Annotated in this window: 99 protein-coding genes, 5 tRNA genes and 3 pseudogenes (1 of these 107 only partly in view); 67 read left to right on the top strand and 40 right to left on the bottom strand. The window is 31.9% G+C overall.

Going from position 1 to position 96,358, the window contains the following annotated elements:
• The 11 genes and pseudogenes from C6H31_RS07080 to C6H31_RS05320 all read left to right on the top strand — a co-directional run.
• A pseudogene (locus C6H31_RS07080) lies at window positions 1-203 on the top strand (hypothetical protein); the annotation flags it as partial.
• Between the two features lie 126 nt (window positions 204-329).
• Window positions 330-953 carry an MmcB family DNA repair protein gene (locus tag C6H31_RS05365; RefSeq protein WP_104697784.1) on the top strand — a complete coding sequence of 208 codons (624 nt, stop codon included), beginning with the start codon at window positions 330-332 and terminating at the stop codon, window positions 951-953.
• Window positions 950-1,492 carry a hypothetical protein gene (locus tag C6H31_RS05360; RefSeq protein WP_104697783.1) on the top strand — a complete coding sequence of 181 codons (543 nt, stop codon included), beginning with the start codon at window positions 950-952 and terminating at the stop codon, window positions 1,490-1,492. The genes C6H31_RS05365 and C6H31_RS05360 overlap by 4 nt, the downstream gene beginning before the upstream one ends.
• A gap of 10 nt (window positions 1,493-1,502) precedes the next feature.
• Window positions 1,503-2,048, top strand: a complete 546-nt coding sequence (locus tag C6H31_RS05355; protein WP_104697782.1) for an ImmA/IrrE family metallo-endopeptidase — start codon at window positions 1,503-1,505, stop codon at window positions 2,046-2,048.
• A 1-nt stretch (window position 2,049) separates the two neighbouring features.
• The gene (locus C6H31_RS05350) at window positions 2,050-3,099 is read left to right on the top strand and encodes a beta family protein (RefSeq protein ID WP_104697781.1); all 1,050 of its coding nucleotides are present in this window, start codon (window positions 2,050-2,052) and stop codon (window positions 3,097-3,099) included.
• A gap of 187 nt (window positions 3,100-3,286) precedes the next feature.
• Window positions 3,287-5,410, top strand: coding sequence for a hypothetical protein (locus C6H31_RS05345; RefSeq protein WP_104697780.1), 2,124 nt, complete (start codon window positions 3,287-3,289; stop codon window positions 5,408-5,410).
• Complete coding sequence (locus tag C6H31_RS05340) at window positions 5,394-6,047, top strand: hypothetical protein (RefSeq protein ID WP_104697779.1); 654 nt, start codon at window positions 5,394-5,396, stop codon at window positions 6,045-6,047. The genes C6H31_RS05345 and C6H31_RS05340 overlap by 17 nt, the downstream gene beginning before the upstream one ends.
• A 1,006-nt stretch (window positions 6,048-7,053) precedes the next feature.
• Complete coding sequence (locus tag C6H31_RS05335) at window positions 7,054-11,064, top strand: S6 family peptidase (protein ID WP_158654720.1); 4,011 nt, start codon at window positions 7,054-7,056, stop codon at window positions 11,062-11,064.
• Window positions 11,065-11,399: 335 nt separating this feature from the next.
• A complete protein-coding gene (locus tag C6H31_RS05330) occupies window positions 11,400-11,789 on the top strand; it encodes a tyrosine-type recombinase/integrase (protein WP_104697777.1) in 390 nt (129 codons plus the stop codon).
• Between the two features lie 68 nt (window positions 11,790-11,857).
• On the top strand, window positions 11,858-12,160 hold the full coding sequence (locus C6H31_RS05325) for a hypothetical protein (protein ID WP_104697776.1): 303 nt from the start codon (window positions 11,858-11,860) through the stop codon (window positions 12,158-12,160).
• A gap of 56 nt (window positions 12,161-12,216) precedes the next feature.
• Window positions 12,217-12,981 (top strand): Fic family protein, encoded by a 765-nt coding sequence (locus C6H31_RS05320; protein ID WP_233709907.1) that lies wholly within the window; start codon window positions 12,217-12,219, stop codon window positions 12,979-12,981.
• A gap of 31 nt (window positions 12,982-13,012) precedes the next feature.
• Here C6H31_RS05320 and C6H31_RS05315 read toward each other — a convergent pair whose 3' ends face one another.
• The gene (locus C6H31_RS05315) at window positions 13,013-13,672 is read right to left on the bottom strand and encodes a DUF4145 domain-containing protein (protein WP_104697775.1); all 660 of its coding nucleotides are present in this window, start codon (window positions 13,670-13,672) and stop codon (window positions 13,013-13,015) included.
• Window positions 13,673-13,919: 247 nt separating this feature from the next.
• Between C6H31_RS05315 and C6H31_RS05310 the strand changes: the two genes are divergently transcribed.
• Together C6H31_RS05310 and C6H31_RS07010 are read left to right on the top strand one after the other, a co-directional pair.
• On the top strand, window positions 13,920-14,117 hold the full coding sequence (locus C6H31_RS05310) for a hypothetical protein (protein ID WP_104697774.1): 198 nt from the start codon (window positions 13,920-13,922) through the stop codon (window positions 14,115-14,117).
• A gap of 260 nt (window positions 14,118-14,377) precedes the next feature.
• A complete protein-coding gene (locus C6H31_RS07010) occupies window positions 14,378-14,542 on the top strand; it encodes a hypothetical protein (RefSeq protein WP_158654718.1) in 165 nt (54 codons plus the stop codon).
• A 421-nt stretch (window positions 14,543-14,963) separates the two neighbouring features.
• Here C6H31_RS07010 and C6H31_RS05305 read toward each other — a convergent pair.
• The 6 genes from C6H31_RS05305 to accB form a co-directional block, all read right to left on the bottom strand.
• Window positions 14,964-15,041, bottom strand: a tRNA-Met gene (locus C6H31_RS05305).
• A 54-nt stretch (window positions 15,042-15,095) separates the two neighbouring features.
• On the bottom strand, window positions 15,096-15,500 hold the full coding sequence (locus C6H31_RS07175) for a hypothetical protein (RefSeq protein ID WP_104697773.1): 405 nt from the start codon (window positions 15,498-15,500) through the stop codon (window positions 15,096-15,098).
• A 44-nt stretch (window positions 15,501-15,544) separates the two neighbouring features.
• Entirely contained in the window at window positions 15,545-16,648 is a 1,104-nt protein-coding gene (gene pseC, locus C6H31_RS05295) for a UDP-4-amino-4,6-dideoxy-N-acetyl-beta-L-altrosamine transaminase (protein ID WP_104697772.1), read from the bottom strand.
• Window positions 16,648-17,256: a hypothetical protein gene (locus C6H31_RS05290; protein ID WP_104697771.1), complete on the bottom strand. Its 609-nt coding sequence runs from the start codon at window positions 17,254-17,256 to the stop codon at window positions 16,648-16,650. The genes pseC and C6H31_RS05290 overlap by 1 nt, the downstream gene beginning before the upstream one ends.
• A 58-nt stretch (window positions 17,257-17,314) precedes the next feature.
• Complete coding sequence (locus C6H31_RS05285) at window positions 17,315-18,673, bottom strand: acetyl-CoA carboxylase biotin carboxylase subunit (protein WP_104697770.1); 1,359 nt, start codon at window positions 18,671-18,673, stop codon at window positions 17,315-17,317.
• Complete coding sequence (gene accB / locus C6H31_RS05280) at window positions 18,673-19,140, bottom strand: acetyl-CoA carboxylase biotin carboxyl carrier protein (RefSeq protein ID WP_104697769.1); 468 nt, start codon at window positions 19,138-19,140, stop codon at window positions 18,673-18,675. Before accB ends, C6H31_RS05285 begins: the two co-directional genes overlap by 1 nt.
• A gap of 101 nt (window positions 19,141-19,241) precedes the next feature.
• Here accB and dcd point away from each other — a divergent pair, with 101 nt between their 5' ends.
• Window positions 19,242-19,814 (top strand): dCTP deaminase, encoded by a 573-nt coding sequence (dcd, locus tag C6H31_RS05275; RefSeq protein WP_104697768.1) that lies wholly within the window; start codon window positions 19,242-19,244, stop codon window positions 19,812-19,814.
• A gap of 10 nt (window positions 19,815-19,824) precedes the next feature.
• Here the strand turns inward: dcd and C6H31_RS05270 are convergent, their stop codons facing one another.
• Both C6H31_RS05270 and C6H31_RS05265 read right to left on the bottom strand, forming a co-directional pair.
• The gene (locus C6H31_RS05270) at window positions 19,825-20,487 is read right to left on the bottom strand and encodes a phosphatase PAP2 family protein (RefSeq protein ID WP_158654717.1); all 663 of its coding nucleotides are present in this window, start codon (window positions 20,485-20,487) and stop codon (window positions 19,825-19,827) included.
• Window positions 20,488-20,587: 100 nt separating this feature from the next.
• Window positions 20,588-20,664 (bottom strand) — tRNA-Arg (locus C6H31_RS05265).
• Between the two features lie 125 nt (window positions 20,665-20,789).
• Between C6H31_RS05265 and rpsU the strand changes: the two genes are divergently transcribed.
• From rpsU to C6H31_RS05250, 3 genes are all read left to right on the top strand, one after another.
• Window positions 20,790-21,002, top strand: a complete 213-nt coding sequence (gene rpsU, locus C6H31_RS05260; protein WP_104697766.1) for a 30S ribosomal protein S21 — start codon at window positions 20,790-20,792, stop codon at window positions 21,000-21,002.
• A gap of 114 nt (window positions 21,003-21,116) precedes the next feature.
• Entirely contained in the window at window positions 21,117-21,860 is a 744-nt protein-coding gene (gene fabG / locus C6H31_RS05255; protein ID WP_104697765.1) for a 3-oxoacyl-ACP reductase FabG, read from the top strand.
• Between the two features lie 168 nt (window positions 21,861-22,028).
• Window positions 22,029-23,081, top strand: coding sequence for a hypothetical protein (locus C6H31_RS05250; protein WP_104697764.1), 1,053 nt, complete (start codon window positions 22,029-22,031; stop codon window positions 23,079-23,081).
• A 40-nt stretch (window positions 23,082-23,121) separates the two neighbouring features.
• Here C6H31_RS05250 and C6H31_RS05245 read toward each other — a convergent pair whose 3' ends face one another.
• The 12 genes from C6H31_RS05245 to C6H31_RS05190 form a co-directional block, all read right to left on the bottom strand.
• Window positions 23,122-23,841: a YebC/PmpR family DNA-binding transcriptional regulator gene (locus tag C6H31_RS05245; RefSeq protein WP_104697763.1), complete on the bottom strand. Its 720-nt coding sequence runs from the start codon at window positions 23,839-23,841 to the stop codon at window positions 23,122-23,124.
• Between the two features lie 9 nt (window positions 23,842-23,850).
• Window positions 23,851-24,828 carry a porphobilinogen synthase gene (hemB, locus tag C6H31_RS05240; protein ID WP_104697762.1) on the bottom strand — a complete coding sequence of 326 codons (978 nt, stop codon included), beginning with the start codon at window positions 24,826-24,828 and terminating at the stop codon, window positions 23,851-23,853.
• Between the two features lie 8 nt (window positions 24,829-24,836).
• Window positions 24,837-25,799 carry a TIGR01212 family radical SAM protein gene (locus tag C6H31_RS05235; RefSeq protein WP_104697761.1) on the bottom strand — a complete coding sequence of 321 codons (963 nt, stop codon included), beginning with the start codon at window positions 25,797-25,799 and terminating at the stop codon, window positions 24,837-24,839.
• Window positions 25,796-27,196, bottom strand: coding sequence for an amidophosphoribosyltransferase (purF, locus tag C6H31_RS05230; protein WP_104697760.1), 1,401 nt, complete (start codon window positions 27,194-27,196; stop codon window positions 25,796-25,798). The genes C6H31_RS05235 and purF overlap by 4 nt, the downstream gene beginning before the upstream one ends.
• Window positions 27,180-28,475 (bottom strand): ArsS family sensor histidine kinase, encoded by a 1,296-nt coding sequence (locus C6H31_RS05225; protein WP_104697759.1) that lies wholly within the window; start codon window positions 28,473-28,475, stop codon window positions 27,180-27,182. The genes purF and C6H31_RS05225 overlap by 17 nt, the downstream gene beginning before the upstream one ends.
• A gap of 7 nt (window positions 28,476-28,482) precedes the next feature.
• Complete coding sequence (gene arsR, locus C6H31_RS05220) at window positions 28,483-29,163, bottom strand: acid response regulator transcription factor ArsR (protein WP_104697758.1); 681 nt, start codon at window positions 29,161-29,163, stop codon at window positions 28,483-28,485.
• Window positions 29,164-29,253: 90 nt separating this feature from the next.
• Entirely contained in the window at window positions 29,254-29,550 is a 297-nt protein-coding gene (locus C6H31_RS05215) for a CiaD-like domain-containing protein (RefSeq protein ID WP_104697757.1), read from the bottom strand.
• Entirely contained in the window at window positions 29,541-29,789 is a 249-nt protein-coding gene (locus C6H31_RS05210) for a tetratricopeptide repeat protein (RefSeq protein ID WP_104697756.1), read from the bottom strand. The genes C6H31_RS05215 and C6H31_RS05210 overlap by 10 nt, the downstream gene beginning before the upstream one ends.
• Before the next feature lie 91 nt (window positions 29,790-29,880).
• On the bottom strand, window positions 29,881-30,807 hold the full coding sequence (locus tag C6H31_RS05205) for a hypothetical protein (protein ID WP_104697755.1): 927 nt from the start codon (window positions 30,805-30,807) through the stop codon (window positions 29,881-29,883).
• Window positions 30,807-31,985, bottom strand: coding sequence for a replication-associated recombination protein A (locus tag C6H31_RS05200; protein WP_104697754.1), 1,179 nt, complete (start codon window positions 31,983-31,985; stop codon window positions 30,807-30,809). Before C6H31_RS05200 ends, C6H31_RS05205 begins: the two co-directional genes overlap by 1 nt.
• Complete coding sequence (locus tag C6H31_RS05195; RefSeq protein ID WP_104697753.1) at window positions 31,982-32,347, bottom strand: heat shock protein transcriptional repressor HspR; 366 nt, start codon at window positions 32,345-32,347, stop codon at window positions 31,982-31,984. The genes C6H31_RS05200 and C6H31_RS05195 overlap by 4 nt, the downstream gene beginning before the upstream one ends.
• A 16-nt stretch (window positions 32,348-32,363) precedes the next feature.
• Window positions 32,364-33,245, bottom strand: a complete 882-nt coding sequence (locus C6H31_RS05190; RefSeq protein WP_104697752.1) for a DnaJ C-terminal domain-containing protein — start codon at window positions 33,243-33,245, stop codon at window positions 32,364-32,366.
• A gap of 227 nt (window positions 33,246-33,472) precedes the next feature.
• Here C6H31_RS05190 and C6H31_RS05185 point away from each other — a divergent pair, with 227 nt between their 5' ends.
• From C6H31_RS05185 to C6H31_RS05175, 3 genes are all read left to right on the top strand, one after another.
• Window positions 33,473-34,618: an outer membrane family protein gene (locus C6H31_RS05185; protein WP_104697751.1), complete on the top strand. Its 1,146-nt coding sequence runs from the start codon at window positions 33,473-33,475 to the stop codon at window positions 34,616-34,618.
• Window positions 34,619-34,697: 79 nt separating this feature from the next.
• Window positions 34,698-35,918, top strand: coding sequence for a hypothetical protein (locus C6H31_RS05180; protein WP_104697750.1), 1,221 nt, complete (start codon window positions 34,698-34,700; stop codon window positions 35,916-35,918).
• A 126-nt stretch (window positions 35,919-36,044) separates the two neighbouring features.
• Complete coding sequence (locus C6H31_RS05175; RefSeq protein ID WP_104697749.1) at window positions 36,045-37,241, top strand: hypothetical protein; 1,197 nt, start codon at window positions 36,045-36,047, stop codon at window positions 37,239-37,241.
• 25 nt (window positions 37,242-37,266) lie between these two features.
• Here C6H31_RS05175 and ispG read toward each other — a convergent pair whose 3' ends face one another.
• Window positions 37,267-38,337 carry a flavodoxin-dependent (E)-4-hydroxy-3-methylbut-2-enyl-diphosphate synthase gene (gene ispG, locus C6H31_RS05170; protein ID WP_104697748.1) on the bottom strand — a complete coding sequence of 357 codons (1,071 nt, stop codon included), beginning with the start codon at window positions 38,335-38,337 and terminating at the stop codon, window positions 37,267-37,269.
• A 101-nt stretch (window positions 38,338-38,438) separates the two neighbouring features.
• Between ispG and C6H31_RS05165 the strand changes: the two genes are divergently transcribed.
• The 15 genes from C6H31_RS05165 to gmhA all read left to right on the top strand — a co-directional run bounded on the left by C6H31_RS05165 (window position 38,439) and on the right by gmhA (window position 50,835).
• Window positions 38,439-40,547, top strand: a complete 2,109-nt coding sequence (locus C6H31_RS05165) for a WD40 repeat domain-containing protein (protein WP_104697747.1) — start codon at window positions 38,439-38,441, stop codon at window positions 40,545-40,547.
• A gap of 6 nt (window positions 40,548-40,553) precedes the next feature.
• The gene (gene hypA / locus C6H31_RS05160) at window positions 40,554-40,919 is read left to right on the top strand and encodes a hydrogenase/urease nickel incorporation protein HypA (protein ID WP_104697746.1); all 366 of its coding nucleotides are present in this window, start codon (window positions 40,554-40,556) and stop codon (window positions 40,917-40,919) included.
• Complete coding sequence (gene mua / locus C6H31_RS05155) at window positions 40,919-41,500, top strand: nickel-binding protein Mua (RefSeq protein ID WP_104697745.1); 582 nt, start codon at window positions 40,919-40,921, stop codon at window positions 41,498-41,500. Before hypA ends, mua begins: the two co-directional genes overlap by 1 nt.
• A complete protein-coding gene (gene lpxB, locus C6H31_RS05150) occupies window positions 41,484-42,557 on the top strand; it encodes a lipid-A-disaccharide synthase (protein ID WP_104697744.1) in 1,074 nt (357 codons plus the stop codon). Before mua ends, lpxB begins: the two co-directional genes overlap by 17 nt.
• A 40-nt stretch (window positions 42,558-42,597) precedes the next feature.
• Window positions 42,598-43,083, top strand: coding sequence for a transcription elongation factor GreA (gene greA / locus C6H31_RS05145; protein ID WP_104697743.1), 486 nt, complete (start codon window positions 42,598-42,600; stop codon window positions 43,081-43,083).
• Between the two features lie 2 nt (window positions 43,084-43,085).
• Window positions 43,086-43,514, top strand: coding sequence for a dUTP diphosphatase (gene dut / locus C6H31_RS05140; protein WP_104697742.1), 429 nt, complete (start codon window positions 43,086-43,088; stop codon window positions 43,512-43,514).
• A gap of 21 nt (window positions 43,515-43,535) precedes the next feature.
• Window positions 43,536-44,126, top strand: a complete 591-nt coding sequence (locus C6H31_RS05135) for a tetratricopeptide repeat protein (protein ID WP_104697741.1) — start codon at window positions 43,536-43,538, stop codon at window positions 44,124-44,126.
• A gap of 4 nt (window positions 44,127-44,130) precedes the next feature.
• Window positions 44,131-45,162, top strand: a complete 1,032-nt coding sequence (locus C6H31_RS05130) for a hypothetical protein (RefSeq protein ID WP_104697740.1) — start codon at window positions 44,131-44,133, stop codon at window positions 45,160-45,162.
• A complete protein-coding gene (locus C6H31_RS05125; RefSeq protein ID WP_104697739.1) occupies window positions 45,159-45,794 on the top strand; it encodes a type III pantothenate kinase in 636 nt (211 codons plus the stop codon). The genes C6H31_RS05130 and C6H31_RS05125 overlap by 4 nt, the downstream gene beginning before the upstream one ends.
• A gap of 416 nt (window positions 45,795-46,210) precedes the next feature.
• Window positions 46,211-46,534, top strand: a complete 324-nt coding sequence (locus C6H31_RS05120; RefSeq protein WP_104697738.1) for a hypothetical protein — start codon at window positions 46,211-46,213, stop codon at window positions 46,532-46,534.
• Window positions 46,534-47,301, top strand: a complete 768-nt coding sequence (locus C6H31_RS05115) for a sulfite exporter TauE/SafE family protein (protein WP_104697737.1) — start codon at window positions 46,534-46,536, stop codon at window positions 47,299-47,301. The genes C6H31_RS05120 and C6H31_RS05115 overlap by 1 nt, the downstream gene beginning before the upstream one ends.
• A gap of 30 nt (window positions 47,302-47,331) precedes the next feature.
• Window positions 47,332-47,871: a D-glycero-alpha-D-manno-heptose-1,7-bisphosphate 7-phosphatase gene (locus tag C6H31_RS05110; protein WP_104697736.1), complete on the top strand. Its 540-nt coding sequence runs from the start codon at window positions 47,332-47,334 to the stop codon at window positions 47,869-47,871.
• The gene (rfaD, locus tag C6H31_RS05105; protein WP_104697735.1) at window positions 47,871-48,854 is read left to right on the top strand and encodes an ADP-glyceromanno-heptose 6-epimerase; all 984 of its coding nucleotides are present in this window, start codon (window positions 47,871-47,873) and stop codon (window positions 48,852-48,854) included. The genes C6H31_RS05110 and rfaD overlap by 1 nt, the downstream gene beginning before the upstream one ends.
• A complete protein-coding gene (gene rfaE1 / locus C6H31_RS05100) occupies window positions 48,854-50,269 on the top strand; it encodes a D-glycero-beta-D-manno-heptose-7-phosphate kinase (RefSeq protein ID WP_104697734.1) in 1,416 nt (471 codons plus the stop codon). The genes rfaD and rfaE1 overlap by 1 nt, the downstream gene beginning before the upstream one ends.
• 2 nt (window positions 50,270-50,271) lie before the next feature.
• Complete coding sequence (gene gmhA, locus C6H31_RS05095) at window positions 50,272-50,835, top strand: D-sedoheptulose 7-phosphate isomerase (protein WP_104697733.1); 564 nt, start codon at window positions 50,272-50,274, stop codon at window positions 50,833-50,835.
• Window positions 50,836-50,903: 68 nt separating this feature from the next.
• Here the strand turns inward: gmhA and C6H31_RS05090 are convergent, their stop codons facing one another.
• Both C6H31_RS05090 and dnaG read right to left on the bottom strand, forming a co-directional pair.
• Window positions 50,904-51,953: an argininosuccinate synthase domain-containing protein gene (locus C6H31_RS05090; protein WP_104697732.1), complete on the bottom strand. Its 1,050-nt coding sequence runs from the start codon at window positions 51,951-51,953 to the stop codon at window positions 50,904-50,906.
• Window positions 51,931-53,607 (bottom strand): DNA primase, encoded by a 1,677-nt coding sequence (gene dnaG / locus C6H31_RS05085; protein ID WP_104697731.1) that lies wholly within the window; start codon window positions 53,605-53,607, stop codon window positions 51,931-51,933. The genes C6H31_RS05090 and dnaG overlap by 23 nt, the downstream gene beginning before the upstream one ends.
• 67 nt (window positions 53,608-53,674) lie before the next feature.
• Between dnaG and C6H31_RS05080 the strand changes: the two genes are divergently transcribed.
• Window positions 53,675-53,968 carry a thiamine-binding protein gene (locus tag C6H31_RS05080; protein ID WP_104697730.1) on the top strand — a complete coding sequence of 98 codons (294 nt, stop codon included), beginning with the start codon at window positions 53,675-53,677 and terminating at the stop codon, window positions 53,966-53,968.
• On the opposite strand, the gene C6H31_RS05075 is transcribed toward C6H31_RS05080, so the two are convergent.
• The 5 genes and pseudogenes from C6H31_RS05075 to C6H31_RS05055 all read right to left on the bottom strand — a co-directional run bounded on the left by C6H31_RS05075 (window position 53,965) and on the right by C6H31_RS05055 (window position 57,598).
• The gene (locus C6H31_RS05075) at window positions 53,965-54,582 is read right to left on the bottom strand and encodes a thiamine diphosphokinase (RefSeq protein ID WP_104697729.1); all 618 of its coding nucleotides are present in this window, start codon (window positions 54,580-54,582) and stop codon (window positions 53,965-53,967) included. The two genes, C6H31_RS05080 and C6H31_RS05075, sit on opposite strands and share 4 nt — an antisense overlap.
• 3 nt (window positions 54,583-54,585) lie before the next feature.
• Entirely contained in the window at window positions 54,586-55,272 is a 687-nt protein-coding gene (gene pnuC, locus C6H31_RS05070) for a nicotinamide riboside transporter PnuC (RefSeq protein WP_104697728.1), read from the bottom strand.
• Window positions 55,273-55,388: 116 nt separating this feature from the next.
• Complete coding sequence (locus tag C6H31_RS05065) at window positions 55,389-56,630, bottom strand: type I restriction enzyme subunit R domain-containing protein (RefSeq protein ID WP_442778073.1); 1,242 nt, start codon at window positions 56,628-56,630, stop codon at window positions 55,389-55,391.
• 187 nt (window positions 56,631-56,817) lie between these two features.
• Window positions 56,818-57,162: pseudogene (locus tag C6H31_RS05060) on the bottom strand (type I restriction-modification system subunit M N-terminal domain-containing protein); the annotation flags it as partial.
• A 360-nt stretch (window positions 57,163-57,522) separates the two neighbouring features.
• Window positions 57,523-57,598, bottom strand: a tRNA-Phe gene (locus C6H31_RS05055).
• Between the two features lie 142 nt (window positions 57,599-57,740).
• On the opposite strand from C6H31_RS05055, the gene C6H31_RS05050 reads away from it, so the two are divergent.
• The 9 genes from C6H31_RS05050 (at window position 57,741) to C6H31_RS05010 (ending at window position 67,153) form a co-directional block, all read left to right on the top strand.
• Window positions 57,741-58,493, top strand: coding sequence for an exodeoxyribonuclease III (locus tag C6H31_RS05050; RefSeq protein WP_104697725.1), 753 nt, complete (start codon window positions 57,741-57,743; stop codon window positions 58,491-58,493).
• Window positions 58,494-58,600: 107 nt separating this feature from the next.
• The gene (locus tag C6H31_RS05045) at window positions 58,601-58,975 is read left to right on the top strand and encodes a chemotaxis response regulator CheY (RefSeq protein WP_104697724.1); all 375 of its coding nucleotides are present in this window, start codon (window positions 58,601-58,603) and stop codon (window positions 58,973-58,975) included.
• Window positions 58,968-59,858 (top strand): 50S ribosomal protein L11 methyltransferase, encoded by an 891-nt coding sequence (locus C6H31_RS05040; protein WP_104697723.1) that lies wholly within the window; start codon window positions 58,968-58,970, stop codon window positions 59,856-59,858. Before C6H31_RS05045 ends, C6H31_RS05040 begins: the two co-directional genes overlap by 8 nt.
• Before the next feature lie 4 nt (window positions 59,859-59,862).
• Window positions 59,863-61,764, top strand: coding sequence for an ATP-dependent zinc metalloprotease FtsH (gene ftsH / locus C6H31_RS05035; RefSeq protein ID WP_104697722.1), 1,902 nt, complete (start codon window positions 59,863-59,865; stop codon window positions 61,762-61,764).
• A 2-nt stretch (window positions 61,765-61,766) separates the two neighbouring features.
• Window positions 61,767-62,375: a hypothetical protein gene (locus C6H31_RS05030; protein ID WP_104697721.1), complete on the top strand. Its 609-nt coding sequence runs from the start codon at window positions 61,767-61,769 to the stop codon at window positions 62,373-62,375.
• Window positions 62,372-63,082, top strand: coding sequence for a CDP-diacylglycerol--serine O-phosphatidyltransferase (pssA, locus tag C6H31_RS05025; protein ID WP_104697720.1), 711 nt, complete (start codon window positions 62,372-62,374; stop codon window positions 63,080-63,082). Before C6H31_RS05030 ends, pssA begins: the two co-directional genes overlap by 4 nt.
• A gap of 9 nt (window positions 63,083-63,091) precedes the next feature.
• A complete protein-coding gene (locus tag C6H31_RS05020; RefSeq protein WP_104697719.1) occupies window positions 63,092-65,323 on the top strand; it encodes a heavy metal translocating P-type ATPase in 2,232 nt (743 codons plus the stop codon).
• Window positions 65,307-65,510: a heavy-metal-associated domain-containing protein gene (locus C6H31_RS05015; RefSeq protein WP_104697718.1), complete on the top strand. Its 204-nt coding sequence runs from the start codon at window positions 65,307-65,309 to the stop codon at window positions 65,508-65,510. Before C6H31_RS05020 ends, C6H31_RS05015 begins: the two co-directional genes overlap by 17 nt.
• Window positions 65,507-67,153 carry an ABC transporter ATP-binding protein gene (locus C6H31_RS05010; protein ID WP_104697717.1) on the top strand — a complete coding sequence of 549 codons (1,647 nt, stop codon included), beginning with the start codon at window positions 65,507-65,509 and terminating at the stop codon, window positions 67,151-67,153. The genes C6H31_RS05015 and C6H31_RS05010 overlap by 4 nt, the downstream gene beginning before the upstream one ends.
• Here the strand turns inward: C6H31_RS05010 and C6H31_RS05005 are convergent.
• Together C6H31_RS05005 and C6H31_RS05000 are read right to left on the bottom strand one after the other, a co-directional pair.
• Window positions 67,154-67,230 (bottom strand) — tRNA-Met (locus tag C6H31_RS05005). It lies immediately after the preceding gene.
• A gap of 17 nt (window positions 67,231-67,247) precedes the next feature.
• Window positions 67,248-67,322: transfer RNA gene (locus tag C6H31_RS05000), tRNA-Gln, on the bottom strand.
• Between the two features lie 138 nt (window positions 67,323-67,460).
• On the opposite strand from C6H31_RS05000, the gene C6H31_RS04995 reads away from it, so the two are divergent.
• Window positions 67,461-68,492, top strand: coding sequence for a bifunctional 3,4-dihydroxy-2-butanone 4-phosphate synthase/GTP cyclohydrolase II (locus C6H31_RS04995; RefSeq protein WP_104697716.1), 1,032 nt, complete (start codon window positions 67,461-67,463; stop codon window positions 68,490-68,492).
• Here C6H31_RS04995 and cmoA read toward each other — a convergent pair.
• The 3 genes from cmoA to sodB form a co-directional block, all read right to left on the bottom strand.
• Window positions 68,489-69,205: a carboxy-S-adenosyl-L-methionine synthase CmoA gene (cmoA, locus tag C6H31_RS04990; RefSeq protein ID WP_104697715.1), complete on the bottom strand. Its 717-nt coding sequence runs from the start codon at window positions 69,203-69,205 to the stop codon at window positions 68,489-68,491. The genes C6H31_RS04995 and cmoA overlap by 4 nt on opposite strands.
• A complete protein-coding gene (locus tag C6H31_RS04985; protein ID WP_104697714.1) occupies window positions 69,195-70,388 on the bottom strand; it encodes an MFS transporter in 1,194 nt (397 codons plus the stop codon). Before C6H31_RS04985 ends, cmoA begins: the two co-directional genes overlap by 11 nt.
• Before the next feature lie 75 nt (window positions 70,389-70,463).
• On the bottom strand, window positions 70,464-71,108 hold the full coding sequence (sodB, locus tag C6H31_RS04980) for a superoxide dismutase [Fe] (protein WP_104697713.1): 645 nt from the start codon (window positions 71,106-71,108) through the stop codon (window positions 70,464-70,466).
• Between the two features lie 219 nt (window positions 71,109-71,327).
• Between sodB and C6H31_RS04975 the strand changes: the two genes are divergently transcribed.
• The 8 genes and pseudogenes from C6H31_RS04975 (at window position 71,328) to C6H31_RS04940 (ending at window position 80,650) form a co-directional block, all read left to right on the top strand.
• On the top strand, window positions 71,328-72,173 hold the full coding sequence (locus C6H31_RS04975) for a glycosyltransferase (RefSeq protein ID WP_104697712.1): 846 nt from the start codon (window positions 71,328-71,330) through the stop codon (window positions 72,171-72,173).
• A 67-nt stretch (window positions 72,174-72,240) separates the two neighbouring features.
• A complete protein-coding gene (gene thrS / locus C6H31_RS04970; protein ID WP_104697711.1) occupies window positions 72,241-74,052 on the top strand; it encodes a threonine--tRNA ligase in 1,812 nt (603 codons plus the stop codon).
• Window positions 74,049-74,579, top strand: a pseudogene (infC, locus tag C6H31_RS04965) (translation initiation factor IF-3); the annotation flags it as partial. The gene thrS and the pseudogene infC, both read left to right, overlap by 4 nt.
• A 28-nt stretch (window positions 74,580-74,607) precedes the next feature.
• Window positions 74,608-74,802: a 50S ribosomal protein L35 gene (gene rpmI, locus C6H31_RS04960; protein ID WP_104697709.1), complete on the top strand. Its 195-nt coding sequence runs from the start codon at window positions 74,608-74,610 to the stop codon at window positions 74,800-74,802.
• Between the two features lie 81 nt (window positions 74,803-74,883).
• Window positions 74,884-75,237, top strand: a complete 354-nt coding sequence (gene rplT, locus C6H31_RS04955) for a 50S ribosomal protein L20 (RefSeq protein WP_104697708.1) — start codon at window positions 74,884-74,886, stop codon at window positions 75,235-75,237.
• A gap of 37 nt (window positions 75,238-75,274) precedes the next feature.
• A complete protein-coding gene (locus tag C6H31_RS04950) occupies window positions 75,275-77,200 on the top strand; it encodes a motility associated factor glycosyltransferase family protein (RefSeq protein ID WP_104697707.1) in 1,926 nt (641 codons plus the stop codon).
• 561 nt (window positions 77,201-77,761) lie between these two features.
• Complete coding sequence (locus tag C6H31_RS04945) at window positions 77,762-79,981, top strand: ribonucleoside triphosphate reductase (RefSeq protein WP_199768122.1); 2,220 nt, start codon at window positions 77,762-77,764, stop codon at window positions 79,979-79,981.
• A 9-nt stretch (window positions 79,982-79,990) separates the two neighbouring features.
• Window positions 79,991-80,650, top strand: coding sequence for an anaerobic ribonucleoside-triphosphate reductase activating protein (locus tag C6H31_RS04940; RefSeq protein ID WP_158654715.1), 660 nt, complete (start codon window positions 79,991-79,993; stop codon window positions 80,648-80,650).
• A 113-nt stretch (window positions 80,651-80,763) separates the two neighbouring features.
• On the opposite strand, the gene C6H31_RS04935 is transcribed toward C6H31_RS04940, so the two are convergent.
• The 5 genes from C6H31_RS04935 to C6H31_RS04915 form a co-directional block, all read right to left on the bottom strand.
• Entirely contained in the window at window positions 80,764-81,375 is a 612-nt protein-coding gene (locus tag C6H31_RS04935) for a hypothetical protein (protein ID WP_104697704.1), read from the bottom strand.
• Between the two features lie 15 nt (window positions 81,376-81,390).
• Window positions 81,391-83,433, bottom strand: a complete 2,043-nt coding sequence (locus C6H31_RS04930; protein WP_104697703.1) for a TonB-dependent receptor — start codon at window positions 83,431-83,433, stop codon at window positions 81,391-81,393.
• A 253-nt stretch (window positions 83,434-83,686) separates the two neighbouring features.
• Window positions 83,687-85,000, bottom strand: coding sequence for an MATE family efflux transporter (locus C6H31_RS04925; RefSeq protein WP_104697702.1), 1,314 nt, complete (start codon window positions 84,998-85,000; stop codon window positions 83,687-83,689).
• Window positions 85,001-85,018: 18 nt separating this feature from the next.
• On the bottom strand, window positions 85,019-85,783 hold the full coding sequence (locus C6H31_RS04920; protein WP_104697701.1) for a tRNA 2-thiocytidine biosynthesis TtcA family protein: 765 nt from the start codon (window positions 85,781-85,783) through the stop codon (window positions 85,019-85,021).
• Window positions 85,784-85,801: 18 nt separating this feature from the next.
• Complete coding sequence (locus C6H31_RS04915) at window positions 85,802-87,124, bottom strand: MFS transporter (protein ID WP_104697700.1); 1,323 nt, start codon at window positions 87,122-87,124, stop codon at window positions 85,802-85,804.
• Window positions 87,125-87,239: 115 nt separating this feature from the next.
• Here C6H31_RS04915 and rdgB point away from each other — a divergent pair, with 115 nt between their 5' ends.
• From rdgB to mnmE, 13 genes are all read left to right on the top strand, one after another.
• Window positions 87,240-87,881: an RdgB/HAM1 family non-canonical purine NTP pyrophosphatase gene (gene rdgB / locus C6H31_RS04910; protein ID WP_158654714.1), complete on the top strand. Its 642-nt coding sequence runs from the start codon at window positions 87,240-87,242 to the stop codon at window positions 87,879-87,881.
• The gene (truB, locus tag C6H31_RS04905; RefSeq protein WP_104697698.1) at window positions 87,874-88,704 is read left to right on the top strand and encodes a tRNA pseudouridine(55) synthase TruB; all 831 of its coding nucleotides are present in this window, start codon (window positions 87,874-87,876) and stop codon (window positions 88,702-88,704) included. Before rdgB ends, truB begins: the two co-directional genes overlap by 8 nt.
• Window positions 88,698-88,928, top strand: a complete 231-nt coding sequence (locus C6H31_RS04900; RefSeq protein ID WP_104697697.1) for a carbon storage regulator — start codon at window positions 88,698-88,700, stop codon at window positions 88,926-88,928. Before truB ends, C6H31_RS04900 begins: the two co-directional genes overlap by 7 nt.
• A gap of 3 nt (window positions 88,929-88,931) precedes the next feature.
• Complete coding sequence (locus C6H31_RS04895; RefSeq protein WP_104697696.1) at window positions 88,932-89,711, top strand: 4-(cytidine 5'-diphospho)-2-C-methyl-D-erythritol kinase; 780 nt, start codon at window positions 88,932-88,934, stop codon at window positions 89,709-89,711.
• Between the two features lie 2 nt (window positions 89,712-89,713).
• Window positions 89,714-90,175, top strand: a complete 462-nt coding sequence (smpB, locus tag C6H31_RS04890; protein WP_199768121.1) for an SsrA-binding protein SmpB — start codon at window positions 89,714-89,716, stop codon at window positions 90,173-90,175.
• 2 nt (window positions 90,176-90,177) lie between these two features.
• The gene (gene exbB / locus C6H31_RS04885) at window positions 90,178-90,636 is read left to right on the top strand and encodes a TonB-system energizer ExbB (protein ID WP_199768125.1); all 459 of its coding nucleotides are present in this window, start codon (window positions 90,178-90,180) and stop codon (window positions 90,634-90,636) included.
• Entirely contained in the window at window positions 90,633-91,028 is a 396-nt protein-coding gene (locus C6H31_RS04880) for an ExbD/TolR family protein (protein ID WP_104697693.1), read from the top strand. The genes exbB and C6H31_RS04880 overlap by 4 nt, the downstream gene beginning before the upstream one ends.
• A 63-nt stretch (window positions 91,029-91,091) precedes the next feature.
• The gene (gene rpmH, locus C6H31_RS04875; protein ID WP_104697692.1) at window positions 91,092-91,226 is read left to right on the top strand and encodes a 50S ribosomal protein L34; all 135 of its coding nucleotides are present in this window, start codon (window positions 91,092-91,094) and stop codon (window positions 91,224-91,226) included.
• A gap of 3 nt (window positions 91,227-91,229) precedes the next feature.
• Window positions 91,230-91,565, top strand: coding sequence for a ribonuclease P protein component (gene rnpA / locus C6H31_RS04870; RefSeq protein WP_104697691.1), 336 nt, complete (start codon window positions 91,230-91,232; stop codon window positions 91,563-91,565).
• A gap of 3 nt (window positions 91,566-91,568) precedes the next feature.
• On the top strand, window positions 91,569-91,883 hold the full coding sequence (gene yidD / locus C6H31_RS04865) for a membrane protein insertion efficiency factor YidD (protein WP_104697690.1): 315 nt from the start codon (window positions 91,569-91,571) through the stop codon (window positions 91,881-91,883).
• 16 nt (window positions 91,884-91,899) lie between these two features.
• Window positions 91,900-93,534, top strand: a complete 1,635-nt coding sequence (yidC, locus tag C6H31_RS04860; protein ID WP_104697689.1) for a membrane protein insertase YidC — start codon at window positions 91,900-91,902, stop codon at window positions 93,532-93,534.
• Window positions 93,531-94,190 carry a Jag N-terminal domain-containing protein gene (locus C6H31_RS04855; RefSeq protein ID WP_104697688.1) on the top strand — a complete coding sequence of 220 codons (660 nt, stop codon included), beginning with the start codon at window positions 93,531-93,533 and terminating at the stop codon, window positions 94,188-94,190. Before yidC ends, C6H31_RS04855 begins: the two co-directional genes overlap by 4 nt.
• Before the next feature lie 2 nt (window positions 94,191-94,192).
• Window positions 94,193-95,560 carry a tRNA uridine-5-carboxymethylaminomethyl(34) synthesis GTPase MnmE gene (gene mnmE, locus C6H31_RS04850; RefSeq protein ID WP_104697687.1) on the top strand — a complete coding sequence of 456 codons (1,368 nt, stop codon included), beginning with the start codon at window positions 94,193-94,195 and terminating at the stop codon, window positions 95,558-95,560.
• 34 nt (window positions 95,561-95,594) lie between these two features.
• Here mnmE and C6H31_RS04845 read toward each other — a convergent pair whose 3' ends face one another.
• Window positions 95,595-96,358, bottom strand: the 3' portion of a protein-coding gene (locus C6H31_RS04845; RefSeq protein ID WP_104697686.1) for a hypothetical protein. 742 nt of this gene lie beyond the right edge of the window; 764 of the gene's 1,506 nt are visible here — the last part of the coding sequence; its start codon lies off the right edge, out of view — the gene reads right to left on this strand; its stop codon occupies window positions 95,595-95,597.

Here is a 96,358-nt window from a genome sequence, read left to right as displayed (position 1 = left end):
GGATATCTTATTTGGTTTGCGTGGGCGTTTTGATTTTCAAGCCCACTCTTTTACTTCCCTTTGTAGGCAAATTTTTAAAATCTTCACCCTCTGTTTCATTTCCTGCTGTGGAAAGTCTTAGTGTGGTGTATTGTATCTTGATGGTTTTGATGCTTTTTTCTCTCCAAAAAACTGCTCGTAAGAATTCTATAATTCCAAACTAAAGAACAAGTAATGATGAGAGGAAAAGTAATGATTTTTATCCAAGAGCTAGAACTTAAAATCAGTTCTTTAACCTATATCCTCTACAATCTCACAGAGAAAAAAATTAAAGTCATTTAGGAGAAACAATGACTGAAAAACAAATCAAATGCTTATTTTTACAAGAAATGATTAAAGAAAATCGAGATTTGTTATTTGCTTCCATAGAGGTTCCAATCATTGGAGGCAAACGGAAGATGGATATTTTATCTGTTGAAAAAAACAATATTGTTGGTTATGAAATTAAGTCAGCAAAAGATAATCTTACTAAGCTTGAAGGGCAACTAGAAGACTATCTTAAAATATGTGATAAGGTTTATGTAATCCTTGACAAAAAATTTTCAAACTCGATAGTAAAATTACCTCAAGATGTTGGTATATATTTTTTTGATATTGAGAATAAAAAATTTATTCTCAATAGAAAAGCAAAAAAAAATACACCACTTGCATATTATCAATCGCTTTTTATTGCACAGAACACGCTCAAAGAATATCGAGAGAGAAGCAATCAAACCGCATTTGAGATTAGACATCACATCGTTCAGAAGTTCAAAAAAACGGATTTAAAAAAAATGATTATAAGTGAGTTAAGTGATCGTTATATGGAAAACTTTTTACTTTTAAGGAGTGAATTTGAAAGAAACTTAAATACAATACATCCAGATGATTTATTTTTATTGTTTGGTAAAATTTCCATTGAGGAGAGTGTTTGAGTTTTTTGAAATTTTTGTCACCGGGTTTTTTCATTCTGGCTTTTTGGACTTTGATCTTTTTTGGTTTATTTGCTTTTGTTGTATGGTATGCATATGATGAGATTTTGAAGGTTGTTTCTCTAATAGGGAATCAAATTGTCTTGGATGAAGACAAGCATAAAACTCTAGAACAGTTAGTTGCTGAAAGTAAATTAATTTCAGCAAAAGACTATTTTGGTTTTTATATTTCTTATTACAATAACTTTGTATTGATTTTATCTGCGATTGTAGGTTTATTTGGTATTTCATCATTTATTTATCTTAAACGGAAAAATGATGATATTGACACAAATACAAAAAAAGAAATAAAAAATTATTTAAGCAAAGAAATAGATGTAAAAAAATTAACACAGGAAGTTGTTAATGCATATGTTGCATCTCAAATGAAGGAAAAATTTGAAATTGTTGAAAAAGATATTGATATGCTTAAAAAACAAGTAGAGCAAATAGAAATACTAAATCTTGGAAATGAAGAGATGATTTTAGAAAATAAAAAATGAGGATTCTGGTATGGCTTTTATAAACAGGAAAAGAAATGAAAATTTAACCACCTACAATAAAAAAACAATTAAAGAAATATTTGAGCATGCGAGAAATTTAGGAGTTGAGACTTGTCCTTTTGATATTTTTGCCTATATTCTTCATATTCAAGAAATTGACTATTGGGAAGATTATTTTGATAGTGATATTTCTGGAAAAATTGAATATCGAAATAGTGGTATTTATCAAATAGTTATTAATAAATACCATTCTTTGGTTAGGAGACGCTTTACATTGGCACATGAATTTGCACACTTTGTTCTTCATAAGGATTTTTTAATGCAGGGTAATAAAATTGAGGATGGCATTCTTTTTCGATCGGATAATAATCTAAATAATCAACGAGAGGTTGAAGCCAATGGATTTGCCGCAGATTTGCTAATGCCACAAAACTCGTTTGAAAATGAAATAAGACAAGGGAATGTAAAAGTAGAAACTTTGGCTGATTTTTTTCAAGTTTCATATTCGGCAATAAAGTATCGTGCTTTTAAATTGGGTTATCTCAAGGAGTACTAAGATGGAATATTACTATTTTCCAATTTTAAAAAGTCGAGATTCGGAGCTTAGGGCATATAAAGAGCTATCAAATGAAGATAAGAAAAAAATCTTGCCAATCCTAGAGCTTACAAGATCAAGAATAACTCCGAGAAATAGGAATGGATCTATTGAAAAAAAAATGGAAGAGGTAGTTAGTATCTTTGCTGGGAGTTGTTTTATCTTGGATTTGACTACAGAAGAAACACTGGATAATGATCAAATTCAAGATTTGCTTTTATCAAATGAAAATGGCTATGAAAAATGGGTGAATTTCGTTAATCAATATAAATCAAGAGTTAGCTTTATTCCAACCATTCATTTTAATCCTGATTGTATAGACGATGTTTTGAAACAGATTGAGGTTTTGAGTTCAAATTTTTCAACATTGGCATTAAGATTAAATGCTTTAGACACGGATAACCGTATGTATCTTGAAAAAATTCAAGATCACCTTCATAAGTGTATTGTTATTTTGGATGCCGAGAATCAGGATAGAGACTTTAATTTTTTTAAATATATTAAGGCAATTTCTGATCTTGAAATCAAAGCCATAATTTATGCCTACTCTTGCTTTCCAGCAACGGTTCCAATTTCAAATGAAGGGGAAGTAAAAAAATATACTTTAGGTCCTAGTTGTTTATATGAAGAATTTCAGAATGTTTATTATGGTGATTATGCATTAACAACAGCCAGACGATATGATATGCAGGCTAGAGGTTGGATTCCAAGAATTGATATCCCAAATATAAAAAACAGCAAGTTGGAATTTTGGTATTGTAGGTATAGAACTTCAGATCAATTTGATACAGAAAGAGCATATATTGAGTGTGCAAAAAAACTTTATAGCGAGATTGGGATATTGATTGATGAAAAAAAACCTACTTGGGGAGAAAAAGTTTTTTTGGATGCAAAAGATGGATATGTTGCAGGAAAGAGTCCATCTTTTTGGATTTCGGTTAGGAATAATATTTATATTAGCAAAATGATTGCGAATTGTGTAGAAAGCTCTCGAAGGATATTGAAATTATAAGGGGGTTTATAATTACTTCTTTTTTCTCTGCAAAAAACTGCTCGTAAGAATTCTATAATTCCAAACTAAAGAAAAAATAATGAAAGGAGGGGAGTGATGACTTTTATCCAAAAACTAGAATCTAAACTCAATTTTTTAATCTGTAACCTCAATGAGGAAGTAAAAATCATCAAAATAAGGATAAAAAGTGAAATTACAAATTAATATAGAAAATTGTTATGGTATTGGAAAGATAGATAAAGAGTTGGATTTTACCAAAAACAACATTTATGTAATTTATGCTCAGAATGGAGTTTTTAAAACATCATTCGCAAATACAGTCAATGATTTACTGAAGAAAAATCAACCTGAAGATAGGATTTTAAAACATCGAAAAAGCAGTGCAACAATATCTATTGACACAGAACCAATCAGTCGTGAAAATACGATAGTATTTGATTCGTATAATAATAAGCTTGATTCTTATAAAAAGATAAGCACATTTTTAGCGAGCAAAAGTTTAAAAGATGAATATGACAAAGTATTTACAAAATTAGACAAAAAGAAAAAAGAACTTTTTAGTGCAATTTACAAGAAGACAAACAGCAAGGATTGTGAAAAAGAATTTATTGAAGTTTTTAATAATAAAAATATCTATCAGATCTTGGATGAGAATATGGATGCAATCCAATCCCAAAGTGATCTATATACTTTTAAGTATCATGATGTATTTGACGACGATGGGGAAGTTAAAAAATTTATCAATAATAACAAGGGGCTTATTGAAGAGTATTTAGAAAAATACAATGCACTCTTATCTCAATCTGATATTTTTTCCACCACTGAGAATGGACCTTTTGGAACGCATCAGGTAAAGGAGTTGCAAAATGTCTTGCAAGATGATAGGTTTTTTAAAGCAAAACACTGTCTAGAAATCAAGGGTAAAAAAGTTAAATCCAGTGATGAGTTAGGGATACTAATTGCTAATGCTATAGACAAGGTTATCAATGATCCGAATCTAAAAGCAACTTTTGAAAAAATCGAGAAACAAATCAAAAATAAAACTCTCAAAGCCTTTAAAGAGATTTTGATTAAAAATAATTCAATCATTACAAAACTTACAGATTATGAAGGTTTTAAAAAAGAAGTGATGTTTTCATATATGAAACAACATTTATCATTGGTAGAAAACATTGTTGAAATGTTTAGGAATGATAAAAATAAAATCTTAGATATTTTGGAACGAGCGAAGAATGAATATTCAACATGGGAAGAAATTATTGATACTTTTAACGCAAGGTTTTATGTCCCCTTTAAAGTTGAGCTAAAAAATAAAGAAGATGTTTTATTAAAACAGCAAGTTGCAAGTCTGGACTTTATATTTGATGATGGCGAGCAAACAAGAACTAAAAGAGAGGAGTTGGAAGATTGCCTAAGCAATGGTGAAAAAAGGGCTTTATATATTATGCAAATCCTTTTTGAAATTAAGGCAAGAGAAGCGTTAAAAACTAAACAATTATTGATTTTTGATGATATTTCAGATTCGTTTGATTATCGTAATAAACACGCAATTATTGAATATCTTCGCGATTTAGAAAAAAATGAAGATTTTAAATTTATTGTTATGACACATAATTTTGATTTTTATAGAACTCTTAAAAATAGGACAGATAAAAGTCGCCCAATGCTTGTAACAAAAGATAAAGAAAGAAAAATTATATTTCAGCATGGAGGATATGTAAAAAGCTATATCAACAGCATTAAGAATGATGAAATTGGATTGATTATGATGATTCCTTTTGCAAGAAATATTATTGAATACACAAAAGGCAAGGAAGATGAAAATTATAATTTTCTTACAAGTTTTCTTCATATAAAAGATAAGACAAAAGAACTTATATTGGATGATGCAATTAAAATAGTTGAACAAATTTTTACAAGTCGAAAATATTCTGAAGTTGATAGTAAAAAAGGTTTTTTAGATTGTTTGTATAGCAATGCTGACAAAATAAAAATAACTGATGATCCAATGAAATTGGAAATAAAGGTTATGTTGGCTATTGCATGTAGATTAAAAGCTGAAGAATTTATGTTTAAGAAAGTGGCTGTGGATATTGCTTTTGATGAAAACCAAACAATAAAATTATTTGATCAAGTAAAAGGATTGTTATCATCAAATGAAAAACAAATCATGCAAAAAGTTTTGATGATTACTCCTGAAAATATCCATATTAATTCTTTCATGTATGAACCAATTTTAGACATACCCCTTGATCATTTGATTAAATGTTGGGATGAAGTTAAAGGATTGTGTAATGCATTTTCATTTTGAAATCACTCTAGGTGAGGCTACAGATCTTGGAGGAGTATGGGAAGAGAAAGATGTTTTGGATTTTTTGGCCAGTGGGCTTTGCTCAAAGAAACGCTTTTATAAAAAGCGTAAAATCTTTGATTTTTATATCGACTCAAACCTTGATGACCTCAAGGAGTGTAGAGCTACACACTATCTTAAACACTTACAGGAGAGCTATCTTAGGGTTGTGGATATACAAGAACTTCTTTTGCTCTATTCTCATTATAAGTTTGAGAGCGAGCTTAACCCTATATATCTCAAACAAGAGGGAGAGCAAGTTATCTTGACTTATTGGAATGATCGAGGAAGAAAAAATACATACAAAGTTACACAAGCTTATTTCTATGCAAGAAGTATAAATGATTTAAGAGTAACTCTAAGTATAGACTATGAGGGGGCTTATCGTCCCTATGTTTATGATATTTTGGAGAAAGAATCTATAAGAAGTGTAGAGTTTGGAGAACTATGCAAGTTTTTAAATAAGTATGGCTCAAAGGAAAAAATCCCACTAAAAATCATTAAAAAACCAGATCCTAAACCCCCATCATTGCCAAATTTTGAGATTGAGATAATTGATGGGAATATAAATATTATAGAAAAAGAGGATGAAAACTGATAGAAAGAGACTTAAGAGATAATAAAAAATAGCTAAAAATCAACTAAATAATACACGCTAGAAACAAAGGATGGTCTAGCAATAGGCAAAGATAAAGTCTAAGAGTATCTTAAGAAAAGTGGGTTTTGTGTGAAAAAGATCGATGTTTTTTGATGTGCTTGTAGTAAAGAGTCTGAAGCTTGCTTGTAAGAATGATGTGTTTATAGAATCTAAGCTTATTTATAAGAATTTTGATGTGTTTTACGCAAAAAACTAGAATTGCTTATAAAATAATGCATCTATGAAGAAAATCTAAGCTTGCTTATAAAAATTCTGATATGTCTGTGGGAAGAAACTAGAGTCTATTTTTTAAAAATAATGAGTTTATGGTTTATGGAAAAACTAAAGCGCGATTACAAATAATGTATTTATGGAAAGAATCTAGGCTTCTCTATAAAAATTGTGTAGTAAATATAATCTAAATAAAAAAATTTGTAACAAATATAAATAATCTTGTAGGTATATTCTATGCTTATTACAATTTGAAAAATAGATACTAGGTATTTTTGTTATAATCAGCCCCTAAAAATTTTTCTTTTATAAGCAAAGTAGAAGACTGATGGCTTTTACAAAACTTTAGCAAGCTAGATGTCTTCAAAAAATATAAAGAGGATATAAACTTGGCAATAATCTCTGTGATAAAGGTATAAAAATTTGATGGATTTGGTGGTTTAAACCAAGGCCAAAATTTTTAAGCTTTTAGAAAAGTAGAAAAAAGCCTTTGAATGTTGGATCTTTGTATTGGGTCTTTAGGTTTTTAGATGTTGGTCTTCAAGTATGGGTCTTTGACACTAGCCTTTGAATGCTAAGTCTGTGAATATTAGCTTTTAAATGTTGGGTCTTTAAACCACACTAGGCTTTCAAATACCTAAGTCTTTAGATTAGGTCTTTGGACTTCAAAGCCTTTGAAATGCTCTAAGTCTAGACTATGCCAAGCATTGGAGAATAGAACTTTTAGGGGTCGATGGTGAAAAAATCTTTAATCATTGGTTTGAGTTTTGGTGCTTCTGTTGCGTTTTCTAATATCGCAGACTATAATTTTTCCTATCAATATTATTTGGATTTTGGACAAAACAAAGGGAAATTTACCCCAGGTGCTACTAATCTTACTTTGACTGAAAAAAACACAGGCAAGGTTTTTGCTCTCAATGCCCCTATGCCAGATTTTATAGGATCTACAGATAATAGTGGAGTTGCAACATTGGTCTATGGTTCTTATATATTTACTGCAACACATACAATTTTTGGAAGTCTTGAAGCTATGGATTTTACCTATACAAAAGTAGATTCTGAAGAAATGGAAGTTCATATTACTGACACTGGCTATGTGCGATATGATAAATTTTTCACAGGGTTGGTGTCTCCGGATGGTTTTTTGGAATTAGGTGAGGGTGAGGGGCTTGATACCACGCGCTATACCGAAAATTGGAGAACTGGTCAGGGGGCTGCTAGGTATCGAAAAGAAAATGGAGAAATAGTTGAGATTCAAGGTGCAGGAATTAGGACAGGTGGAAGATTGAGATATTCTCATGTACTTGGACACGGGAAAATACAATTTGACATACAAGATACCTTTCTTTCAAACACTTCAACAGCAGGAGATAGTGGATCTCCTATGTTTGTATGGGATACCTTAGAGCAAAAATGGGTTGTAATTGGAGCTCTCAATTCTAGTAATCGTAGCACTTTCACGATTTATGCTCCCTATAGGCAAAGCGAACTTGATAAGCTAATAGAGCGCAATACTAATCCTGCCATAGCCTTAAATCATTCAAAAGTGCTATGGGATAGTGGAGAAAAATTAGGAGATTTTGAAGCAAAAAATAATAAGGATCTTATTTTACAAGGTGGTGGAGAGATTTTTCTTGGTTCTAATATTGATCAAGGGCATGGGGGAATTTATTTTGATGAGAATCAGCACTATGTTTTTAAGAGTGCTGATGCAGGGGAGAGCTTTTTTTGGAAGGGAGCAGGGCTAAGTATTGGCGAGGGGAGCCAAGTGGATTGGTATGTCAAAGGAGTTGGTGGTAAAAAATATACTTCAGGCAGACCTGGCTATGAAGTGATACCAGATTCTTTACATAAAATTGGAAAGGGCACTTTAAATGTTTTTGTTGCAAATGAGGGTTTTTTAAGACTGGGAGATGGAAAGGTTGTTTTAAATACTCAAGATCTTGCTTTTGATGGTATTGTTCTTGTAAGTGGCAGACCAACTTTAGAGCTTATAGAGGGCAAAGGCTCCTCTATAGATCCTGATCGTGTGTTCTTTTTTTCTAGAGGTGGAACTTTGGATATTAAAGGAAATGATTTTACCTTTAATATTATCCAAGCATCAGATAATGGAGCTAGGATTATCAATACAGGCAGTAAGATTGCAAAGATTGATATTAAAAAAAAGATGTCTAATGCACTTGATATGCCAATTGAAGGCTCTGGGAGCTTTTTATTTCACGGCAATATCGGAAATAATATCATCATTTATAAAGATGGACAGAGTCAGGAAGCTTGTCCTTGGAGTGATACAAATCCTACATTTTGTGAATCAGGCTATGGAGAGAATCTTTTGGCTTTTGATGGAAATATTACTAATCCAGATGGAAAAATTGAGCATTATAATGGGAAATTGGTACTTCAGGGTCATCCAGTTATTCATGCTTATTTGCCAAAGGGAAGTGCAGAGCATGTAGCAAGGATTACAGGAGATGATATCTATTCTACTCCTACAAGATTGGATCAAGAGGATTGGGAGAATAGAATCTTTGTATTAGATGAGATTGTCATCGCACAAAAAGATGAATCTACGCAAACTATTGATAATAGTTCAATATTTATTTTAGGTCGTAATGCAACATTGCTTAGTAGTATTAAAGCAGATCGCACAAAAGTTTATTTTGGTGGGGATCAAAAAATTTATTCTGATAGTTATGATGGAGAGAATGTCAGAAACACAAGTTCTGATCTTGCGACTTTTTTGCAAAAAGCAGTTGCAGGAGTTTCTCAAAAAGATGAGACATTTTATTTTGAGGGAAATTTAGGGGGGATAAATCAAACAAATTTTGTCATTTCAAATACATCTAGCAATCCTTTGAAATTTGGAACTTTTGAGGCTAAGGATAAAAGATTTTTTAGAAATAATAAGATTGTTTCTTTGGATTTGGTGCCTACAAGTCAAAATACTTATACTATAAGTCTTGATTCTACATCTAGTTTCAAGGCAAGATATGTGGATTTTTATGGAAATAATCAGGCACTCTTGTCTGGAGGGACTGAAAATAGTATTGCTTTTTTAAGACTTTTTAATCAGCAAAGTGTTGTATTGGGGGATCTTTTTATCAAAGATATATTTCTTGGCAGTGATGAGAGCTCCTCTACTTTGAGCTATGATTCTGCGATTACATTTCATAGCTTGCTTTCTACTTTAAGTCTTACAGGAACTTTGAGTTTGAGTAATGGAAGTGCGCTTTTGTTTGATAATAAAGAAGAAAGCTTTGTTTATGCAAAATACAATACTCCTTATAACTTAATCAAAGCAAATACTATTCTTGATTCAAGAACTTCAAAAGATGTAATATTCTTAAATCCAGATTATTTGAGAACCATAAATCCTAAGACAATTACCACACCTAGTGAGATTAATCTTGTTTTTGAAAAGAAGCAAAATGATATAGTGGTTGGAGATAAAAATTTAGATTGGCTTGATACTTATATTTTGAATGTTCAAAATGAAAGTGATGAAGCGTTAGCGGTGCAAAAACTAGAAAAAACCAACCAAATTACGGGACAATTTAGAGGTTTGTTAGAAAGTATTGCAAGAACAAATGATAGGGGTCAAAAGGTTTTTAAAGATATTTTTACAGATGTTTTGATTCTTGGGGCGGGCGATAGTGGAAATATAGGGCTTTATAGTTTTTTGGAAGAAGTTGATAGTAATCTATCAAAAATTGCCAATTCTGATTTTAGTCTTAATTTGGGTCTTTTAAATACTATTGTAAATTTTTCTTCTTTGAGAAATCAAAAATCACTCAACCAGCAAATTGCTAAAGTGGATTTTAAAGCAAAAGCTTATCTTGCGCAAAATGATAAAGGAAGTCTTGATTTTAAGGATTATAAAGAGAATCAAAATTTAGTACTTGATTCTTTAGTGTCACAAAAAGATGTGCTTGATTATAGAAATAGTGTTTATGCAAGTATAGTGGGAAGTTATTATAACTATGAGGGTAGTTTGGGAGCAACGGGTATCACTATGGGCTATGATAGGATTTTGTTGCAAGAGCCAGAGCATTATTTGAGTGTCGGTGCGTCTTTTAGCTATTTGTATGGTATTTATAATCAAGCAAGTATTAGACAAAATTCTCAAGCGTTTATTTTTGGACTTCATACGCAATATTTTTATAAAAATAATGAGTTTTTAGTCCAGTTTTTTGGAGGGATAGGGCTGAATGAAAAAACCACAAAAATTGTTTCTAATTTTCAATTAAATGAGTTAAATGCGACAACCTCAACTACAGATTTTCTTGCAAATACAAGCTTAACTTATAAATATAGATTTTTGTTGCAAAAAAGCACTAATCTTTATCAAGCTCTAAAACCTGTTGTAAGTTTGGGGTATCAGCATTTTTATATTCCAGGAAGCCTTAATAATGATGTATTTCATTTTGAAAAGATCAATCAGGGGATCCCAAATATCGAGGTTGGGCTAGAGTATAACATCTCCACTCAAAAAATAGAAAATATCTTGCAGATGAATTTAAAATATAACCTACAAACAATAGGGCATAGAAAGGTAGGTATAGGGACATCTGCACCTTTAGACTATAGAATCAATATGCAGGACTTGTATGTCGGGCTCACTTATTTGGGGAATGTGTCTTTTGGTGATTCGTTATTTTTAAATTATCAAATTAGTGCAGAGCTAAGTCCTATCAATCCAAACTATTTTGGTGTATTGGGAAATGTGGGCTTAAAATATCAGTTTTAAAATAATAACCTCTTTTTTATCTCATAGGTACAAATATTACTCCTATGACTTCCTTTGGTGGAGGTTTTTGTCTTATGGTCTATAGGAGGAAATTCACAGAATTTTTCCACTTCTTTTTGCAGAGATGTAAATAGTGATATTGGCTCTAAAGATACATTACACAAAATTATAAAATCTTGAATTGGAATGATTTTTATTCCCTTGTTTTTTTTGTTTTGATTCTGTTAAAAGAGCCCTGATGAATGGGTTTTTACTTAGGTTGATTAAAGATTAATTGTGTAAAATTTCATCATCAGAAATTAAAAAGTTTTAAGTAAGAAAGATATTAAAATCTGGTGCTAAGTCTTAATACAAATGGTCAAATGGAAAAACTAGAGTTTGGGGAGAGCAATATGAGTGATGATATAAAGACACAAGAACAAAATACCAAGGAAAAAGAAAGTAGCTTTTTTCTATTGCAGGGAAAAGCAGATAAAATCTACTCTGCAACTTATCTTGCCTTTTATAGCAAAGTCAATCGCTTTTTAGCAAAATGTAGAATCGATCATAAAAAAAGCGGTTGTCATATTTTTAGACATAGTTTTGGAGATTGCTTAGTTAGCCAAGGTGTAGATTTAAAAATTATTCAAGAGCTTCTAGGACATAGTAATATCACAACCACATCAAAGTTTTATACAAGAGCAAGTGATGAAGTTAAGGTTTCAATATTAAATAGCGTTTTATAAGTGTTTAGGTCATTTGAAAAACCAATAAGGGGTTTATATCATAATATTATTTAAAGCTAGGAGGCTGAATGACAAATAATTATAGACGCTTTAGAAAAGAGCGTGAGAAAGTTTTTAAAATGATTATTGCTTTTTTAGAGAAAAATAATGCAATGAGCGATAGTGGTGGTTGCTTAAAAACAGAACTAGATTATTTTATTAGAACCAAATGTGAGCGAAATGGCACAAATATTTTCTTATCAAAATTAAAAGATTTAGGCATTATTTCAATGACAAGTTATTTAAAAGATGGGAAGGTAAGATTTTTTATCAAGCTTTTAGAAAACTATAAAGAGAGTTTTAAAAATGCAGTGAAAAATGATGTCTGCTGATTTGAAACAATGTTGTTAAGGGTTATAATAATTTAATAAAAATAAGGAGAATAAAATTGTTTCAAGCTTTAAAAAACGAAGAGTATTTAAAAGATTTAACTATCAGAATGGCACATCATAGCACTGCCATTGAGGGAAACACTCTTACACAAAATCAAACTGCAAGTATTATTCTTGAAAATTTTATACCCAATCAAACAAGTGAGAGAGAATTTTTTGAAGTAAGAAATTATCGCTTTGTAATTCCTAAAGTCTTAGAGCTTTATGAGCAAAATTTAAGGGATAAAAAAAGTATTGATATCCACCAGATTAAAGAGTTGCATAGTGTTTTGATGGATAATTTAATTGATAATAAAGGACAATTTAAAACAATCCCTAATCTCATTGTAGGAGCAGATTTTGAAACAAGCAAACCCTATCTTGTTCCCACGCATTTACAAGAAATGTTAAATAACCTAGACTATCAAATCAAGCAATCTAAGAGTGATGATGAAAAATTAGAAGCTATATTGCAATCACATTTCCATTTTGAAAAAATCCACCCATTTAGTGATGGTAATGGAAGAGTAGGAAGACTTTTAATGTTTTATTTTTGTATCGAAAATGAAATCACACCTTTTGTCATACAAAAAGAACAAAAACCCTTATATATTTCAATCCTAAGAGAAAATAATTTAAGTGAGTTTAAAAAGTTAGCTAAAACTCAGCAAGAGATTGAATTAGGGCGTTTAGATATTTTTTTAAATCAACATAAGCAAGAAAAAAAGAAATATTGTTTTAAACAAGATAATCAGTGTAAGACAAGAAGCAGGGGGAGATGAAAATTTCTTTTCCCTTTTTATAATCTTCTAATTAACTATCTCTTTTTTCAATAGCATCTCTAGCCCCCTGAGGTGTTGTTGCATATAACTCATTAATTTCTCTAGGTCTCGTAATCATTTCCTTAACAATTAAGTTAATCATCTTAAAAAGCTTTTCTGCAATATCTGGATTATCATTAATATCCAATTCTTTTGGATGCACTGCATTGTTTCCTATGATTCTAATACTATCAAGTGCCCTTTGAATGTTTACTGAAAGATTATGGTTTTTGACAAGAATTCCTATATCATCATCAATTTTTTTGCCCTTTAAATCTCTGTAATCTTCGTAATTATCTCGAAGATAGATCATTAACTCTTGCAATGCCAAACGCAACAAAGCACAAGAAGCTCTAGGAGAATCTCCTAAAACTAAAGAAGCCTCTTTATAGATTTCTTTAACTTTTTCTGGCATATCTTCTATTGGAGGGGTAGCTAGTTGCCTTGGATAAATCATCTTGGTGTCATTGTTGCTTTTTTGCCAAATCATTTCCTTTTGACAACAAGCACCCATAGCAACATAATATCCATTCCTTAGTTGAATGTCTTGATAATAGTTATATAAATCATTCCATGCTATTTGAGCAAATGCTCCACAATGTGGGCAATTAAAAGTTTCTTTCTTAAATTCTGGTTTAACATATTTTCCCATTCTTATACCTCAATAAAAAGTTTAGTAATTCTATCAAAATCATAGATTAGATATTCCTGCTTTTATTTTACTCGGATTTCATGTGTATAATTTGTAACCAAATAAAAGAAACTGCTTTAAAGGAAAAAGATCTTAATACCATACTACTTCAGGTATTAAACAATTACTAAATAATAGTTATACACCTACTTGAAAACCCCTAAAACAAGAAATAAAATAACCCTATATCAAAACAAAGGATTAAAATATGAATATTAGCGAAGCAATCTTATTTTTACAAGATATCCAAAAAGAATTAGGTGATATAGAAATTATTACAAGGGATAGTAATTTAGAGGGATATTTTTTTGAACTAGATAGTATCTATCAATATGATTTAAATGGAAAAAAGTATGTTGTTATAGAACCAAGTAGGGATTTTTTGGAAGATGAAGATTTTAAGTAGAAAATAATATATGGAGTAAAATATCTTATCTTGATTTATTTTTTAAACCCACAATATTCTTTTATTAAAAGCTCATACTATTGTATATTTTTCTTAAATCATTACTAAATAAGTATTAAATAAGTATTAAATAAGTATTAAATAAGTATTAAATAAGTATTAAATAATAGTATTTATACCCATTTGAAAACCCCTAAAATAGGCTATATAATAATATTATAAATTTAAAATAAAGGAATATTACATGTCAGGATTAAAGGTTGTTAAAAAAATATGAAGTTGAATATGGAAACGAACTTTTTAAATATGAAATTAGTATTCTGCTCGAGTTGTTAAGGTATTTTGATGTAGAAATTTCAAAATATAGAGAGTTTTATGAAATTGATGCTAGGGCAATAAAAAGATTAAATAAAGTTGATTCTTAGAGTGTTATCATTCCCCAAAAATATATAAAAAATGATTTTGCAGACTCCCCAAAAATATATAAATTATTTTTAGCATATGTGAATAATTTTTATCTTTTATAATTCCCTAGATATCGGTATTTAAGAGGTTTTTAAAAATAAAAAGTCGCAGTTTTTCACAAGACTACTAAATATATAATAATTAACAACATATTAAAAACATTTTTGAAGAAGTAAAACTGTGTAAAAACTTTATAAAAATTTTTGATTGATAAACTAAGTTTTGTGTTAGTATTGTGAAATTTTGAATAAGGAGGACAAATAATCGCTGAGATAGATTTTTGGTAAGCAAGTTATCAAGAATAGATCATCAAGGCAAATAAGATGCTCAAAAGGCTAATTCCTCTTAGAGTGTCCTTGTTTCTCCCTACCTTTTTTAAAATGGTGTCAAGGGGGGGACTTGAACCCCCGACCTCCGGCTTATGAGACCAGCGCTCTGAACCAGCTGAGCTACCTTGACATAACTCCGTAGATTTGAAAGTGTAATTCTATGAAAAAATAGATAAAAATCAGCTTAAGTATTCAAATCAATTTGATTTTGTGTGATAGATGCATTCTTATATCGAGTAATAAAGTCTTGCACATTAAAAGTATCATAGAGATTTAGATTTTTATTTTTTCTATTTCCATTATAAAAATTAGTAAGAGAATAAAGAGATTGGGCCGCCATCATCTTTTCACTTTCACTCATTCCCGCTGTTGCTCTTTGAAAAGCTTGATATTCTGAATCGCTCATCAACTCTAATACTAAAAAACCATAAGTTTGACGCTTGTTCTCATTTTCTTTTAAGCTAGAGTGTATTTCTTGAGTAATTTGTTTAGTTTCTGGAGCTTGCTGGACTTTATTTACACCTTGTTTTGCGCTAAATAACTCTTGGAAAGGATTCTTTTGCATATTTAAGTTGGTTTGAATCTGCATGACTACTCCATTCTTTTTGGAGTAGAAGCAAAAACAATTCCAAATTAGAATTTTTCTAAAATGCTAAGAATTTTTTGAGCCACTTTTTTTGCAAGAGTAAGATCCATTTTTTGATGACAGGGAATTGAAATTTCTGCATTATAAAAATCTTCGGCTTGGGGCAAGAAGAGATTGGAAAATTTATCTTGATAAAATGAAAAATGATAAATAGGCTTATAATGAACCTGAACACCAATTTGGTTTTCTAAAAGTTGATGAAAAATCTTTTCCTTTTTCTCCCAAAGTTCTTTTTTTAATAAAATAGGGTAGAGGTGATTACTTGATGTGTAGAGATTATTTTGGTGGGTTGTATCAAAATAAGGGTTATCTTTGAAGAAATCATCATAAAAGGAAGCAATTTCTTCGCGAATTTGTATGAATCTCTCTAGCTTTTGAAGTTGTGTAATTCCAAGCGTGGCTTGAATTTCATTCATTCTAAAATTAAAACCATTGCTTAAAACATCATAATGCCAAAGCTTCTGTTTAATTACACCATGAGATCGTATAAGCTTTGCTTTTTCATAAAAATCTTGAGAGTTTGTAAGCAATGCCCCACCTTCTAGAGTTGTGATAGGCTTTAGGGGGTGAAAACTAAAAATACTTATATCAGCAATAGAGCCTACTTTTTGATTTTTGAATCTACTACCTAAAGAGTGTGAGCTATCTGATATGAAAATCAAATCATTTTTTTTAGCAAGTTCTTTGATTTGCAGTGCTTCAACACTTTTTCCACCATAATCTATTGAAGCAATTGCTTTAGTTTTTGGTGTGATTAAAGAGTTGATTTTTTTTTCATCAATATTGCCATCATTTTTAATATCGCAAAACACAGGGGTAGCATTATTTTGTAAAATCATATTGCTGGTGGCAACAAAGCTAATTGGGGTGGTAATTACTTCAGAATCTTTTAGATCACAAATATTATATGCTGCATAGAGTGCAGATGTAGCAGAGTTGAAAGCAAGGGCATATTTTGCATCACAGAATCTACAAAGATATTCTTCAAACTTCTCTACAGTATGCCCTTGAGTTAATAATGATCCTCTAAGAGCCTCATTGATCGCATCAATATCATCTTGCTCAATCAATTGGGTGCTATAGGGTAGCATTAGGCTAGGAGCTCTAGGACACGATTAAGAGATAGGTTTTGTGTATCATGTGCATTTTTAAAACCATTTTTTGAGAGCATACTAGAATCTAAGTGATTATAATTTTTGCTAGTAGCAAGAGAGTTATTTAGCTTGTTTTGTAAGACACTAATAGCTTTTTTTGTTTGATTTTGTTGTATTTTTGTTTCTTGAATTAGCTTTTTAAGTCCTTGAATATCTTGAGATGATCTTACATACTCTTTAATTTTTGAGTAATCAATATCAAGATTTGATGAAAGGCTTTTATAATCTTTATCAAAGACATTCTTGCCATTAAAAGTGCTTGTTTGAAAAATGCTATTAAGGCTTTTGTATTCCTTTGAAGATAAGTCTTTTTGGTTGATTAAATATTTAGCCTGTTCTTGAAGCTTTTGTAATGATTTTTCTGCAACTTGCAAAGAGCCAATGCTTAGATTAATTTCTTTGACATCACTAGCATAGTTATTGGTATTGATTTTTAAAGAATCCTTCTTTGAAGTATTAATACTTTCTTTTAATTCTTTTTTGACCTCTTGTTCTGTCTTATGAGGCATTCTAGCTGTCATTGCTGTGTGAGAAGTGATTTTCATTGATCATTCCTTATAAATTGCAAATTTCTAAATATCTCATAAGACTTACAAGCATTTTTCATTCCATATTCTGTTCAAGATATTTTGTATGGATTTTAGCTTTTCTAAAGTCTTTATTATCCATCATTTTTAGATGAAAAGGTATAGTAGTTTTAATCCCTTCGATACAAAACTCTTTTAAAGCTCTTTTGGTTCTTTCTATTGCTTTTTCTCTATTTTCTCCCCATACAATGAGTTTGCCTATCATTGAATCATAATACATAGGAACTGTATATCCAGCATAAGCATGGGTATCTAGGCGAACATTGGCTCCACCAGGTGCAATCCATTTGGTAATTTTCCCAGGACAAGGATAAAACTTTACAGGATCTTCTGCCGTGATACGACATTCTATAGCATGTCCTTGAAATTTAATAGAATCCTGAGAAGGTAATTTTTCGCCTTCTGCAATTCTTATCATCCACTCCACCATATCAAGACCGCTTACCATTTCGCTAATTGTATGCTCAACCTGCAATCTTGTATTCATTTCCATAAAATAGAAATCTTTATTGTTTGCATCAAGTAAAAACTCAAAAGTACCAGCACCTACATATCCAATGTGCTTTGCTGCTTTAACAGCTGTCTCTAATAGTTTTTGTCTTACTTCTTCATCTAAAACTACAGCAGGAGTTTCTTCAATAAGTTTTTGCTGTCTTCTTTGAGCAGAACAATCCCTCTCTCCAACATGGATAACATTACCATGTTTATCTGCAAGGATTTGAACCTCAATATGCTTTGGATTTAGTATAAACTTTTCCATATAGATAGTTCCATCTCCAAAAGCGCTTAAAGCTTCACTTTCTGCAGCTAGATAGAGGTTTTTTAAAAGACTTTCATTCTCTACTACACGCATACCTCTACCACCACCACCAGCTGCTGCCTTAATAATCACAGGATAGCCAATTTTTTTAGCAACCTCTTGAGCTTCTTGGTAATTTTTTAATGCCCCATCACTTCCAAGTATGACAGGAACACCTGCTTCCTTCATCACATCTTTTGCTTTTGATTTGTCACTCATCAAAACCATCACATCAGCACTTGGGCCAATAAATTCAATTTCATGATGAGAACAGATTTCAACAAAATTCTGATTTTCACTTAAAAAACCATAGCCAGGGAAGATGGCATCAATATCAAAAAGTTCCGCAGCACTCATAATCGCAGGTATATTTAAATAACTATCACTTGATTTTGGACCACCTATACAGATTTTTGTATCAGCTACATCAAGATAATAAGCATCCTTATCTGCTGTAGAATAAACAGCAACTGCCTCTTTTCCCATCTCTTGAATGGTTCGGATAGCCCTTAGAGCAATCTCCCCTCTATTGGCAATAAGGATTCTTTTTATTTGCTTTTTTTGCACATTACTCATTATATTTTCTCTACTTTCACGAGTTTAGAACCAAATTCTACAGGTTGAGAATCGCTAGCTTCAATTGCAACTACCTTGCAATCATATTCAGCTTCAATCTCATTCATAATTTTCATTGCTTCAACAATACCTATGGTTTGTCCTTTCTTGATTGTATCACCAACTTTAACATAAGGTGCTGCTCCAGGTGAAGGACAATGATAGAAAGTCCCAACCATAGGAGAAAGAATGTAATCTTGTGTGTTAGAAGTGTTGCTTGGAGTGATTTGTGCTTGTGGGTTTTCTGTATGTTGAATAACATTTTGTTTGATTGCAGATGTTTCTATAACAGGTATAGTTTTGAAAGTTTCATTTAAGGATATATTTTTTTCAAGCTCTATTTCAAATGGTTCTTGCTTAATTTTCAACTTAGAAATCTCACTTTTATTAAAGATCTCAATTAAATCCTTAATTTCTTTTAAATTCATATCTATCCTTTATGTATATCTAAGATAAGCTTCGGGGCTTTGATTCTGGTATAATACCATAAATTTGAAGTATAAAATACGATTGATAGTAGGAATTTAAGATGGGTTTAAAATCAGATATTTGGATTAGGGAGATGAGTTTAAAGCACAGAATGATTGAGCCATTTTGTGAAAAACAAATAGGTAGGGGAGTGGTTAGTTATGGTTTAAGTAGCTATGGCTATGATATTAGGGTCGGACATGAATTTAAAATTTTTACCAATATTAACACAACAATTGTAGATCCAAAACAATTTGATGATAAAAATGTTGTCGATGTTGATGCAACAAAAGAAGGTTTTTGTATCGTGCCTGCCAACTCTTTTGCATTAGCAAGAACAGTAGAATATTTTAGAATGCCTAGAGATGTCTTAGCAATATGTCTTGGAAAGAGTACTTATGCTCGTTGTGGAATTATTGTAAATGTGACCCCATTTGAACCAGAGTTTGAAGGGCAAATAACCATAGAAATATCTAATACAACTCCATTGCCTGCTAAGATATATGCTAATGAAGGGATTGCGCAAGTTTTGTTTTTAAAGGGTGATGAGGTATGTGAATTTAGTTATAAAGACAAAAATGGGAAATATCAGGCTCAAACAGGCATTACACTTCCAAGGATTTTGCAAAAATAGCTAAACTAGATTAGAATCTATGATAAATGAGTAGAGAAACTTGATTGTCTGTTATTCCATTATCAAGTTCTTGAGAATCAACATTTATATTAACATTTGTTCTCCCAAGGTATTTGCTTGAGACAAGGTAAGATAGGCCATAACCTAGTATTGCCCCAGCAATTACTTGTGTGACAGAATGTCTCTTTGAAGTTACTCGAGAGATACCTACAAGAGTTGCAAGAATAGTCGTAGGAACACCCCATTTCCATCCATATCTGCGCTGCATAAAGCCTGCTGCAGAAAAAGCAGCAGCTGTATGCCCTGATGGGAAACCATCATAAGAACCACTATCAGGTCTTTTGCTAATAGCAGCTATATTAGGATGAGTTTTAGCAATTGCAGAAAATGTAAGTTTACTTGCATAAGTAATAGCTAAAGCACTTCCAGAGCCTATGGCTAGCTGTCCCAAACCTTTGTAGTCTTGTAAAATTAAAGAATAAGTAGCAGCTGCTAATGGAAGAAATTGAAAGATATCTCCATAGATTTGAAAAGCATCTTTTGCACTGAGGCGATATTGTGGTTGTGTAGGAATAACAAAGAGTGATAAACAAATAGAAAGTAAGAATTTTTTAAACATGGAAGATATGGGTTTAATCCTTGAAAAACTATAATAATAATTATATTTAGACACCGACTACCTAGTAGTCACCACTACCGCTTTAAATTAAAATTATCAGATTTATATGATTTATAAATTTATAAGCCATTTAAATTATGTTTTATTTATTTTATGGTATGCCCAGAGGGATTCAAACCCCCGACCTACAGGACCGCAACCTGTTGCTCTATTCAGCTGAGCTATGGACACACAACGACTGCAATTATATCTAAAAAAGTTTATTTTAGTATTTGATTTTTTGAGAAAATATCATAGAATACTGCCTGGGGTTTTTAATCCCCAAAATATTTTAATTCAGAAAGTAGGTGATTTAAGTGCCTGGCATTAAAGTAAGAGAAAACGAAAGCTTTGATGAAGCATATCGCAAGTTTAAGAAGCAAACAGATCGCAATCTTGTGGTGACAGAATGTCGAGCAAGAAGATTTTTTGAATCTCAAACTGAGAAGAAGAAAAAGCAAAAGATTAATGCAAAGAAGAAGATGCTTAAGCGATTATATATGCTTCGCAGATATGAATCTAGGCTATAAATTCTTTCCCAAGATTACTAATCTTGGGTTATGCTACATTAGAACTTCAGTGATGTAACTCAAAGTTGGAATTAAAGTTTTGCTCAAAATAAGTTTTGTAAGACGGAGGTTTTTATGCAATTTTATGGTAAAAATGTGCTGATTACTGGTGCAAGTAAAAGTATTGGAGCTGATATTGCAAGAATTTTGGCATCATATGGGCTAAAAGTATGGATTAACTATAGAAGTAAGCCAGAATTAGCAGAGGCCTTGAAGGATGAAATTGAAAAAAATGGAGGAAAGGCTGCAATTATTTGTTTTGATGCTACCGATGAAGCTGCCTTTAGTGAGGCAATTGCAATGATTGTGCAAAGTGATGGAGAATTGTCATATTTGGTAAATAATGCAGGAATCACAAATGATAAGCTAGCACTGCGAATGAAAGTAGAAGATTTCATGGGAGTGGTTGATGCGAATTTGAAATCTAGCTTTATTGGCTGTAGAGAAGCTTTGAAAGTAATGAGTAAGCAGAAATTTGGTAGTGTAGTAAATATCGCATCCATTATAGGTGAAAGAGGAAATGCTGGTCAAACTAATTATGCAGCTAGTAAGGGCGGTATGATTGCTATGAGTAAATCATTTGCATATGAGGGTGCTTCTAGAAATGTTAGATTTAACTGCGTAACACCAGGATTTGTTCAAACAGATATGACAGCAGAATTAAAAGAAGATGTTAAGGAATATTATCTTAAAAATATACCGTTGGGTCGTTTTGCAAGTGGTGTGGAAATTGCAAATGCAGTTGCATTTTTACTAAGTAATGGGGCAAGCTATATTACAGGAGAGGTGTTAAAGGTAAATGGTGGTTTATATATGTAGTTGAACCCTTTGATATAACTACTTATCAGCTTAAGCAATTCATTCTATAGAGGTTTTTTGAAGGTTTCTATGATTTTTTTAGAATACTTAGAATGAATCAAAAGTGACCTTTAATTTAGGATTTTTAGTTTAAAATGAGCCTAATATAATTTAAATGGAGGAGATAGAGTGAAAAAACTTTATAAAATTTTATTTGTTTATTGTTCTTTTGTCGCATATGTAGATGCAAATGAATTAAAAAATGTTGGGAAAAAAGGAACCTTAGATAAGAATCTACATTATATAGCACTTAGTGATACTGATATGATGCGTCTTAGTGATCCCTATATTAGAAATCCAGATAGTCTAAAATCTTCTAATACAACAAAGGAAAGTATAGATTCTAATACATCTAAGAATATGGATAAAACACTAGAGGATGTTATTTTAAATGAAGGTGGAAAAAAAATAGACACAGTTGTTGATCTTGTCACACAGCAGGCGGATCAAGAAGTTGATTTAAGGGATTCAAAAAATAAGAGTGGTTTTATGTTAGGGACACAACTTATTCTTAAAAAGCTTGAAATTTCTCAAGTTATTTCTGGATTTCAAGAACTTATGAGCACAACCCCTTCTTTAAATGCTGGACTTATTTTAGGATATCAATTTTATTTTAGTAAAAGATTTGGTTTCCGTCTTAGTGGATTAATAGATGCAGGAAGCCCAGCGACATTAAAAGCTACAAAGTTAAAAGCAATTGAGCTTACTCCTGCACAGACACCTGGTACGGGAGGAGGGATTACAGCTGCTAAAATAACTCCTATTGAAGAGGTTTATCAGAAATATTGGCCCATTAAAGGTAGTATTGAATTAAGCCTTCTTTTGGATTTTGTTGCGACACAAAAGCATGTGTTTGGAGGATTAATAGGAGGAGGATATGAACTTGAATGGAGTGTTCCTGTTAAGGGAAATGCCATTGTAGGTGAAAATAATACCTCTGCGCTAAGTAAGTTGGTTCAAAAACCTCAAGGTGTAATTACTAGTGGTCTTTATCCTATTGTTGGATTGTATTACTATTACAAGAAACATCAAATTGGAGTTAATTATCGCTTTGCAGAATATTACCTAGTTAGTGAGAATAATACTCGTTGGGATTTTGATACAGGTAATGGAAGTTTAAAAACAACAACAAAGTTTAGACCAAAGCAGTCTATTACACTTTATTATATTTATAGATTCTAGTTTTATAAAAGAAGAGGTTACGCTCTTCTTTTATCTGTTCTTATTCAATGTTGGTATAAATAGCCTGCACATCATCATCTTCCTCAATTCTATCTAAGAGTTTTTCTATTTCATTGAGTTGTTCTTCTGTAAGATTGATTGGATTATTGGGAATGCGTTGCAATGAAGCTTTTTTGATAGGAATTTCTAATTTTTCAAACCCCTCATTTAATTTTCCAAAATCTTGATAATCACCATAGGCAATAAATAATTTTTCATCAGAATCTTCCACTTCTATGAGTTCTTGGAGTCCATAATCAATAAGTTCAAGCTCAACTTCTTCAATATCTTGTTGAGGTTTTTGAAACTCAAACACACTTTTTCTAGAGAACATAAATTCAAGTGATCCATTTGGAACAATGCTAGCATTGGGTGTTTTATTAAAATAACTTTTAAGATTTGCAATAGTTCTTGTTGGATTATCTGTAGTGCATTCAATAAAGATTAAAACACCATTGCTGGCTTTTCCCTCATATGTAATTTCACTAAATATTCCATCTTTTCCACTAGCTCTTTTGATGGCAGCTTCTATATTATCTCTTGGCATATTTTGTGCTTTTGCATTAGCTATGGCTGTTCGAAGCTTTGCATTCATCATTGGATCTAAGCCACCCTCTTTTGCAGCAACAGTTATTGCCTTAGCAAGCTTTGGAAAAATCTTACTCATCTTATCCCATCTTTTTTCTTTAGCTGCTCTTCTATACTCAAATGCTCTTCCCATTTTTTCTCCTTATTTATTTTTTTGCATTAGTAATGCTAGTTCTTTAGTGTGATAGCTAATGATGATATCAGCTCCAGCTCTTTTAAAACTAGTGAGTGTTTCTAGCATTGCTTGCTGATAATCAATCAATCCATTTTTTCCTGCAAGTTTTAGCATCGCATATTCACCACTCACATTATAAACTGCAAGAGGTAGTAAGGTTCTTTCTCTAATGTCTCGGATGATATCTAAATAGGCTAGGGCAGGTTTAACCATAAGGATATCAGCCCCCTGTGCTTCATCATTTAAGCTTTCCAAGATTGCTTCCCTGCGATTTCTATAATCTTCTTGATAGCTTTTTCTGTCTCCAAAGCTAGGGGCAGATTGTGCAATATCTCGAAATGGTCCATAATATGCACTTGCAAACTTTGTAGAATAGCTCATAATGGGAATATGATAAAATCCAGCTTTATCAAGATAGTTTCTAATTGTAAGAACCATACCATCCATCATTGCGCTAGGTGCAATGATATCTGCTCCACTATTTGCAAGAATAATGGCTTGCTGTCCTAGTAATTCAAGTGTTGCATCATTATCTACTGTTTGAAGTTTGGAATCTAAAATTCCACAATGTCCGTGATCTGTGTATTCACAAAAGCATAAATCCGCACTAATAACCATTTTTGGAAATTGTTTTTTTATATTTTGGATAGTTCTAGCAACAATCCCTCTATCGCTTAATGCCTCACTTCCGCAATTATCTTTATGTTCTGGGATTCCAAATAGTAAAATATGATAAATTCCCAATTCTTGGAGACTTTCACATTCTTGAAGAATATGATCTATGCTCATTTGAAAAATATCAGGCATAGATGCAATGGGATTTTTAGTATTACTACCTTCAATAACAAATAAAGGATAAATAAAATCTTTTAAATCTAGTCGTGTTTCTGATACAAGATCTCTCACTTTTTCCTTTAATCTTAGTCTTCTTGGTCTTGCAAACATTGTTTCTCCTAGTACTTAATTCCAATATTTTTGAGTTTTTCTCTGATATAACGCATCTGGATATTTTTATCAAAGCACCATTTTGGTGCAATTAAGGTTTCATGATGAGCCCCAGAGCTAATTCTTTGAATGACAATATCTTCAGGGATAATTTTTAAGGACTGTATAACTAAATCAGCATAAGCCTCAAGAGTAATTGGTATATAAGTTCCTTGATCATACATTTTTGCTAGTTTGGTATTTGAGAGCACATAAAGTGGATGAATTTTAATGCCATCAATGCCCCAAGATAGGGTTTGTCTCAAAGATTCTAACATCATTTCAGGAGTTTCTTTAGGAAATCCATAAATTAAATGAGCACAAACTTTAATCCCTCTTTTTCTTGTTTGCTTAAATAAATCTTCTATGCCAGAGATTCCATGCCCTCGATTGATGAGTTTAAGTGTTTCTTCAAAAACAGATTGAACACCATATTCAATCCAAATTTCCTTTCCGTTTTTGACATATTCTTGGAGTAGATCTAAAACCTCATCTTGCACACAATCGACCCTAGTTCCAATACTCATACCTACAACATTTGGTAGCTTTAAGGCTTCATCATAGATCGCTTTAAGTGTTTCAAAAGGAGCATAAGTGTTGCTGTAGGACTGAAAATATATCATATATTTTTGGATAGAAAATTTGTCTTTATGAAAATCAGCATGCCAGTGAAATTGATCTTTGAGTTGTTTGATTTGTAAATCTAAAATAGGATTATGAGTTATTTTAAAGTTCATCTTGGTTGAAATGCTTTTATCAAGTTTTATAAGACTTGGCGAAAAGCTCTCATTTCTGCAATAAATACATCCTCCTCTTGTAATACTGCCATCAATATTGGGGCAGGTAAAGCCTTGCAATGAAATAGGTATTTTCCTAATCCTTTGCCCAAACTTACTTTTAAAATATCTTCCAATAGTAAGAAGCTCTCTCACTGATTGCCTCTTGTATAATCATCGATGTAATTTTTATCAAAACAGGCTTGACAGAAGCTACTATTTGGTTCCCCAAGACTTTTTGAAAGTCCTTTAAGAGATAAAAATCCAAGTGTATCAGCCCCAATAAAGTTTCTTACTTCTTCAAGAGAATAATTTGCGCAGATAAGCTCATCGCTATTTGGTGTATCTACTCCATAATAACAAGGAGATATTGTTTGAGGAGCACTGATTAGGAGATGGATTTTTTTTGCGCCAGCAAGCCTTAAAATCTTAACAATTTGTTTGCTTGTTGTTCCCCTAACCACAGAATCATCAATCACAATAATTTCTTTATCCTTTATTAATTCAGCAATTGGATTTAGTTTTAATCTTACCTTAAGCTCTCTTAAACTCTGTGAGGGTTCAATAAAAGTTCTGCCTACATAATGGTTTCTAATGATGCCTAATTCAAAATCAATTCCACTTTCTTTTGCATATCCAATTGCTGCTGCAACTCCACTATCAGGAACAGGTATTACCATATCAGCTTGTAATTTATATTCTCTTGCAAGCTCTCTGCCCATATTTTTCCTAATTTCATAGACATTTTTTCCAAAGACCTTGCTATCAGGTCTTGCAAAATAAATAAACTCAAAGACACAGGGATATTTCTTTGGTTTTAAAACTTGTATGGATTTTGGAGGAGAGATATATTTTTCACCCAATCCCTCAAAGATAACCATTTCCCCTGCTTCAATCTCCCTAATGTATTCTGCTCCTATGAGATCAAAGGCACAGCTTTCGCTAGCCACAATATAACCAATGCTTCCATCTTCATTTGTAATCTTTCCAAGGCATAGTGGGCGCAGTCCATAAGGATCTCTAACTGCAAACATTTTTGTTCTAGATAAAAAAACAAGAGCATAAGCTCCATCAATTATCTTTAAAGAATCTATAATCCTTTCTAAGAGTTTTTCTTTTTTGTTTTGAGCGATCAGATGAATTAAATTTTCTGTATCAAGATGGCTTTGAAAGATTGCTCCATTCTTGATTAATTCTGAGCGTATCATTTTTGCATTTGTAAGATTTCCATTATGCACAACAGAAATTTCTCCAAGACTGTACTTTGCAAAGATAGGTTGAGCATCACCACTAGAATCTTTTCCTGCAGTAGAATAGCGGTTGTGCCCAATACTAGACATTCCAACAAGATTTTGCAGATTCTTCTCATTAAAAATTTCTGTGACTAGACCATTTCCCTTATGTGTATAGATTTTTGTCCCATCACTGGAGCTAATACCACTAGCTTCTTGACCTCTGTGTTGCATTGCAAAAAGAGCGTAATAGCTTTTTAATGCAGAGTTTTTGACATTATAAACTCCTACAACAGCACACTCTTCATTCCATTGTTTCAATCTTTTCCTCCTGTTGATCTGATGTTTTCTTTTTAGGAACTACACAAAAATTTTCTACGATACAATCGCGAATTATAAAGTAATTTATTCCATTTTCATGTTGATAATCTAGATTAAATCCTTGAGTATCAAGAGTATTTTTGATGATATAAATTCCTAGACCAAATCCCCCTTGTGTATTTTTGTGTTGATCTCTAAAGTAGGGCTTAAAGTATTGATTGAAATCCTCTTTTAATGCCTCACCTCTATTGGATATGATCAAATCAAAGCATTTTGTTTCTATATATACTTTTTTATCCGTACTATATTTAATAGCATTATCCAATAGATTTTTAACAGCCATTGCAAAGAGCTCAAAATCTGCCTTAATTACATCATTGGGATTATTTAAAACAATTGGATCTACTTCCATTTTGTCAATCAGAAGCATCTTTTTTGTATGTTCGATCAAATCTTCAAGCAAAAATTCTTCTTTTGTAATATTAAGGTTTTTTGAAGTAATCTGCTCCATCTTGGCAAGTCCATCAATAAGGATTTGAAGCCGTTTGAAAACAGAAATTAATCGTTCTTTGTGAAGAGTATTCTCGACCATCTCTGCAGTAATTCTTCCTTTTGTAATGGGGGTCTTAAGCTCGTGCATAATGGATCTTAAGAATAAGAATCTAGATTCGCTTAAAGCAGTAATTTTTTTAATGGCATTATCAAACTCATTTGCCAATTCTCCAATTTCATCAGACTGCTTTGTCTTGCATTCTACATTAAGATCCCCATTTGCAAATTTTCTAATTTGAAGTCGTAATTTTCTTAATGGCAATAATCTTCGGATTAAAAGTGCAAAGATAAAAACAAGTAAAAAGATTCCAACAAGAGTAATAAAATAGTAGGTTTGATAATTTGTGCCATAGGTATCTTTATATAAGACAGCCTTATCCTGTGTTTCCAATAGAATATAGATTTCATTTTTTATTTGGATTGTTTTTGCAAATAATCCACCAAAAACAGGGGGTAGAGGATTGTAGTTTAGTAGTATTTCTTTGATCTGTTCATCTTTGGTGACTTCAAAACCCAACTCCTTTAAAAATTTTTCAACTGTGTTTAAATCACCATTACTAGTTACAATATGATTAATCACTGTAGTAAATTGCTTATATTTTGCTACGACTTGCTTAGATTCAATATCCATTTGAAATCTTATAAAATAGAAAGAAAAAGCAAAAAAGCTAACTAAGGCAAACAGGAATAATAAAGTAATCTTTAAAAAAATTGAGTTTTTAATCATTCTTAAATTAGGCTTCTAGCTTATACCCAACACCTCTCACAGAAATTATATATTGTGGTTTTTTTGGATTATCTTCTATTTTTGCTCGTAATCTCCCGATAATAACATCTATGCTCTTATTTGAGCTTTCAGGATTAATAGATTCAGATTCAATTGCGATTGCTTCTCGTGAAAACACATGACCTTTTTTGCTGATTAAAAGCGTAAGGATTTCATATTCTGCACGAGTCAAATCAATTTTTTTGTCTTTGAAATACACATCTCTACTTTCTTTATCAATTCTAAAAATATTATCTTTGTCTTTTTGCTCACTTTTTACTTCTTTTTTGTTATAGCGTCTTAAAAGAGAATGGATTCTTGCTAAAAGTTCTTGAGGATCATAAGGCTTTGGAATATAATCATCCGCACCATATTCTAATGCTTTAACTTTATCATCTAGATCACTTCTTGCTGATGAGATTATAATAGGGATATTTTTTTGCTTAGCCACTCTCTTACATACTTCTAGGCCATCTAAATTAGGCAGAGTTAAATCAAGTAATAAAAGGTCATAATTATGCGTTGCTAGAGCACTCATACCAGTATATGGCTCATCATAATTTGTTACTTTCACGCCATGTTGCTCTAAAAACTCGCTTAAGATTTCTGCCAACTCCATATCATCTTCGATCATTAATATATTTAGCATTTTAAATACTCCAAATTTTTATGTAAGACAGAATTCTAAATTCCATAAGACTAAGAATATTAGCTTAAAAAGATTTAAAGACTCATTAAATTAAATCTTTTTTTGTAAAGCTTCATCAATTAGGGATAATTGGTATTCTAGATAGTTAATAACCAAGTCAAGCTTGTCAGAGAGATTTTTTGTTTGGCTTGATTGCAACCCTTCAAATAACACTAGAGTTTTTTCTCTTAATAGCTCTAAAAATCTTGCATCAATTTGAATGTCAATTCTTTGATTTTGAGTTGGAGAATTTGGATCTTTTTTAGTAGGAAATTCTCCTTGAGATACATCTATATTTTCATCATCAAATTCATTAATTGTTTGTAAAATCAGATCTTTTAGTTCCATTGCATTAACCACCTTTCAAAAGTCTTGAGTTCTTCTGTGTTACGAGCATTTATAAAGAACATTTTGGCTTTTTGGTTGACTTGTATAGAACTCTTTTGTGTCTTTTTTAGTCTTGTTATAGCTTGTTTTGCTTCAAAATTATTGGGATCTTTATTGAGAATCTCTTCATAAATAACAAGAGCCTCATCCTTAAAACCTTGGAGTTCATAGATACTTGCAAGTGTCAGTGTCTTAAACACATTTTTCCTTTTGCTTTTTAGCTATTTTATCGTAAAGTTTAAAATTTTATATTCTAAAATGGGGCTTAAGTATATTTAGGATTTTGAAAGATTATTCTTTTTCTTTTTTGCGTTTGGCAATTTTAGAATCTATAAAAGTTTGACCATAAATAAGTGATACCCCTAATAGAAGGTTGGTTGCAGACTTTTCAAAATATTTTCCCTTTAAAAGATAGAGATTTAAAGAGGGGGCAATGCTAAAATATTTAAATATGGAAGCCTCAAGTCTTAGATTCCATTCAAGTTCAAGTTGAGGATTATAGCTTGGTGGATAATTATTAATAATGTATTGCTTAAAACTTATAAAATTTACAAGTTTCACATGTTCATTAAAACTATATTGTATATTCAGACCTGTATTAAAACCAAAACTTTGTCTTGGTGTTGTGTAGGTAAAATCCTCTTCACCAAAAAAACTTACATAAAAATTTTTTAGGTATTTTCCATCAAATAGTTTAATCCCCGTGTTAAGTCGAAAAATATTAGTACGATTTGAGTTGTTTTGCTTAAAAAATTGTGTTTGATAAGATAATTGGGCATAAGGCCCCATATCAAAGCCTCCCCATAGATTCTCAAAATTCCATATTTTTTGTGTGTAATCCGTGGAAATAATTATTCTATCTAAAGTTGTATTATCAATCATTTTTCCATTAGATGGATAGATAATATTACGACCATATTCTCCATATAGAGTATTGAAAATAACAAAGTGCTTTGCATAGTAATTGCTATGAAATAATAAGGAAGCCTCGGCAATAATTTGAGAATCTCCTTTAAAATGGGTATTGGAGAATCCAGAATATTGCTTTTGATTTTTAATACTTGTAGAGGATAAATTTAAAGCAATTCTATCAAAGGCTATGTCCCAACCCTCTCTGGTTGCATCAAGTGTTAAATCTTTAAGGTCCTTATTGATTTTTGATGCAGAGTAGGCAAAAGAAGTAAGCAGAAAAACCAAAATAATAAGATGTCGCATCATTATTGCTTTTGCTTAATTTTTTCTACCCACTCTTTTAGGGTTTTTTCAAATCCTTTTTGAGTGAGCTCTACAAAATGCAAGGGTTGTGATAAATATTCTTGTTGTACCCAACCACCAAAATTATGAGGATATAAATAATCTTTTGAATTAGGCAATATATTTTTTGGTATGGATGCTTTTTGATTGTTTTTTACAAAATCAAGTGCAGAATTAATGGCTTGATATGCTGTGTTGGATTTTGGAGAGCTTGCAAAATAAATTACACATTGTGCAAGCAAGATTCTTGCTTCTGGATAACCAATTTTAGAAACACCCACTAGAGTTGATGTGGCGAGATTTATCGCATTTGGATTGGCATTTCCTATATCTTCACTTGCTAAAATTACTAAGCGTCTGGCGATAAAATCTGCACTTTCTCCACCATCAATCAGGCGTGCAAGATAATAGATACTAGCATCTAAATCACTCCCTCTAATAGATTTTATGAGAGCTGAAATAAGATTGTAGTGCGTATTTTTTTCACTACTGCCATCCCCTAAATAATTGGGTCGTATGGTTTTTAATTTTTCAAGAGTGATGGGAGGATTTAAGATTGAGAGTTCTAGGCAATGAAGCATCGCTCTAGCATCTCCATTGCTAGATTCAATTAAATATCGCTTTGCATCATCTGTGATTTCACAGGAATGTAAAGTAAGAGCTTTGTGGAGAATTTTTTCAAGATGGGGATTTGAGAGAGGATAAAGCTCAAACAAAAAACTTCGTGATCTGATTGCTTGGGTAAGTGTATAAAATGGATTTTCTGTGCTTGCACCAATGATAATAGCTTGATAATTCTCCATTATGGGAAGTAAAAATTCTTGTTGAGTCTTGCTTAAGCGGTGGATTTCATCTATAAAAACAACAGGCTTTGAGATAAGAGAGAGTTTTTTTAGCTGTGTTCTTAAATTTTCTAATCTAAAATCTACACCATTAAATTCTAAAAACTCCTGACCTAACTCTTTGGCTATAATTTTTGCTAGTGTTGTTTTACCACTGCCAGGGGGGCCATAAAAAAAACTATGGGGAAATTGTCTATTTTTTATGGCCAAAGAAAGATAAGAATTTTGTGATAAGATATGCTCTTGTCCTACAAAGTCTTCAATCCTATCTGGACATAATAACTTTGCAAGATTCTTCATTTATTTTTACGAAATAAAATAACTTCATAGGAATTTTGTTTTACACCAATATTGCCACTATTTTGTGACTTTTTTTGGAAATTATTACGAAGTTCTTCATTAATACTATCTAATTCATCAAGCTTTTCTTTTAATCTTAAGATAATATCTACTCCTGCAAGATTTACACCCATATCTCTAGTGAGTCTTAAGATTGTTTTGATTTTATCAATATCGCGTTGAGAATAAAGCCTCATTTTCCCATCAGTTCTTCCTGGTTCAATTAACCCTTCCTTTTCATATTGTCTTAGTGTTTGTGGATGGATTTCTAAAATTTTAGCAACTACACTAATTAGATAAACAGGTTCATCATAACTATACATAAGAAAACCTCCTTGATTAAATTTGATCTGACAATTCTTCTTTTAACTTTTTTTGTAGAGATTTGGAAAGATCTTGTAGTTGTGGCATTATAACATTTATCTTAAGATGAAGATCTCCCATTTGCCCATTTTTTCGATTTTTAGCACCTAATTCCTTGATTCTAAATTTTTGATTATTTTTAGTATTCTCTGGAATTTTGAGCTTAATTTCTTTATAGAGTGTCTCTACACTAACAGTTCCACCAAATAGGGCAACTTTAAGAGGTATATCACATTGTTTGATAAGATTATCCCCATCTCTTGTATAAGTGGGGTCTTCAATGATTTGGATTTTTAACAATAAATCACCTCTAAAGTTCCCATTTCCCTTGCCCTTACCCCTTACTCTGATAGTTTCCCCATCTTTAATACCCGCAGGTATTTTGATGTCAAAACTATCATATTGTAATTGAATATGTTCTTTCCCTCCAAGAATTGCAGTTTTAAAGGGGATATTAAGACTACTATGAACATCAAGACTTTGAGAAAAACCATCAAAACTTCCAAAGTTACTGAAACCACCCCCAAAAAAACTCCTATTCCCAGCACCAAATCCACCACTACTTCCAAAAATAGATGAGAGAATATCATCAAGGTTAATATTACCTTGGTTTCTAGCAAAATCGCTGAAGTTTTGTCCCCCAAACATACTATCCCCAAACTGGTCATATTGAGCCTTTTTGTTTTCATCGCTCAAAATTTCATAAGCAGCATTTATTTCTTTAAATTTTTCTTCGGCATCTTTTTCTTTATTAATGTCTGGATGATATTTTCTTGCAAGTTTTCTATAGGCTTTTTTTATTTCCTCAGGACTTGCATTTTCGGATATTTCTAGAGTTTCATAAAGACTTTTTTTCATTGGGTTTGTATCCTTGAACTTTATTTTTAAAATTAAGTGTATTTGTATTATAAAACTTTAGTGTAATTAAATCAAGTTTTGGAATTCAATTTTTTATTGAAATTGCTCTTATTGTTGAATTTGATTTTAATGGAACTGAAATTGCTTATTCTTGCAAAGAATTTGATAAAGTGATTTTGCATTGCACCAAAACTTTTAGGATTAAATGTAAAGTAGCAAGGAAGTTAATGTTGAGATTTTTTTTATCCATAATGGTGTTAATCTGCTGTCTTGGAGACTTTATTGTGGCACAAGATACTGATGCTAGGACAATTGAAGAAGCCTTTAAACAGGGATATCTTAATGGTCATGTTGGCTCATATGCTCAACAAGCCTCAAATAGAGAACCTACATTTGTTGATTTAAATATGTCATTGGCTTATCAAACTCTTCGTTATAGGGGATATAAGATAGGTATGGAAGCTTGGTTAAATGCTAAGCTATTTGAGCAGAATGTTGGGGGATTTTCTAGAAATAAAGACATTTTTACAATAACAAATTTGTATGGGGATTTTTACAATCAATATGAAAAATTTGGAATAAGAGTAGGTAGATATCAGATTGATGAGGAATGGATAACTCATAACACAGAAGGTATAAGTGTAGATTATGATGGATTAAACAATATTTCTTTAAACTTTACTTGGGCTTTTAGAAATGCTTATACAGAGAACTACTATAATAGTGGTTTTAGAAAAATGTATCGCGTGGTTGGTGCAATGCTTTTAAGAGGTGCAATTGATATTCCTAACTTTCCCCTAACAATAACCCCTTATTTTTATTTTGCACCAGGAGTCTTTTTTACCGCGGCTTTTAAGGCTTCTACAAATCTACCTTTACCACATTCCATTTATTTCAAAGCGAGTACCGATTTTGTCTCATACATCCAGGATAAAGGGTGGTATGGACCCAATGCTGGAGCTGGCTTCTTATTTATGCTAGATAGCTCAGTGTATTGGAATGGTTTGGAAGGAGGAATGGGTTTTTCAGCTACTGATTCTGATGGTGCTTCAAGGATTGATGCATTTGGGCAACATACAGTTTTTGAAAGACCTGTAGGGATGTTTTGGGGGGATGCAATCACAGTTTATGGTTTTCTTAAATATGAGATGAAAAGCTATTTTAAAGTACATGCAGCAATAAGAAATACTTTTATTAGTGGGAAGAACATCTTTAACTGGGAGATAAAAACTTCCGGGACACCACTTAAAAAGCTAAGTGGTTTGGAATTGGGTATTGCAGCAATTGGTATGGATAATAAGAGCGAAGCTGTAGATTATTTTGGGGGCAAAGAGTATATTCTTATTCGAGGGTTTGTTCAATATAAATTCTAATCTTTCTCTTGATTTTATTAGTTTTATTCCTTAGAATTACACTTAGTAATCAGAGTAATTTAGGTTTAAGGGATTTAGTTTGAGAAAGATTGTATGGTTTTTATTATTTAATGTTTTTTTGTTTTCTTCTGAGGATGTGCAAATCAAGTCATTTGGTGCATTAGGTGGATTGTATAATCAAGGAGTGGGTTCTTCTCATAGCTATGGTAATTTGATGGCTCATGTTGGTGCTAAATTTATTTTAGACAATGGCTGGAGTTTTGGTTTAGGTGCTATTGGTGGATGGAATGTCTTTAATGCTACTAAAACAAGCTATGGAGATTTAAATTATAGTGGTATTGGAGATGGTGGAGATGTTTCTGATATCTTTGCACATTATGCCAATTCAAGATTAGAATTTGCTTTGGGTAGATTTAATACAAACTTTGTTGATTTTGACTATATAGCAGGTAATATTCAAGGAGCTTCTGCTCAATTGAAGGTAGATAATCTCACTTATTGGGGTATTTTTATGGATTCTATGCTATTGACAGGAGATCATAAGAATACTCTTTTTAGTTTATATGGGACAAACATAATTGGTAGTTATTATCCAACAAGTAAGAAAAATATTATGGGGAAATGGGGTGAGGTTTTTGCTTTGGGTCTTAAGTATAGTAATGGGAGTTTTGAGACTTCTGCCTTTACTCTTTTAGATACTCAATTACCATTTAATAGACTGCCAAATCGTAATGGAGTTTTATTTCAACTTGGTGGGGATATTGGATATACCGGTGTTATTTCAGGGGATTGGAAAAGTGTTACAAAGCTTAGAGGAATCTTTCAGTTGGGAAATACTTCTAGTTTAAATGGCAATTTGCTCAGCGCAAGCGATTCTGTTGCAGGTCTTCTTTGGTTGGATCAAAAATTTACTTATAAGATCTTTGATCTAGGGGCTGGTGTTTATGGAGTTTTGAGTTCTAAAAATAATGGTGGAATTTATACTTTTAGTGATCCTTCAAGATTTTATGGAAAGATTATTCACTCTCCCTTGGAATTTGCAAGTCCTTATTTTAAAGAACAAGTAATCAGTGGCTATGTCTTTGGGGGTATTAACCTAAAAAATAGTAAAAGTATTCCTATAAAAATTGATGGTCTTATTTCATTTGGAAAATACACAGAATATTCTTTGGTGGTAGATTATACTGTGTGGAAAATGCAGAATATGCAGTTTGACTTTGGAATGGGATATGTGTATTCCCAATTGAAAAATAGCACTTCAGCTAGCAGTCTTTTATTTTTTGGGAAATTTTATTACTAAGTCTCTAAAATTTTTTCACTTTTTGCCGATCCTCTAGAGGTCTTTTAGTCTTATTGCGGTTTTTTGATCTCTTAGATTTAAAACTTTCGCTGGGGGCTATTTGGAAAAATTCTAAGGAGATGTTTTATGAAATCTAAAGTTTTTAGCTCACTGGTTTTATCTACAGTAGTTGCTACTGGAGCACACGCAGTAGATATCAACTTCTTTGGTCATATTGGAGGAGCATATAACCAAGGGTTGACAAATGGAAATAAGGCACCTAATGATAAGGCTTCATACGGGGGTGTTACAGGCCACCTAGGGATAGATTTCGGATTCAATGCATTGCATCTTGGTGTAGGGGCTTATGGCTCTTTCCCAATTTATGGAACAAGTGTGGTGGGGTTTGGAAATCAAGCAGATATGGCTTATTCTAAGGATTATGCTGATCTTTCTGATTTATACATTAAGTATGATACTACTGATTTAGTTGTAGCTGCAGGTAGATTTAATAATGAGTTTTTAGAATCAAGCTGGACAAATGCTTATATGCAAGGTGTTGCTTCTAGATGGAAGACTAGGTATTTTGGAGTTTGGTTAGGATGGATGAATGACTTTACAACTTATGGATATGCTCCAAACCGCATTGCTTCAGAATTAATGTCTTATCATCGTTTTCCATCTAGTTTTACCCACTTTGGTTTTGGGAATGAGGTATTTGTAGGTGGATTAAATTTTGATTTTAAATTCTTAAAGATTAATCCATTTATGAATTATTTCTTTAGAGATAAGGGAAATGATTCAATCTTGGCAGGAACGGATCTTTCTCTGATTTTTGGAGAGGGTGGAGTAGTTCAGACTACAACAGCTTTTAACTTCTTATGGCAGAATACATTTGGCGTTAGTAAAGATGACACAATGCTCTTTATGATTGATGAGGAATTGTTGTTTGGTGGTATCTTTAAGCTAGGTGGTGGTTTCTTAGCTACAACTGGTGGAAATGGCATTAGACCTATTAATGATGCTACAAGATTTTATGGAGGAAAATTTTTAACTCCAAATTACGGGTATTATGGTAGTGCAAATTATTTCTTCCAAAAGAACAATACTTGGTATGTATTTACAGGTGTAAAAAGTCGCTTCTTTGATTTAGATGTTTTATATGCTGATGGGGATTATCATGAGTTTTCTGCAATAGCATCTTTTACTGTGTTTGATAAACAAGTTAAGGGAAGTTTAAATGGTATTGCCCTAAAGATTGGTGGAGGTTATGTGAATAATGGCTTTAAGTCTAGTAGATTCCAACGTAGTAATGCAATAGGATTTGTTAAACTTTCTTACTAATTCTAAATAATAAAGAGAATCTAACTTAGCTTAGATTCTCTTTTTCTTTTGCTACTTTTTCCACTTCTTGTATAAAAGCTTCTAATAATTTATTTTCTGGTAATTTGCAGAGTATCTTTCCTTCTTTGATGATTAGCCCACTCTTATTGCCAAAGGCAATTGCAACATCAGCGTGTTTTGCTTCTCCTAGAGCATTAACAGCACATCCCATCACGCTCACTTGAAGAGGAACTTTTATATGTGCAATTCTTTTTTCTACCTCTTTTACCATTGAAACAAGATCTGCTTCAATTCTTCCACAAGTTGGACAAGATACAATAGTTATTCCTGATTTTTGTCTTCCGCTATATTGCAGGATGGCTCTTGCAACTTTGATTTCTTCTTCAAGTTCTCCTGTGATAGAAACACGGATTGTATCTCCAATTCCATCTAATAATAGATTTCCCAGTGCTATGGAGCTTTTGATTGCCGAATGAAAGAGTGTTCCAGCTTCTGTAACTCCAAGATGAAAGGGATAATCAACAAGAGGTCTTAGCATTCTATAGGCTTCAATTGTTTTTTGAACATCACTTGATTTTAAGGAAATTTTTATATCTTCAAATCCAAAGTCTTCTAGAAGTTTTATATTATAAAGTGCAGATTCTACCATTCCCTTGGGGGTTGCTCCATACTTGATTTCAAATTCCTTTTCTAAGCTTCCTCCATTAACACCTATTCTAATTGGAATATTTCTAGATTTACAGGCATTGGCAACAGCTTTGATGCGATCCTTGCTTCCAATATTACCAGGATTGATTCGGATTGCATCTACGCTTTCTGCTGCAATCAATGCAAGCTTATAGCGGAAATGGATATCAGCAATAATTGGTAAGGGAGAGAGTTTTTTTAACTCTGCTAGTGCATTTGCATCTTTTTCATCACTTACTGCCACTCTGACAAGATCTGCACCTGCAAAATAAAGCCGTTGTATCTGTTCTAATGTGGCTTGTATATCCATTGTTTTTGTGAAGGTCATACTTTGAACACTTATTGGAGAATCTCCTCCAATTTTTACATTTCCAATTTGGATGCTTTTTGTTGTGTAGCGCTTTTGCATTTTTTTCTATTTCCTTATCAAGATAACTCTAAAAGTGTAATTCTAATACATTTTTATTAAGTATAATGTGCAAGAATGATAATCTTTCATTAGGCAGGGAAGTGTTTAAAAATCACAAAATTTTAAAGTTTTTAAACCCAATTTTAGGTATAGGTGACAATCAAGATAATTTGATACTTGTTGATAATTCCTATGGGGTGTTTTTTTACTCTTTTGAAAGTCAAAAATTGATTTTTGGAAAAAGAACTCTACGTGATAAGCAAAAGCATCATATTTATTCTAAAGCCATTTTTTGTTCAAAAGACAACAGGGTTTTGATCCCAGGTGTTGGCAGTGCAGAATGCAAGCTTTATGCGATTGAGGATGAGAGATTGGTGGTAAAAAAAAGCATAAAATCTCATAGAGCTGATATTAGCTGTTCTACCTTTTCTCCTGATTTGAAATTTTTTGCCACAGGGGGTGAAGATGGTAGGGTTTTTGTATATACCGAAGATGCAAAGTTTTATACGATGTGTCCAGTTCAGCCTGATTATATTTCTTGCATTGTTTTTGATAATAAATCTCACTTTATAGCTTTTGGGACTTTTGAACATAAACTACTGCTTTATGATTTAAAAGCCTTTGATTTTATCTTAGAGCTTGATACACCAAGTGTGGTTGTGGATATTCTTTTTTTTGATGATGATGGGAAGATTTTTTATATTTGTCAAGAGGGTGAGAGTGGCATTCTTGATTTAACAAGCAAGCAAGAAAAGATAAATAAGGTTTATGATGCTTGGTTGCATCGGTGTATTTTAAGCAATGATGGAAAATATGCATATATTGTAGGTAGAGATGATAAGTTGCGGATTCATAATCTTGAAGAAAACAAGAATTTTGTAGAGATAAATTTGCCTGAAAAAGGAGTGAGTTTTATTTATAGCGTGAAAAACCATATTTGTATTTGCTTTGTTAGTGGAAAAGTATTTTTTATTGATACCTTATATAAAAGAGATGTTTTCACTCAGCTCTTAGATACAAAAAGCTATGAAGAGGCAAGGATTTTTGCGCAAGAAAACAATATTTTTTTAAAACTTGATTTAAATTATAAGAAGTTAAGAGAGGAAAATTGGAAAGAAGTTTTAGAAGATGTTATCAAGCTTTTTGGAAGCAACCAAGTTGATCAGGCATTAAGTATTGCAGAACCTTATTTGGAGGATCCAAAAATTAACAAAGAGTTTAAGAGATATCTAACACATAAAAAGGTATTGTGTGAGTTTTTGGATTCAATTGAAGCAGGTTTGTATCAAAAAGCCTATCAAATTGCAGATCAACAAAAAGGATTGAAAAAAACTAAGGCTTTTGAAGACCTTGAAAAGTATTTTGAAAAAATACTTGCAGCATCAAAAAAGATGCTAGAGAGTGATTATGGCCATCAAATTTATAGGGTTAAAAAGCTTTTAGAGCCATTTATGCAAATTCCTGAAAAAAGAGATAGAATCCATATTTTATTCCATCATTTTACTCAATATAGTAGTTTGGTAAATATGTTAAAAAATCATCAATATAAAGAGGCATATGAAATTTGTCAGAAAAATCCATTTTTAAAAGTAACGCGGGCATATGCTAAGGTATTGAATTTTTATAATGAGATTTTACAGTACTTGCAAAATCATATTTTGATTGCAAAGGGAAATGAAGAGATTGAAGAAAAAATGAATATTTTGCAGGAGATTGATTTATTTAAAGAAGAAGCAGATTCTCTAAAAGTTTTTTATGAGATGCAAGATAAAATGCAAAAAGCTTTTAAAGATAGGCTCTATAAAGATTGTTATAAAATTTTGGAGGACTTTCCATTGCTAATTTCTTCAGAAACCTATCTTGAGATTGAGGAGTTCTTTTTAAAAACCTTTAAAAAGGCAATGGATTTAGCACAATCTGGAAAGACTGGAGAGGTTTATGAGCTATTGAAAGAATATTTTATGTTGGAAAAATGGAAGAGTAGAATTGATACAACCTTTCAAATTGCTTATTATTATGAGATTAAAGCAATTGATTCTCAAAAGCAAAATGATCTTCAGGTAGCTCTTAAAAATTATATTTCTTATTTTGGAAAGAGTAGTGAGCTCAAGGAGTTATGTATAATAGAGGGCATCAAAGAGACTCTAGAGCAATTAGGAGAAGTTAAACCAAGAAGTATAGAATATAAAAAATCAATTTTTGAAAGGTGATAAATAATGCATGAATATTCTGTAGTTGCTTCTTTAATTGATTTATGTGAAGAAAATGCAAAGGCTAATAATGCTCAAAAAGTTGCAAAAGTTGTAGTCTCAATAGGAGAGCGTAGTGGAATGGATAAAAGTCTTTTTATCAGCGCCTTTGAAACCTTTAGAGAAGAAAGCAGCTTTTGCAAAAATGCATTACTAGAAATTAAAGAAGAGAGAGTCAAATTAGAGTGCCAGAAGTGCGGTGAAATATTTCAGCCAAATGGTATTGCTTATGGTGAGTGTATAAAATGCAATTCCAATGCTTTAAAAATGATTGAAGGGAAAGAGATGTACTTAGTAAGCTTAGAGTTGTTGCAAGAAGAGACAGAAGAGTAATGAAAGATTTTAATTTATTTTTTCAAAAACTCGTTGATATAAAAGAGAGTTGGGAGATTTTTAAGATTTTTGAAAATGAGAGAGAAAAATTTTCCCAAGAAAAAGAAGAATATCAAATTGAGATACAAAAAGACCAAGAAAAGCTAAGACAATGTCGTAATGAGATTTTAGAGCTTAGAGCAGAGGTGCTAGAGCTTAAAAAACAAAAAGAAGCTTATGAAGAATCTCTTGTAGGGTTAAAAGAAAAGAGGGTGAGGCAAAATGTCCAGAAAAATGTTGAAAAACTAATGAAAGAAAAGGATGCATTAAAGAATAAAAAACAAGAAGTTCTACCAGAGGAATTAAAGGAGGTGGAGGTTTTTTTAGAAAATGGAGAAATCAAGAAGTTGAGGGCTGCACGCAAAGTTTATGATGAAAGTTTGTTTAGTAAATATAGAATTGCACTTAAAGAAGGTAGGGAATTTCGAAATAAAATTGCAGAGTTGGAACTAGAAAATTCTCAATTAAAAATAGAATTAAGAGATGCTTATACCGAGATGATTTTAAAAGAACGGATGGGAAAAAATGAAGATATTAGTTAGTGCATTGGAATCTAGTTCTAATGAGCATTTAAAAACATTGATGCAAGAGTTCAATGAAGGAGAGATTGAACTCTTTGGTATTTTTGATTCCAGTTTGGGAAAACCCTTATATACGCCTAAAGATTTTTCTGTAATGGGTATCCTTGATGTTTTAAAGAAAGTATTTTTCTTTATGCAAGTTCAAAAACAAATGCTTGAGTTGGCTGAAAAAGTAGATCTAGTTTTGCTTTTGGATGCCTCTTCATTTCATATTCCTCTTGCAAAAAAAATCAAAAAAAAATTTCCAAATAAACCAATTGTCTATTATATTTTGCCTCAGGTTTGGGCTTGGAAGTCTTGGCGTGCTAAGGTGATTGAGAGTAATTGTGATAAGTTGGGTGCAATATTACCATTTGAAGTAGATTATTATAAACATAAAGCTTCCTATGTAGGACATCCTTTATTAGATTCTATTAAGCAGTTTAAGCAATCTTGTGGTGGTAGTGGGATTGTTTTTATGCCTGGTAGTAGGAGAAGTGAAATAAGGAGAATCTTTCCAATTTTTTATGATCTTGGTATGCGGTATTTTAGAGATAAAGAAAAGATATTGATAGTTCCTAAGCTCTTTAAAGAAGATAATTTACAAGAGATCTATGGGGATGGGGTTAAAGATTTTGTGATTTCTTATGATTCAAGAGAAAGTTTGTTAAATGCAGAGTTTGCTTTTATTTGTAGCGGGACAGCAACTTTAGAATCTGCTATTGTAGGCACCCCTTTTGTTTTAGGATATAAAACAAGCAAGTTTGACTACTTTTTTTTAAGTAAAATGACAGATCTAAAATACATAGGTCTAGCAAATATATTTTTTAATGCACTAAATAAAGAAAGGCCAGGAAGAGGAGATAGTAAAATGCATCCAGAACTCGTGCAAGATGCATTTAATGTAGAAAATCTTTTTGCTGCCTATCAAAATACAAATCAACAAGAATTCTTTAAAAATAGCAAACAAATTAGGGAATATCTTAGATTTGGAAGTGCAAAAAATATCGCACAATGGATAAGAGACTTAAGTTATTAAACTGCTTTTTGTATCATATAGTTTTATTTAAGGAGAGTTGATGTCAAAAGAACCAATTACTCAACACGGGTATGAAAAATTATGCGCAGAATTAAAAGATTTGAAAGAAAATCAGCGCCCTAATATTGTTGCAGAGATAGAAGTGGCAAGGAGTCATGGAGACTTGAAAGAAAATGCAGAGTATCATGCAGCAAAAGAAAAACAGTTATTTATTGAAGCAAGGATCAATGATCTCTCCCTTTTGTTGGCAAATGCACAAATTATAGATCCATCAACCCTAGCTCATGATAAGGTTAGTTTTGGAAGTAGTGTAAAGATTTTAAATTTAGATACTCAAAAGACTTTTTCTTATACAATAGTTGGGAGTATTGAGAGCGATCCATCAAAAGGTTTGATTTCCTTTGGTTCGCCTATTGCAAAAAGCCTTATTGGTAAGGAAGTTGGTGATGAGGTTAGTATTGTTTTACCAAGCGGTGAAAATGATTTTGAGATTCTAGAAATTTGCTATAAGCCAATTGAGTTTTAAATATGAAGATCAAGATTAAAAAGATACATCCAGATGCTATTATTCCAGAGTATCAAACTTCAGGTGCTGCAGGCTTTGATATTCATTCTATTGATGATTATACTATCAGGGCAAGGGATGCATTGTTAATTAAAACAGGGTTGGCATTTGAGCTTGAAGAGGGTTTTGAACTCCAAATCAGACCAAGAAGTGGATTGGCCTTAAAACATAAAATAACTGTCTTAAATTCTCCTGGAACAATTGATAGTGATTATCGTGGTGAGATAATGGTTATTTTATATAATCATTCTAGTGATGATTTTGTAATTCGCAAGGGGGATCGTATCGCTCAAGGAGTAGTAGCAAAATATGAAAGAGCAGTTTTTGAGATTTGCGAAGAGCTTTCTGATACAAAAAGAGGAGAGGGTGGTTTTGGTAGTAGTGGAATTTAATTTGTTAAAGGAAGGAAGAAAGTGAGTTTAAAGGAAAATTTACAAGTAGCAAAAGAGAGTTTTTCTTCAGATGAGAAAATTTTTGAGAGTGCTTTTAGATTAGAGCGCTTTTTTAAAAAATATAAATATTTATTGATTACTTTGGCTGTTGTCTTGATTGGATATTTTTTGTTTTTACAGGTAAATGCAAAAATGGAAGAAAAAAGGGCTATAGAGGCAACAGAGATTTATGAAAAGTTACTTAAAGAACCAAATAATCAAGCTTTAATTGATGCTTTAGGGAAAAAGTCATCCCAATTATTAGAAATCTTTCTTTTATCGCAAGCGGTTAAGACAAATGACGCATCTTCTTTAAAAAAGATGGTGGATTCTAAAAATTTATTGGTAAAAAATTTTGCAACCTATCAACTTGCATCTTTAGAACAAAATATGGATAAATTAGGTGCATTAAGTACAGATGGTTTTGTAGATCTTGCAAAGATTCAACAAGCTTTCTTGATGATAGAGCAAAAAAAGATTCAAGAGGCTAGGGAGGTCTTGCAATCTATAGATCAGAATTCTGTGGTAAGAGAGTTGGTAAGATTATTATTACACTATCATTATGAAGGTTAAGGAAATGAGAATTTATCGTATCCTTGCTCTTGGGTTAGCTATTTTTTTTTATTTTAATGGATGCAGTCAAAGAAAAGATTTTGAACCAAAACAGGTAAGTGGGTCTGTCACCTTTAACCACTTTTTAACAAGTGAGTTAAGTTGGACAAGCCGTAATAGCGCTATGCTTAAAAATGGAGAGGCGATTACACAAAGTGGAAAGACACTTTTAAAACTTAAAAAAGAATCTAAGATCATCCAAGAAACACAAGAATATTATATTCTTGCTAAAGATTGTCAGCACATTGAAATCATCAATAAAACCACACAAGAATCTACAGAATTTGGAGTTTCTACCTGCTTAGTTGCAGGAAATATTAAAGATAATTTTTTAGCTTTTGTTTTAAATGATAATTCTTATGGAGTTATTGATATTACAAAAAAAAGCATTGTTTTTAGTGATAGAGGCTCATCTATCATTGCAGTAAATTCTTTAATTGCAAAACCAGTATTTTTAGATACAAATGTCGTGTTCCCTACGCTTGATGGACAGCTTGTAGTAGTTTCTTTAAGAGATCTAAAAGTCCAAAGAGTTGTGATTGTTAATTCTGAACAGTTTTTTAGCAATGTAATTTTTTTAGAGGCTGAGGATTCTAAAATACTAGCAGCAACTCCAAAAAAGATTATGACATTAGTTGATGGAAAGACATTTTCCTATGAGGCTAATGTCAATGATGTGAAGTTTTATAAGGGAAATTATTATGTTTTAACACTTGAGGGAAAAATTATAGAGCTAGATTCTACTTTGAGGGTTTTAAATGAGATAGAGTTACCCTTTGCATCATTAAGTGCTATTGTTATCAATCAAGATAATCTTTTTACAATGGAAAGACAGGGATATTTAATTAAAGTAGATTTAAAAGATTTTTCTTATGATGTTTATTATTTACAAAATATCTTAGGCAAAGTGCTTGGAAATGGTATCGTGTTTTATGATGATAAGAGAATCTATTATGATAAGTATTTCTTGGATTTTTCAAAAGATTGGAACAAATGATACTTTGTGATATTGGAAATACATACTTTCATTTTTATGATAGAAGAAGTATTTGGAAAGTTTTGCCTCAAAAGCTTGATAAGAAGCTTTTAAATTCTCAAATTTATTATATTAGTGTTTGTAAAAAACATGAGGAAAAGCTCCTAAGTTTAGATCGCAGTGCAAGGAATATAGAGAGATTTGTTCAAATTGATACATTATATGCAGGTATGGGGGTTGATAGGAAGGCAGCTTGCTTGGGTATATCTGATGGTGTAATTGTAGATGCTGGTAGTGCAATCACAATTGATGTAATGCAGGAGGGGATGCATCTAGGGGGTTGTATCCTTCCGGGGTTATTTTCATATTTAAAAGCTTTCGAAGAGATTTCACCCATTTTAGGAAAAAATTTTAATTTTTCTATTAATCTAAGAGATTTACCCCAAAATACACAGGATGCAGTTAGTTTTGGAGTTTTTAGAGGATTAAAAGCACTCATTGATTCTATGGCAAAGAGCAAAAAAATATTTTTTACCGGGGGAGATGGTAAGTTTATTTCAAAGTTTTTTGATAATAGTATTTATGATGAAATGTTAGTTTTTAGAGGAATGGAGAAAGCTTTAGAGCTTATGAATCAAGGGATTGTTCGATGAAGATTGCATCACCAAAGGAGGGTATTTAAGGGCGCTTGAGGTTTTTTATATTTAGAATAAAAATTTATGTTTGCTAATTAAGGGACTAATTAGTCCTTGTTTGTTAAATAAGATTTCTTATCTGATTTAAATTTTTAAATGACATATGGTAGGGATTTGGATTAAGGCTGTAATAAAAAAGACTTTTTAAGAGCTTATAGTATATGGATGCAATTAAGATGATTGTTTTAATCCTTTTTTTGTTATGAAGTGGTTGGTGCAGTTGTGAATATTCTAGAAATGGGGAGTGTGATGCAATAAAATATCTTAGAAATTGGTGTAATTATTGTGAGAATTAGTGTATTTTTCTTTTTAAATAAAAAGTATTATTTTGGAGAGAAAAAGAAAAAAATTGTCTGATAAAAATAAGGAAAGTTATGAAATATCTTTGTGTATTGTTTTTGGTGGTTACGGGTGCTTTTTCGCAATGGCAGATGTTTGCGGATAAAGAGGATACATATTTGTATAATACGGTTACTGGTGAAGTTTATGTGAAGCATAAAATGGGTAATAAAAATTATCAAAATGTGTTTGTAAAAATGCCAAAAGGAGTTGCATCTATTGAGGAATTGCAAAATACTATTCCTCAATTGGAGACAAAAAATAATAATAATAATAATAAGGATAGGGATATTCAATTAGAAAGTATAAAAAAAGCACAAGAGATGATGCAAAAATCTCTTGATACAGGTGGAATGTGATGCAGGAATTATTAAGTATTTTTTTTGTTGCTTTATCAATGTCTTTTGCTCATTGTATAGGAATGTGTGGAGGGATTTTAACTGCTATTATGCCCTTAAAAACATCTTCAAATACAAAATTTTTATCTTTGGGAGTAAGACATTGTCTTTATAATCTAGGGCGTATTACAAGCTATGTTTTAATTGGTTTATTTTGTGGAATCATAGGATATAGTATCAATCTTAATGCTAAATTGAGTGGATGGTTTTTAATTTTTCTTGGGACCTTTCTTGTGTTATTTGCATTTTGTTATGTCTTTTTTCCAAAGATAATTACAAAAATTGAACCCAATGTTTCTAATTCTTCATTTTATAAAAGAGCCTTTAATGCCCTTAGGTCTGATAGCATACTTAGTTTTTATGCTCTTGGGGTTTTAAATGGTTTTTTACCTTGTGGAATGGTGTATTATTTTGCTGGTATTGCTTTGATGAGCAAAAGTGTTTTGGATGGAATCTTAATAATGGGTGTTTTTGGAATTGCTACTTTAATTCCTATGTTTATTTTTGGTTTTATTTTAGGGATTGGTATAACATCAGCCTTTCGTAAAATCTTTTTAGCTCTAAGTTTTATTGGTATGGTAGGCCTTGGAGGATTTAATATTTATCAGGGAATTACTAAATTGCAAAATCCATCGCATCAGCATCATCAAAATATGCAAAGTCATCATTGTGGTGGAGAACATCAAGGATGTCAAAATTGTAAACATAATAATATAAAATCTCATTGATAAGTAGGAATAGGTTATTTAGGAGAGATAATGAAAGCAGTATTCTTTGATAGAGATGGAGTGATTAATAGGGATTTTGGATATGTTTATCGACAAGAAGATTTTATTTTTTGTGATGGGATATTTGAACTCTTAGAATTTTGCAAAGCAAAGGGATATCTCTTGTTGCTAGTGACAAATCAATCAGGTATAGGGATGGGGTATTATACTCTTGATGATTTTAAGATATTATCAAAATACATGCAAAATGAGCTAAAAAAGAGATTGGGGTTTGGTTTTGATGATATTTATTTTTGTCCCCATCGCTCTGATGAAGATTGTCTTTGTAGAAAGCCAAAGCCTGGAATGCTTCAAAAAGCGATCTCTGATTTTAAGATTAATCTTGCACAAAGTATTTTGATTGGAGATAAGGTAAGTGATGTGGAAGCAGCACAAAATGCTGGAATTAAGTATAAAATCTTAATTAAAAACCAATTAGAAAATAATCCTGAAGTGCCTATGCAAGATCTATATCAGGTAAACTCTGTAAAAGAGATTCTAAATTTGTTGCAAAAGGAGATAATAAAATAATGCAAGATTTTAATCATAAGACAATTGTGATAACAGGGGGTGCTGGTTTTATAGGAAGTAGTTTGGCTTTTTATTTTCAAGAATTTTTTCCTAAGGCTAGAGTGATTGTATTTGATAAATTTAGAAATGATAAAACTTTTGCAAGTGGCAATCCTACATCTTTGGGACATTTTAAGAATCTAATTGGTTTTCAAGGTGAAGTAATTGTTGGAGATATTAATTGTCCTCAAGATAGACAATATTTAGAAGCAATAGATTTTGATGTAATGTTTCATCATGCAGCAATCTCAGATACTACTGTAATGGATCAAGAACTTGTAATGCAAACAAATCATCTGGCATTTTTGGATTTATTGCAAATGTGTTTGAAAAAAGAAGCTGTGATGGTATATGCCTCTTCTGCTGGTACCTATGGGAATACAAAGGCTCCAAATGTTGTTGGAAAAGGAGAGAATCCAGAGAATGTGTATGGTTTTTCAAAGTTGATGATGGATATGAGTGTAAGAAAGCTTTTGACTAATAACCCTAATCTGCCCATAGTGGGACTACGATTTTTTAATGTTTATGGTGAGAGAGAATTTTATAAAGGAAAAACTGCTTCAATGATTTTGCAACTTGGATTGCAGGCCCTTGAGAATAAAAAAGTAAGATTATTTGAGTTTGGAGAGCAAAGAAGGGATTTTGTCTATATTAAGGATGTTGTAGAGGCAAATATCTTGGCCGCAGGCGCTAAAAAAGGTGGAATTTATAATGTAGGGAGTGGTATTTCAAGAAGTTATAATGATATTGTTAATTGTCTTCAAGATCATTTGGGAGAGTTTGAAGTGGAATATATCCCAAATCCCTATAAATTCTTTCAAATGCATACACAAGCAGATATTGAGGAGTTTTTCCAAGATTTAGGTTATCAGCCAAAGTATAGTTTAGAGGATGGGATTGCAAGCTATATTCCAGAGATAAAAAAGATTTTTGAAGGTTTATAATGTTTAAGTTCTCTAAGAAACAACCCACAATTTTGGTTGTTGGTGATTTGATGGTAGATCATTATATTTGGGGTGAGAGCACAAGAATATCTCCGGAGGCCCCCGTTCAGGTAGTAGATGTAAGGAATGAGAGTAATCGCTTGGGTGGGGCTTGCAATGTTGCTAATAATCTTGTTGCAATGGGTGCAAAGGTAGATTTATGTGGAGTAGTGGGTTCTGATGCTATGGGAGAGTGGCTAGTATCTAGGCTCAATGAGTTGATGATTGGGATTCAACAAATTGTTGTGGATTCTATGCGACCCACAACTCAAAAAACCAGAGTAATACTTTCAAATCAGCAGATACTAAGAGTTGATAGAGAAAATAAACAAGAACTTATAAAAGATTTGCAAGAAAAGATTTATGAGAGCATAGAGGAGAATATCCATAAATATAGTGCAATCATCCTTTCAGACTATAATAAAGGAGTTTTGACTAAGGATATTACACAAAAAATAATTGGTCTAGCAAGAAGTGAGAATATTCCTATTTTATGTGACCCAAAGGGAGTGGATTATACTAAGTATAAAGGTGCAACCTTGCTTACTCCAAATAAAAAAGAGGCTCAAGAGGCTACGCATATTCAAATTGTAGATTCAAAAAGCTTAGAGTTGGCTGCACAAAAAATGAAAAAGGATTGCAGTCTGTCATTTTCTTTAATTACATTGAGTGAAGATGGGATTGGTATTTTAGATCAAAATGATAAGATTTTAAAAATTCCTACAGTTGCTAAAGAAGTTTTTGATGTAACAGGAGCAGGAGACACAGTAATCGCAAGTTTGGCTTTTTGTCTAGCTCAAAGTATAGATATTTATAATGCTTGTAAATTTGCAAATGCAGCTGCTGCAGTTGTTGTAAGTAAAGTGGGTAGTGCTGTTGCTAGTATGGATGAGATTCTTTTGTTTTTAAATTCAAAAAACCCTCATCAAAATCAAAAAATCATAACTTTAGAAGCTCTATTAGATTTTTTAAAAAATCAAAATCAAAAAATTATTTTTACAAATGGTTGTTTTGATATTTTACATAGAGGGCATATTCAATATCTTCAAGAAGCCAAAGAATTAGGGGATATTTTGATTGTAGGCTTAAATACAGATGCTTCTGTGAAAAGATTAAAGGGAGAGATGAGGCCTATTAATTCGCAAGATGATAGAGCATTTGTGTTGGCGGGATTGGAGAGTGTGGATTTTGTAGTGTTATTTGATGAAGATACGCCTTTAAATTTGATTCAAGCAATTCAGCCAGATATCCTAGTTAAGGGTGCAGACTACAAGGATAAAGAGGTTGTGGGTAGTGAGTTTGCAGGACAAACGATCTTAATTGATTTTGTAGAGGGAAAATCTACAAGCTTGATTATTGAAAAAATTAAAGGATAGGAATGAAAGATTTTATTTTAAAAGAATTGGATCTGCATTTAGAAGTAGCTCAAGAAGTAAAAAAAATGGCTTTGCAAATTGAGCAAGTTGCAGAATGTTTGATTGAAACAATAAAAAATGGTAATAAAATTTTGATTTGTGGTAATGGTGGTAGTGCAGCAGATTCTCAACATTTTGCAGCAGAATTAACAGGTCGCTATAAAAGAGAGAGAAAGGCTTTAAGTGCAATTGCATTAAGTACGGATACTTCTGCATTAACAGCAATTGGCAATGATTATGGCTATGATTATGTTTTTTCAAGACAGGTTGAAGCATTGGGTAGAAGTGGTGATGTATTGTTTGGAATCTCAACAAGTGGAAATTCCAAAAATATTTTGCTTGCAATGCAGAAGGCAAAAGAATTAGAATGTAAAAATATCGTTTTAAGTGGAAGAGATGGAGGAAAAATGAAAGACATAGGAGATTATAGTCTTATTATTCCAAGCAATGATACCCCAAGAATTCAAGAAATGCATATTTTTATTATTCATACTCTTTGTGATCTTTTGGAGCAAGCAAGCTTATAATTTTAAATTAAAAAATATCTTCAAAAATAACAAAGGCAATGTTAGTTTCTTAGAAACTAACATTGGGCTTATTGTTTAAGTAGTAAAAATTCCCTAGCCTTTTCCCTTTCATAGGGAGTAAGACTATATTCTTTTTCTCCGATTAAAACCTTATATTCTTGATCATAAGAAGTTTTCCCATAAGAGAGCGTAATGCGTCCTGCAAGGATTTTATCTTCCAAAGTTGCACTTTTTTCCACCAGTCCAATAGGACCAGCACAATCTATTAATCTAATAGTATCCATTAATGGGTTTGAAGAATCTAATTTTTTATTTTCTTCTTCATTTCTTGCAATCACGCATCTTGCATTATCTGGCAATATCATATATCTACCCACCTTAATCATTGCACTATCTTCTAGAATCATTTTTCTATGTGAGCTTAGATCCTTTAGTTTGGTTGCAACACTCGTATTTGTGAGTAAGCAACCCCCACCTGGCTTTTCATAATACTTCCATCCAAAGTCCTTAGCCATTTGCAATTGTCTATTTCTGCCCCTTCCTGAAATATCAAGAAGCTTATCTCTATCCACCCAATTATTTCTTTCCATAAAGCTGGGCTGGAGTAATTTTGCACACATAGGGCGCAAAATTAATTCATCTAGGGTTTGAGGCTTGCTTGTATCATTGCTATCTTGTGCCAATAAATGTTGAAATCTTTTGTCTTTTCCAGCTTCCCTGATAAGTTTTTTTACTTGATCAAGAGCTTCTCTTCTTTGACTTTTTGGTCTTTGCCCTAAAACCTCTCCACTGATTACAAAATCAGCCTCAAGTTCTAATAATTTATAAAAAGCTTGCACAAACATATTTGCATGACAATCAATACAGGGGTTGAAATATTTACCATAGCCATATTTTGGTGTAAAAAGTATGTTGTCAAAAAATTGTTGCCTAATATCACAAATCACAAGTTCTACTCCTATTTGTCCTGTGGCATTTAAGAGATACTCTCTTTTATCATAATTACCACCAAAGCCAATATTAAAGTGCAGAGCAATTACTTCAATTCCCTGATCTTTAAGCAATTTCATTGAAATAAGGCTATCTAAGCCACCGCTAAAAAGAGCCAAAGCTTTCATAGGCTATCAATTCTCCCTTTTTTAATTTTAAAATATTATTTTTTATCTTCCTAATTTTGAAGCTTTTTTCATTAAAAGGTAATACACTATGTTGTATCTCCTCTAATAAAGCGTAATTGTATCTTAGGATAAGCAATATTAACTCTTTTTTAAAGCCATCTTCTGTAATAATTAATTGAGGATTTAGGCTAATTCCAATTAGCTTTTGATGCGAGAAGTCTTGTTGTAATAATGCTCTAAAAGCTTCTTTTTGGTTTTTGAAAACTTCCTCATCAATATAATCAAGAGCAAAATCCAATAAGCTTTTATCCTCTAGCATATATTTGATGATTAATTCCTCTAATAAATCTTGTTGATGAAATAATGCAGGTTGTGTAGGTTGGATGTTTTTTTGCGTAGAGTTTTTTTTGTATTTTGTTATCACAAGATTTGGAGGAATTTTTAAAAGTATTGCAATAAGATTTTTATATTCTTCTTGCAATAGGGGTGAGAGAGTGTGTAAAAATTTTAGAGATTCTGCAAGTGCTTTTTCTTTTTGGATGGGATTGTTTAGATTAAATTGTTTTGCAATCTGCCTTAGAATAAATTCGATAAAAGGAATAGGGGTTTCAAGTTTGTTTTTTAGCTCCAAAAATTTTTTATTTACCACCATATCTGCAGGATCCATTCCTTGATCAAAAATTACTACTCCGCCTTCTTTGTTTTGTTGAGCAAGTAAAAGAGATGCTCTATAGGCTGCTTTGATACCTGCTTCATCACCATCATAACTTAAAATAATTTTTGGATCCCCTTTGTTTAAAAGTGGAATATGTTCTTGAGTAAGAGCGGTTCCTAGAGTTGCAACAGCATTTTTAAATCCAGCTTGATGCAACATAATTACATCAAGATATCCTTCTGTTACAATGATTTTAGATTCTCTAAAAATACTTTCCTTTGCAAGGTGATATCCATAAAGTAATTTTGATTTATTGAAAATTGAACTTTGAGGACTATTGATATACTTTGCTAATTGATCTTTTAGGGTTCTTCCACCAAAACCCAGAGGTTTTGCACTAATTGAATGGATAGGAAACATTATTCTTTCATTAAATCTTGCATAATATCTTCCTTGATCTTGTCCCAACACTCCTAGTTGGACTAATTTGTTTTTATCTAGAGAATTAGTATCGCAAAATTTTATATTTTCAAAGCTAGGAGGACAATAGCCAATCTTAAACTTTTTTATGCTTTCTTGAGTAATACCTCTATGATTGAGATAATCTAGAATCTTAGGGTATTTATAGAGTTGCTGATGATAAAAATTTAAGATATTCTCAAGCAAGCTGTATTCTGTTTGAAAGCTTGTTTTTTTATAATTACTGGTTTCATACTCTAATTCAAAATTATAAAAATGAGCGATTTTTTCTATCGCCTCGACAAAATCTATTTTTTCATATTCCATCACAAACTTGATTGCATCCCCACCTGTGCCACAACCATAACAATGAAAAATATTTTTTACAGGACTTATCATAAAGCTAGGAGTTTTTTCGCTATGAAATGGACAGCACGCACTATAATTGCTTCCAGTTTTTTTGATATCTATATAGCTTCCTATAATATCAACGATGTCAATTTGTTGCTTTAAAGACTCAATACTTTGATTCTTTATCACATCATTCCTTTTAATTTTTGTGTTATAGTATCATAACTGGCAGATTTTAAACTAAGGAGTTTTTTAAATGGCAGTTTTGATGGAAATGAGCATCTTTAGCATTAGCGGAGAAATATCAAAGAGACAAGAGGTAGTAAATGTATTAAAAACACTAAAACAAAAGGGTGTTAAATTTGAACTTGCCTCAATGGGGACAAGTGTAGAATGTAAAGATATGTCAGAGGCTCTTGAGGTTTTAAAGATTGCCACAGATTCTATAGATGCAAAGCGCTATTATGTAATTGCAAAGTTTGATTGCTATGAGGGTAGGCAAGGGATGTTAGAGACTAGGAGCGCATCTGTCTTGAAAGATTTAAATTAAAGTGTTTTATAAATAATAATTTGAGTGGGTTTTGAGGCGTTGATACTGAAATTTTCACCCAATGCCTCATTGAGTGTTCCTTGTTCTAAAGAGGTTAGGGCAAGGTTGTAAAGAGGGTATTTTAGCCCCTTTGAAGTAAGCTTACAAGTGGCATCTAGGCAAAATATCGAGATTTGCTGACCTTTTTTGCTTGGGATATTACAAGGAGGGGTATAAATTTCAAAAATACCAAAATCACTTTTAATACAGACTTTTTTTACTTTCTTAGAGTAGGTATGAAGCAAAAAGATATTTGCTAGGGTATGATCTTCTCTTTTTCCCGTAGCACCAAAAATCACAATATCCTTAAAACCCTTTGTAATACAATAATTAAAGGCTTTTGTAAGATCATTTGTATCTTGCTCTTTAATGTGGATAATTTTTTGAAAAAATTTTTTCTTAAGTTGAGGGGAAATGCTGTCTAAATCCCCAATAATTACATTAGGTTCTTTTTGAATCTTGGTCAAATGCTTGATAGCACCATCACATACAACTAAATTTTTAGAATCTAAAATCTCTTGAATTAGTAACTTTTTTTTAGGAAAAGAGCCATTAGCTAAGATTATTGCCTGCATTTTTTAACCTTTATTTTCTTTAGCTTCTTGATTCCATTTGAAATAGTAAAAAATCCCAAGAATTAAAAACAAAAACATATTTAAAGTTTGTGCAAGATAGATTGGATTTTGCAAAAATAGCTCCAGCCAAATATAACATAAAATAATATTTGCAAAAGTTACAATGAGATAATTTTCTTTGTAGCGATGGATTTGCAAATAAAAAGCAATAATTTGAGCGATTGTGCTAAAAGCGTTTAAAAATGGGAACTTTGCATCTATTTTTTCTAAAAAGATTCCATAAAAGATACTTACAAAGATTAAAAGCAAAAGATAAAGAGATATTTGTAGATTATTTAGTGTTTGTATTTTTATTTTTGTTTTAGAGAGATTTTGATTTTTGATCCAATTAAAAATTCCAAGTAAATTAAGAGGAATGTATAAAAATGTTAGTAGCATTTCTCCATATAATTGAGCTTTGTAGCTTACATAAGCATAGAGAATGCAATAAAGTAGCCCAAAAATAAAGCACAAAAACTTTCCTTGCCCTGCAAAGAATATATAAAAAATCCCACATAAGCTTGCTAGCAAGATTATGGTATTTTCTTTATAAAAAATCATAAGTAAAGCAATAATGAGACTAGAGAGTAATAAAGCAATCCAAAATCCTAAGCTTAGATCGCGCAATTGTAGCTTGATAGAATCTATCAATTTTATCCTTTCTTTTTGGCATTATCCTACAAGTTCAAGGGTATGTTCTCAGCCTAGTTTTACTAAGCACCCCTAGGATTTCATAGAGGTATTATATAGCATTATTAAAATTTTTATTAGACTATCATTGTTTTATTAGTTTCTTGATCAATACTGCTATACCATATATCAAACATCTTGCGTGTGATGCGTTCTCTAAAATCTTGATCATCATTAAATCTTTGGTAAAGTAAAAAATGTGTATCAAGAATGGATTGCATTCTTTCAACTAAGACATTTTTAAACTCAATTTGAGTATTTTGTTTGTCAGAGTTTTGAGCAGTTTTTAGGAGATGATTATCTTCTTTTACTTGTTCTTGAATATACACTAATCCTTTGGCTATTTTATCTTCCTCACCCCATTCAATATTTCCATAGCGTCCGTTAAATTCTCGAACAATTTCAAGAAGTTCTTCTAGATGCGCTTCAGATATTTTACTTGAGCCATCAGCTTGTGAGGGTGCAAGCTCTCCTGCTCCTTCTAGTGCAATATTTAGAGTTTTATCCAACTGCACGCGATAGCTTTCAAAATCTACATTATCCAAGATTCCTTTTGCTAAGTCCTCTGTTTTAGGTGGAAGAATCTTAGTAATAAGCTTTTTGAGTAGGATGTAAGTTTTTTCTAGCTCAATATCTTCAAATGGCAGGATTTGAGCTAAAAAAGAATAATCTTTTAAGTAAGTTTTAGCCTTATTGTAAAATTCTAGTTTGATATCATCATTATCTAAAGCATTGTATCGCTCAACCATTACATCAAGGTATGAATGGATGATATTTTCTTTTTCTTTTTTTAAAATCATCTCTGTAAATTTTTCTACTTCTTCTTGAGAGTAAATTTTATATTCAAACAAAATACTCTTAAGATCAAAAATTTTATTGATATCTGTGGGTTCTTTTAAGAATGTCTGCTCATAAAAAGTGCTAAAAGCAAAACCAATTTCCTCATGAGAGTTTGCAAAATCAAGCACACAAGTATCTTCTTTGTTTTCGCAAGTGCGATTTACTCTTGAGAGAGTTTGCACCGCATTTACTCCATTTAATCGCTTATCTACATACATCGTATGTAAAAGAGGTTGATCAAAACCTGTTTGATATTTTTCGGCCACAATTAAAAAGCGATATTCATCTTTTTTAAATTCTTTTTTTAAATTTGCTTCACTGATTCCATTAAGCCCACTTTCACTATAGCTCTCTCCATTTAATACCACTTCTCCAGAAAATGCTACAAGAGCTTTATAAGTGGGGAATTTTTGTTTGAGGTATTCCCTAAAGGCAAAGAAATATTTCACGGCATTTTCCCTTGAGCTTGTAACTACCATTGCCTTGGCTTTGGCTTTGATTTTTTTATGGATATGGGCATAAAAGTGATCAATCATTATTTCTGCTTTTTTAGCAATTGTATTTTCATTTCCCTCTACATACTTTTTGATCTTAGCATTGGCTTTTTTCTTATCAAACTTTGGATTATCTTCAGTGCTTGAAATAATTTTGTAATAACTCTTATAAGATATTGGGGCTAAATCCATCAAGATAGTTTTCAAAATTTGCTCGGATATTTTTAGGATCATCACAGAGAGTTTGGAGGGTAAAATTAGAGTGGTTATAAAATCCCATACCACTACCTTGAGATCCTGTGAGGATAAGATCCAAATTTTCTAGCTTATCTTTGTAGGTTTGGTAGGTTTTTAGGACTTTTTCTTTAGTAGGTTCAAGAACGACATCAAGTCGCCTAATCACAGTCATTGGCAAAATTACATCGCGATATTTTCCTTTGAAATACACATCTCTAAGCAAGTCATTTGCTACACTCCAAATAAAATTGATGATAGGTTGAAACTGCGTAATATCCATAAAACCCCTCTTAAAATTATAACTTGCTTGAAATGTTATAACAATTCTTAGAGATTTTCAAATGAAAAAAGCTTTAGTGTGAGTTATTTTTTTAAGTTGTTTCTATAGGTATAGTTTAAGTGGTATGCAAGCAAAAAGACAAAAGATAGGTCTTATTTGCTTTAGATTGTGCCAAGTTTTTGTTTTTAAGTCTTAGAATCATTTTTTAGAATTTTTTGGTTTAGATGCTAGGTAAGGTTTTGTTATCAGGTCTTTTAAAAAATATAAAGCTTAATAATTAGATCGTTTTTTGCTATCTAGCCTTAAGTGAAATTTGCGTTTTTAGATTCTAAGATGATTTTAAATTGTAGTTTTATGTAGTGGTGGCTTGAGGCAGAATCGAACTGCCGACACAAGGATTTTCAGTCCTTTGCTCTACCGACTGAGCTATCAAGCCATTATCTTAAATTTTTGAAAGATTTTTTGCTTAAAAACAAAGTGGGATTATAAAGAAAAAACCTTGAAATTTAGCTTAAAGTAGTTATAATTTTTGTTTAAAATTTAAATATCGACAATAATTTTAGAATCTAGGGATAAATATGCAGTTAATTTCGTGGAATGTAAATGGTTTGAGAGCTTGTATGAATAAGGGATTTATGGAGTTTTTTAGAAAAATTGATGCAGATATTTTTTGCATCCAAGAATCTAAAATGCAAAAAGAACAGGCAGATTTTAGCTTTGATGGCTATTTTGATTATTGGAATAGTGCAGAGAAAAAAGGCTATTCTGGAGTGGTGATTTTAAGCAAAAAAGAGCCTTTGAGTGTAGCGTATGATATGGGCATAGAACATCACGATAAAGAGGGAAGAATCATTTGTGCAGAATATGATGATTTTTATCTTGTAAATGTCTATACCCCAAATTCTAAAAGAGAATTGGAGAGATTGGAATATCGTATGCATTGGGAAGATGACTTTAGGGCTTACCTTAAGAATCTTGAGAAGAAAAAACCTGTTATAGTTTGTGGAGATCTAAATGTAGCACATCAAGAAATTGATCTTAAAAACCCAAAAACCAATCGTAGAAATGCAGGTTTTACAGATGAAGAAAGAAGCAAAATGACAGAGCTATTAGAGAGTGGTTTTATAGATACTTTTAGGTATTTTTATCCAGATTTGAGAGATGCTTATAGTTGGTGGAGTTATATGGGAAAGGCTAGAGAGAATAATACGGGTTGGCGGATTGATTATTTTTTGTGTTCTAAAATTTTTAGTCAAAGACTTGTAGATGCAAAGATTTATCCCGAAGTTTTTGGGAGCGATCATTGCCCTGTTGGTTTGTGTATTTCCTGATTTTTTGGTAAAATCGCGAGATTTTTTGCTAAAAAAAACAAGTGCAATGCCGATTTGGCTAAGACAAAAAAAACTTTTCGCATTAGGAAAACTTAAAGGAGTTTGAGATGAGATTGCTTGTTGTAGATGATAGTTCTACTATGAGAAGAATCATTAAAAACACACTGCAAAGATTAGGCTATGAAGATATCTTAGAAGCAGAAAATGGGGTGGAGGCTTGGGATATTTTAAATAATAATGGTGATATCAGTGTTCTGATTACAGATTGGAATATGCCAGAGATGAATGGGTTAGAGCTTGTAAAAAAGACAAGGTCTGATTCAAGGTATGAGGATATTCCTATTATTATGGTTACTACAGAGGGTGGTAAGATAGAGGTGATCACTGCATTAAAGGCTGGGGTAAATAATTATATTGTGAAGCCATTTACTCCTCAGGTTCTTAAAGAAAAATTAGAAGCAGTTTTAGGATTAAATGACTGATTATTTTTTTGAGCTTTCTTTAATCCCAAGCTCGTACTTTGAACTTTTTACTGATTTTGCTCTTGAAGTTACCCAAGAAGCTATAGAGGAGATTGATGCAAAGATCTCTTCTGATTGGGTATTTTATAACACCTCAAAAGACAATCTAAAAAATAGCTGTTTTGTGATTAGAATGGAAGATGATCCGGCTTCTTTAATCCAAAATTTTAAAGACTTTTCAGATAATTTAGCTCATCGCTTAGATGAGAAGATAGGTTTTGCCTACAAGATTGAAAAAAGGGCTAATCAAGATTGGATAGAAAATTATAAAAAAGCTATAAAACCTATTGTATGCGGAGAGTTTTATATTCATCCAAGTTGGTATGAAAATCCTACAAGTCTTCAAAGCATAATGATAGATCCAGCCCTTGCTTTTGGTTCAGGTCACCACGCTACAACTTCTATGTGTGTGGAATTACTTTCAAAAATTGATTTACAAGATAAGCGTGTTTTAGATGTGGGTTGTGGAAGTGGTATCTTATCTTTGGTGGCTAAGAAAAAAGGTGCTCTTGTTCATATGTGTGATGTAGATTCTTTAGCAGTAGAAGAGAGTAAAAAGAATTTTGCTCTCAATCACGAAAAGATTGATAAGATTTGGGAAGGTAGTTTCCAAGGTAATTATAAGGGAGAAGAATATGATGTTGTAGTTGCGAATATTTTGGCAGATATTATCAAAATGTTATATAATAGTTTCTGTAATGCAACTAAGAAAGGTAGTTTAGTTATTCTTTCTGGAATCTTAGAAAATTATAAAGATGATGTGATAAAAAAGTTTAAGGACTTTGAATTGTGTGAGATGTTACACAAAGAGGATTGGGTTGCTTTAAAAATGATTAAAAGGTAGGTTAATGCAGAATAAAAATAATAGCAATAATAAAAAACCAAAAAAACAAAATCCATTATTATTTTTTATAATTTTTGCAATTTTGGCGCTTATCTTGGCAAAAGTTACAAATATTGATGAGGGTGGCTTATTAGGTAGATTGAGCGGAAGTGTTACTAGGGAGATTGATTATTATCAACTTAAGCAGTTGATAAAAAATAATGAGATTAATTCAGTAAGTATTGGGCAAACAACAATCAGAGCAATTAGTAATAATGGTGGGCAAAAAATTTATTATATTGCTAAGAAAGTTCAAGATGCTTCTTTGGTTCCATTGCTTGATGAAAAAAACATCACCTATAGTGGTTTTAGTGAAACGAACTTTTTCACAGATATGCTAGGTTGGCTAGTTCCATTTTTAATTATTATTGGTTTGTGGATTTTAATCACCTCTAGAATGCAGAAGAATATGGGTGGTGGTATTTTTGGTATGGGAAGTTCTAAAAAACTTGTTAATGCCGAAAAACCAAAAGTAAAATTTGTGGATATGGCAGGAAATGAAGAGGCAAAAGAAGAGGTTGTGGAGATTGTTGATTTTTTGAAATATCCAAATCGCTATGCCTCAATTGGTGCAAGGATTCCAAAAGGTGTTTTATTGGTAGGACCTCCGGGGACAGGAAAAACCTTGCTTGCTAAGGCAGTTGCAGGGGAAGCTAATGTTCCATTTTTTTCTATGAGTGGAAGTAGTTTTATTGAAATGTTTGTTGGACTTGGTGCAAGTAGAGTAAGAGATCTGTTTGAGATGGCAAAAAAAGAAGCACCAAGTATCATTTTTATTGATGAAATCGATGCAATTGGAAAATCTCGTGCAGCTGGTGGAATGATTAGTGGAAATGATGAGAGAGAGCAAACACTCAATCAGTTATTAGCAGAGATGGATGGCTTTGGTTCAGATAGTGCTCCTGTGATTGTTTTAGCTGCAACAAATAGACCAGAAGTTTTAGATCCGGCGTTATTAAGACCAGGAAGATTTGATAGGCAAGTGTTGGTTGATAAGCCAGATTTTAATGGAAGAATAGAAATTTTAAAGGTTCATATAAAATCTGTAAAACTTGCTACAGATGTGGATTTGCAAGAAATAGCAAAATTAACTGCAGGTTTAGCTGGGGCGGATTTAGCAAACATTATTAATGAGGCAGCACTCTTAGCAGGTAGAGCAAATCAAAAAGAAGTTTCTCAAAAAAATCTTAAAGAGGCTGTTGAGAGGGGCATTGCAGGGTTGGAGAAGAAATCTCGTAGAATTTCTCCAAAAGAAAAAAAGATTGTAGCTTATCATGAGAGTGGGCATGCAATAATTTCAGAAATGACCAAGGGTTCAGATCGTGTAAATAAGGTTTCAATTATTCCTCGTGGAATGGCTGCTCTAGGTTACACTTTAAATACACCAGAAGAAAATAAATATTTGATTCAAAAGCATGAGCTAATTGCAAAAATTGATGTTTTATTAGGTGGTAGGGCTGCAGAGGAAGTATTCTTAGGGGAAATTTCTACAGGTGCTAGCAATGACTTAGAGAGGGCGACAGATATCCTTAAGTCTATGGTGAGCTTCTATGGTATGACGGATGTGAGTGGGTTAATGGTTTTAGAAAAACCAAGAAATGCATTCCTTGGAGGAGGTTTGGGGAGTTCAAGAGAATTTAGTGAAAAAATTGCCGAAAAAATGGATGAATTTATTAAGAAAACTCTTAATGATCGCTATAATGAAGTAAAGCAGACATTGACAGATTATAAAGAGGCAGTAGAAAAAATGGTAGAAGAGCTTCTTGATAAAGAAGTAATTGATGGTGCTAGGGTGAGAGAGATTGTTCAAGAGTTTGAAAAAGAAAGAAATCTTGAGACGAGGTTGATTAATCGAGAAGAGGTGTAAAGATGATAAATACACATACACAAGCTCCAGCTAAGGAGGGGTTAGCGGGGTTTATTACTCTACTTTTTCTTTGTGGTGTGTTTTTTCTCTTTGATTTTTCTTTATTATTTTATTTTACTTCAGTTTGTCTGATCTTTTGGGTTTATATTTTTAGAAACCCCGAGAGGTTTTCAAAAGAACGACTAAAAGATGTTTTTTTATCCCCTTGTGATGGCAGAATCGAAAACATAGAGTATCTTGATAATCAGGTTTTACTTACCTTTAAAATTGGTTTATTGGATGTGGGATTATTGAGAGCGCCTTTTGATTATGAAGGTGGAATGAAGATAGATGTAACTAATGGATTGAAATTATATTTATCTGATAACCGAGCAAAAGAAGAATTAAATGCTAGAATTAGGCTTGAGGGTGAGGGTTTTAGTATGGAAGTGGTTTCAGAAATTTTTCCTGCAAGATTTTATTCGCTTATCGATTGGAAAATGGGTGAGAGAATAGGATTTTGTAAAGCAGGAACCTTAAGGCTAAAGTTTAATCCAGAAGCAGTGGATTTGAAGATAAATATCGGAGATATTGTAAAAAGCGGAGAAACACTTTTAGGATATAGAAAATGAATATAAACCCTCTTTATTTATTACCCAATCTTTTTACGGCAGGCAGTATTTTTTTAGGTATTGTTAGTATAGTTTTTGCATCAAAAGGGAATTTTGAGTTTGCTTGTTGGCTGATTCTAGTTTCAATGATTTTAGATGGACTAGATGGTCGTGTTGCGCGATTGACGAATACTTCAAGTAAGTTTGGGGTTGAGTTTGATTCTTTGGCTGATGTTGTTGCATTTGGTGTTGCTCCTGCAATACTTTTATATTTTTATACAGGTTGCTCTTACGGAAAATATGGTGTTGTTGTAAGTGCTATGTTTGTAATTTTTGGCGCTATAAGATTGGCAAGATTTAATGTAGGGGTTGCAAATACCGAACCAGGATCTTTTGTTGGATTGCCTATTCCTAGTGCAGCTGCTATGGTGGTGCTTTGGATTTTGATTGATCTGAAGTATATGATTCTTAAGGATTTAGAGTTAGGCTATTTGCTTTTATTGTTGGCTTTTATTGTTGGGATTTTGATGGTAAGTCATATCCGTTATCCTAGTTTTAAAAAAATGAAATGGAATCTTAAAACATTTGTTTTAATTTTGATTGTATTATCTGGAGCCTATCTAAAACCTCAAGAGGTAATTGGTGGTTTAATGACTGCGTATGTTTTATATGGGCTTATTCGTGGAATCTTTGTAATTTTTGGAAAGATTTATTTTAAAAAGATTTAGTTATATCACATGATAAAAAAAACTTTTTCTATTGGGGGTATGAATTGCTCGGCTTGTTCTTCTGGAATTGAGAGGGCATTAGGGAGAAAAAGAGGGGTAAAAAAAATTGAAGTTAATTTAGTGCAATCCCTAGCCACCATAGAATTTGATGAAAAAGAGATTGCCCTAGAAGAGATTTTTGCCTTTATTGATAAGTTGGGTTATAGGGTAGATTTTGATAAAAAAATAAAAAAAGAAAGCTACTTTGACTACCTAGAAAATCAAGTTCTTACCCTAAATATTAGAGTTTTTCTAGCATTTATCTTTAGTATTTTTGTCGTGTATATTGGAATGTTAGGGATGCTTTACCCAAATATTTTGCCAGATTTTTTACGCGATTTGAAGATAAATTCTTCTTTGCAATGTTTTTTTACTTTAATTGTGATGCATCTGGGTCGAAATTTTTATTTCAAAGGTTTTAAAGCCCTTTTAAATAAAATGCCAAATATGGATACTCTTATTGCAATTGGCAGTGGTTCATCATTTCTTTATAGTTTTGTGGTTTATCTTAATCTTTTTTTTGATTATAAGTTTTTGGCAAAACAGGAATTATATTTTGAGAGCACTTGCTTGATTTTAACTTTTGTTTTGTTAGGCAAGATGATTGAGAAGTATTCTAAAGAGAAGGTTTTAAAGTCTTTAGATATTGCATTGGATTTTTATAAACAAAAAGCTTTAAAGTTACAAAATGGTGAATATAAAGAAGTAGAGATAAGAGAGCTAGTAGAGGGGGATTTTGTAAGAGTATTGCCAGGAGATTTTGTGCCCGTTGATGGTGTGATTACAAAGGGGATGACAAGCTTTGATGAGTCGATGTTGAGTGGTGAAAGTTTGCCTATTGTTAAAAAAGTTGGAGAAAATATTTTTGGTGGAAGTATCAATTTAGAGCAAATGGTTGAAATGCGTGTTGAAAAAATCTACACACAAAGTACGATCTCTCAAATTTTAAACCTAGTCAAAGAAGCTCAAAGCACAAAAGCTCCAATTGCAAGAATTGCAGATAAAATTTCTGGGTTTTTTGTACCTCTTGTCATTGCTATTGCTCTTTTATCAAGTTTATTTTGGTGGCTCAATCATAAGGATTTTTCTTTTGCTTTAGAGATTTTTGTTAGTGTTTTGGTGGTATCTTGCCCTTGTGCATTAGGCTTAGCAACACCAATGGCAATTTTAGTAGGAAGTATTAGGGGAATGCAAAATTCTATTTTGTTTAAAAATGCAGAGATACTAGAGAATGCTCACAAGATTGATTGTATTATTTTTGATAAGACAGGAACATTAACAGAAGGAAATTTTGAAGTTATTAAAATACAGAGTCTTTCAAGCCTTTCTAAAGAGTATATATTAGGGTTGATGGCAAGTATTGAGATGGGAAGTAATCATCCAATTGCTAAAGCAATTTTAGGGTTTGCTAAAAAGGAAAAGATATCTCTAAGAGTAGCAAGTGATTATCAAAATATTGTAGGGAGGGGTATTAAGGCAACTATAGATTCTAGGCAATATGAAATTACACAATATCCTTTAAAAAAGCAAGATGAATTGTCTAAAAAGATTGCAGTTTGTCTGTATGAAATAGTGCAGGATAAAAAACAAGAGCTTGGCATAATTTATCTTCAAGATAAGATTAAAGAGGAAGCAAAGGAATGTATAGATGCCCTTAAAAAACTAAAAAAAGAAATTTTTATATTAAGTGGGGATGATAAGGGTGCAGTAGAAGATGTGGCACAAAAACTTGGGATTAGCAAGTTTTTTTCTAATTTAAAGCCAGAAGATAAGCTTGAATTTGTAAAGAATCTAAAAAATCAGGGATATAAAGTAATGATGGTTGGTGATGGTTTAAATGATGCTCCAGCTTTATCTCTTTCAGATATTTCCTTAAGTATGGGTGGGGGGAGTGATTTGAGTAAGGATAAATCAGATATTGTATTGCTTAATAATGACATTTTAAATGTTGTAAATTCTATAAAATTAAGCAAAGCTGTGATAAAAAATATAAAAGAAAATTTATTTTTCGCATTTTTTTATAATATTATTGCAATCGTTTTTGCTTGTGGGATTGGATATAAGTTTAATCTAACACTAAATCCTATGATTGCAGCTTTTGCAATGAGTTGTAGTAGTATTTGTGTGGTTTTAAATGCTCAAAGATTATATTTTTTTAGATTTTTTAAAATTAAAGGAGTAAAAAATGGAATTAGAGTTTAAGGTAAATGGTATGCAGTGTGAAAGCTGTGTTGATAAGATTGAAAAGTTTATAGGTGAGATTGATGGAGTGGAGTTTATTGAGGTAAAGCTAAGAGAGGGGAAGGTAAAGGTGGTTGGTGATGCAAGTCTCTCAAGAGAGCAGATTAAAGAAGCAATTTTGGATAGTGGTTTTGAAGTAGTAGAATGAAAAAATTCTATACGCGTTTTTGGGTTTATATCAAGGAATACAAGTTATTTTTTGCGATTGCGATGATAGGCGCAATTCTTAGTAGTTCGTGTAATGCTTGGACAGCATATCTGGTTAAACCTGCACTTGAAGATATTTTCATCAAAAAAGATTCTTTAATGCTTGTTTTAATCCCCATTTTGATTATTCTTGCCTTTCTTGGTAAGGGTGTTGGAATGCTTCTACAGACTTATTTTATGAATTATATTGGGTTAGATATTGTTAAAAGAATCCGCAATCAGATGCTAGATAAAATGCTTGAGATGGAGATGAACTTTTTTAATTGTATGAGAAATGGTGAGCTTATCTCAAGAATTACTAATGATATAGCCATTATTAGAATGAGTGTGTCAAATTATTTTGCACAGGTGATACAAGAATTGCTCACAATTATATCTTTAATGACTGTAGTGGTTTATATGAGTCCAAAGCTTGCAGTAATTGGACTAGTGATTATGCCTCTTGCAGTTTATCCTTTGAGTAAGATTATTAGGAAAATAAAGCAGGTTGCAAGAAAAAATCAAGAAAAAAACTCTGATATTACTTCTAGACTTGCTGAAATTTTTAATAATATTGAATTGATTAAAGCAAATAATGCAGAAAAAATTGAGCTAGAGAGTTTTTCAAAACAAAATGAACATTTTTTTAAATTAGGATTAAAGAGTGCATTTTTAGGTCAAGTCAATAGCCCGGTTATGGAGTTTTTGGGGGCAATTGCTATTGGATTGATTATTTTTTTAGGTGGAAGTGAGGTTATTGAAGGAAAGCTAGAATCGGGAAATTTCTTTGCTTTTATGACAGCACTTTTTATGCTTTATACACCAATTAAAAAATTAGTCAATATTTTCTCTGTGTCTCAAGAAGCTATTGTTGCTAGTGATAGAATTTTTGAAATCTTAAATCGTAAGCCATTAATCAAAGATGGAGAATTAGACTTTAAAGAAGATATTCAAAGCTTAGAGATTCAAAATGTTAGCCTTTCTTATGGCGCTAAAGTTGCTTTGAAAAATATCAATATGGAATTAAAAATAAATGATATTGTAGCCTTTGTGGGAGAGAGCGGAGGAGGAAAAAGCAGTTTAGTCAATATGATTTTAAGACTTTATGATTGTACTGAAGGTAGAATCTGCTTGAATCAAAAAGATATAAAAGACTTTACACAGCGTAGTATCCGTGATAAGATTGCAATTGTAACTCAAAGAATTTTTATTTTTAATGATAGTGTGTTGGCCAATGTTACCTATGGATGTGAAGTCAATGAAGAAAGAGCAATAGAGGCACTAAGACAAGCAGATGCACTTGATTTTGTAGAAAAACTTAAAGATGGAATCTATACAATTTTAGATGAATTTGGATCAAATCTTAGTGGTGGTCAAAGACAGAGAATTGCTATAGCAAGGGCAATTTATAAAAATTCTCAGATTTTGATTTTAGATGAGGCTACTTCTGCTCTTGATAGCAAAACAGAAGAATCAATAAAAAATACGATTGCAAGAATTGCTAAAAATAAAATCGTTATTCTAATAGCACATAGACCAAGCACCATAGAACTTGCAGACAAAATATACCATTTTAATAAGGGAAAGATTGAACAAATGAAGTGATGGTTGCGGGAGGTGGATTTGAACCACCGACCTTTGGGTTATGAGCCCAACGAGCTACCGGACTGCTCTATCCCGCGATAATTTTCCAAGTATTTGGCTGGGGTAAAAGGATTCGAACCTCTGAATGGCTGGACCAAAACCAGCTGCCTTACCGCTTGGCGATACCCCAATATCTAAAAAACATTTGTAAAACATTTTTGGAAGCCGTATTATATTGTTTTTTATTCTATTTGTCAATAGAAATGAAGTTAAAAATGCTATTGTATAATTTTTGGTAGTTTTTATTAGGTTTTTTGTGAGGAATTTTATGGTAGATATTGATAGAGTAAAAGAGGCAATTGATGCTTATAGGAATGGTGAAATCATTATCGTGATGGATGATGAAGATAGGGAAAATGAGGGGGATTTAGTTTTAGCTGGTATTTTTAGCACCCCCGAGAAGATCAATTTTATGGCTCAAGAAGCTAGAGGTTTAATTTGTGTATCAATTACGCAAGAATTAGCCAATAGGCTAGATTTACCTCCTATGGTGGCAAAAAATAATTCTAATCACGAAACAGCTTTTACTATTTCTGTAGATGCCAGAGAAGCAAAAACAGGAATTTCTGCTTTTGAGAGAGATATGACCATTCAATTAATGTGTAAGGATAATGCACTTCCTAATGATTTTGTTAGGCCTGGGCATATTTTCCCCCTTGTTGCAAAAGAAGGGGGTGTCTTAGTAAGAACAGGGCATACCGAAGCTAGTGTGGATTTGTGTAAGATTGCGGGATTAAAGCCTGTAGCTGTAATTTGTGAGATTATGAAAGAAGATGGCTCAATGGCAAGGAGGGGGGATAAATTCTTACTTGATTTTGCTAAAAAGCATCAATTAAAAATTCTGTATGTATCAGATTTGGTTGCTTATCGTATGCAAAATGAGAATTTATTAAATCTTGTTTCTAAGGAGGAGGGGAAAGTATTAGATTTTAATGTTACAAAATACATCTTTAGTGATCATTTAAGTCGCAACCATTTTGTTTTTGAATTTGGTAAAAAAACAAAAAATCCTCCATTGGTAAAATTTCATCTTATAAAGTATGATTATGAACTCCTCACTAATCAAGAAACCTATAATTTATTATTAAAATCTATTAAGAAGCTGGATCAAGATGGTGGGTACTTAATCTTTTTACAAGATAATGATTCTAACAATGAGCTTGTAAAAAAATTTGGTGTAGGTGCTCAGATTCTAAAGCGACTAGGGGTGGATACCTTTAATCTTATCAGTAATTCAAACAAAGAATACAATGCACTGGGTGGATTTGGTCTAAAAATTGATCAAACAATAGAAGTCTAAGTTTTTTTGGCGATAATTGTGCCAAAATTCACCCATTTAAAAAGAACTTCGCTGGTTTTAAACCCTGCATTTTTTAGCATTTGTAAGTTTTCATCCAAGCTATAGGGGATAAGAACATTTTCTAATGCTTCTCTTTTGTGAGTAATTTCATTTTTACTATAACCTTGTTCATATTTAAATTGATGATAACGCTCAATCATTTGCCTATCTAACTGCTTGTCAAAACTTGTCATCTTTTCACTCATAATAAAGATTCCATCTGATTTTAGAGAATCAAAAATTTTTTTGATTAGTTTCTCTCTTTGCAAAGGGCGTATAAATTGAATCGTGTAATGCGCAACAACCACATCAGCATCTCTAAAAGCATATTCTAAAAAATCCGCATTTTTAAAATTAATTGAGAGATTGTAGGCTAAGGATTTTTGCATAGATCTTTCTATCATAGCTTTGGAGCTATCAATTCCAAAAAGTAAGGCGCTTCTTTGGATTTTTTGAGCCAAGTTAATGAGGAAATTGCCTGTAGAGCTACCTAGGTCATATATAACAGGTGTTTGGATAGTTTGAATATGTTTTAAAATAAAATCTATGCTTAAATCTGATGCAATGTTATAAAATGGTATGGAACGAACCAGCATATCATCAAAAACACTTGCAACCTTATCGTCAAACTCAAATTGTTTGCTCTGCTCCTTTGAAAAAAGCTTATCTTGCATTACCCTTCCTTTTTTTGCTTAAGTATAAAAATATAAAACCAATAAAATAAACAAATATAGCAACAATCCCTATCATCTCAACAAGTCCTATGTGATATACAATTGTTTGGGTGATGAGTGGAGAAATGAATTGTCCAGCAAACATTGAACTTGTTAAAAAACCATAGGCTCTTGGCCTTTCTTTTTCTTCAGCTAGACTAAAAAGCCAAGTGCTATTATTTACATTTAGTAGTCCTAAGCTTAATCCAAGTAATAAAAAACCAAGCAGAATACTAAAGTAATTGTGTAATAGCCCTATAACTGCAAATCCTCCTCCCAAAAGACTGAGAGCAATAAAAAAAATCTCATAGATACTAAAGGTTTTATGTAGTTTTTGATAATAAAAAGAACTGATTGCCATAGCAATTGAGGCAATAGCCATTGAAATGCCGATACTAGATTGTTGTATTTGCAGGTGGTGTATCATAAAAAATGACAATTGTGTTGGAGCAATGTAAAAACACCCCATAGAAATAATACTCAAAGCATATACAAAAATAAATTTATTGAAATTAAAACTGTTTTTTTGATCCTTTGATGGATTGCTTTGAATCTTATCTGGCTCAAAGAGCTGTACCTTTGCAAAAATAAAAATCAAAAAACCAAGAAGATAGACTAAAAAAGGATAGCGCCAGTCAAGATTTGCAAGATAGCCCCCCAAGATTAAAAAAACCGCTCCACTAAAAGCCATAAAAAAGAATTGCATTGCTAAAGCTTTTTCTCTTTCTTCTCCCTTATAATAATCAGATAACAAGATTCCAACACCTGTCATTAAAAATGCAGTAGCAATGCCAAGAATTGCTCTTGAGATTAAAAGCAAGTAAATATTATCAAGGAGAAAACCACAACCCCCAGCTATTGACCAAGTAATGAGTGCAGGATATATAATCTTAAGTCTTGAAAATTTCTCATACAAAAATCCAGCTAGTGGGGAAAAAAGTAAGATAAAAAGTGCTGGTAATGTTAAGATTAATCTTGAGAGTAGCTCAACTGAAGAGCCTATGTAGAGAAAATGTCTTTGGAGTTCTGGGAGAGATGGTGCAATAATCGTGCTACCCAAAACTGTGGTTCCTGCTATGAGGAACAAAGCTGTCTTAAAACTTTTTTTCTTTGTGAGTGATATCTTATAACTTTTATCTTGCATATACAACCAAGCCCATCCATTTTATAAAATAAAAGCATAATTATAATGATTGTATATGCAACTAAGCAAATAAAATTACTTATGTGATCCTCTTACAAATTCATTAATATAAAATTTTACAGAATCCATTCCCTCTTTTTTTGCCCACTCATAAGCTTGAGATACAAAATCCCAGTTGATATGACTGTAGAATTTTTCTAGGTAATTAGGGCGTGTATTTTTAAAATCAATATAGTAAGCATGCTCCCAAACATCCACCACTAATAAAGGAACTTTATTATCTACAATTGGAGTTTGCGCATTGCTTGTTTGAACAATTTCAAGCTTTTGATTTTCTAAGTTGAAAACAAGCCAACACCAGCCAGAACCAAATAGTGTAGTTGCACTTGATAAAAACTTTTCTTTAAATGCTTCTAAAGAACCAAAATTTTCTTTTAATGCATTGGATAAATCTGCACTCATTTCGCTAGATTTTGGAGTGATACAATCCCAGTAAAAATCGTGATTATAAACTTGAGCAGCATTATTAAAAAGACCACCACTTGATTTTGTAATGATTTCAAAAAGATCACTATTTGCAAACTCTGTATCTTTAATAAGATTATTGAGATTATTTACATAAGTTTGATGATGTTTTCCATAATGATAGTCAAAAGTAACCGCGCTTAAAAAATCTTGCATAGAGTCTTTTTCATAAGGTAATTTTCTTAGTTCAAACATAATTGTCTCCTTAGCTTTTAGTGTATCGCACTATTTGATAGTTATTTAGTAAAACTTCCTTTGTAATTTCAAAGGGTTTCATATTATATCAAATGTTGCTATTGTTGATTTAAAAACAAGACAAAGGAAAAATAAAGGTTTATTGTGACAAAATAAAAACAAGAGATAGAGCAATGAGTTAGAACAATAATATGATGTTGTTGGAGATTAAATGCAGATATGATAGGAGGAATATTTAGATTTTGCAAAAAGATAGCAAGAAGGGTATATAAGCGGTCTTATGTAGAGGGTGCATTAAATCCTTGGGCATTTATTCGTGTATACAATGAAGAAAAAACATTAAAGCAGAGTTTAGATTCTATTATCCCTGCTATTTCTAGAGGTATTATTGTTTATAGTGGATGTACTGATAGGAGTAAAAGCATTATTGAGGATTTTTGTGAAAAAAACACAGGTTTTATTTGTGCTTTTTATCCTCATGAGGTTGCAAGCGTAAATTGCACCAAAGAAGAAAGGCAATCTAAAAAAAGTTTAAGCGATTATTATAATTTTGCATTAAGTTTTATTCCTCAAGGAGATTGGCTGATAAAAATTGATGCAGATCAGATCTATGATGCGGAAAAATTAAAAAAGAGTTTTTATCTAGTAAAAGATGATGATGAAGTGGTGTTTTATTTTAGGATTAATCTTCATCTAATAGATTCTAAGGTTTATATTGATGGAGATTCCCCAGTCTTTGATCCAAAAGATCATTGGCTAATTTGTAATAAGGGGCTATATTTTAAGGATGTTATTATAAGTGAAAAAGATAATAAGATTGTTTATTGGGAGCTTCTAAAAATCCCTTTTAAATATAAGTATTATGATGCGAAATTAAGCACCTGGCATTTTCCTTATTTAAAGACTAGAAGGCAGCGTGAGTTAAATAATTTGATCCCGATAAAAGATTATAAAAAAGTAATTCCTCAAGAATTTTTGGATCGTATGGATCAGGATATGTTTGATGAAGAAAGGATTTTAAAGCTTTTAGAAAATGAGAAAATAGAAGATAATAAAGTAGGATAGGGTATTTTCTTTGTGTAAGAGAGTTTTTGTGTTACAATTGCGGGCATTATTTTTTAAGGTAGGATAAATGTCAGATGTTATAGGCATAAAAATACAATCAGAAGTTTTTGATCTACAGACTGCTCAAGAGAGGAATTTAAGTGGCCAAGAAATTCATTTTGATAACTCTGCAGATGCTCTCTCTATCATTAGGCATTCCTGTGCGCATTTGATGGCTCATGCTATAAAGGAACTATATCCTGATGCAAAATTTTTTGTAGGCCCTGTGGTGGATGAGGGATTTTATTATGACTTTAAGACAAGTCAAAAGATAGGAGAGGAAGATTTAGTTTCTATTGAAAAAAGAATGAAAGAAATTGCAAAAAGAAAACTCCCTATCAATAAATCAGTTATGAGTAGAGCAGAAGCTTTAGAAAAATTTAGAGATGATGAATTAAAGCAAGCGGTAATGAGTAGGATAGAGGGAGATAGTTTTGGAATCTATTCTCAAGGTGATTTTGAGGACTTGTGTAGAGGACCCCATCTTCCTAATACTAAATTTTTACATAGCTTTAAGCTTACAAAACTTGCTGGAGCCTATCTTGGCGGAGATGAAAAGGCTGAAATGCTTATCAGAATCTATGGTATTGCATTTGCAGATAAACAGACTTTAGATGCCTATATCCACCAAATTGAAGAAGCTAAAAAGCGCGATCATAGAAAAATAGCAGTTGAAATGGGACTCTTTACATTTGATGAGGAAGTGGGTGCTGGGCTTCCTATATGGCTACCAAAGGGGGCAAGACTACGCCGTAGAATTGAAGAACTCCTGACAAAAGCTCTGATGATTAGAGATTATGAACCTGTAAGAGGACCTGAACTTTTAAAGAGTAGTGTTTGGAAAGTGAGTGGTCATTATGATAACTATGGTGAAAATATGTATTTCACAACAATTGATGAGGTAGAGTATGGAATTAAGCCTATGAATTGTGTGGGACATATTAAAGTTTATCAAAGCTCCATTAGAAGTTATCGTGATTTGCCTTTAAGATTCTATGAATATGGTGTTGTTCATCGACATGAAAAAAGTGGCGTACTACACGGGCTTTTGCGTGTAAGGGAATTTACACAAGATGATGCGCATATTTTCTGCCGACCTGAACAAATTAAGGCAGAAGTGAGTAATATTATTGCTTTTACAGATAAAATTATGCAGGCTTTTGGTTTTAGCTATGAGATGGAGCTTGCAACAAGACCTCAAAAATCAATTGGTGAAGATAGTGTTTGGGAACTTGCCACTAAATCCTTACAAGAGGCATTACAAGAGCATCATATAGACTATAAAATAGATGAGGGTGGGGGAGCTTTTTATGGACCTAAGATTGATATAAAAATCACAGATGCAATCGGTAGAAAATGGCAGTGTGGAACGATACAAATTGATATGAATTTGCCAGATCGTTTTTCACTTGAATATGTAGATGAAAATAATAGTGCAAAACAACCTGTGATGATTCATCGTGCAATTTTAGGTTCATTTGAGAGATTTACTGCTATACTTACAGAGCATTTTGGTGGAGAATTTCCTTTCTTCATAGCACCAACTCAAATCATATTGATACCGATAAATGATACGCATCTATCTTATGTGCAAAGTTTGCGAGAAAAGATCATAGCTCTTGGTGCTTATGCAGAAATTATGGATAAAAATGAAACTTTAAGCAAAAAGATACGGAATGCAGAGAAGCAACGCGTTCCTATGATCTTGGTAATTGGAGATAAAGAATTGCAAAGTAAAACTTTAGCAATTAGAGATCGTAGGGAGAAGGCGCAATATGAGATGCAGGAGGAAGAGTTCTTAAAAATGGTGGAAAATAAAATGAAAGAGGTTAGTTTTTGAGTAAGGAAGAAATTTTATTAAATAGGGATATAAATTTTAAGGAAGTAAGATGTGTGGGTGATGATGGTGAAGTATATGGAATCATCTCATCTGAAGAAGCTCAAAAAATTGCAAATTCCAAGGGATTGGATTTAGTATTAATCTCTTCAAGTGCTAATCCACCAGTTTGTAAAATTATGGATTATGGTAAATACCGCTACCAGCTTGAAAAGAAACAAAAAGAAGCAAAGAAAAAACAAAAACAAATTGAGATAAAAGAAATTAAGCTCTCTACACAAATTGCTCAAAATGATATTAATTATAAAGTGAAGCATGCAAGAGAGTTTATTGCAGATCAAAAGCATGTAAAATTTAAAGTGATTTTGAGAGGAAGAGAAGCAACTGATCCTCAAGCTGGTGTAGATGTTTTACATAGGGTGTGTGCTATGATTGAGGATATTGCTACACCTGAGAAAGAGCCAAAGGTAGAGGGGCGTTATGCAGTTTGGCTTTTTGTTCCAAAAAAGCAGGATCATAAAAAATCAAAATAATTAATCTTATGAAAGGAGTAGAACAATGCCAAAGATGAAGACAAATCGTGGTGCGGCTAAGAGATTCAAGATTAAAAAGAATCTTGTAAAACGCGGTAGTGCTTTTAGAAGTCATATCTTGACAAAAAAGAGCCCTAAGAGAAAAGCAAATCTTAGATCACCTCACTATGTTCATAGTGCAAATATTGATTCGGTTAAAAACTTGCTTTGTCAAGCATAGTTGTAAAGTAATAGGCTCCCCTCAACTTGAGGGAAAGATTAGTCAAAAGACTACACCTTATTTAGGTCAAGGAGAAATAAAATGAGAGTAAAAACAGGTATTGTAAGAAGAAGACGTCATAAAAAGATTTTAAAGCTTGCTAGAGGGTTTTATAGTGGTAGAAGAAAACACTTTAGAAAAGCAAAAGAGCAACTTGAAAGAAGCATGTATTATGCTTTCCGTGATAGAAAGCAAAAGAAAAGAGATTTTAGAAGCCTATGGATTGTAAGAATTAATGCTGCATGTAGAATGAATGAAATTAGTTATTCTAAGTTTATGCACGGATTAAAGCTTGCAAATGTGGATCTTGATAGAAAAGTTCTTGCTGATATGGCAATGAATGATTTAGGTGCATTTAATAAAGTTGTAGCAATTGCTAAAGAAGCTTTAAAATAAAATACTAAAACCCTCCTTTTTGGGAGGGATTTTTTAAATGAAACTTCTTGAAATACTCACAAAGGGAACCCAAGAACAGATTCAGGGTTTTATTTCATCTTGTTTTGTTAAGAATATGGAGTTTTTTAGACAGAGCTCTATAGGATTATTTGAGGAATTAAAAAAGCCTCCAACTTCTTATAATTTAGTTTTTGATACCGCTGGGATTAATATTATTAATCTAAAGACTAAACAAAAAATTTATCCCATATTCAATCAGCAATCTGTAATGATAGAAACGCATCTTGAAATTTCTACATCACCTCTTAAAAATCATCGTTGGAAGATTCATAGCAATGAGGTTTTTTTAAGTTCTATTGACACAGAAAAACTCCCAATTACAGGTTTTGTCGTAAATGAGATGATTGAAATTTTGAAAAAACATAAGGGGGTTAAGGAGTATCATCTTCATCCAAAATTTATGCCAACCTCTGTTTTATATGGTCTTTTTGGTGGATTATTCTTGCAATTTTTAATAGATGAGGGAGTATTTTTTCACTCACTTTTGATATTTGAAGAAGATATCGACTTATTTAGGATTAGCTGTTATTTTTTAGATTTTGAAAAACTTTTTGAGAATGTGTCTAATAAGTCTTGTTATATTTTTGTAAAAGACGTGGTAAATAAAAAATTTATTCGTAATTTTTTTGCTTCAAGAAAAATTACCAGTAACTTTTTGCTTTGTGAGTTGCAGATGTATTCTAGCAAGAAGGTACAAGAAATTCAATCTTGTATCATGCAAGAATATAGTGCAAATAAAAGAGGTTGGGGTAGTTTTGAAGATGAAATCATAGGTTTTGTTAATACCCTTTGTAACAAAGAAATTCCAATACTTTTGCAAAAAAAGAAGATAGAAGCACCAATATGTGTTGTGGGTAATGGGGCAAGTTTAGATGACTTGTTGCCATTTATCAAAAAAAATCAAGAAAAGATGTTGATTTTTTCTTGTGGAACTGCTCTAAAACCATTAAAAAACTTTGGAATTAAGGTGGATTTTCAAATTGAAATTGAAAGAATTGATTACTTAGCAGATGTTTTAAGAGATGCTCCTTTGGGGGATACTCCTTTGTTGTGTGGAAATATGGTAAATCCAAAAGCATTAAGTCTTGCTAAGGAAAAATTCTTATTTTTGCGCGGAGGTAGTAGCGCAAGTTATTTATTTGAGGAGATCAAACCACTTGATTTTAGCGCTCCTTTTGTTGGTAATGCAGGAGTGGCTCTTGCAATGTATTTGAGTGATAGAATTTTGCTTTGTGGTATAGATTGTGCCTATATAAAAGGAAAGAGCAAACACGCTAAAAAGTCTTTTTATGGAGATGAAGAGGTTAAAATACCAGAAAATGCAATACAAGTAAGAGGGAATAAAAAGCAAACTGTTTTTAGTGATTCTGTTTTTTTGCTTTCTTTGCAAAATATAGTTGAAGCCATTAGAATCTTTAACCCTAAAGAGGTTTTAAATCTTGGAAGTGGAGCTTATATCGAGGGTGCTAGGTCTGTAGAAGTAGAGGAGATTAGATTAAAAAAGATTTATAAAGAAGAAAGCATAAAAGTAATCAAGGGATTGATGCAACATAGCAAAATGAAATCTTTTGATAAAAACATCCAAATAGCAGATTCTTATCACCAAGAAATCATTAATATCTTAAAAGAAGGTGCTAGAAATAAAAAAGAATTGTTTATATTAGTGGATCGTATTTTTGGCTTAATCGCCAAGCAAGGAGCACAAAATCCTCATTTAGGAATTTTATTTGAGGGAAGTTTGGGGCATATGCTTCAAGGCCTTCTTTTAGCATCCTTACATATACCAAGTGATGATATCTTTGTTTTTTATGCTCAATGCCTAGAGATAATAATTTTAGGCCTAGATAAAATGTTTTTGAGATACAAGCTCTTATTGAGTTTATATCAAGAAGCGACTTGTTAAAAATTTTTATTAGTTTTTGTGTTTTAGTTGTTTGAAGATATTTTTTTTATTTGGTGAAGCATATTTTAGAAATACTAGCAAGATGGTATTTTTAAAATTGAGATGGTTATCAAAAAATTCAAGCTTCTATGAAAGAAACCCCAGTAGGTTTAGTTATCAATATTTAAGTCATAAAAAAGTGTTAGGGACTTTTTTGAAATTATACATTGTGAGTATCAGAGGTCTTAAAAAGATTTTATTAAAGCAATATGGTAAAAATTATCGCAGAAAATAAAAAGAATTTAAGAATAAAGGAATATAAGATATTTCTATATAAATGGCACTTAGATATTCTTTTTTAGCACTCTAAAATATTAAATGCTAAATATTAATTTATGGAGTTTCATCTTCTAAATTAAGGGGTTTTAAAATAATTTTAAAAAAATAAAACACTAAGAAATCATTAAAAAAAATAAAAAAAAATTACAAAAATAAGACTTAAAAAATATAAAAATAACACCCAGATTTTTAAAAAAATAATCTAAAATTGAGGCCTAATAAAAAACAAAAATGGAGAAAAAAATGGAATTTATTTATAAAAGAGATGGGGGAGTTGAAAAATTTATGCCCCATAAGATTCAAGATGCAATTAAAAGAGCTTATAAGAGTGTGGGAAAAGATTATAGGACAGAAGTATTTGAAGGAGTTTTAAGTCAAATAAAGGGGCAAAAGCTTCAAAATGTTGAAGAAATTCAAGACTGTATCGAAAAACAACTCTTTGAATGGGGGGATTTTGAAGTGATGAAAAGCTTTATGAATTATAGATTCTTGCATAAAATGCAAAGAGAGGGAACATTAGAAGAGAGGACAACTTTTGTAGATTGCACTCAAAGTGTGGAAGAGTATATCAGTGGTAGTGATTGGAGAATCAAGGCAAATGCAAATACAGGCTATAGTAATGCAGGATTAATTAATAACTTAGCAGGAAAGGTGATTGCAAATTATTGGTTAGATAATGTCTATAGTAAGCAAGAGGGCTATGCACACCGTAATGGAGATATCCATATCCACGACCTAGATTGTCTGAGTGGTTATTGTGCAGGTTGGAGTTTAAGGGTTTTATTAAATGAGGGGTTTAATGGGGTGAGAGGCAGAGTAGATTCTGTTGCGCCAAAGCATTTTCGAGAGGCTTTGGGACAGATGGCAAATTTTTTAGGGATTTTGCAGAGTGAATGGGCAGGGGCTCAAGCTTTTAGTTCTTTTGATACTTATCTTGCTCCCTATGTTTTTAAGGATAAATTAGAATTTTTTGAAGTTAAAAAGGCAATTAGGAGTTTTGTTTATAATTTGAATGTTCCTGCTAGATGGGGACAAAGTCCTTTTACAAATGTAACAATTGATTGGAATGTGCCAGAAGATTTAAAAGAACAAATTCCCACACGCAATAACTTGCATCTTTTTAAGGGTATTAGGGATAAAGAATTATTAAATAGGGCAAATCAAAGAGGGGTTGAAAGTCTAGAAGATTTAACCTATAAGCATTTTAAAGATGAAATGGATATGATTAATAAGGCTTTTTATGAGGTAATGACAGAGGGAGATGCAAATAACCAGCCCTTTACTTTTCCAATTCCAACGGTAAATATTACAGAAGATTTTGATTGGGATAGTCCAAATTGTGAAATTTTATTTGAAAATACGGCCAAAGTTGGGTCAAGCTATTTTCAAAATTTTATCGGGTCTCAATATAAAGAAGATGAAAATGGCAATAGAGTTTTAAATACAGAGGCCTATAAACCTAATGCTGTTAGAAGTATGTGTTGCAGGCTTCAATTAGATTTAAGAGAATTACTTAAGAGGGGTGGAGGGCTTTTTGGAAGCGCAGAGATGACAGGAAGTATTGGTGTTGTTACAATCAATATGGCAAGACTTGGTTTTAGATTTAAGGGGGACTTGAGAGCATTAAAGAATGAACTATCTAGATTAATGGATATTGCACAAAGCACCTTAGAAAAAAAACGAAGGGTTGTTAATGATTTGTTTGAAAGAGGCTTATATCCCTACACTAAGCGTTATCTTCCTCATTTTAATCATCACTTTTCTACAATTGGTGTAAATGGAATGCATGAGATGATTAGAAATTTTAGTGCAGATACTTTTGGAATTGATTCTGAAATGGGTGAAAAAATATGTCTGGAGATTTTAGATTTTATGCGAGAGAAAATTAGGGATTATCAGGAAAAAACAGGAAATCTTTATAATCTTGAGGCCACCCCAGCAGAAGGAACAACTTATCGTTTTGCCAAAGAAGATAAAAAACGCTATGGGGATAAGATTATCCAAGCAGGAAGTGGTGAGAATATCTATTATACAAATTCTTCACAATTGCCATCAAGTTTTAGCAATGATCCATTTTTTGCCCTCAGTAAGCAAGATAGATTGCAATGTAAATATACAGGAGGAACTGTTTTGCATTTATACATGGGGGAGAGGATTGAAGATTCTAAAACTTGTAAAGAGCTTGTAAGAAGGGTTATTAGCTCTTATAGATTACCTTATATTACAATTACACCCATTTTTAGTATTTGCCCAACTCATGGGTATATTAGTGGTGAGTATGAGTATTGTCCAAAATGTCCAGAGAATCAAAGTAAATGCACAGTTTATACTCGGGTTATGGGGTATCATCGCCCTGTTGAAAGTTTTAATATTGGGAAACTTGGAGAGCATCAGGAGAGAAAATTTTTTACTTTAGATAAAAGAGATCTAAAAGATTTTGACACTATGGATTTTTTTAAGTAAGGTTTGGTTTTGGTTGTTTCTCTTACCCCCTTTAGCCTTATAGATTTTCCAAAAAAACTATCTGCGATATTATGGTTTGGAGGATGTAATTTAAGATGTGCATATTGTTATAACTATGAACTGATCTATCCTCAAAAGTTTTTGCCAAAAGAGAGGATTATAAAATTTTTAGAAAGTCGCATAGGACTTTTAGATGGAGTTGTGTGTAGTGGGGGTGAGTGCAGTATATGGGGAGATAAACTTATAGGGTTTATCCAAGAGATTAAGTCAATGGGATTTTGTATCAAAGTAGATACAAATGCAAGTAATCCCAAAGTTTTGCAAGAATTATTAGAAAAAAAACTTCTTGAGTATGTAGCATTGGATTTTAAAGCTCCTGCTTATAAGATGCAAAAACTTTGCCTAAAGGAATACTATAAAGATTTTAAAGCTTGCTTTGAACTACTTAGAGATTCTCATATAGAATATGAAGTAAGAAGTACCTTTCATTCTGATTTTTTAACAAAAGAGGATCTTATTTTTATGAGAGATTGGCTAAGGGAAAATGGTTATAGGGGTGAATATTTTGTTCAAGGTTTTGTGGGAGATAAGGGGAGCTTGGGTAATGTTGGATTGAGTAATAATGAGGAAATAAAAAATCTTGAGGGGATTGTGTATCGCGGGAAATAAGAAAAACTTTTTTTGGTAAAACTATTAAGAGATTAAAAAATTAAGCACTAAGATTTAAAATCTTAGTGATCTGGTTATTAGAGTTTTTAAAAAAGTTCAATCTTTTTTAAAAACTAGATTGCAGAAACAATACCACTAACTAGAGTGATTATAAATCCTATGAGAATAACACCCCCATACTTATATCTATGTTTTGAAAAATTGCAAATTAAAAGTCCTGTTACATAAGTAATAAACAAAAAGATTACAAAACAAAAGGCAAGAATATTAAAAAGTATTCCCCCTCTGGCAAAATGCAAGGTCATAAGGTTGGATAGTAAATCTCTTTTGTAAAGGATAAGCGAATGGGGGTTGTTTTTGTCAATTTCTACATATTTTGCAATCCCTCCTAGAACATACCTTTTATTGTCCCAAGAATCATTGATTTCATTAGTATAAGGGAGTTCAATGTGATTAGACACCAAGAATTCTAAAATTTTATTTCTTGCTAGATTTAGCTCCTCTTTAGTGCTTTTGGTTTCATTTGCTTTAAAATCTTTAAAAAATTCTAGTTGGGATTGATTAAACTCAATAACCTTAGAATCTTGTTGTCCAAAGTATCCAAAGATGCCAACAATTCCAGTAACTTTATAAAAAATTGCCATAGGTATAAAGAATAGGCTAATATATAAATGCCATTTTAGAAATTTACTTTTTAAGCTTTTTAAGATACTTTTTTTCTTCATTTCTTCTACCTTAAATTAAAATTTTGCACTCAAGATAATATTAAAACTTCTTGTTCTGCCAATCTGGTGGTATTTTGTATCTCCTACCACATACCCATAAGTATCATAGATTGTATTTAATACATTATTTACTTGAAATGCCAGGGAGAGACTTTTGTATTCTGCACGCAAACCTAGATCCCAAAGTGTATAGGGTTTTTGTTTAAAATCACTACTAAGTAAGATAGTGCTTTTATAAGAAATACCTGTATTAAAGAAGATTTTAATGACATTATTCCCCCATATAATAGTATCCAGTGAGGCATTGATATTAAAGCTTGGAACAAAAAATACATTAGATTCTAGTTTTGCACCTGTGTATGGATTGATTGCATTGTGATATTTTGCATTGATATAGGCAAAATTTAGCATAATAAAACTTTCTTTTAAAAACTGATATTTGCCCTCAAACTCAAATCCATGTGTTAGCATATTGCCAACATTGCCCACAATATAGTTGTTTGCATTTGCATCAATTAAGATATTTTCTTGCCTATTTTTTGTATAGCCAAAATAATAATCTGCATTAATGTAAATCTTATCACCTAAGAAAAATCCCTTATAGCCAATTTCTGCCATATAATTTGTTTCAGGTTTAAAGGCATTTTCATAACCTTGGTAAAAGATGGCACCAGGGAAACCTCCTTCTTTAAAACCTCTTGAAACTTGAGTATAGAACTTGTGATTCCCAAAGAGTGTGTAGGATGCTGCAATTCTTCCTGCAAGATTATGCGAATCAAATCTTGAATCAAAACTATTGATAGTACTTGTGGCATTTGTGCCTTTATTGTAATTAATCAAACTCCTGTCATATTGGTATCTTAAGCCTATATTGATATCAAAATTATGTTTTAAAAGAATATGATGATCGCTAAATAATGCAAGATGCAGGCTTTGTAGCTTATTGGTATCACCCTCTCTTGTGTTGTCCCTTAAGAATTGATGTTTAAAATTACTATAAGAAACAAAGAAACCATAGAGTGAAGTAGAGTTGTTGCTATAAGTTTGTGTAAATTTTAATTCATTATTAAAGGTTTGATTATCTTCTTGCCAAGTAGATCCAAAGGAGGTGATTGGCATAGTCCTATCTTGAACACTAAAAACATTAGATAATGAAAATCTCTCTGTATCAAAACCTCCTCTTAGGGCGTAGGTTTGCACAGTTCTATCAATAAGGGGAATTCCAGAGCTTCCAAAATCATGTTCAAGACTATTTATTTCATTATCAGTAAGATAAAAAATATCCCTAAACTTGCTTTTATCAATATAGTAGTCAAACCCAAGATTCCATAATTCTTCATTATAGATTAGAGAAAATCTACCAAGATTGCTTTCTGTTGTATCAGCAAGTTTTCCTGTAGAGGAATCTTTGATTTGTCCCAAAAATTCTTGATGTTTAAAACTAATTTTTGTATAAAGTTTATGCGGAATGATAGCGCCACTGGCTGTTGCACTTATGCCTCTATTTAAATTTCCAAAGTTAATTTCTCCTTTTACTTTTGTTTGATCTGAGATAGTATTGGAAATAATAGAAAGGATTCCAGCTTGTGCATTTTGTCCATAAAGAGTCCCAGCATATCCTTTGAATAATTCTACAGATTCCACATCTAGCAATTCTTGATTTAAGAAAAATATATCTTGAGGCACTCCATCTATATAAAGTCTCACGCTTGAGTTATAATAATATCCAGAATGAAAACCTCTTAGAGTGATTTGTGGATAAGCACTTCCTCCAGAATCTCCTATATAGAGCCCTGAAAATACATTTTGTAAATTTTTTGAGTTTGTTATATTGAGATTTTGAAGACTCTCTCCGCTTATGGATGCAATATTATCAGGTGTATAAAAAATCTCTCTTTGTGTTTTTGCTGCTGTTGTGCTAATTGTTGTGAGATTGAAAGTTGCATCATTATTTTCTTCCTGCTTAGTCTCTTGCGCTTTTAAATTATAGAAACTAAGCAATGCTACACATACAAAACTTAATCTTAAAGATTTTGTTGTTAATTTTTCAATATCCATATAAAAACCTCCTTTCTCTTGAAGAATTCTATTTAATAAGATCACTAGCCTATAAAAACGATCTACTAAACATAAAAATATTAAGGTATGGAATATAGAAAATGATTTTTATTCTTAATTTTATTAGAGCGGAATTCTAGCACAAAAAAAATCTAAATCAGAAATATTTTCATAAGACAAAAAAAGATAATTAGATGTAAGATTTTAACTTTATGGATCAATCATTGAAGTTTATTTTTTTATCAAACAAGGCTTAAACTAAAGCCTTGTTTTTCCATTTTCTGCTTTTCCATCTGTAGGCATTTACAAGACCTCTTATCCATTCATCTGCACAAAAACCTATCCAGATTCCAATAATTCCTAGATTAAAATAAAAGCATAAGATATAACCTAGAGGCAGAGATAATCCAAACATAAAGATGCATCCAGTGAAAAAAGGAAATTTTGCATCCCCACTTGCACGCAAGGCATTAACCATTACAATATTAAATGTTCTTCCAACTTCTAAGATTAAAGATAGTGTAAAGAGAGGAAGCATTATAGTTTTTACAGAATCTAAAAGATCTAGTTTTTGCATACTATAATCTTTCATTAAATAATTTAAAAGAGCTACAAAAAATGAGGCAAGAATACTGATATAAAGAGCAAACCATGTGTGTCTATAAGCTGTATTAAAATATCTAGCACCAACAAGCTTTCCAACAATAATTTCATTTCCCATACTGATAGCCTGTCCTATTAGCATGATTAAAAGTGAGATTTGAAAATAAATAGTTTGCACGCTTGTTTGGATGGCTCCAAGTTGATTGACAAAGGAAAAAGCGATAGTATATTGGACAATCCAAAGGAGATTTTCCCCAGCGCTAAAAGATCCAATGTGTAATATTTTTTTTAAAACATCTTTTTGAAATTGAAAGATTTCTTTAAAAGAAATTTTAATTTTTAAGTAAAGATAAAAAATAAGGGCTAAAAGTATGATTAAAAATAGTCTGCTAAATATCGTGCTAATACCAATTCCTAAAAGTTCCAAATTTGTATGATAGAGCACATAATAATTAGTAATAATCATAACAATATTCATCAAAGCTGAAGCAAGCATCACAAAATATGCCAGATTGTAAACTCTTAAAATGGAGGCTAGAATAATACTAATAGATTCTAAGCAAAGGCAGATTGCTAACATCTTAAGGTATTGTGAGGCATTTTGCAATAGATCATTAGAGGTATTTAAAAGAATAAGTAAAGGCTTTGCAAGAACAAAAATAATCCATCCGCTAAAAAGTCCAATAAGAATATTAACCCCTAGGCTTTGATGCAAAGCTTTACTTGCAAGAGTTTTATTTTTTGCTCCAATAGCTTGAGCAATCACAATACTACAGCCCACAGACAAAAAACTAAATAGTGTAATAAATAAATCAAAGATTTGGTTTCCAACACCCATAGATCCAACAAGATAATTAGAATGTCTTGCGACCATATAAGTATTGATTACCAAAGATGCATAATGTAAAAAAATCTCAAAGAAAATAGGGATGGAAAGTTTTCTCAAAGAAAGATTTTTTCCCAATTAAATCCTCCTAAAAGCTTATTTATCTAAAAAATTAAGATCGCTAAAAGTATTTGCGTGCAAATTTGAGAAAGCATTTTTTAAGGACTTAAAAAATTCTGGATTGTCTTTTTCAAGACTTTGTAAAAAGTGTTTTGTAGCAAGTCTTGCAATAGGTGGCTTATCAGAATCTGGTTGCTTGGCAGGACAATTGCAATCAGGAGCAGTTTGAATATTTTGAGAGGTTACAAAATCAATACTTTGGCGCTCTCGTATGTGTATAAGAGGTCTGATAACCTGCAATCCATTTTCGGCTCTATAAATAGGAGGCATACTTCTTAGTGCGCCATTATAGGTGAGATTCATAAAAAAACTCTCTGCTGCATCATCAAGATGATGTGCAATTGCAACCTTGTTATAACCCATTTCTAAGGCCTTGGAATATAAAGACCCTCTTCGCATACGCGAACAAAAGCTACAATAAGAACTTCCTTCTCTACGCTTTGATTTAATTGTATCTGCAATAGTTGTGTAGTAAATTTCATGGGGAATTCCCTGTCTTTTGCAAATTTCTGTGAGGTAGGTAAAATCTTCACCTAGGCCATAATGAATTGTGATAGCTTTAAACTCAAACTTAAAAGGTGCATGTCTTTGCATTCTTTCTAAAATACACGCAAGAAGAATGGAATCCTTACCTCCACTTAATCCAAGTAAAACTTTATCGCCTTCTTCTATTAGATTGTATTGTGCATTTGTTTTTCCAACAGTGCTTAAAATTTTTTTACTAATCTGATATTTTTCCATCAAATATTCCTTGCTAAATTACTGGATTTTTTCAAGAATTTGCTGTTCATTTGTAAGCGCGCTATTATACTTGATAATCAGCACTTTTTCATTCTCATTGACATAACATTCAATCACACCAAAGATTTTTTGAATAAAATCAATTTTCTCTCTCAAACCATTTTGCAGGGTTAAATAAATATTTTTTTGTTTTTGTGGATTGTCAAGAAATAAGATGATAAAAAGCCAAAAAATACATAAAATTGTAGTGCCTATAGCTAAAATATTCAATCCAAAGTGATGATATAGCAAGGCTCCAAACATACCACCTATAAAAGAACCTATATAAGATGCGGTTGTGAAGTTTCCTAGAGCAGTTCCTCTAAAATAAGCTTTTGCATATTTACTTGCTAGAGATTGCATAATGGGTTCAAGCATTGCAAAACCAATAAAAAATAAAAAAACACCCAAAATAAAAAACCATAGGACTTGATTAGAATCTGCAAGTGCAATAAAAGTGTAGGCAACTAAAAAACAAAAAATACCTATTAATAAAACAAGTTTTGGTTTGTTGTATTTTTCTGCCAAAATGCTTGCAGGAGCCATTGCAAAGATTCCAAGTATGGCACTGGGAACATAAATTTTCCATAAGGCTTCTTTATCAAAATAAAAATGCTCAACTAAAGCAAGAGGAATAATTACAAAAATCAAAGACATTAGCATCTTTTCAAAGAAAGAACTTAGATTCATTATCCAAAGGTTCTTGTCTAAAAAATCTCTAGATGCTTTTTGGGTATTTTGAAAAGAATAGCTTAACTTTGGAGAATTTGGAACAAAGAAATAGAGAATAAAGATTGATAAGAGGGTAAGAAGTGCTGTAAGTAAAAATAGCCATCTAGCTCCAATACTTCCTCCAATGATAGGACCAATTACCATTGCAAGGGTAAAACTTGCAAAGATACCACCACCCATAATGGCCATTGCCTTGGTTCTTTGTTCTTCTTTTACCATATCAGCAACTTGAGCACTCACTACACCGCCAATTGCTCCAGTTCCTTGAATAAGTCTTCCAATAACAAGTAACTCAATACTATCTGCAAATGCACAAATCATGGACCCAATAAAAAAGATTATCAACCCAATCAAAACAACATATTTTCGATTGAATTTATCACTTAAGATTCCAAATGGGGTTTGAAAAATAAGTTGTGTAAGATAAGCTCCACCTACAACAAGACCTATCATAAAAGCAGAGGTATTGTGAAAACTATTTGCATAGAGTGCAATAATAGGTAAAACAATAAAAAGACCTAAGAATCTTAAGGCGACAATGCCTGTTAATGGAAGAATTTGTTTCATCATATCTCAACCTTTGGTTTTAAGAAATTCTAATTTGTAAGTTATAATTTTTGAGTTATGATTATAGCTTCACAAATCCAATCTTTGGTATTAAAAAATATGTGTATTGAGGGAAAAATTGCAGGATAAAGTAGAAATTATTGTAGCAAGTTCAAACCAAGGAAAAATTCAAGAAATTCAAGAAATTTTCAAGGATTTTAGAATTATTTCAATGCAAAAAGCAGGGTTGAGTCTTGATATAAAAGAAGATGGTCAGAGTTTTTTGGAGAATGCAATTATAAAGGCAAAAGCAGTTTATAAGGCATTGGGTTGTGCATCAAATATTTTAGTTTTAAGTGATGATAGTGGCTTGTGCGTATCTAAGTTGGATGATGAGCCAAATATTTATAGTGCAAGATATGCTAATTGGCTTAAGGGGATTGATTCAAACTCAAGTGATGCAGAAAACAATCTGGCATTAATTGAGAGAATGAAACAAAAAAATCTTACAAGTTCTCCAGCATCTTTTGTGGCATCTATGGTGGTTTTAGGAAGGATTAGAGATAAAGAAATATTTTTAAGTGCTACAGAAGAGTGCAGGGGAATGATCTATCCTAATCAAAGAGGTGATAAGGGATTTGGATATGATAGTTTGTTTGAACCTTTGGGCTTTGATAAAAGGATGGGTGAGATGGAATTATTTGAAAAAAATAGTATCTCACACCGTTCTAAGGCATTAAAAAAAATAAATTTAGAACTTGAAGAAAAATTGAATGCATAATCTGATTTTAGTAGGTTATAAACCTATTTTTATGAGTTCAAACTCTTATCTTTCCACCCTAAAGAGGAAATATCAAATAAAATCAGGGGGATATTTTGGAACCCTTGATCCTTTTGCAAAGGGTGCAATGATTATTGCATTTGGGCAATATACAAAGCTTTTTTCTCATATTAAATCAGATAGAAAGATTTATCGTGCAACATTGTGGTTAGGAGCTTTGAGTGAGAGTTTGGATATTGAAAATGTTATAGAAATAAAACAAGTTAGAGTTTTTGAGAGAGAGAGGATTGAAGAAGTTTTAAAGCAGATGCAAGGAAAGATTGAATATTTTCCTCCAAAATTTAGTGCAAAACATATCCAAGGAAAAAGAGCTTATGATCTTGCAAGAAAGGGCATAAGCTTTGAGTTGAAAAAGGAAGAAATGGAGATTTTTGATATTAGATTGATAAATTATATGCATCCATTTTTGACTTTTGAGGTTTGTGTAAGCAAGGGAGCTTATGTAAGAAGTATTGGTGAAATGATAGCTAAAATGCTTGGAGTTAATGGTGCCTTGTGTATGTTAGAGCGCATCCAAGATGGAGGTTTTTTTGCTATAAGAAATAAAGAAAAGATTTTAAACCCTCTTGAGGTTTTAAAATATCCTTTGCTAAATAACTTGTCAGGTGAAATTAGGAAAAATATAGAAAATGGACGAAAGTTTTTTCTAAAAAAAGTACAAAATGGCTTTTATGTGGCAAATTTTGATGATTTTTTCTCTATAATTGAGGTCAAAGAAGATGGCCAAGTGAAGTATATACTTAATAGGATTACTAAATGTTAATTTTGTCAAGAAAGATTGAAGAAAGTATTGTTTTAGGAGATAATATCATCGTAAAGGTAATCTCTATAGATAGAGGGAATGTTAAGCTTGGTTTTGAAGCTCCACCTGATACTCTTATTTTAAGAGCAGAGCTAAAAGAGGCGGTTGCACAGGAAAATCAAAAGGCGATAAAAGAGACTACCAGAGATACTTTAGATGTGTTGGGAAAGCATTTCAAAGTGTAGAAGATGTTAATTTTTGATGTATTTCCTAAGATTAATATTTTTTTAAAAATTATAGGAGTAGATGAAAGAGGCTATCATCTACTAGATTCTAGATTCCATCTTGTGAGGGGTGGTCTTAAAGATACTATTTTTATTAAACCATCAAGTTTTTTCTCCCTCAAGGGGGATTTTGGTTGTCAGTTGCATCAAAATACAATTTATTTGGCTGTTGTTGAGATGAAGAAGTTCTTAGAATCCAAGGGGAGAAAGGCGACTATTTTAGATAATATAGCCATTGAAGTAGAAAAGAATATACCAAGAGGTGGTGGACTTGGTGGTGGAAGTGCAGATGCTGGTGGTGTGCTTTTTCATTTAAATCAAAAATTTTTTAATCTTACTTCTCAAGAGCTTTGTGAAATAGGGAAGAAAGTAGGGGCTGATGTGCCATTTTTTGTTACACAATATATGAGTGCAAATGTATATGGTATAGGGGAACAAGTTGAGTATTTTGAGGAGGAAATATTAGACTTTGAAATCTTTGTCCCAGAGATTTCTTGTAATACAAAAATGGTATATAGTGAATATGATAGAAAACCAATCAAAACTCTATTATCTTATGAGTATCAAAAGTTTTCTAAAATGCCAAGCAAGGATATATTAAAGATTTATGATAGAAAACAATTGAATGATTTATTGTATCCTGCTTTAAATATCTATCCAGAACTCAAAAATTTTGAAAGAGATTTGGGAGATGAGTGGTTTTTTAGTGGTAGTGGTAGCAGTTTTTTTAGATTAAGGAAATGATATTGAATATTGTTGCAAGAAATAAGAAAGCTTTTTTTGATTATGAAATTTTAGAAGAATATGAAGCAGGTATTGTATTGCTTGGCTCTGAAGTTAAAGCTCTAAGAAAAGGAAGAGTGAATCTAAAGGATAGTTTTGTAAAGATTGTGAAGTCTGAGGCCTTTGTCTTTGGTATGCATATTTCTTGTTTGGAGACAACTTATGTTCATTTTAGACCAAAAGAGATGCGTGATCGAAAACTTTTACTTCATAGAAAACAAATTGATAAATTGTTTGGCAGTGTTTCAAAAGAGGGCTTAAGTATTGTGCCACTTAAGATTTATTTTAATAAACAAAATCGTGTAAAAATAGAAATTGCTCTAGTTAGAGGAAAAAATCTACACGACAAGCGTGAGAGTATTAAAAAGAAAATACTGGATAGAGAGGCATTAGCAAGTATGAAAAATTATAGTAAGGGATTGTAATGATAAAAGAATATCTTGATTATGCGATTATAGGCTTTTTACTTTTTTTGTCAGTAATTGTACTTACAATTGGTATTGAGCGTATCTGGTTTTATGCAACTGTTAGGGTTGATGATTATCAAGATAAAAGAGAATTGGAACTGGATTTGCATAAACGCCTAACTCTTATGGCTACAATAGGTTCCAATGCTCCATATATTGGTCTTCTTGGAACTGTTGCTGGAATTATGATTACTTTTATGGGGATTAGCAATACCTCAATGAGTGATACTTCAGAAATTATGAAGGGCTTAGCTTTGGCATTAAAAGCAACTGCTATGGGTCTTATTGTAGCAATTCCTTCAATTGTTTTTTATAATATGTTGATTAGGAAAAGTGAGGTAATTATTACAAAGTGGGATATTTATCATAATCCTATTGCAACTGATAAAAAACAAGAAAAAAGGCTTGACAGAGAATGAAAAAAATAGATTCTTTAAATCTTGTACCCTTTATTGATATAATGCTAGTTTTGTTGGTGATTGTTTTAACTACAGCATCCTTTATTACTACTTCAAAGATGCCAATTGCTATTCCACAGGTTGAACAAAATTCTTCAAAGAATAATCAAAATTCTGATAAAAGACAGCTAAATCTTACGATCAATCAGGATGGAAAATATTTTTTAAATGATGTTGAAACAAGCCTTGAGACTCTTAAGAGTATGTTGCAAAAATATCCAAAAGATACTCCCATTGTTTTAAGGGGTGATAAGGAAAGTAATTTAGATAGCTTTATTCAAGTTTTTGATATTTTGCAGAATATGCAACTTAAAGAAGTATATGTTTTAGTAGAAGAGAAAAAGAAGTTGTAGTCTTTTAGGGCTTTTTATAGTATAATCTCAATTTTTGTTTATATCATATAAAAGGAAGAGAGTATGAAAAGAACATATCAACCTCATAATACACCAAAGAAACGAACTCATGGGTTTCGTGTGAGAATGAAGACTAAAAATGGAAGAAGAGTAATTAATGCTCGCAGAGCAAAAGGTAGAAAACGTTTAGCGGTTTAATTTTTGCGGATTCAAACGTTAAAAACAAAACAAGACTTTGATCGTGTTTATAAAAACGCAAAGAAGTTTTATTCCAAATATTTTACCTTGTATTTCTTAGGACATAGTGACAAAAATTTTTTTCTAGGCTTAAGCGTATCAAAAAAAGTTGGTATTGCTTGTAAGAGAAATTTAATCAAAAGAAGATTTAGAGGTTTGTGCCATTTATACATTGAAAATCTTGTTGGTATCTCATTGGTCATTGTCCCAAAACAAGGAATCTTAGAACTTAGTTTCAAAGAGATTGAGAAAGATTTTTTAAGAGGTTTGAAGTTTTTTAACAAGTATAGGTCGGCATAGGAAGTGAAAAAAATATCTGTGTATCTTATCTTTTTTTATCAAAAGCTAATATCCCCAGTGTTTATGCCATCTTGTCGTTATTATCCAACTTGTTCAAACTATGCTTTGTGGTGTTTTAGCACTCAAGGTTTTTTTTCTGCTTCTTGGAGTGTCTTTAAAAGAATTCTAAGATGTAATCAATTATTTAAAGGTGGCATAGACTATCCAATAATCAAAACTAGGTTTAAAATCAATCATTATAAGCCTTGTAGGATCAAGTTTTGGTTTGTCCCAATTGCAAGGAATTCAAAAAAGTTTTATATAATAAAGGCCATTTAATTTTTGAGGTAGGGTGATGAAGGATAATTCGGGTTTAAGAGTAATACTGGCAGTAGTTTTTTCTTTTTTGTTTATTGTGGTTTATAGTCATTTTTTTGTAAAACCACAACAAGATAATCTTTCAGAAAGCAATGCTAAAAATCAAAAAAATGCTCCAGATATTACATATCAGGATTCTAAAGCTGTATCTACGCAGGAAAATTATCAGCAAGAGAATGAAATTATTGCGACAATTGAATCTAAAGCCTTTGAAATACAGATTGATAACTTAGGAAGAATTTCTCAAGTTTATCTCAAGGATAAAAAATACACAACAGCACCAGAGATAGGCTTTTTTGATCATTTTAAGGTTTTATTTGGAATAATGGAAAAACCCAAAGCATTGGAAAAGCTTCCGATGTTAAATCCAAAATCTTTGAGACCTCTTGAGATGCGTTTTTCAAATCAAGAAATAAACACAGAATCTTTTAAGACTTCATATACTGCTTCAGATAAAAAGATTGTCGTAGATTCTACCAGTCCTAAAAAACTTATTTTGACCCAAAAGCTAAAGAACATTGAAATTAAAAAGATACTTACTTTTTATGAAAATCTGCAATATGATATTCAAATAGAAGTAAGTAATCCCAGTGAACAATATTTTATCACCAATGGTGCGCGTCCTGTTACAGATAAGGAAAATTATGCTTTTAATGGGGTTATTTTAGAAAAGTTTGATGGCAAGATTGAAAAGATTGAAGATGGGGATGCAACAGAAACTAAAACTTTTAATGAAGCAAAATTTTTAGCAAGTGTGGATAGATACTATACGACATTGTTTTATTCTAAAGGGCAAAAAATTGATGCATTGATAGATGGAGATTTTGCGACAAAAAATCCCATTCCCTACCTCTATGCAAAAGGTAGTCTAGATTTTGGTGGTTTTATTGGGCCTAAAGATTATCAGCAATTAAAGTCTATTAATCCTGTTTTGGTTGATGTTGTGGAATATGGAATGATGACTTTTTTTGCCAAGCCATTGTTTTTATTGCTTGAATTTTTGCATCAATATCTTAATAACTGGGGCTGGGCAATTATTGTTTTAACCATTATTGTCAAAATTGTTTTATACCCTTTAAGCTATAAGGGCATGGTGAGTATGCAAAAGCTTAAAGATCTTGCACCGAAGATGAAAGAAATACAAGAGAGGTATAAAGGAGATGCTCAAAAGCTTCAAATGCATATGATGCAACTTTATAAAAAGCATGGCGCAAACCCTATGGGAGGATGTTTCCCGCTATTGATACAAATTCCTATTTTTTATGCAATTTATAGGGTTTTGTATAACTCTGTAGAGCTTAAGAGTGCAGAATTTATTTTTTGGATACATGACTTATCTGTGATGGATCCTTTCTTTGTATTACCAATTTTGATGGGTGTTTCAATGTATATTCAGCAAGTCTTGACACCTAATACTTTTACAGATCCTATACAAGCTAAGGTTTTTAGAACTCTTCCTGTTATCTTTACAGTTTTCTTGATCTTTTTCCCAGCAGGATTGGTGCTTTATTGGACGATTAATAATATTCTTAGCATTTTCCAACAATTATCCATTAATAGAATGCTTGAGAGAAAGAAACAAAAAGAGATACAAGAACATAAGAAGACATGAAGAAAATTCAAGCAAAAAATCTTGAAGAAGCACTTATTCAAGCTTCTTTAGAGTTTGAATGTTCTGTTACTGAGTTGCAATATGAAGTGGTTCAATACTCAAGAAAAGGGATTTTTGGGATTGGAAAAAGGGATACTATTATCCTTGCATATGTCAGAGATAGGGCAGAACAAAAGAAGGATTTAACAGAACAAAAGGGAGGGGATTTAAAGGAATCTTATTGCCTTGAGATACAAAAAGAGTTAAAAGAACTTTTAGCTTTTATGCCCTATGAGATTGATAGGATTGAAGTAAGCATGTTTGATGAGCGGACTGTTTTTATTTTCTTAGATGGCAGGGACAGCGCACTTTTAATCGGAGAGAAAGGTTATCGTTACAAGGCTTTTTCATACCTCTTATTTCATTGGATATATCCAAAGTATGGCTTTGGTGTTAGACTTGAGGTTGCTCAATTTTTGAAGATGCAAGAGGAGTTAGTCCAACAATACATCCAAGAGATTATGCCTCACATTGAACAAACACAAAGCTTTAAAACTAAGAATCTAAGTGGTATTTTAGGAATCATTGCTCAAAGAAAACTAAAAGAGCTTTATCCTAATAAAAGAGTCATCCTAAAAGTTGAGGGTGAAGAACAATACATTTACATTGGTGATTAGCAATGCATACACAACAAACAATTGTAGCAATCTCTACTCCAATGGGAATTGGAGCAATGAGTGTGGTTAGGATGAGTGGAGATCTCTCTTTAAGCATACTTCAAAGACTGACAAGAAAGCAGGACTTTGAGGATCATTTTGCAACTTTATGCAATATCTTTGATCAAGAAGGTCAAATCATTGATGAGGCCATTGTAATTTTTTTTAAGAATCCTAAGAGCTATACGCGAGAAGATGTCTGTGAGATCCAATGTCATGGAGGGGTTGTCTTAGCCAAGATGATCTTGTCTTTATGCGTGGAATATGGAGCAAGGCTTGCCAATCCTGGAGAATTTACAAAGAGAGCTTTATTAAATGGTCGTATTGATTTATCACAAGTTGAAGCAATTTCACATCTGATACAAACACAAAATACTAATGCAGTAAGGTTGCTTGCAAAACAGCTTAAGGGGTCTTTGAGCGATTTTGTGCAACAAAGTAGAGAATCCTTACTTAGAGCTTTAGCACATTCTGAAGTAATGATTGATTATAGTGATGAGGATATTCCTCAAGACCTTATTACATCGCTCATAGGAGATATTTCTCAATTACAAAATAGACTGGAAGAAATTTTAGATTTTTCAAAGATGCGTAATGTTTTACTTGAAAACTATGAACTTAGCATAGTTGGAAAGCCAAATGTAGGTAAGAGCTCTTTGTTAAATGCGCTTTTAATGCAAGAAAGAGCGATTGTAAGTGATCAAGCAGGAACCACAAGAGATACCATTGAGGGAAGCATCAATATTGAGGGTAATATTATAAAAATTATTGATACTGCTGGAATTAGGGAAAGTGAAGATGAGATTGAGAATATGGGAATTCAAAGAAGCAAAAAGGCTATGCAAGAGAGTGATATTATTTTAGCTGTATTTGATTCCTCAAGAGAGCTTGATACACAAGATCAAGAAATTATTCAATATCTTCAACAACTACAAGGTAAGGATTTAATTATTTTAAACAATAAAAATGACTTAAATTCTAAATTAGAGTTAAAAATGTTGAAAGAAAAAATTCAAGCTAAATATTTTTTGGATATTAATACAAAAGATAATAAATTTGTATTAGAAATCAAAAACATATTAGCTGAAATTTTTAGGGATAAACAAGGTATTAAGGAAGATATTTTGTTGAGTGCGCAATATCAAACTAAGGCAGTAGAAGAAACAATTTTTGCTTTAAAGCAATCCAAAAAAGTACTTCAAAATAATGAATTAGAACTCTTCTCTTATCATATTAAAGAAGCAATTGAACAATTATCCTTATTGGTAAAACCCTATAGTATTGATGAGATGTTTGATAAGATGTTTGGGGAGTTTTGTCTAGGAAAATAGCTTTTATAGCATCTTAATTACAGGATTATTGTTTTTAAAGTGTCCTTGTAGTTTGTCTTTTATCGATAATGAATTCTTGTATTTTTCTGTCATAAGATTGAAAAATAAGATGAAAGATTTCTTGTAGCTTTTTTAAATCTTTACCCATATTTTCTTTTACCTCTAAATTAATATCAATCATTGTAACCCCAAGCTCTAAAAGCTTAATAATATTATTTTTGTCAAATTCTCCTGTAATAAAAATTTTTGAGTGCAATTGCTTTAGCTTTTTGATTTCCTCTAACTTTGCTTCTGCCTCTTTGTGATTTAAAAGGGTGGTTTTGAAGTTTAATAAAACAAAGGGGAGAGAGTCTTTTAGTGGATAGTCTCCTAGTTTTTCATAATCAATGCAGGGATAAAAACTAAAATTGCTATCTTGTAATTTTTCTGATTTAAGATATGAAATATCTGATAGATGCACTTGTAGGGAATCTAAGATATTTTGTCTTAATAATTCCTTAGCACTTTTAAGTTCTTGTTCAGAAACTACCCCAATTACCATTACATCAGGATAGAGAGATTTAATAGCCTTGGAAATTTGTTTTAATGTAGGGGTATCAACAAAATAGGGATTTTTTTGGGTTAAAACACAACCAATCATATCCGCACCCATTTGGGCGTATGTTAGTGCATCATCAATATTAGTAATTCCACAAATTTTAATCAAATGCTTTTTGTATGAGAGTTTTGAAAAAATATTTTGGTAGAAAAGATTGCTACCTTGCTTTGCTTTTTGAAAATTTTTGATAAGGTTTGCAA

Source organism: Helicobacter sp. 'house sparrow 1' (assembly GCF_900199585.1).
Taxonomy (GTDB): domain Bacteria; phylum Campylobacterota; class Campylobacteria; order Campylobacterales; family Helicobacteraceae; genus Helicobacter_H.
Note: the sequence above shows the minus strand (reverse complement) of the source record. Positions and strands in the feature narration are given on the sequence as shown.

Excerpts from the sequence above, each read along its gene's own strand:
- greA (WP_104697743.1), top strand. The coding sequence starts at position 42,598 with ATGTCAAAAGAACCAATTACTCAACACGGGTATGAAAAATTATGCGCA.
- hypA (WP_104697746.1), top strand. The coding sequence starts at position 40,554 with ATGCATGAATATTCTGTAGTTGCTTCTTTAATTGATTTATGTGAAGAA.
- pseC (WP_104697772.1), bottom strand. The coding sequence starts at position 16,648 with ATGCTACCCTATAGCACCCAATTGATTGAGCAAGATGATATTGATGCG.
- C6H31_RS05065 (WP_442778073.1), bottom strand. The coding sequence starts at position 56,630 with ATGGTAGTTACAAGCTCAAGGGAAAATGCCGTGAAATATTTCTTTGCC.
- C6H31_RS05045 (WP_104697724.1), top strand. The coding sequence starts at position 58,601 with ATGAGATTGCTTGTTGTAGATGATAGTTCTACTATGAGAAGAATCATT.
- C6H31_RS05115 (WP_104697737.1), top strand. The coding sequence starts at position 46,534 with ATGCAGGAATTATTAAGTATTTTTTTTGTTGCTTTATCAATGTCTTTT.
- gmhA (WP_104697733.1), top strand. The coding sequence starts at position 50,272 with ATGAAAGATTTTATTTTAAAAGAATTGGATCTGCATTTAGAAGTAGCT.
- C6H31_RS04915 (WP_104697700.1), bottom strand. The coding sequence starts at position 87,124 with ATGATGAAACAAATTCTTCCATTAACAGGCATTGTCGCCTTAAGATTC.
- C6H31_RS05215 (WP_104697757.1), bottom strand. The coding sequence starts at position 29,550 with ATGGAACTAAAAGATCTGATTTTACAAACAATTAATGAATTTGATGAT.
- C6H31_RS04880 (WP_104697693.1), top strand. The coding sequence starts at position 90,633 with ATGAAAAAAATAGATTCTTTAAATCTTGTACCCTTTATTGATATAATG.
- cmoA (WP_104697715.1), bottom strand. The coding sequence starts at position 69,205 with ATGCAAGATAAGCTTTTTTCAAAGGAGCAGAGCAAACAATTTGAGTTT.
- rfaD (WP_104697735.1), top strand. The coding sequence starts at position 47,871 with ATGCAAGATTTTAATCATAAGACAATTGTGATAACAGGGGGTGCTGGT.
- C6H31_RS05190 (WP_104697752.1), bottom strand. The coding sequence starts at position 33,245 with ATGAAAAAAAGTCTTTATGAAACTCTAGAAATATCCGAAAATGCAAGT.
- rplT (WP_104697708.1), top strand. The coding sequence starts at position 74,884 with ATGAGAGTAAAAACAGGTATTGTAAGAAGAAGACGTCATAAAAAGATT.
- C6H31_RS05185 (WP_104697751.1), top strand. The coding sequence starts at position 33,473 with ATGTTGAGATTTTTTTTATCCATAATGGTGTTAATCTGCTGTCTTGGA.
- yidC (WP_104697689.1), top strand. The coding sequence starts at position 91,900 with ATGAAGGATAATTCGGGTTTAAGAGTAATACTGGCAGTAGTTTTTTCT.
- C6H31_RS05010 (WP_104697717.1), top strand. The coding sequence starts at position 65,507 with ATGAAAAAATTCTATACGCGTTTTTGGGTTTATATCAAGGAATACAAG.
- C6H31_RS05315 (WP_104697775.1), bottom strand. The coding sequence starts at position 13,672 with ATGGGAAAATATGTTAAACCAGAATTTAAGAAAGAAACTTTTAATTGC.
- C6H31_RS04995 (WP_104697716.1), top strand. The coding sequence starts at position 67,461 with ATGGTAGATATTGATAGAGTAAAAGAGGCAATTGATGCTTATAGGAAT.
- arsR (WP_104697758.1), bottom strand. The coding sequence starts at position 29,163 with ATGCTAAATATATTAATGATCGAAGATGATATGGAGTTGGCAGAAATC.
- C6H31_RS05110 (WP_104697736.1), top strand. The coding sequence starts at position 47,332 with ATGAAAGCAGTATTCTTTGATAGAGATGGAGTGATTAATAGGGATTTT.
- fabG (WP_104697765.1), top strand. The coding sequence starts at position 21,117 with ATGCAATTTTATGGTAAAAATGTGCTGATTACTGGTGCAAGTAAAAGT.
- mua (WP_104697745.1), top strand. The coding sequence starts at position 40,919 with ATGAAAGATTTTAATTTATTTTTTCAAAAACTCGTTGATATAAAAGAG.
- ftsH (WP_104697722.1), top strand. The coding sequence starts at position 59,863 with ATGCAGAATAAAAATAATAGCAATAATAAAAAACCAAAAAAACAAAAT.
- mnmE (WP_104697687.1), top strand. The coding sequence starts at position 94,193 with ATGCATACACAACAAACAATTGTAGCAATCTCTACTCCAATGGGAATT.
- ispG (WP_104697748.1), bottom strand. The coding sequence starts at position 38,337 with ATGCAAAAGCGCTACACAACAAAAAGCATCCAAATTGGAAATGTAAAA.
- rpmI (WP_104697709.1), top strand. The coding sequence starts at position 74,608 with ATGCCAAAGATGAAGACAAATCGTGGTGCGGCTAAGAGATTCAAGATT.
- C6H31_RS05325 (WP_104697776.1), top strand. The coding sequence starts at position 11,858 with ATGACAAATAATTATAGACGCTTTAGAAAAGAGCGTGAGAAAGTTTTT.
- C6H31_RS05200 (WP_104697754.1), bottom strand. The coding sequence starts at position 31,985 with ATGAAGAATCTTGCAAAGTTATTATGTCCAGATAGGATTGAAGACTTT.
- C6H31_RS05090 (WP_104697732.1), bottom strand. The coding sequence starts at position 51,953 with ATGAAAGCTTTGGCTCTTTTTAGCGGTGGCTTAGATAGCCTTATTTCA.
- C6H31_RS05365 (WP_104697784.1), top strand. The coding sequence starts at position 330 with ATGACTGAAAAACAAATCAAATGCTTATTTTTACAAGAAATGATTAAA.
- C6H31_RS05015 (WP_104697718.1), top strand. The coding sequence starts at position 65,307 with ATGGAATTAGAGTTTAAGGTAAATGGTATGCAGTGTGAAAGCTGTGTT.
- C6H31_RS05340 (WP_104697779.1), top strand. The coding sequence starts at position 5,394 with ATGCATTTTCATTTTGAAATCACTCTAGGTGAGGCTACAGATCTTGGA.
- C6H31_RS04895 (WP_104697696.1), top strand. The coding sequence starts at position 88,932 with ATGTTAATTTTTGATGTATTTCCTAAGATTAATATTTTTTTAAAAATT.
- C6H31_RS05040 (WP_104697723.1), top strand. The coding sequence starts at position 58,968 with ATGACTGATTATTTTTTTGAGCTTTCTTTAATCCCAAGCTCGTACTTT.
- sodB (WP_104697713.1), bottom strand. The coding sequence starts at position 71,108 with ATGTTTGAACTAAGAAAATTACCTTATGAAAAAGACTCTATGCAAGAT.
- rfaE1 (WP_104697734.1), top strand. The coding sequence starts at position 48,854 with ATGTTTAAGTTCTCTAAGAAACAACCCACAATTTTGGTTGTTGGTGAT.
- C6H31_RS05130 (WP_104697740.1), top strand. The coding sequence starts at position 44,131 with ATGAGAATTTATCGTATCCTTGCTCTTGGGTTAGCTATTTTTTTTTAT.
- C6H31_RS05125 (WP_104697739.1), top strand. The coding sequence starts at position 45,159 with ATGATACTTTGTGATATTGGAAATACATACTTTCATTTTTATGATAGA.
- rpmH (WP_104697692.1), top strand. The coding sequence starts at position 91,092 with ATGAAAAGAACATATCAACCTCATAATACACCAAAGAAACGAACTCAT.
- C6H31_RS04920 (WP_104697701.1), bottom strand. The coding sequence starts at position 85,783 with ATGGAAAAATATCAGATTAGTAAAAAAATTTTAAGCACTGTTGGAAAA.
- dcd (WP_104697768.1), top strand. The coding sequence starts at position 19,242 with ATGGGTTTAAAATCAGATATTTGGATTAGGGAGATGAGTTTAAAGCAC.
- C6H31_RS05205 (WP_104697755.1), bottom strand. The coding sequence starts at position 30,807 with ATGATGCGACATCTTATTATTTTGGTTTTTCTGCTTACTTCTTTTGCC.
- C6H31_RS05355 (WP_104697782.1), top strand. The coding sequence starts at position 1,503 with ATGGCTTTTATAAACAGGAAAAGAAATGAAAATTTAACCACCTACAAT.
- C6H31_RS04975 (WP_104697712.1), top strand. The coding sequence starts at position 71,328 with ATGATAGGAGGAATATTTAGATTTTGCAAAAAGATAGCAAGAAGGGTA.
- lpxB (WP_104697744.1), top strand. The coding sequence starts at position 41,484 with ATGAAGATATTAGTTAGTGCATTGGAATCTAGTTCTAATGAGCATTTA.
- C6H31_RS05225 (WP_104697759.1), bottom strand. The coding sequence starts at position 28,475 with ATGATTAAAAACTCAATTTTTTTAAAGATTACTTTATTATTCCTGTTT.
- thrS (WP_104697711.1), top strand. The coding sequence starts at position 72,241 with ATGTCAGATGTTATAGGCATAAAAATACAATCAGAAGTTTTTGATCTA.
- C6H31_RS05175 (WP_104697749.1), top strand. The coding sequence starts at position 36,045 with ATGAAATCTAAAGTTTTTAGCTCACTGGTTTTATCTACAGTAGTTGCT.
- truB (WP_104697698.1), top strand. The coding sequence starts at position 87,874 with ATGCATAATCTGATTTTAGTAGGTTATAAACCTATTTTTATGAGTTCA.
- C6H31_RS05350 (WP_104697781.1), top strand. The coding sequence starts at position 2,050 with ATGGAATATTACTATTTTCCAATTTTAAAAAGTCGAGATTCGGAGCTT.
- C6H31_RS05075 (WP_104697729.1), bottom strand. The coding sequence starts at position 54,582 with ATGCAGGCAATAATCTTAGCTAATGGCTCTTTTCCTAAAAAAAAGTTA.
- hemB (WP_104697762.1), bottom strand. The coding sequence starts at position 24,828 with ATGTTTGCAAGACCAAGAAGACTAAGATTAAAGGAAAAAGTGAGAGAT.
- C6H31_RS04945 (WP_199768122.1), top strand. The coding sequence starts at position 77,762 with ATGGAATTTATTTATAAAAGAGATGGGGGAGTTGAAAAATTTATGCCC.
- C6H31_RS05195 (WP_104697753.1), bottom strand. The coding sequence starts at position 32,347 with ATGTATAGTTATGATGAACCTGTTTATCTAATTAGTGTAGTTGCTAAA.
- C6H31_RS05310 (WP_104697774.1), top strand. The coding sequence starts at position 13,920 with ATGAATATTAGCGAAGCAATCTTATTTTTACAAGATATCCAAAAAGAA.
- C6H31_RS05020 (WP_104697719.1), top strand. The coding sequence starts at position 63,092 with ATGATAAAAAAAACTTTTTCTATTGGGGGTATGAATTGCTCGGCTTGT.
- accB (WP_104697769.1), bottom strand. The coding sequence starts at position 19,140 with ATGAATTTAAAAGAAATTAAGGATTTAATTGAGATCTTTAATAAAAGT.
- C6H31_RS05080 (WP_104697730.1), top strand. The coding sequence starts at position 53,675 with ATGGCAGTTTTGATGGAAATGAGCATCTTTAGCATTAGCGGAGAAATA.
- C6H31_RS04900 (WP_104697697.1), top strand. The coding sequence starts at position 88,698 with ATGTTAATTTTGTCAAGAAAGATTGAAGAAAGTATTGTTTTAGGAGAT.
- C6H31_RS05120 (WP_104697738.1), top strand. The coding sequence starts at position 46,211 with ATGAAATATCTTTGTGTATTGTTTTTGGTGGTTACGGGTGCTTTTTCG.
- C6H31_RS04855 (WP_104697688.1), top strand. The coding sequence starts at position 93,531 with ATGAAGAAAATTCAAGCAAAAAATCTTGAAGAAGCACTTATTCAAGCT.
- C6H31_RS05050 (WP_104697725.1), top strand. The coding sequence starts at position 57,741 with ATGCAGTTAATTTCGTGGAATGTAAATGGTTTGAGAGCTTGTATGAAT.
- C6H31_RS04935 (WP_104697704.1), bottom strand. The coding sequence starts at position 81,375 with ATGAAGAAAAAAAGTATCTTAAAAAGCTTAAAAAGTAAATTTCTAAAA.
- C6H31_RS05290 (WP_104697771.1), bottom strand. The coding sequence starts at position 17,256 with ATGAAAATCACTTCTCACACAGCAATGACAGCTAGAATGCCTCATAAG.
- pssA (WP_104697720.1), top strand. The coding sequence starts at position 62,372 with ATGAATATAAACCCTCTTTATTTATTACCCAATCTTTTTACGGCAGGC.
- C6H31_RS04985 (WP_104697714.1), bottom strand. The coding sequence starts at position 70,388 with ATGCAAGATAAAAGTTATAAGATATCACTCACAAAGAAAAAAAGTTTT.
- C6H31_RS05285 (WP_104697770.1), bottom strand. The coding sequence starts at position 18,673 with ATGAGTAATGTGCAAAAAAAGCAAATAAAAAGAATCCTTATTGCCAAT.
- C6H31_RS04950 (WP_104697707.1), top strand. The coding sequence starts at position 75,275 with ATGAAACTTCTTGAAATACTCACAAAGGGAACCCAAGAACAGATTCAG.
- C6H31_RS04930 (WP_104697703.1), bottom strand. The coding sequence starts at position 83,433 with ATGGATATTGAAAAATTAACAACAAAATCTTTAAGATTAAGTTTTGTA.
- C6H31_RS05030 (WP_104697721.1), top strand. The coding sequence starts at position 61,767 with ATGATAAATACACATACACAAGCTCCAGCTAAGGAGGGGTTAGCGGGG.
- dut (WP_104697742.1), top strand. The coding sequence starts at position 43,086 with ATGAAGATCAAGATTAAAAAGATACATCCAGATGCTATTATTCCAGAG.
- C6H31_RS05245 (WP_104697763.1), bottom strand. The coding sequence starts at position 23,841 with ATGGGAAGAGCATTTGAGTATAGAAGAGCAGCTAAAGAAAAAAGATGG.
- C6H31_RS07175 (WP_104697773.1), bottom strand. The coding sequence starts at position 15,500 with ATGCAGATTCAAACCAACTTAAATATGCAAAAGAATCCTTTCCAAGAG.